The following is a 115,343-nucleotide window of genomic DNA, read 5'->3' as shown; positions in this document are numbered from 1 at the left end:
CGGCTTCCGGGCCTACAACTTCGATATGTTTGACGATCTGAGCTATCAGATCGACGTGACCCAGCCTGCGCGTTATGACGTGGATTGCAACGTGATCAATCCTCAGGCCCAGCGTATCAAGTCGCTGACCTATAAAGGTAAGCCGGTGGTGGCAGATGCGCCATTCCTGGTTGCCGTGAACAATTACCGGGCATTTACCGGCAAGTTCGCCGGTACGGGTGAAAAAAATATCGTTATCTCCTCGCCAGATGAAGTGCGCACTATCGTGGCTAATTACATCTCCGAGCAGACCAAACAGCATGGCGCATATAAGCCAGAGGTAAAAAACAACTGGCGGATCGCGCAAATTACTGCGGATAAGCCGTTGGATATCCGCATCGAGACTTCACCAAGCCAGAATGCGGCTGATTACATTAAACAGTCCGCACAGCATCCAATGACGCTGGTAGGAAAAGACGATATCGGCTTTGCCGTTTACAAGATCGATTTACAGAAATAAAGATCCGGGGAATGACAATGAGAATGGTTGATATCATCGCCAAAAAGCGCGATGGAAAAGAGCTGACTACGCAAGAGATTGAGTTTTTTGTTAACGGCTACACCCGGGGAGATATTCCTGATTACCAGGCCAGTGCGCTGGCGATGGCGATCTTCTTTCAGGATATGAACGACCGTGAGCGTGCCGATCTGACGATGTCGATGGTGAACTCCGGTGACGTGATCGATCTTTCGGCGATCGAAGGCGTCAAGGTAGACAAACACTCCACCGGCGGCGTGGGTGATACCACTACGTTGGTGCTGGCACCGTTGGTAGCGGCGCTGGATATCCCGGTGGCGAAGATGTCGGGCCGTGGCCTGGGGCACACCGGTGGCACTATCGATAAGCTGGAAGCAGTGGCCGGTTTCCACGTGGAAATCTCCAGCCAACAGTTTATCGAGCTGGTGAACCGCGACAAGGTGGCGGTGATTGGCCAGACCGGTAACCTGACCCCTGCGGATAAGAAGCTGTATGCGCTGCGTGATGTGACCGGTACGGTGAACTCTATTCCGCTGATTGCCGGTTCGATCATGAGCAAGAAGATTGCGGCGGGTGCCGATGCCATTGTGTTGGACGTGAAAACCGGTGCAGGTGCGTTTATGAAAACCACCGAGGATGCCGTCGAGCTGGCCACGGCGATGGTGCGCATTGGTAACCACGTGGGCCGTAATACCATGGCGGTGATCTCCGATATGTCGCAGCCCTTGGGCTACGCCATCGGTAATGCGTTGGAAGTGAAGGAAGCCATCGATACGCTGCGTGGCGAAGGCCCGGAAGATCTGACCGAACTGGTCATGCAGTTGGGTAGCCAAATGGTAGTGCTGGCGAAAAAGGCCGACACGTTACCGGCTGCGCGCGCCATGCTGCAAGAGGTGATCGATAACGGCAAGGCGCTGGCCAAGTTCCGTGACTTCCTGGCCAACCAGGGCGGCGATGCTTCAATGGTGGATCATCCAGAGAAGCTGCCGCAGGCTAAATACCTGATTGAGGTACCGGCCAAGCAGGCGGGTGTGGTCGCCAACATTGTGGCCGACGAAATCGGTGTGGCAGCCATGTTGCTCGGTGCCGGTCGTGCCACCAAGGAAGATGACATCGATCTGGCCGTGGGCCTGATGATGCATAAAAAAGTCGGCGATCGGGTCGCCATCGGTGACTCACTGGTAACGATCCATGCCAACCGCCCGGATGTGGAGAACGTCATGGCGAAAATCTATGACAGCATCACCCTTGCCGATAAGGCGCAAGCGCCAAAACTGATCCATACCATTATTACAGAATAATACTATTAGCCGTGTGTCACCCTGGTTGCAGGGTGACACATTTTTTTTCATTATCTAGAAATAATTTGATCGAATTAAAATAATTCTGGGTGAGCAAATAGAAAACGGAATTTTTCTATGTATCAAAGTAATAAATTTAAAAAAAAACCACTGGCACTGTTTGCACTGATGTTCTCTTTACCCCTCTGCGCAGAGGAAATAAAAGTAAGCGATCATCTCTTCTCAAGCTTTATTAATGATAGCCACGCAGACCTTTCTTTCCGTAACGTGTTTAAAAATTTAAGCACCGAGGATTATGGGGAGCGCTCCATCCAAACGGCCTGGGGGCAGGGGATCACCCTTGATTATCAGTCCGGTTATTTTGCGGATATGTTGGGAGTCGACGCTTCTTATTATGGCGTGATTAAACTGGCCGCCAGCGATGATTTCTGGGGCCGTAGCGTGTTGTATAACGACAACGGTCAGGCCAAAGGTTTCAATAAGATTGGGCAGCTCTATCTGAAAGGGCGTTTGGGTGATGATGATACCTATCTGCACCTTTATTCCGGTTGGCAGCAGATTAAAAAATGGGGCGCACTCAATAACTCCACGCGCGCCATTCCAAGCACCTATCTGGGATTGCGTGGCGAAGCGGCTACCGGGCCAGTGCGGGTACGCGGTGCCTACGTAACTCGCTATAGCGACAGGGACTCTCCGGATAAGATCCATTTCCTCACTGCGGATAAAAAGGAGATCGGCAGCATTGCGACCGGTGAATTGAGCTATAGCGATCACGGCTATAGTGCGCTCTATTTCCTGGGGGAAAGCCATAACTATATGCAACGCCACGGGGTAGAACTGGGTTGGCAACCGGCGTCCTGGGCGGAAAATCGCCTCAAGTTTGCCAGCCAGGTGTATTACAACCATGGTTTGCAAGACTGGACTCGCATGTCCACCCGTCACAAGACGTTCGATGATGATGCCTACCATTATGCGATGTACGCCGAATGGCGCGCCGAACGTTGGAAGCATAAGGTTGGGGCTTCATACACCCGGGCCTCACTCGACAATGGCAACGGGCTAGGGCGCTTTGAGTGGCATCTGGCCAAACACAGCCGCGGTACCTTTAACTCAATGGCCGACAGTTGGGGTAATGACTATGTGGGCGATAAGGAAAAGATGCTGGCCTGGACCTTCGGCTATGCCGTTACGCCAGAGGTTGAGCTGGGGATGGTCACCAACTATGGCTGGGGGATGAAGTACCGTGGCCATAGCATCGAGCGTGGTGAAACCCTGGTTTACTCCCGCTGGACGCCGTCACAGCCGGCATTGAAAAATCTGGCAGTGCAGCTGTCCGGTGGCCCATCCTGGAACTACCAGAGCCAGAGCAACCAGCCGAAGCTGACCTCGGATGGCAAGCCGATGCGCGCTCAGAACCACTCTATCGAACTGCAGGTGGATTACAAGTTCAACCTGTTCTAGTTTAAGCCTGCCTGGCCGTGTGGTTTTCCACACGGCATCAATAAATAATTATGCATTAATAGTAACTATTAACCGGCTTGAACCCTCGAAAAAAACGTGTAATCATTGCGCGAATTTCCCACTTCATCACAGAGGAGTACAGGCATGACGGCTTTAACCACCTCGGCGCAGCTGCGCTCCAGAAGTCTGATGACGCCCTCACTCCGTGTTTCCTTAACGCCATTTATGCGAACACCGCTGCCCCTTATGCGGTAAAGCTAACCAATGCTCGCTGTTAGGCATGATTAAAAATAGAGCTGCGGCTCTGATTTTACTGATGTCTATCGGACGCTGCCGATCCCAGTCCCCGATAGTTGTCTGATGCCTACCCGCATCGGCCGGTCATGGTTGCGCCTTGGCTCATCACTTTGCCGGGATAACCAGGGTTATCTCATTATGTGCCCAGTGGCACACCCTCATCCTTAACCGTTTGAGACTCAGCATGATGAAAGAATTGAAGATAGCAACCAGCGCCAGCCTGGTAGCCAGCATTGAAACCCTGCGCGAAATTGTGCGTGTGGGGCAGACTGACTATACCGATGTGGCGGCGGCCGTGGTCTCCGTTAGCGATGTGGATGCCGGTATTCTGGCAACGCTTAAAGCGACCGGCTTTGAGATCCCGACGTTTGTTGCCGTTGAGGGGGATGAACAGCTTTCCCCGGATCACCTGCCGTTGATTACTGGCGTATTTGCCTTGGCTGCCGCGACCAAAGCGTTTTATATGGCGCAGTTGGAGGCCGCCGCCGATGCCTACGAGCAGGCGCTGTTACCGCCGTTCTTCAAAACGCTGAAAACCTACGTGGAGATGGAGAACTCAACCTTTGCCTGCCCGGGCCATCAGGGCGGCGAGTTTTTCCGCAAGCATCCGGCAGGGCGCAAGTTTTTCGAGTTTTACGGCGAAACGATTTTCCGTTCGGACATGTGCAACGCCGATGTGAAGCTGGGCGATCTGCTGATCCACGAAGGCTCGGCCAAGGATGCGCAAAAACACGCGGCGAAAGTGTTCAACGCCGATAAAACCTACTTCGTGCTGAACGGCACTTCGGCCTCCAATAAAGTGGTGACCAACGCGCTGCTGACGCGTGGCGATCTGGTGCTGTTCGATCGCAATAACCATAAATCCAATCACCACGGCGCGTTGATCCAGGCCGGAGCGACGCCGGTGTATCTGGAAACCGCGCGTAACCCGTTTGGTTTTATCGGCGGCATCGATTCTAAATGCTTTGATGAGGCTTACCTGCGCGAGCAGATCCGCCATGTTGCCCCGGAAAAAGCCGCTGCGGCACGGCCTTTCCGCCTGGCGATCATTCAGCTCGGCACCTATGACGGCACCATTTACAACGCCCGTCAGGTGATCGATACCATCGGCCATCTGTGCGATTACATCCTGTTTGATTCGGCCTGGGTGGGGTATGAAGGTTTTATCCCGATGCTGAAGGAGTGCTCGCCGCTGCTGTTGGAACTGGATGAGCACGATCCCGGTATTTTCGTCACGCAATCGGTGCATAAGCAGCAGGCAGGATTCTCGCAGACTTCGCAGATCCATAAGAAAGACGATCACATCAAAGGCCAGAAACGCCACTGCAACCATAAGCATCTCAACAATGCGTTTATGCTGCATGCTTCAACCAGCCCGTTTTATCCGCTGTTCGCCGCGCTGGACGTCAACGCCAAGATGCATGCCGGTGCCGCTGGCCGCCGCATGTGGATGGAGTGCGTCAAGTTGGGGATCGACACGCGTAAACAGTTGCTGGCACGCTGCTCGCAGTTGCGGCCCTTTATTCCGCCGCAGGTGGCAGGCAAGGACTGGCAGGACTACGATACCGACCTGATCGCCAACGATGCACGCTTCTTCAACTTTGTACCGGGCGAGCAATGGCATGGTTTTGCAGGCTATGCACAGGGGCAGTATCTGGTCGATCCCTGCAAGTTGCTGCTGACCACGCCGGGGATTGATGCGGCCACCGGTCAATACACCGAGTTCGGTATCCCGGCGACCATTCTGGCCAACTTCCTGCGTGAGAACGGCATCGTGCCAGAGAAGTGCGATCTCAACTCGATCCTGTTCCTGCTCACCCCGGCGGAGAACCCGGCGAAAATGGAGCATCTGGTGGATATGCTGGTGCAGTTCGAGCGTTACGTCGAGGCAGATGCGCCACTGAGTGAGGTCTTGCCGACGGTCTATCGCAAGAATCAGCAGCGTTATGCAGGCTACACCATTCGTCAGCTGTGCCAGGAGATGCACGATTTGTACGTCAGCTTCGACGTGAAGCAGTTGCAAAAAGAGATGTTCCGTCAGGATCATTTCCCGCCGGTAATGATGAATCCGCAGGATGCCAACGTCGAGTTTATCCGCGACAACGTTGAGCTGGTGCCGATCGCGCAGGCTGCCGGGCGCATCGCGGCAGAAGGTGCCTTACCTTATCCACCGGGCGTGCTGTGCGTGGTGCCAGGCGAAGTGTGGGGCGGTGCGGTACAGCGTTACTTCCTGGCGCTGGAGGAGGGCATCAACCGCTTGCCAGGCTTCTCACCGGAGCTGCAGGGCGTGTATATCGAGAAGAAAGATCACGGCTGGAAACGGATTTTTGGCTATATGATCAAGCCGTAAAACCTCATCTGACTAACCGAATTGTATGGGTGCGGCATGCTGCGCCCGTCTATCTTGCATGACAAAGGCGGATGTCACCACTACATTGAGTAGAGTGGTATGACAATGAGTCCAATAATGAAAGATCGAAAATACGCCGCCTGGGTCGCCAAAGAAAAAAGGAAGTCCACGTTTCACAGTTTTGACTGGTTTTTGCTGGTTAACGCCTTGTTCTCTTTCTACCTGTTCCTACAGCGTCTGGGGTCAGGGCTTTACGAGTCGTTAAGCCATTTGCTACGTTCAGCTCCGGCGATCACTGGCGTGATGCTGGTCGCCTTCGTCACCTATATGGTGTTGAGAGTGTTACGGCCATACGGTGAGAAAGCTCGCTGGTGGGGGCTGATAGTCAGTGTGACGGTTTTGTCGCTATGCTGGTGTGCTACCTTTCATCACCTGATCGTCATGGGCAATGTGACCATAGTCTACCCCTTGCTGATTGGCTTGGTGTTTGCCTCACTGATCCCCTTTTACCTCTCTCCCTTGCTGCTGTGCCTGTTTACGGTACCGATACTGGCGATGTCCATCAGCGAGAATATTTTCCTGCGCGGTGCAGCCTCACTGGCGAACGTGTTCTCTTATTTACTGATGCTGTTTTTGATCTACTCGGCCAAACGTATGTTGGAGAAATGGTTTATGTTGGCTATCGAGCGGGAAAGGGAGAACAAGCAGCTGATCGAGCGTCTGAGTAAGCAGGCTAACCGTGATCCGCTGACCGGGTTGGCCAATCGGCGCTATTTCAGCAACTACTTTGACGCCGTGTTCTCTCGGGAGACGGAGAGTCGGGAGCCTTTCGCCATCATCCTGCTGGACGTGGATTTGTTTAAAAAATATAACGACCATTATGGCCATCAAATGGGGGATGAGTGTCTGATCCGTCTGGCCGAGTGCTTTGAAAATAGCGTGCGTCGTTCACAGGATCTGGTGGCCCGTTACGGTGGTGAGGAATTCATTATTCTACTGCCAAAATCCGATCGTGCCGAGGCGATAGCGGTGGCCGAAAGGATCAAGACCTTGGTTGCGGCGATCGCGATCCCTCACGAAGGTTCCGATGTTGGGCAATGGGTCACGGTGAGTCAGGGGATTGCATTATGGCGCGCCGGAGTGGGGCGTGAGCAATTGGTCGAGATAGCCGATAAGGCTCTGTATCAAACCAAGGCTAATGGGCGCAACGGCTATACGTTGGCTGAGTAGGAGGCAGGGGGAATGGCTTTCCCCCTGTCCTGCCTTTCTTATCAGCGATTACTTCCGCCGATAGTTTTTCTGTGCGTTATTCACTTTCACCAGATAACGGCGTGATTCACCCGCAGGATGCTTGGTGGTCAGAGTCTGATAAATATCACCAGGCTGCATGCTGTTGATGATGGTTACCGCTTTGGCCTTGTCACTATTGAATACCCGCAGCACGCTGCCAGCTCCTCCGTTGTATGCGGTGATCACCGCATAACGGCGTGAGGTCGGGTTCTGAATGCCGCCCAGGTAGTTATTCTGCAAGATGGCCAGATAGGCGGTACCGGTATCGATGTTGTTCTCCGGATCAAACAGGTAGCTGCGGCTTGGCGTGCCCCATTTACCTTTGCTCTGGAACACGTCTTTACCGGCGGTATGCTGCACCACCTGCATCAGGCCCAGCGCGTCGGAACCGCTTACCGCATACGGGTTAAAGCTGGATTCGGTCTGCATAATCGCCAGGATCAGCGACTCTTCGACGCCGTATTTCTCAGACGCTTGACGAACCATCGGCAGATATTTGTGTGCACGTTTATCCAGGTGGTTAGGCACCAGTTGCATAGTCACCGAGTAGATCACGTGCAGGCCTGAGGTACGCCTCTTTAGCTTGTTTTGCAGCAGGTAGTCGGCGAAGTGCGCCGCCCGCCATTCCCAGCGGATGGGTTGGCCCTTGTTATCCAGCACCTGGCCGTACAGGAACGGCTCTTTGCTGATCTGGATATCATTGGCGTCGGAATAGAGGTCGATCGAGCCCGGATCATCACCCATCAATAGGGTGCTGATCACCGCCTGGCGCAGATGAGCCGCCGGATCGGTGGTGGCGATGGTTTCGATAGTGATGGTGCCCGAATCAAAGTTGATGTGGCTACGGGTCTGATATTGGTCGGTATATTTGACGTAGTCTTTTGGCCCGGCGATCAGAACTTCGCTCAGCCCCCAGATGTTCTCGATATTGTGGGCAAATTGGCCCATCAAAATATCAAAGGCGTTGGTGTCTTTGACATAGGCTTCACTGACCACGTCGTTTTTTTTGCCGGAACAGGAGATCAGCAAAGGCGCTATCACTAGCAAAGCTAACATTTTCTTCATCTTGTTAAAGCCGTATACGCGAAGAATTAAACAGGGGGAAAGGGCCAGAGCTGGCCCGGAAAATCTTATTCGCTCGGTGGCGTATAGCCTTCGATGTGGACCTCATGCCCTTCGAACAGGAAGCGGATCATCTCTTGTTCCAGCAGTTTGCGGTCATCCACGTTCATCATGTTGAGCTTTTTCTCGTTGATCAGCATGGTCTGCTTCTTCATCCATTCTCCCCAGGCTTCCTTGGAGATTTCGTTGTAGATGCGCTTGCCGACTTCCCCTGGATAGAGCTGGAAGTCTTGCCCATCGGCGTCACGCTGCAGGAAGGTACAAAAAATGGTTCTGCTCATGCTAATTCCTCGTCAATGGCGCTGTTGCCAAATAAACCGGGTTGGGTCGGGGACTGTTTGGCCAACTGCTGTAGCAGGCGCTCAACCGGCGCGGCCAGCCCGACCGAAGGGGGCTGCGTTAAGTTATACCAGAGACCGGCACCCTCATCCATGGCGCTACCCGCTTTGTCGATGTTCAGCCACATAGGCACAATATCCAGATGGAAATGGCTGAAGGTGTGGCGGAAGGCGGTCATTTGCTCTAAACGGCTACCTTGCAGGCCGTGTTGTTGCAGCCAGAGTTCAAGATCGATTCGCGCGCTAAACTGTGGGAAGCAGAATAGCCCGCCCCACAGGCCAGTTCCTGGGCGCTGTTCCAGCCAGACGCCATCGCCCTGTTGCAGCATCAGGAAGTAGGCGGTTTTTTCCGGCAGGGTTTGCTTGGGCTTTTTGCCTGGGTAGTTGGCCCAGCTGCTGTTGCCGTTGGCGATGCAGCCGACATTGAGTGGGCATAGCTCACATTTTGGTTTGCTACGGGTGCAGACCATCGCTCCCAGATCCATCATCGCCTGATTGAACTGGCCAACCCCTTTTGCCGGTGTGACCTCTTCGCTGATTTCCCACAGGCGATTTTCCACCTCTTTCTTACCCGGCCAGCTAGCTATGGCATAGCAACGGGCCAGTACACGCTTGACGTTGCCGTCGAGGATCGGGTAGTGCTGCCCCTGGGACAGAGAGAGAATGGCACCGGCGGTTGAACGGCCTACACCAGGCAGCGCGACAATTTCTTCAAAGGTTGTCGGGAACTCACCGCCGTGCTGTGCGACAATGGTCTGCGCCGCTTTATGCAGGTTTCTGGCGCGGGCATAATAACCAAGCCCGGTCCACAGATGCAGGACTTCATCCTGCGGCGCTTCGGCCAGGGCACGCACGTTCGGAAAGCGTGCCATAAAGCGCTGAAAATAAGGAATAACGGTGGCAACCTGAGTTTGTTGCAGCATCACCTCAGAGAGCCATACTTGATAAGGCGTTTTATCGAGTTGCCACGGCAGCGTTTTGCGGCCATAGCGTTGGTACCAGTCAAGCACTACGTGCGAGAACTGTTGTGCTTGCATCATGAGCGAGTTCGCTATCCGGCAGATAAATAATGATGCGCGATTGCAGCATAGAGTGATGGTGCTGTAAACCGGAACTTTCCGCAGTAGCACATCCGGTATGATGATGAACGCTTGCTAAAGCAAGGTATCTTTGCATAATGCGCGTTCCCCTAATTGGCAGCCAAATAGACAGAAAGCACTATGATTAATGACGTCATCTCCCCAGAATTTGATGAGAACGGCCGCGCGATGCGCCGTATCCGCAGTTTTGTTCGCCGCCAGGGGCGGTTGACCAAAGGCCAGCAGCAGGCGCTGGACAACTATTGGCCGGTGATGGGCGTGGAATATCAGGCTGAACCTGTCGATATCGCCGCGCTGTTTGGCCGTGAAGCGCCAACCGTGCTGGAGATTGGTTTTGGCATGGGGGCATCCCTGGTCACCATGGCGGGCAACAACCCGCAGCAGAACTTCCTGGGGATCGAGGTTCACTCGCCGGGCGTGGGTGCCTGCCTGGCCGATGCCCATGAGGCGGAGTTGGCCAACCTGCGGGTGATGTGCCACGATGCGGTAGAAGTGTTGCAGAATATGATCCCGGACGCTTCACTGGATATGGTGCAGCTGTTCTTCCCCGATCCGTGGCACAAGGCGCGCCACAACAAACGCCGCATCGTACAGACGCCGTTTGTTGAGCTGGTGCAGCGCAAATTAAAAGTCGGTGGCGTATTCCATATGGCCACCGATTGGCAACCCTATGCGGAACACATGCTGGAAGTTATGAGCAGCAGCGCAGGCTATCGTAATCTCTCCGAGAGTAATGATTACGTACCGCGCCCGGACTCGCGTCCGCTGACAAAATTTGAATTACGTGGCCAGCGTCTGGGACATGGCGTTTGGGATTTGATGTTTGAGAGGATGGAATAATGGCTAAGAACCGTAGTCGTCGTTTACGTAAAAAGTTGCATATCGAAGAGTTCCAGGAACTGGGCTTCTCCGTCGCCTGGCGTTTTGCTGAAGGGACTGCCGTTGAAGATATCGACAGCACCCTGGACGCGTTTATCGAGGAAGTGATCGAGCCGAACGGCCTGGCGTTTGACGGTAGTGGCTATCTGCAGTGGGAAGGTTTGATCTGCCTGCAGACGATTGGTCATTGTACCGACGAACACCGTGAGCTGATCAAAAACTGGCTGGAAGCACGCAAGCTGAACGATGTGAAAACCAGCGATCTGTTCGACATCTGGTGGGATTGATCCCGTCCGATTAGCATTGCCGAAGGTGCCTTAATGGCACCTTTGTTTTATCTGGTGTCCTTTCTGGAGTAGTGAGCGCGGTGGTAACAACATTAGATAACGCGTTGCTGGAAGAGATCCTGCAACAGGTTCGCCCGTTGATTGGGCAAGGCAAGGTTGCAGACTATATTCCTGCGTTGGCAGAAGTCGCCGCCGATCGGCTGGCGATCGCCGTCTGTACTGTTGACGGTGAGCTGTTTCAGGCCGGCGACGCGGCGGAGCGCTTTTCGATCCAGTCGATCTCCAAGGTATTGAGCCTGACGCTGGCGCTAACGCGTTATCAGGAAGGTGAAATCTGGCAGCGGGTGGGGAAAGAGCCCTCTGGCCTGCCGTTTAATTCGTTGCTGCAGTTGGAGATGGAACAGGGCAAACCGCGCAACCCGTTTATCAACCCAGGAGCGCTGGTGGTATGCGATATGCTGCAAACCCGGCTTAGTGCTCCCAAGCAGCGGATGTTGGAAGTGGTGCGCCAACTGGCAGGTGTTGATGACCTATCCTATGACATCCGCGTGGCGCGCTCCGAATTTGAGCATTCCGACCGCAATGCCGCCATCGCCTATCTGATGAAGTCGTTCGGTAACTTCGACAATGACGTACTGACCGTGCTGCAAACCTATTTTCACTACTGCGCGTTACGGATGAGCTGCGTTGAGTTGGCACGCAGCTTTGTCTACCTGGCTAACCAGGGCCGGACGCTTGATGGCGAAGAAGTGATCAGCCCGTTGCAGGCCCGGCAGATTAACGCCTTGATGATGACCAGCGGTATGTATGACGGCGCAGGTGAATTCGCCTATCGGGTTGGCATGCCGGGCAAGTCTGGCGTGGGCGGCGGTATCATCGCCATCGTCCCTGATGAACTGTCGATTGTCGTCTGGTCGCCGGAGCTGGATGCATCCGGTAACTCATTGGCGGGAACTGCTGCACTAGAACTGTTGTCTCAACGCATTAGCCGTTCGATTTTTTAACTCCATCGCACATGCGGTTGGAAGGGAGTCAGGAGAAACTATGTTAAAGAGAACCGGATTGGCCTTGCTGTTGTTAACGGCTTCACAGGCGCATGCCGAGTATCAGTGCAGCGTCAGGCCACAGGACGACGTGATTATCAGCCCGCAGACCGTGCAGGTGGTAGGTGCCAGCGGTAACCTGCAAATTACCGCCGACGGCGATGTCACTCGTGATGGCAAAGCATTGAACCTGAACGATAACCAGCGCCAGAAGGCGTTCAGCTACCAGAGCGCATTGCGTAAAGATTTACCCTGGATCGATCAGGGTGCGCAGCAGCATCTGGAGAAGGCGCGGGTAGCGCTGGATAAAGTCATAGTTCAGCAGTTGGGCACAGACAGTAACGTACGCAACCGCCTGACCACGCTCAACGATCAGTTGAAGCAGCAGATGAACCGCATCATTGAACACCGCAGCGACGGCCTCACGTTCCACCACAAGGCGATCGCTCAGGTGGAGCAGGATGGCCGCAATATCGTGCAGCAGAGCATGGGCGGCGTATTGCAGGACAGCCTGAACGAAATGGGTGTCAAGCAGGTTGCCAACAGCAATGGCAACCCGTTGCAGGCGATCATGGGCAATCTGGGTGGGCTACAGCAGGCCATCAAGAACGAATGGAACAATCAGGAGCAGGACTTCCAGAACTTCGGTCGCGACGTGTGTAAGCGCGTAACGGCACTGGAAACCCAGCGTAAGGATCTGGTTAAGGCGTTGAACTAAGGTTTTACGTTAACAGGTTCCGTTGTTTTAAGAATTGCACTCTTAACTCGACGGAACCTTTTTTGTTGCCAGGGCAGTGTTGCTGAGTTTTTAGGGCTTGAACCGCATTGATGATCTCAATGGGCGCAGCTCACATGCTGCGCCCATACAGGTGAGCCTGCAATTCTACCTAAGTTATTCTTCCGGCAAGAACAGTTCCAACAGCGAATTAAGGAACAGTTTGCCATGCTCGGTGATCTGCCAATACTCTGGCGTCTCTAGCAGATAGCCTTTAGCCAGTGCTTCGTCCAATGGCGCGCGGATCACACTCTCATCCAGCCCGGTATATTGGGCGAACTCGGCGCGTGGCGCAGCTTCCAGCAGGCGGAAACGGTTCATAAAGAACTCGAATGGCCGATCGTGCGCCTCGACTTCATGCAGCTTGTCCCGATAGTCACCCCGCATAAAGCCGCGTGGATGCTTGGTTTTGGCAGTGCGCAGAATGCGGCCATCGGCAAAGGTCAGCTTGCCGTGTGCGCCACAACCAATCCCCAGATAGTCGCCAAAGCGCCAGTAGTTGAGGTTGTGCTGACACTGATAACCCGGTTTGGCGTAGGCCGAGGTTTCGTACTGCTGATAACCGGCGGCGCTTAACAGCTCATGCCCTTGTTCAAAGATATTCCACAGCGCGTCATCGTCCGGCAATACCGGCGGGCGTGAGCTGAACAGGGTATTTGGCTCGATGGTGAGTTGATACCACGACAGATGCGGCGGATTGAGGGCGATAGCCTGGCGTAGATCGTCCAGCGCTTCTTCCAGTGACTGATCCGGCAGGCCATGCATCAAATCCAGATTGAAACTGCGCAGGCCCAGGCCGGTTGCCAGATGCGCCGCGCGTTTGGCCTCATCCGGGCCATGAATGCGCCCCAGACGGGTTAGCTTCTCGGCGCTGAAGCTTTGTACGCCAATCGAGATGCGGTTCACCCCGGCGCGCTGGTAGCCACTGAAGCGATCGGCCTCCACGGTGCCTGGGTTGGCTTCCATGGTGATCTCGGCGTCATCCGCGACATGAATGCGCGCCCGCACGCCATCCAGCAGTGCCTGCATGGCTTCGGCACTCAACAGGCTCGGCGTACCGCCACCGATAAAGATGGTGCTGATTGCACGGCCGCTGGCGAGCGGCAAATCAGCATCCAGATCCGCCAGTAGATGATCGACATATTCCTGGTGCGGCACTTCGCCTTTCAAGGCATGCGAGTTGAAATCACAGTATGGGCACTTTTGTACGCACCAGGGAATATGGATGTACAGGCTGAGCGGTGGCAGTTGTACGCTGTTAGCTGGCATTACGCATCGCTTCCAACATCAACTTCAACGCCTTGCCACGGTGGGAAATGGCAATTTTCTCTTCCCGCGTCAGCTCTGCTGCGGTGCAGCCCAACTCTGGCACATAGAAGATCGGATCGTAACCGAAGCCGCCAACGCCGGCCGCTTCAAAAGTGATTTCACCGTTCCAGCAACCGTGGAATACCAGCGGAGTTGGATCTTCTGCATGACGCATATAGACCAGCACGCAATGGAATTGAGCACCGCGCTTGCCCGCAGGCACGTCTTTCAGCGTCACCAGCAGCTTGTCCAGATTCTGCTGGTCGCTGGCCTCTAAACCGGCGTAGCGGGCAGAATAAATACCCGGAGCGCCGCCCAAGGCATCGACTGCCAGGCCTGAGTCGTCGGCAATCGCTGGCAGACCGGTGATCTGCGAGGCATGGCGGGCCTTGAGAATGGCGTTTTCAATAAACGTCAGGCCGGTTTCTTCGGCGGAGTCTACGCCAAGCTCGGTTTGCGCTACCACGTCAAAGCCGAAATCGGCCAGCAGTTCGGCGAGTTCACGCACTTTGCCGGGGTTGCCGGTGGCAAGAACGATTTTTTGCATAATAGCTACCTTGAAATTATTCGATGAGCGCCGCGATGGCCTCAGGGATCTGTTGCGGGTTGAGGATGCGCAATTGCTTGTGCCGCCCCAGCTCGCCTTTCTCGATGAACACGTTGCTTTTCGCCACCTTGAACTGCTTGGCGATAAACTTGATGAGATGGGCATTGGCCTGGCCATCAACCGGCGGTGCGGTGATGGCGACTTTTATCTCGTCGCCATGCAGGCCAATAATCTGATCGCGGCTGGCTTTGGGCTGAATATATAGCCTGACTACCAGCCCGTCCAGCAGCGGGGTAACTGCACTCACAGCAGGAACCAGAGCTCGCCGAACAGATCCATCCCCAGGTAGTTGATCAGATACAGGATCAGGATCACCACCATCGCGGAGAAATCAATGCCGCCCATTGCCGGGATCACGCGGCGGATAGGGGCCATCAATGGCTCGGTAAGCTGGAACATTACATAATCAATCGGGCTGCGGCCCTGGCTGATCCAACTCATCAAGGCGCGAATGATCATCACCCAGAAGATCAGGTAGCCGACGGATTTGATCAGGGAGATCAGGCCAAACAGCAAGTTGTACAGGCTGAGTGACAGGGTACCGCTCTGGATCAGCAGCAGTAGCGGATATTTGATGGTCATCAGCAGGAACGCCAACAGCAATGAGGCGCTATCTACCGGCCCCATCGAAGGAACGATGCGGCGCAGAGGGCCGACGATCGGCTGGGTGATTTTCACCACAAACTGTGAAAACGGGTTATAAAAGTCAGTGCGCGTCAGTTGCATCCAGATGCGCAACAGCAGCACCATCACGTAAATATCAACGACGGTTTTGACCAGAAAAGTCAGCGTTAGCATGTAAGTTACCCTTCTCCTTAACTTCTGGGTTATCCCCTTGGTTTTCAGACCACCGTGGCGGCCTGAAACTCATCGGGCATAGTTAAAATGATTTTTCCATTTCCTGCGCACGGGAAACGGCGGCCTGCATGGCTTTGGCAACGGTCTCTGGCAACTGATGTTCGTTGAACACCCGTATTGCCTCGGCGGTGGTGCCCCCTTTGGAGGTCACCTGCTCACGCAGCGTAGCCAGTGAAATTTCCGGGTTGGCGGCGGCCAATGCCGCAGCACCGATAGCGGCCTGCTGCACCAGATCGCGAGCGGCCTGGCTGCTGAATCCCATACGTTCGGCTTCCTGCTGCATGGCATCCATAAACAGGAAGAAATAGGCTGGTGCGCTGCCTGCGGCGGCGATCACGCTATTGATGCCGTTTTCGTCATCGACCCAGCAGACTTTACCCACCGAGCTCATCAGATCGCTGGTGTAATCACGATCCTGTTGGCTAACCTGCTCGGGAGCATACAGCCCGCTCATTCCTTTACCGACCAGTGAAGGGGTATTGGGCATGATGCGCACGATATTCAAGCCTTCGCCGAGCATTTGATAGAAACGGCTCACCAGAATACCGGCGGCGATCGACAGCACCAGTTTACCGGAGAAATCGACCTGTTCCTGTAAAGGTAAGCAAACCTGCGCCATCATTTGCGGTTTCACCGCCAGGACCACGACGTCGGCCTGTTGTGCACAGGTGATGTTGTCTGCGCTGCTGTGGATGCCATATTCGGCGGCCAGGGCGTCACGGTTTTTTGCTGACGGCGCACAAACGCTGATGGCGGCTGCCGGATAGCCACCGGCGACCAGGCCAGCAATGATAGCGCGAGCCATATTACCGGCACCAATAAAGGTAATTTTGCGATGTTGCATCCAATCCTCGTTATACGGTGGTGTGCGAGTAGTCGCGGGCACCAAAAATGGCGGTGCCGATACGAACCATCGTGCTGCCAGCGGCGATCGCTGCCTGCATATCATCTGTCATGCCCATAGACAGCGTATCCACCTGCGGATAGCGCTGCTTGAGCTCCTGGAAAGCGTCGTTCATCTGGCCGAATGTCGCCAACTGGCGCTGATAGTCGTGTTCCGGGGCCGGGATGGCCATCAGCCCACGCAAGCACAGGTTAGGCAATGCGGCGACCGCCTCGGCCAGCGCTGGCAGCTCACTCAATACAATGCCAGATTTACTCTGCTCGTCACTGATATTTATCTGGATCAGCACGTTTAGTGGCGGCATTTCTGCGGGGCGCTGATCGCTCAGGCGCAGGGCAATACGCAAGCGGTCAACGGTGTGGCACCAGGCAAAGTGCTCTGCCACCAGCCTGCTTTTATTGGATTGCAGCGGGCCGATAAAGTGCCATTCCAATCCTGCCCCTTCCGGCAACTGGGCAAAATACTGGATCTTGTCTACCCCTTCCTGCACGTAATTCTCGCCAAACGCGTGCTGGCCTGCGGCGATGGCTTGTGCGATCGCCTCCGCAGGTTTGGTTTTGCTGACTGCAAGCAATGTCACTTCTTCTGGAATGCGTGCGCAGTCTTGAGCTGCCGCTGCAATACGGCTCCTGACATCCTGCAGATTCTGTTGGATAGTGCTCATGATTAACCCGGGAGATTGATATGGATATCGATGAATTTGTGGCTCTTAGTGTAAAGCATAATGCCTCCGATCTGCACCTTTGTACCGGCCATCTGCCAATGTTACGTATCGATGGCGAACTCCAGGCTGTGGAAAGTGGGGAAATCCTCACCCAACAGCAGATGTCGGCATGGTGCCAAACGCAGTTATCGCAAACGATGTGGCAGCAACTCCAGCAGGTGGGGCAGCTCGATCTGGCGCTAGCCCTGGCTGATGGCACCCGGCTGCGTGCCAATTTCTTTTTGCAGAACGCCGGGGTCTCTGTGGCGCTACGCAGGATAGCCAGCCAGTGCCCAACGTTGGCCGAACTGACTACCCCGGAAATTATTCCGGCGCTGCTGCAACGCGAAGATGGCTTGATACTTGTCACCGGTGCTACCGGCAGCGGCAAGTCGACCACCTTGGCGGCGATGATCGACTTTATTAATCGGCATCAGCGCCGCCATATCCTCACGCTGGAAGATCCGATCGAGTTTATCCATCGTAGCCAGCGTTCCCTAATCCAGCAGCGCGAGTTAGGGCGGGATACCCACAGTTTTGACGATGCGCTGCGGGCCGCACTGCGTGAAGATCCAGACGTGATCCTGCTGGGGGAGCTGCGTGATACCACCACCGTTGGGCTGGCGTTGACCGCGGCAGAAACTGGCCATCTAGTTCTAGCTACTTTGCATACCCGCAGCGCGCCACAGGCGGTGGAAAGGCTGGTGGATGTCTTCCCGGCGGAAGAGAAAACCTATGTTCGGGCTCAGTTGGCCAGTAGCCTGCAGGCGGTGATCGCGCAAAAGCTGCTGAGCAAACCTGGAGGAGGGCGTGTTGCCATTTACGAGATCCTCACGGCCACGGCGGCGGTGAGCAGCATGATCCGCGAAGGGAAAACCCATCAGTTGGTCAGCGTATTGCAAACCGGTGCGCAGTCAGGCATGCAAACTTTTGAACAGGGTTTGCAACAGCGTGTTGCGCAGGGAATATTATAATGCCACAATCGATTAGCTATTTCCCCCTTATACCTTATATTTAATTGCAATCAATAGCACAGAGGTTGCGTGCAAGAGCGAAGTATATTGGTAACTCAAGAGCGAATTGTGTTGCAGTATAAGCAACTCTCTATGGGTTTTTATTTTTAGGACTAGTATTAGGATAAGGATATTCTTATGGGTTCCTGGCTGATTGTTGACGATCACCCCGCAATTTGTTTCGCTGTGAAAGCAATTTTATCTTCATTAGGTAATAACTCGATCCAGACCGCAACTAACGGTCTGGATGCCATGGCGCGAATAAGGGAAAATACGCCGCAGCTGGTGATACTTGATATCATGCTGAACAAAATGGATGGGCTGCAGATCCTACAGCATATTCGCCAGGTGGACAGCGCTATTAAAGTGGTGGTCTATACTAGCCTGCCCACGGGGAGCTATGCAGAAAGAGCGTTGCGTGCCGGGGCTAGCGGGTTTTTCAACAAGGATCAGGATATCAGTCAATTGGCACCATTGTGCCAACTGGTGCTGCAAGGCTATGCCTGTTTTCCACAGATTACTCTGATGCCTTTGCTAAATTCACCGCAAAAAAGTGAGAATGATCTTACTCGCCTTTCCGATCGTGAATTGACCGTGTTGCGGTATTTGTCAGAGGGTCTTAGCAATAAGGAAATAGCCGATCGTCTGATTTTGAGCAATAAAACCATCAGCACTTATAAGACACGTCTGATGGAAAAACTAAAAGTTAGCAGTACAGAAGATTTGGTGGCTTTTTTTCATCATCAGAGCGAACGACCTGACGATGAATAAATTGCTCTTGATACTTTTGTTTTTTTGCTGTGGTGTTTCCGCTGGGGAAGTTCCCGCGTTTCGTGAAACTAATTTGCTTAGCCGTAGCCAGGTTCAATTATCCGAGCCCGAGCTGACCAGTGATGATTGGCAATGGTTGCGCCGTAAACGTGTGCTGGTTTTCGGCATTGCGGCCCCCAATTATTCTCCTTTTGATATCATCAGTGGCACCCGGGATTATGGTGGTATCAATGCTGATTACCTGGGGATCGTCGGCTATAACCTTAACGTACAGATAAAGGTGCGTTACTACGAAGATGCCTCAGCCTTACGGAGGAGTCTGGATAAGGGAGAAGTCGATCTGATCGGCAATGTCGCTGCAAAAAGCGTAGCCGATCCCGACATGCTGCTTTCTACACCTTATGTCTCTGCCTCACCGGCATTGGTGGTGCGCACCGATAGCCTGCTGCAACAGAATCCCCCCAAGCGCATTGCTATCGAACGCCTATACAGCGGTAATCAGAGCTTGATAGCACGCTTTCCGGCAGATTATCAGGTCTTTGACATACCGCGCCGTGCGCTGGAGGCGTTGTCGTTCAAGAAGCTGGACGCTTTTATTGGTGATGCCACGGTGGCTCGCTATTTAATCAATCAGGGCAACCTGAACAATCTGCGTTTGCAATTGCTGCCACAACAGGACATCAAAGGCTTCTCCTTTGGCATGGCCAAGGGGAATGTGCGTTTACAGCGAATATTGAACGCTGTTTTAGCGAGCATTCCGGAAAGCACCCATGCAGAGATCCAAAGCCGCTGGAATGGCGGGATCCCCATGTCACAAAGCGATGAACACCTGCTGCTGACCTCACTGGAAAGAAAGTGGGTGGAAGAACATCCCAGGGTGCGCTTGGCCGTTAATGGCGATTTTGCCCCTCTGGGCTTCTTCGACGTTCAGGGGGAGTTCCGTGGTCTGACAGCCGATGTGATGGAGGCTATCTCTAGCCGTATAGGGCTCAAGTTTGACATTATCCGCGCGCAATCACTGCAAGACTCCCTGGATGCGGTGAAAACCGGCAGGGCTGACATTGTCGCTGGCGTGACGCTAGATGCAATCTGGCCTAACGGGTTGCTGACCACTCGTTCTTATTTATTCAACTCTTGGGTATTGCTGGGGATCCAGGAGCAGATTAGCCATGATCCTCCGCAGTTGATTGCCCTGGTCGCAGGGCACCCTCTGCAGGTTATCTTGCGGGAACAGTACCCCGAGAGCCGGATCATTACCGTGCCTTCACCCCAAGCCGGTATTGAGGCGCTAAAAGCAGGAAAGGCTGAAGCACTCGTGTTGCCGATGATTAGCGCCGATTATTTCCTGGCTCGGGAGCCCACATCGGGGCTTAGTATTCTGAGTGCTCTGGATATTGAACCGGCGCGTTTTGTGATTGGTGTCTCTGGTAATGAATATCCCCTGGCAACCATCCTCGACAAGGCATTGCTGAATATCCCCCCAGAGGATATCCATGCGATGACCAGCAATTGGTATAACAACACCTATCTGCTTGAAGGTACCCCGGGTGATGGAGAATTGCTTGCCCACTGTTATTCCACAGCGTGGTTACTGATCGTTCTGTTGCTGGCAATGCTGGTGATAGTCTTGGTTATCAGCCGGTTGCGCAGTAAGCGCCGCCTGGTGCAGCGTTGCCAGGCGATCATCGATAGCGTGCCCTTGCCGATTTACATCACCAATCTGAAAGACCAGATAGTGATGGCGAACACGCCGTTTTTTAATGCCATCAATGCTCCCGCAGAGAAAGTCGTCGGTAGCTCACTGGAAAATTACCCACTGCAACTGCCTGTTACGCTGGATATTGGCCGGGGTGGTGAGCAGGAACAGGTTTTATCAGTTATGCAGTTGGGGGGCCAGTCGCGTACTTTGCAGCAGTGGGGCCAATTGTTAATTACTGAGGATCAGCGTGCTGAAGGAAAAATCGGCGGGTGGTTTGACGTGACCGAACGCGATCGCCTGATTGCGCAGTTACAGCAGGCGAAAGAGCGCGCAGACAGTGCCAACCGGGCTAAAACCACCTTCCTGGCCACCATGAGCCATGAGATCCGTACCCCGCTCAATGCCATTATCGGCATGTTGGAACTGTTGCTGAACCGCCCGCAACGGGAGGAAGCTTTAGATCGAGAACTGCTGAGTGTTGCACATGAGTCCGCCCATTCTCTGCTGGCCTTGATTGGTGACATTCTTGATATCTCACGCATTGAGGCGGACCGTCTGATCCTGCATCCACAGCGTGCCGATATCCGTCGCCTGATTGAAGCCGTGGCGATGTTATTTGACGGTGTGGCACGCCAAAAAGGGTTAGCGTTCAGGTTGGATATTGACGCGGAGATCACTGGTGATGTGTTAGTAGATCCTATGCGTTTCAAGCAGGTGCTATCCAATCTGGTGAGTAACGCCATCAAGTTTACCGAGCAAGGGCAGGTCACACTCAGCGTCGTGGTCGATCAGATTAGCGAGGAACGAGCGGATCTGCGGCTACGTGTCTCTGATACTGGCAAGGGAATTGATGCTGTTACTCAAGCGCGTCTTTTCCAACCCTTTACTCAGGGCAATGGGGAGGCTGGCGGGACGGGGCTAGGGCTGTATATTTGCCGCAAGCTGGTAGAGATGATGGGAGGGACCATCGCATTGAACAGTGAGGTGGGTATTGGCAGCGAGGTCACCGTGCTGCTTTCGGTGCCGAGATTGCTGAAATTCCCCCCTCAAACACCTCTGGAGGAACCCGCCCCGGTGGCATCATCCCAGCTGCGGGTACTGATCGTTGAAGATCATCCGGCGGGCAGAATGTTGTTGACCCAACAGTTGCAGTTTCTTGGCCATCAGCCCAGTGCGGTGGGGGATGGGGAGCAGGCGCTGCAGCTGTTGGAGCAGGACAGCTTCAACCTGATTATCACCGACTGCCAGATGCCTGAACGCGATGGTTACAGCCTGAGCCGCCAAATCAGGCACCTCGAGCGTGAACAGCAGTCCGTTCCTACGGTGATCTGGGGGCTGACGGCCAATGCGCAAGAAAGTGCACGGGAGGCCTGTCTGCAGGCGGGAATGGATGACTGCCTGTTCAAGCCGGTTAACCTGAGCATATTAAAAGCGAAATTGTCTACGTTGCCACTGGCTGATGTGGGGAACAGTGAAGAGGAGCCTGCGTTTGTCGTGGAAGATTTACCAGCGGAATTGCGCCAGCCAAAGGTATTGCAAGAGTTCATCCAAACCCTGCTGGATTGCTTGCATGAAGACTGTACGCAACTTGCCATGGACATGAAGCAACAACCGATGGACCTGATAAGCATACGGGCGTTGGCCCATAAATTGGCTGGTGCGGCGCGGTTGGTGAATGCTGAAAAACTGAATCAAGCTTGTCAGTCATTGCATGACAACCCCGCTCAGGCCACCGCAACGGCGGTGCTGGGGGAAGCGCAACGGCTGCTCAGTAGCTTAAAGAAGGTACAACGGACTACAGGAGAATAGTCCCTTCCTACAGAGTGATTAAGCCTTCTGCAGATATTAAGGTAAGGGCGATCATTTTATTCTTTGTTGCACAGGAAGGGGGGCTTTTGGGCTCCTCATGTGTAATAACGTTTAAGGATAAAATGATGAAAAACACCACTAAATTAGCGATTCTGCCACTGGTTCTGGTTCTGGGCGCCAGCTTCTCTACCATGGCTAATGCGGCTTACGACTGTAACGCCAAGCGTGCTGCGATCGAATATCAGATCCAGCAGGCAGAGAAGTACGGTAACTACAACCGCGTAGCGGGTCTGAAGCGTGCTCTGAGCGAAGTTAATGCCCATTGCACCAACGGTAGCGTGCTGCAGGATGCGCAGAAGAAAGTTACCAAGCTGGAACAGAAACTGGCCGACAAGCAGCAAGACGTCCAGGAAATCAAAGCCGACCTGCGCGAAGCTCAGGCTAAAGGTGACGCCAAGAAAGTGGCCAAGTACCAGAAAAAACTGCAAGAAAAGCAGGCTGACGTAAAAGAAATCAAGCAAGAGCTGAAGCAGGCTCGTGCTGAACTGGCCGCTGCACAGAAATAAGCAGTCATGATTTGGTAATTAAGGGGCGCAGATGCGCCTCTTTTTGTGTCGGATAAATATTGTGGTTTGCACTCAGGGAACGAATGAAACCCACTTTTCATATTGCCATTATGTCGTTAGGCCTGTTGGTTAACGGTGCCAGGGCTGAAATAAATAACGTCTATCTCATTATTAACGATAACTTTAAGGGCGAGGTGGCCGTTAACCTGGGGCTGGATGAGCAGCCGTGTATTAATGCCCCCTTGCTACGTGAGTGGGGGATACGTGATGCCGCGATAGTGATGGAAACGACCCCTGAGGGCTGTATTCTGCCCGACGCATTGAGTGCCCGAAAAATTGGGGTGTTCTATGAGCCGATAGCACAATTGCTGACGGTAGATATCCCGGCAGGCATGCTGGGTGACAGCAAGCTGGCAGGCCGCTGGAATGACGGTATTAATGCGGCATTTGTTAACTATCAGTTCAATTACGGCCATTATGCGGGCGAAAACTATCGCGATACGCAGCGGCACGAAAGCCTGTATGCCGATATTACCACCGGGGTAAACGTGGGCCCTTGGCGGCTGCGTTATCAGCCCGTCTATCAGAAAGAGATCTGGGGCAACCCGACCTGGCACACCGAAAGGGCGCTAGCCTATCGGGATCTCAAAGCCTGGCGCGCCACGCTGACCTTGGGCGACAGCGTGACGCCATCAGTTTTATTCGATAACGTCCGATTCCGTGGCATCAGCCTGGTATCGGATAGCCGAATGCTACCGGATGGCCTGCGGCAGTTTTCCCCCTGGATACGTGGCTTCGCACGGAGTAATGCGGAAGTGAGGGTGCGCCAGAACGGTGAAGTTATCTATCAGACATTTGTTTCCCCGGGAGCATTCGTGTTGAAAGATGTCTATCCGCCCGCGCTTGAGGGGGATCTTACCGTCACGATACGCGAAAGCGACAGTACCGAAACCGAACGAAAGATCCCCTACTCCTCCATGCCCAACCTGGTTTACGCCGGCCAGTGGCGCTATGACGCCTCGGTGGGTAAATACCAACCCTATTACGGTATGGAAGAGGAGCAGCCAGGCTTTGCTCAGGCCTCGCTCAGTTATGGGCTCCCGGGGAAGGTTACGCTGTATGGTGGTTTCCAGGGGGCAGATATTTATCGCAGCGTGGCGGTCGGGATTGGCAAGAGTCTTAACCACTGGGGAGCGATTTCGGCGGATTACACGTTTTCATCTGCCCGTCAGCCAAGACGTTCAGCGCCGGACACCGGCGGCATGGCGCGTATGCGTTACGCCAAGGCTTTCCCGGCCTGGGAGTCTTCCCTCAGCCTGATGGCGCAATATTATCCGCGGCAGCGCTATCGTACGTTTGGCACGGCGATAGAGCAGCAGAGCACCTATTGGTGGGACTGGGAAGACGGCATTTTTGTCGGTGACTTTGACGAGGAAAAAAAGTATCGCCTGGAAGCGCGCTATAACCAGTATCTGTCCGATTCAGACAGCCTTTACCTGACGTTGGCTCGAGAGGCCACGCGGGGTAATCAAAGAGGTGAAACCAGCGTCGAGATGGGCTTCAGCGCCAGCCTGGGTAAGGTAGACGTTGCGCTGTATGCGGAATATAACCGCCCTTCGTATGGCAAAGAGCAGGCACAGTTGGGGCTCTCTGTCTCGCTGCCGTTGAACGCGATCGGCGCACCACGTATGAAGCTGAATTATGATCATACGTTGGCTAACGATCGGACCGACAGCCGGCGGATAGGCGTCAGTGGTACGCTGCTTGACGACTATAGCCTGAGCTACAACGCCAGCACTAGCCAAAGTCAACGCAATGGCAGTAGCCAGGATCTGAGCGCCAATTATCAATATAACGCAGGTGACCTGCGGGTAGGTCATTCGCAAGGGGCAGGCTATCGCCAGCAGAATCTGGAGCTTGCTGGCAGCCTGATGGCGCATCAGGAAGGACTCACGCTTGGGCAGACGTTAGGCGAAACCGTGGCCATCGTCAGTGTGCCTGGGACGCCGGGGATTGGCATCGATAATCAGTATGGCGTCACCACCGACTGGCGTGGCTATGCGCTGATAGGCAATCTGACGCCGTACCGTATCAACAGTCTGACGCTGGACAGCCTTGAACTACCGGATACGCTTGAATTGCCTGAATCTGATCAGGAAGTGGTGCCTACCGCTGGTGCGATCATGTTCAGCCGCTTTGCTCCAGCACGGAAAATCAGCCCGGATGCTGCTCAAACCAGCTCTCCAGAATAACCACGGCGGAGGCAGAATCGACGCTGCCTTTATCCAATGCGCGGAATCCCCCATGGTCAAACAGATTGGCCCGTGCCTCCACGGTGCTCAGGCGCTCATCATGCAGGGCAATCTGTACACCAAAGCGGCCATGCAGCCGGTTGGCAAATTTACGCGCTCGTTCGGTCAGCGGCTGTTCGGTGCCATCCATATTCAACGGTAAGCCAACCACCACCAGGTCTGGCTGCCACTCTTTCAGCAGGCGCTCGATCTTCTGCCAGTCAGGTACGCCGTCCTGGGCTTTAAAGGCCGCCAGCGCTCGAGCGGTGCCAGTAATTTCCTGGCCGATCGCTGCGCCGATGCTTTTGGTCCCGAAGTCGAAGGCGATAATGGTGCGGTTAGTCATCAGGCGTGTCCTGCGTGGCTGGCAATGCTGCGAATATCGATGCCAAGGCGGTTGGCGGCTTCGCGCCAGCGGTTGGCGATCGGCGTGTGGAACAGAATGTCGGTATCGGCCTCGGCGGTCAGCCAGGCATTTTCCAGCAGTTCCTGTTCCAACTGGCCCTTTTCCCAGCCCGCATAGCCAAGCGCCACCAGCACATCGGTGGGCTGATCTGGCGTGCCAAGCGTTTCCAGCACGTCTTTCGAGGTGGTGATCATGGTGGCCGGTGAGATCTGAATGCTGGAGCCAAAGCCTTTGCGTGGGGTATGCAGAATAAAGCCGCGATCGTCAGCCAGCGGGCCGCCAGCGAACACTGGTTTGTCCAGGCTGATCGCCAGATCGCGTGGTGAAGGCTTGATATCGAGTTTATCCAGCACCGTCTCCACGGTGAAATGTTCCACGGGCTTGTTGATCACTAATCCCATGGCTCCGTCGTCATTATGTTCGCAAACGTATATCACCGAACGTTTGAAGCGCGGATCTTGCATTGCGGGCATGGCAATCAGGAAATGGTGCTGTAAATTCATGGCGTTAATTCAATTCGGAAGTAAAATGCATGCCCTCTCCCAATGAGAGAGGGCGCGTCGTCGGCCTACTTCGCGGCCAGACGTTTTTCAATGGCGTCCATCAGCATGCCGGTGACGGAAACCGGGAATGCGGCTTCGATCTCACGGGCGCAGGTTGGGCTGGTGACGTTGATCTCGGTGAGGCGATCGCCAATCACGTCCAGGCCAACAAAGATCAGCCCTTTCTCTTTTAGTGTTGGAGCAACCGCGCGGGCAATTTTCCAGTCGCTTTCGCTCAGCGGGCGCGCTTCACCACGGCCACCTGCGGCCAGGTTACCACGGGTTTCGCCTTGGGCAGGGATACGCGCCAAGCAGTAAGGCACCGGTTCGCCATCCACCACCAGGATGCGTTTGTCCCCATCCTTGATGGCTGGCAGGAAGTTTTGCGCCATGCAGAAGCGGCTGCCGTGTTCGGTCAGGGTTTCGATAATCACCGACAGGTTGGGGTCGTCCTGCTTCACGCGGAAGATCGAGGCCCCGCCCATGCCATCCAGCGGCTTGAGGATGATATCGCCATGCTGCTGGTGGAATTTGCGGATATGGGCAGCGCTGCGGCTGACCAAGGTGTCTGGCGTCAGCTCCGGGAACCAGGCGGTGAACAGCTTTTCGTTACAGTCACGCAGGCTCTGTGGCTTGTTGACCACCAGCGTGCCTTTCACTTCGGCACGTTCCAGGATGTAGGTCGCATAGATGTATTCAGTGTCGAACGGCGGATCTTTACGCATCAGGATCACGTCCAGATCCTGCAACGCCAGATCCTGCTCGCTGCCAAAGCTGAACCAGCTCTCTTTGTCTTCTTTCACGTTCAGCAGGCGCGTGCGGGCACGGCCATCACCGGCATGCAGATAGAGATCGTTCATCTCCATATAATGCAGTTCCCAGCCGCGGCGCTGCGCTTCGAGCAGCATGGCAAAGCTGGTGTCTTTTTTGATATTGATGGATGCGATAGGGTCCATCACGATGCCGAGCTTGATCATCTCTTCTCCTTACGAACCTGTGAGACAGGCCCTTAGCCCAGGTCGCCGAAACGGACCTGCAAAGCGGTAATTGCGGTGAGCGCGGTAGTTTCTGTACGCAAAACGCGTGGCCCCAGCAGGATATCAGTAAATCCATAGTCTGTGGTCATGGCAATTTCTTCGGCGGATAATCCGCCCTCCGGGCCAATGAGCAGACGTACGCTCACTACCGGCAACGGCAGGGTATTGATACTTTGGCTGGCGCGTGGATGCAGGTTCAGCTTGAGGCTATCGTCCTGCTCGGCGCACCAGTGTTCCAGAGACATCGCTGGGCGGATTTCCGGAATGCGGTTGCGGCCGCATTGTTCGCAGGCCGCGATGGCGATTTTTTGCCACTGCTGGAGTTTTTTCTCCAGGCGCTCACCGTCGAGTTTAACGCCGCAGCGCTCGGAAAATAGAGGAGTGATCACGTTCACCCCCAACTCAATGGATTTCTGGATGGTGAATTCCATCTTTTCGCCACGGGAGATCACCTGGCCAAGATGTAAGTTGAGCGGTGATTCGCGATCTTCCCGTTGCCCGGCGTTGATCTGAACCAGCACGTTCTTTTTATCCACCCGGGTGATTTCTGCCTCAAACACCTGGTTGCTGCCATCGAACAGTTGCAGTGCCTGCCCGGCGCTCATCCGCAGCACGCGGCCGACATGATTGGCGGCATCCTCGCTCAATGCAATTTCTGCACTGGCGCTCAAGGGCTCTGGATGGTAAATGCGGGGTTTACGCATAATGATTGTCAGATCCTGGCTCAATGATACGGCGCTGCCGGAGGGCAGCGCGAAAGCACTATAGTAGGTCAGCCTTTTTGCTGCTGACAAGCCTGTTGAATATAAGGGTTGTGATTCCCTTGTACCATGGCGATGCGTGCTTCACGTCGACATTCCCAGGCGCTGACCGGATACAGGCGGTTCCAGGCTTCAAACAGCTGGGTTTGCTGGCGTGAAAGCGGCAACTGGTAGCGATCGCGCATGTAGAAGTAGGTGCGGGCAATGGCACCTCGCGCACGGGCAGGTGGCTCGGCCTGCTTGTTCTTGAAGTCTACCTTCATTTGACACTGTCCGTATTGCCCTTCGCCACCCCGCCACTGGCTGTACATAAAGTTATTGCGGTCACCATTCACTTCACCGATGGCGGGTTGCAGGTTGTGCAAGTCGATCTCTATCTGGCGATAAACCGGATCCTTGTTGCAGTTTTTACGCCCACCCTGTTGCCAGCACTGCAACTGATGGCCGAACTGCCAGGCCGGAACCACATGTTCCCACTCGATACGCTCGGCGCGTTGGGCATTTTTACGCACCTGATAGCCGCAGCTATCAAGATCGGGAACACCTTTCTTACCTTGCCAGTCGATCTTGCAGCCACAATAAAAGCTGCCTGGGGCATCCTGGTTGATTTTGGCGGCGGCAGCCTTGGCTTGGGTAAAGTTATTAATCCCCTTGGCTAGCGTGCCGCTAGAGGCCGTTAATACGACTAAAAATAAAATTTTGCGATGCATATTCCAAAACAGCTCAAAATTGGAAAGGCAGGCAGGGTAGCGGAAGTCACCGACAGGTGCAAATAGAGATAATGGATTGTTTTAACTTATAAATATAATTAATAACCGCATTGATTAACCGGAAAATGTCAGCTTTTCACCACACTGGCGGCAGCGGTATTCGCTCTCACCGCGCATCACCCTATTATGGCGGCGCAGGGTCAGCTGATGCTGCTGGCAATCGCAGCGGTAGGGAAAGGTTTTGCTCTGTACCGAGCGGGTCTCAAACTGGTGGGTACGGCTGGCAGGAACCTGCAATACGTTTTCCATCATCCAGCGCCATTCCCGGCCATGCGGCGGCACGCGGCCAAACTGGCGGAAGACCAGCAGATGAGCCAACTCATGGGGGACCACTTCGTCGATGAACGGCTGTTGGTTTTCCATCAGCAGCACCGGGTTGAGGCGGATTTCCCAGGCTTGCAGCCAGGCGGTGCCCGCGCTGGTGCCGCGTTGCTGATAAAGGATCTTGGGCTCTGGGAACTCGACGGCAAAATGCTGCCGCGCCAGCTGCAATTTGTCTCGCAGGCAGCGCATTACCGCCTGTTGCAGCGCAATGGGGATTCTTACTCTGTTCATAGTGGCGCTAGCTTAAGCAATGGCGTGTCGGCTGGCAACGGGGGCAGTAGGGAAAAGTATATGGTCTACCGTTATGCAAAGCTTGTATGTACGATGTTTGTGTCTAAAATAGCGGCGATTTCACACTTACCCTAACGGCGATACTCATGCTTTTATCTAACCAGATTGAATTACTCAGTCCCGCCCGCGATGCAGGTATTGCCCGTGAGGCTATTTTGCACGGGGCTGATGCGGTCTATATCGGTGGCCCAGGCTTCGGCGCCCGTCACAATGCTGGCAACAGCTTGAGCGATATCGCCGGGCTGGTTGAATTTGCCCGCCGTTACCGGGCCAAAGTGTTCATCGCCCTCAACACCATTTTGCATGACGACGAGCTGGAGCCGGCACGCCGCCTGATCCATCAACTGTATGACGCCGGAGTTGATGCGCTTATCGTGCAAGATATGGGGATCCTGGAACTGGATATTCCGCCAATTGAGCTGCATGCCAGCACCCAGACCGACATTCGTAGCGTAGAGAAGGCTCGTTTCCTCTCCGATGCCGGTTTCTCCCAGTTGGTATTGGCGCGTGAGCTGAATCTCAGTCAGATAAAAGCTATCAGTGACAACGTCGACGCTGCCGTCGAATTTTTCATCCATGGTGCGTTGTGCGTGGCCTTCTCCGGCCAGTGTTACATTTCCCATGCTCAGACCGGACGCAGTGCCAACCGTGGCGATTGTTCGCAGGCGTGCCGGCTTCCCTACACCCTGAAAGATGATCAGGGGCGAGTAGTAGCGTATGAAAAGCATCTGCTGTCGATGAAAGATAACGATCAAAGCCGCAACCTGACGGCGCTGATCGACGCCGGTGTTCGCTCATTCAAGATTGAAGGGCGTTATAAGGACATGAGCTATGTGAAAAACATCACCGCGTACTATCGTCAGCATCTGGATGCCATTCTCAACGAGCGTTCCGATCTGACGCCGGCATCGTCAGGCCGCACGGAACACTTCTTTATTCCGTCGCCGGATAAAACCTTCCACCGTGGCAGTACCGATTACTTCGTTAACCAACGCCAGATGGATATTGGTGCCTTTGACTCACCCAAGTTCATTGGCCTGCCTATAGGAGAAGTGCTAAAGGTGGGTAAAGATCATCTGGACGTGGAAGTAAAAGAATCGCTGACCAATGGCGATGGACTTAACGTGCTGATCAAGCGCGATATCGTCGGCTTCCGTGCCAATAAGACAGAGAAAATTGCCGAAGGGCGCTACCGGGTTTGGCCTAACGAAATGCCGGCAGAACTGCATAAGCTGCGTCCACAGCATCCGCTTAATCGCAACCTCGATCACAACTGGCAACAGGCGTTGCTAAAAACCTCGGCGGAACGCCGCATCGCCGTCGATATTCTGCTGACACAAAGCAGCGACGGAGTGACGCTGACCCTGATCAGCGAAGAGGGCATCAGCGTCAGCCATACGCTGCAGGGCGAATTCGGCGCCGCCAACCAGCCGGAAAAAGCGCTTGTCACACTGCGTGACGGATTGAGCAAACTGGGGCAAACCCTTTATTACCCGCGTGACGTTCATCTTGATCTGCCGGTGGTTTGCTTCATACCCAACAGCCAGGTCAACCAACTGCGCCGCGATGCGGTGGACGCACTGGACGCAGCACGCCTGGCGCAAAACGAACGCGGTGGCCGCAAACCGGTTTCCGTGCCGCCGCCGGTTTATCCGGAAATGCACCTGACGTTTCTTGCCAATGTTTATAACCACAAGGCGCGTGAGTTTTACCAGCGTTATGGTGTCACGTTGATTGATGCCGCCTACGAGGCACACCAAGAAAAAGGGGATGTGCCGGTGATGATCACTAAGCACTGCCTGCGCTTCGCCTTCAACCTCTGCCCTAAACAGGCCAAGGGTGTACAGGGTGTGAAGGGGCGGGCATCGCCGATGCAGTTGGTGCATCAGGGTGAGGCGTTGACGTTGAAGTTTGACTGCAAGCCGTGTGAGATGCATGTGATTGGGAAGATCAAAAATCATATTTTGCGGATGCCGGTGCCGGGGAGTGTGGCAGGGGGGATCTCGGTAGAGGAGCTAATGGCGACGTTACCAGGGAAGAAAAAATAGCCTAGGTGATGAATGAAAACGGCTTGGTGTGGAAACGGGGCCGTAAGGAAATCGTTGCAACGCTATTTTCCTACAATGATAAGCCGATCGACTCACATTGATTGTAATCATTGTGTTAACTGCGGGATAATAATCCGTGCATGATGAGTCTGTACCCGCAGTTCTCACCGGATGAGGTCAGAAAAACAACGCCAGCGTTAAGTCCCTACGTTAATAGAGGTTATTTTGCGATTTGGCGCAATAACTGACTACCTAAAAATACGTAAGGTGTGGGGAGTTTTTTTGACGCAGCGCGCCCCGAGCACGCTGGGTAAGTGTGAATTTAACGCAGCTGATGTTGCAAGTGAGAGATCAATGTCGAATAAACCGTTCCATTATCAAGATCCGTTCCCGCTGAAGAAAGACGATACCGAATACTATCTGCTAAGCCGTGACCACGTTTCCGTCGGCGAATTTGCCGGCCAGGAAGTCCTCAAAGTTGACCCGCAAGCCCTGACTCTGCTCGCCCAGCACGCCTTCCACGACGCCTCGTTCATGTTGCGCCCTGCGCATCAGCAGCAGGTGGCGGATATCCTCAATGACCCCGATGCCAGTGAGAACGACAAGTACGTTGCGCTGCAATTTTTGCGTAACTCAGAAATCGCCGCCAAGGGTATTTTGCCAACCTGCCAGGATACCGGCACGGCGATCATCATGGGTAAAAAAGGCCAGCGCGTCTGGACCGGAGGCGGGGACGAAGAAGCCTTGTCGCGTGGGGTATACAACACCTTTATCGAAGACAACCTGCGCTATTCGCAAAACGCCGCGCTGGATATGTATCGGGAGGTCAATACCGGCAGCAACTTACCTGCGCAGATCGATCTCTACAGCGTGGATGGTGACGAGTATAAATTCCTGTGCATCGCCAAGGGCGGTGGTTCGGCTAACAAAACCTATCTGTATCAGGAAACCAAAGCGCTGCTGTCCCCAGGTAAGTTGAAAGACTATCTGGTCGACAAGATGCGTACTCTGGGCACCGCGGCCTGTCCACCATACCACGTGGCCTTTGTGATTGGCGGCACTTCGGCGGAAGCTACGCTGAAGACCGTGAAGCTGGCTTCAACCAAATATTATGATGCGCTGCCAACCGAAGGCAACGAACACGGCCAGGCGTTCCGCGATGTGGCGCTGGAAGAGGAACTGCTGAAAGAAGCCCAGAATTTGGGGCTGGGTGCACAGTTTGGCGGCAAATACTTTGCCCACGATGTGCGCGTAGTGCGTTTGCCACGCCATGGCGCTTCTTGCCCGGTGGGGATGGGGGTTTCCTGCTCCGCCGACCGTAATATCAAAGGTAAGATCAACCGTGAGGGGATCTGGCTGGAGAAACTGGAACATAACCCAGGTAAATTTATCCCACAGGAACTGCGCCGCGCGGGTGAAGGGGAAGCGATCAAGGTGGACCTGAACCGCCCGATGGCCGAAATCCTCAAGCAGCTGTCACAGTATCCGGTCTCTACCCGCCTTTCCCTGAGCGGCACCATCATCGTTGGGCGTGATATTGCCCATGCCAAGCTGAAAGAGCGCCTGGATCGTGGAGAAGGTTTGCCGCAGTACGTGAAAGATCACCCGATCTATTACGCGGGCCCGGCCAAAACGCCAGAAGGTTATGCTTCGGGTTCTCTGGGGCCAACCACGGCAGGGCGCATGGACTCCTATGTCGATCTGCTGCAGTCACACGGCGGCAGCATGATCATGCTGGCCAAAGGTAACCGCAGCCAGCAGGTGACGGATGCCTGCCATAAGCACGGCGGATTCTATCTTGGCAGCATTGGTGGCCCGGCTGCGGTGCTGGCACAGCAGAGTATCAAGAGCCTGGAGTGCGTGGAATATCCTGAACTGGGTATGGAAGCGATCTGGAAAATCGAAGTGGAAGATTTCCCGGCCTTTATTCTGGTGGATGACAAAGGGAATGATTTCTTCCAGAAGATCCAGGAATCTCAATGTACGCGCTGTGTGAAGTAATCTGATTGATAGCCGCCCCTGGTGGGCGGCTTTTCTGTGAGTAACAAGCTGCGATGTTTGTTATGAATTCGTCAGCCTTTGTAAAATAGTGTCGTCGCTTTGGACGCTCTAAATAAATCTGTATACCATTGCCGTGGACAATTTTGGCTAGGAAAAGTAATGGTGACGCAGGAAACGCATATCAAAGAGTTACTGGTCTGGATAGAAAACAACCTACGCAACCCACTATCACTGGATATTGTTTGCGAAAAATCCGGCTACTCGAAATGGTATCTGCAGCGCATGTTTCGCAAACAGACCAACCTGCCACTTGCTGCTTATATCCGCGCCCGTCGCCTCTATCTGGCGGCCTTCTCATTACGCTTTACGCAGAAAAGCATTCTGGATATTTCGTTGGAGTATCAGTTCGATTCCCAACAGACATTCTCACGCTGTTTCAAAAAACATTTCTCTGTCACACCTAGCGCCTACCGTAAGGCCCAAAATTGTGACTTCAGCCATCTGGTGCAATCGCTGTCGCTAAATCAACCTAGCGATATCTCTATTGACTATGTTGAGGTTAAACCAGACAGCTACTCGCTAGTCGGTCAGTATTATTCTTATCACATCGAGATTGAACAGTTGGGCGAATCCCACGCGGCAATTCGTGATGGAATAAAGGATCGTTTTTGTGATGAGTTTAAATTAAATCCAGACAAACTTTATGCGCTAACCAATTTTACGCCCGATGGTGAGCGGGTGAAGGTCGACTATTTTGTGGCGGTTGATAAAGCTATCGCCCAGGGTAAATCGTTGCTGGAACTACCGGAAATCAGCGGCGGTTATTGCCGCTTCCACTATGCTGGCAAACCGGTGGCCCTTCACGAGCATATCGCCAGCGTTTATACCAAACTTCTGCCGCAGTTTAATCTGGTACGCCGGGAAGGGTACGATATCGCGCAGCATAGCTACTCGCTCGATAGCGATGAAGAGCTGTACCTGGAATATGAGTATCTAATCCCGATTGTGCCAGACAAAGCCTTCGCAGAGAAAACCAGCCCAAGCTCCTGATTGCCGTTGCGGATGTAAATACCGCCCGAAACGGGCGGTAATCAAAGGCCTCGATCAGTGTGAACCAATCTCCCGTAGCGGTTTCCCAGTCATCAAATTTCGCTCGATATGTTCCAGAGAGATATTTTTGGTTTCAGGTATCAGGGCAATAGTAATGAAGATAAATATCAGGTTCAGTCCGGCATAGATCCAGAAGGTATTTGCGCTGCCCAGGTTGTTGAGCATCGTCAGGAAGGTGGCCCCCACGATCATGTTGGCGATCCAGTTTACCGTCGTTGAGCAGGTGATACCGAAATCACGGCCTTTAAGCGGTTGGATCTCTGAACACAATACCCAAATCAGCGGGCCGGCACTCATGGCAAAACCGACAATAAACATCAGCAACATCAGTATCGCGAAGTATTGAGCCGCAGGCGTATCCATGCCGATATTCATCATGGTACCCAATGTCCCCATGCCGATGGCCATCACCAGGAAGCCCAGCTTCAGCGTAGGTTTACGGCCCCAACGGTCCACCAGGCCGATGGCTATAAAGGTTGCCAGCACGTTGACTAAACCGACGATCACCGTTCCCCACATTTGTTGCGCAGTACTGGCAAAACCGGCCAGATCGAAAATTTTCGGCGCGTAATACATAATGACATTCATGCCGGTAAACTGCTGCATGACCTGAAGTAATACGCCAAGATAGACTGCGCGGCGGAAATTCTTGTTGTCTTTGAATAGTGCCCAGCCGCTTTGCTTTATTTTCAGGCTTTCACGGATCTCATCGAGTTCGGCCTTCGCCTGATCAGTAGTATCTCGCAGCATTTCCAGCACTTTCCTGGCTTCTGCATCACGGCCACGTGATGCTAACCAGCGGGGGCTGCGGGGCAGGAAGAACACGCCAACGAACAGCAACAAAGCCGGAAGGGTGATAATACCCAGCATCCAGCGCCATGAACCGCTGTAGCTGAAAGCCGTATCGGACAGATAAGCCCCCAGGATCCCTATCGTAATCATTAACTGGTACATGGAAATCATGCTACCGCGAATGCGCTCAGGCGCGATTTCAGAAAGGTACAGCGGAGCAGTGAAGGATGCGATGCCCACTGCCAGGCCGAGCAGAACGCGGGAAACCAGCAGCACCTCGTTGTTAGGGGCGAAAGCAGAGCAAAGCGAGCCAATGACAAACAGCACGGCGCCAATCATCAGGCTGTATTTGCGCCCCAGCCGGTAAGAGAGCCAGCCACTGCCGACAGCGCCAACCGCTGCGCCGAACATCATTGAGCTCACCACCCATTCTTGTTGCTGGGAAGTGATTTGGAACTCATGAGCAATAAAAGGTAATGCTCCGGCGATCACGCCGATATCCAGTCCAAACAATAAGCCTGCCAGTGCTGCCAGAAAACAGACAAAGAAGGTCATTTGGGCATTCGATCTGCCTTTACTTGTTGATGATGTACTCATAACGGCCTCGGTTAACCAAAGAGATGATTCGTTAGTAGGCTATGTTATTGGTCTGGGTGATGATTTAACGTGCTATCGATCACACTTGGTGTAATCGATTACACTTGAATTCGTTTATTTGTTCACATTTAACATCATGAATATGACATGTTAAACCATGGTTTAAGGTTGTCTGTTGGGCTTTTTATGTCTATTTGTGTAATCGCTTTCATTTTTGGGTGGCTAATGATTTGTCATAGCCGGAGGGATCGCGCCAGGTACTCAAATGGGTTGGCGGAGCTGGTTCTTCTGCTGCACGATATCGGCCATCACAGCCAGTGCGATCTCCGCCGGGGTTTTACTGCCGAGCGGCAGGCCGATCGGCGCATGGATGCGGCCGAGTTCCTGCGGGCTGAATTCGGCGATCTGTTGCAGTCGCTGGCGGCGGCGATCGCTGTTCCGTTGGGAACCCATCGCGCCGATGTAAAACGCCGGGGTGTAGATCGCCTCCATCAGGGTTAAATCATCCATACGCGGATCGTGGGTCAGCGCCACAATCGCGGTGTTGGCGTGGCAACCGCCTGCCTCAATGAATTTGGCCGGGAACTGGCGCAGCAAGGTGATATGCGGTTTGAGCTGCGTGGCGAAGTTTTCCAACGCTTCCGGGCGGTTTTCGCATACCAACACTTCAAAGCCGAGTGCGCTGGCAAAGTCGGCGCAATACAGCGCCACGCTGGAAAGCCCGGCAATCAGCAACCGAGGAGCGGCGGCGATGTGCAACTGGATCTCCTGTTGGTTGCGCACGACCTGGGTTGCGCTGGCAAAGCTGGTGGTTTCCAGTGCGCTACAGGCATTGGGCAAGGTCAGGTGTTTGATCAGGGCATGATGGCCAGCCAATGCCTCGGCGATATTGCGCAAGTAGCTAATGCTGGCAGGGCCTGCGGGCAGATGCTCGATCAATACGTCCAGCACGCCACCGCAGGGCAGCGCCACGCTGGGGGTTAGCCCGCCAGCGCCGTAGCGGATCACCTGGCTGGCGGCTTGATATTCTCCCTCCGCCAGACGGCGCAAAAAGTCCTCTTCCACGCAGCCACCGGATAACGATCCACAATAGTGTCCGTCGCGGGTCGCCACCATCAACGCGCCAGGTGAACGTGGTGATGAGCCATAAGTGTTCAATACGGTACACAGCCATACCGGCTGCTGTTCCAGCCAGTTGATGGCTTGGCTGACTACGGTGATATCAAGATGCTGCATTAATTAACGGACTCGTTGGCCACTAGCTGAGAAGGGAGATCGATATCTTGCACGATGCTCGGTTTATCGAGATGGAGCAGGTAGACCTGCCCGTGACTGCTTAGCAGTTCCCGCGCACCATTATCGCCACGTAACGCACACAGTTGTTTGCGCAAAATGGCGGTGAAACCCACCGGGTGCCCGGGCTGTTGTTGGAAACAGGGGCGTACGATGTCGTGTTGGCTAAGGGCTGCGGCAACCTGTACAAAGATCTGCGTTGAAACAAAAGGCATATCCGCCAAATGGATCAGCCAGCCGTCCCAGTCTGCCGTTGCGGCTACTCCGGCAGCAATTGACTCACCCAGACCACCGCTGGCCAGTAAGGTGCAGGGAACCTGATGCGCGGCACACACCTGTTGCACCGGCAGGTTTTCTGGCCGGGTGACGACCTGCACCGGTAAGCCGGAGGCTAGCGCCTGTTGCAGCGTATGTTCAAACACCGTTTTACCCTGCAATAGGGCATTCAGTTTGTTGCCACTGCCACCGGCCTGAATAAAACGCTCACCCCGCCCGGCGGCGGTAATTACGATACCTGTCGTCATCTTTTCTGCCCGCGTTTGCGCAAATCAGCCACACTATAGAGGCATTATATATTTCCAAGTGTTTCATTTTATGAAAACAAAATGTTAATGCTCACATAATTTTGGTTATAAGCTTATGATTATAACGTCTTCGGCAAGGTTACCCGCGGTTGCGCAACAAAACCGATAAAAAACGACTTACCTCCATCCTTCGGGGTACGGCGCTAATGCCCGCATCTGGATACCAGGGGTAAATAAGAACGTAAAGGATATTTTATGAGCAATTTCAACCCGTCACGACGCCGCTTTATCAAAGGTGCCATGATAGCGGGGGTGTCCGTCTACCTCGCGCCTCTTTACAGCCGCGCCTATGCCGCGTTGTTTGAGCAAAAGATCCTGCAATCGCCCAACTGGGATGCGCAGACTAAACGCATTCGCTACCGTATAGATGGCCGCTCCAAGGTCATGGGCCAGAAAGTGTTTGCCCGTGATATTCGTGCCGTTGATATGCCGCATTGGCCGCAGCAGCAGGCTCATGCCTTTATTCTGCGCGCCACTAAAGCCGATCGTCTGTTTACTGGCATCGATCTCTCCTTGCTGGGTGACGATCTGCAACCGGATCGGATAGTAACGGCGGAAGATCTTGAGCGTGACGGTTTGGCCTTCCCGGCGTTTTATGGCGATGACATGCTGCTGCCTACAGGGAAAACCCCAGCCTATCTCGGCCATGCGGTGGCAATCCTGATTTATCATGATTTTGCTCGTTTCCGCTTTGCCAAAGACAAGCTGAAATTCCACGACGAAGTGATCCAGTATGGTACTGAAACCGGCCCGTTACAGCGCGATCCTTGGGGCAGCTTCCGCTACGTGCGCGTCGGGGGCGAACAGCCATTCGATGACGATCGCTTCTCCAGCCTGAAAGACACCCCTATCTTCCCGCTGTCAATGCGCAGACATTTGCCGGTGTGGCCGGAAGGGCGTGAGGGCGGCAAGCTGGATCAGGAAGGCATGTATTACGCCGGGATGATTGCCGATCAGCTGCAAACCCCACCCCAGGACTGGTTGGTAATGTCACGCCGCTATACCACACAATCTGTTGATACTTCGGCCTTGGAGCCAGACAACGCCAACGGCTGGTTTGATACCGCCAGCCAGACCTTGCATCTGGTGATCCCGACCCAGTCCCCGCAGGAGGTGGCGGACGAAATGCCACGTATGTTGGCCAAACGTCATCAGCCGGTCAAACAGCTGATCCTGCACCCTTGTTACACCGTGGGCTACGGCTCAAAAGATCACTATAACTTCCCGTATTACGGTGCGGTTGCCGCGCTGTACGGTGACGGGCTACCGGTACGGCTGGCTAATGACCGCTACGAGCAGTTCCAGACCTCGATCAAGCGCCATGCCTTCGATATGGATTACCGCATTGCGGTAGACAAGCAGACGGGCATATTGCAGGCCTTCCAAGGGGCGATGACCGCCGACGGTGGTGGGCGCTGTAACTTTACGCCATCGGTGGTGATGGTTGGCGCGACGGCGGCACAGTCGATTTACTACTTCCCGAAAAGCGATCTTTCCTCTGTCGGGTTGGCCTCTCGTGCCATTGATGCGGGTTCCGCACGTGGCTACGGCACATTGCAAAGCATGGCCGCTACCGAGATGATGATGGATGAATTGGCACAAGAGCTGAAGCTCGATCCGATCGAATTTCGTTTGCGCAACGTGCTTAAGTCCGGCATGAAAAATACCCAGGGGGCGATCCCGGCAGGAGCCATTCGCGCCGATGAAGTGCTGGTAAAAGCCTCACAGCATGAGATGTGGCGCAAACGCGCCGAACGCAAGGCCGAGTTTGAGAGCCAATATCCCGGTAAGCGTTATGGCGTGGGTTTTGGGTGCGTGCAGAAAGACTTTGGCACTGGAGCCGAAACTTCCTTTGCTCGCGTGGAGTTCAGCGAGGACGGGCGTATCTCGCTGTATCACAGCGGGGCAGAAATGGGCACCGGCATGTCAACGTCGCAGTCGGTGCTATGTGCACAATGGCTGGGTAAACCGGCGGATGAGGCTCATTTCTCGGTGACCGATTGGTCCCTGTTGCCGATGGTGACCAGCGGCGATCCCTACACGATGTCGCAGGATGAGCAGGACAAGCTGCAAACCAATCCGAACTGGACGCCAAGCTACTGCTCACCTTCCAGCGCCAGCAACTCCGCTTACTATTTCTCGCACAGCACGCGCGAAGCGGCCCGGTTGGTGTTTGAACAGGGGCTGTGGCCTGCCGCGCTATCTATCTGGCAGTCTGGCATTGGTGGCGGCCAGGCGGCACCGCTGGTGGTGCGTAAAGAAGATGCTCGCTGGGTCGAGGGGGGGCTGACAGCGGCCGGTATGCAGATATTACCGTTTGAGCTGTTGGCGAAGAAAGCCTATCAGATGGGCAACCTGACTGGCGCAGTGGTGCACGTCTTCAACCGCTGGCAGTGGGCTGAAGCGGACTTCAAGCTGAATAATCGCAGCGAGCGCCTGCCTGTTGACGGTTTGTCGCTACGCATTGGCAACGGCGAATTCAGCACTCTGGCACGTGAGCAGGTTTATTACCCGCCAACCCAACGTAATAACGCAGCTGTGACCTATTACAGCGCCGTGGGTACGCTGGTAGAAGTGGCGGTAGATATCGCTACCGGCAAGGTTGAACTGCTAAATCATCATTCGATTATGGAGTGTGGCAACCTGATCGTGCCTGAGCTGGTTTCCGGCCAGCTACAGGGCGGTTTGGCGATGGGGATCGGCCATGCGCTGCATGAGTATTTACCGCTGTACGAAGATGGGCCGGGTAACGGCACCTGGAACTTTAACCGTTACCATTTGCCGCGTGCCAGCGATGTGGCTGTCTGGAAACAGACCGGTGACATCCTTCCTGCGCTCTCGGAAACCGATCCGCCGAAAGGGATGGCGGAAGTGGTCATGATCCCTGTGGTTGCCGCATTGGTTAACGCCATTGCCCACGCCACCGGTCATCGGTTCCGTGATTTGCCTGTTCGTGCCGAAAATATTCTTGAGGTGTTACCATGAGCATTAAAACCCAACCCATTACCCTGACCATTAACGGCAAACAATATGGTCCCATCGAGGTACCTGAAGGGCTGATGATGATCGATTTTCTGCATGAATATCTCGATCTGACCGGCTCACGTCTCGGCTGCGGGCAGGGTATCTGCCACGCCTGCGTGGCGATCCTCGACCATCCAAGCGGCACCAGCGAAGAAATCCGTACCTGTATCACCGGCGCTCACTTTTTCAATGGCAAACAGGTACGCACCATCGAAGGCGTTGCGCAGGTGGATAATCAGGGCGAAGTGGTTGAACTCTCGCCGATCCAGCAGTCGTTCCTCGATCACTACAGCTTCCAGTGTGGCTATTGCACGCCGGGCTTTGTCAATGCGGCCACCATCTTTGTCGAGAAGCTCAAGCGTGAGCCAATTCCGCGCGATCGGTTGGAAGGCGCGATTGAGCAGGCGTTGGAAAACCATATCTGCCGTTGCACCGGCTATGTCCGTTATTACGAGGCGGTGCGTGACGTGGTGTTGAAAACTCCAGGCCTGCTGAAGGAGACGGCGTAATGAAAAAACGTCTCGCATTGTTGATTGTGCTGATAGCGGCGATTGTCATCGCCGTGCTGTGGTGGCGAGAAAACCGCAGCTACGACGGCCCAGTCCAGCAGGTTACCGCCAGCAGTGAACAAATTGCCCGTGGGCGTTATCTGACGCAGGCTGCCGACTGTGCTGCCTGCCATACTGCCGCTGGTGGGGCACCGCTGGCGGGAGGCTATCCGCTGGATACTCCATTCGGCACCATTTATGGTAGCAACCTGACGCCTTCTGCCGATCAGGGTATTGGCCGCTGGACCAAGGATGACTTCTTCCTGGCGTTGACGCAGGGGGTGGCTCCGGGTGGCCGCCATCTGTATCCGGCGATGCCTTATACCTCCTACAAAGGCATTTCGCGCGAAGATGCGGATGCTATTTATGCCTATCTGATGTCGCGCCCGGCGGTGGACGTAGCCATTCCAGCCAACGATATGCCGTTCCCGTTCAACCAGCGGATGGCGCTCATCGGTTGGAATTTACTGTTCCGCAACAGCGATCCGCTACCCGCCAGTTCGCAGGGGAGCTCCGCCGAATGGCAGCGGGGGCGTTACCTGTCTGACGTACTTGGCCACTGTGGCGAATGCCATACGCCACGGGGCATGCTGGGGCAGATGGAAGTGAACAAGCCAATGCAAGGTGGCGATCTGGGGCGGTTTATCGCGCCGGATATCACGCCACAGGCTTTGGCTCAGCGCGGTTGGACACCAGAGGATCTGAGCCGTTTCCTCAGCACCGGGTTAGCGCCGCAGGGCTCGGCGTTTAGCGAAATGCACATGGTGGTCGATCTCAGCACTCGTCATCTGACGCCGGAAGATCATCGGGCGTTGGTGACCTACCTGATGGGCGATAAGCCACCGCAGCCTGTTGCCGTTAAAATCGGGCAGGGCAGTGATGCCGGGCGTATCACCTATCTCGACCAGTGTTCCGCCTGCCATGAGCGTGATGGTGCAGGTATACCGCATGTTGCGGTAGCGATGCGTGATAACGCCACGCTGCGCCAACCGGACGGCAAGAACCTGATCGTGTCGGTGCTGGATGGGCTACCAGCACAGCAGTTCCCCGGTAACGAAAGTATGCAGAGCATGCCGGGCTTTGCCGATCGTCTGGACGATGCGCAAATTGCCGAACTGGTGAATTACCTGCGTGTCACCTGGGGCGGGCTGCCGGCGGATATCACCGCCGAGCAGGTGAAGGCACTGCGTAAAGCCCATTAATGATGAAGAAAAACAATAGGCCCGCGTGCGGGCCTATTGATCGTCAACAATGATATCAGTGGGTATTGGTGGCGCTTACAGCACGTTGGCCACGCTGCTTGATGAAGTAACCGATGCCGAGAATGACGAGCCATACCGGGATCAGCAGCACGGAAATCTGGATCCCTGGTGTCAGATACATGATCACCAGAATACCGGCCAAAAAGGCCAGGCACAGATAGTTGCTGAACGGATACCAGAAGGCCTTGAACTTCGGCTCGACGCCTTCATGGTTTTTCGCCTTGCGGAATTTCAGGTGTGCCAGGCTGATCATCGCCCAGTTGATCACCAGGGCAGACACCACCAGCGCCATCAGTAATTCAAAGGCACGGCCTGGGATCAGGTAGTTGATCAACACGCACAGTGCGGTTGCCAGCGCTGAGAAACCGATGGCAACTACCGGTACACCGCGGCTATCCACTTTCAGCAGGGCTTTCGGGCCATTACCTTGTTTGGCCAAGCCGTACAGCATGCGGCTGTTGCAATAGACGCAGCTGTTGTAGACCGACAGCGCAGCCGTCAGGACCACGATATTAAGCACCGTTGCGACCATATTGCTGTTCAGCGCATGGAAGATCAGCACGAACGGGCTGCCGCCTTCGACTACTTTTCCCCACGGATAGAGTGACAGCAGAATAGTCAGCGAGCCGATATAGAACAGCAGGATGCGGTAGATCACCTGGTTGGTGGCTTTCGGGATGCTTTTTTCCGGGTTATCGGCTTCGGCGGCGGTAATACCCACCAGTTCCAATCCACCGAAGGAGAACATGATCACCGCCATCGCCATGAGCAGCCCCATGGTGCCATTCGGGAAGAAACCGCCCTGCGCCCACAGGTTGGTGACGCTGGCTTCCGGGCCGCCCAGGCCGCTGAACAGCAGGTAGGCACCAAAGGCGATCATGCCAATGATAGCGACCACTTTGATGATGGCGAACCAGAACTCCATTTCACCATAGACCTTCACACTCGACAGGTTGATGGCGTTGATGGCCAGGAAGAACACGGCAGCGGAGATCCAGGTTGGGATACCCGGCCACCAGTACTGCACGTAAATACCTACCGCGGTCAGTTCCGCCATGGCAACCAGCACGTACAGCACCCAATAGTTCCAGCCGGAGGCGAAACCGGCGAAGTTCCCCCAGTATTTATAGGCGAAGTGGCTAAAGGAGCCGGCCACCGGCTCTTCTACTACCATTTCACCCAGTTGACGCATGATCAGGAAGGCAATAAAACCGCCAATTGCATAACCAAGGATGACCGACGGGCCGGCCATTTTTATTGTTTGAGCGATACCGAGGAACAGGCCGGTACCTATTGCGCCACCTAAGGCGATCAGCTGGATATGGCGGTTTTTCAGGCCGCGCTTCAGCTGGTCGCCATGCTGTTGACCATCCATCAATGAAACCCTCTGTGCTGACATAATGCTCATTACCGTAAAGTAATGATTACGATGTGTGTTGTTTTTTGTTTACGACGTTATAGCTATAAATTCCACGGCGTCGCTACCGTTTGGCAGAGAATAATGGTATGTGCGAAAGTTTGCACCTGCTTTGTTGTTTGAATGATTAAGATTGCAGCAGTTTAGGCAACAAAATGCGGGTTGTGTGACGAGCGGGGGGATTGCGTGCACGAAATAAGCAATAACTCACAGAATTGGCAAAAATAATCGTAATTGTTGTTGTTTTTTTGTTAACGAGCGGGGTTCGGTAAGCGGTAATAAAGCGAAAATAACCCTTAATCTCCTTGCCATATAACCCGGGCATTGTTCTAACCAGAGGTTTCACAAAAGTTAAATTCGGCGGCTACCTCGTAAATGGTATTACCAACGCTGAGTTGCCGGTTTGCAAAGGCTTATGGATTGAAGTGTTAAAATGTGCGGCATTCATGATTTCGATCAAGGCCCATATGGACAGCAGGTGAATACTTTGTTACTTTACCGTCACGTTTTTGAAATTGGTATTACCAATTGACTCCGGGCACTTCGCAGAGAAGAAATCACCCATGGCCTACAGCAAAATCCGCCAACCCAAGTTGTCAGATGTTATCGAGCAGCAGCTCGAATACCTGATCCTCGAGGGTACGCTACGTCCAGGCGAAAAGCTGCCTCCAGAGCGCGAGTTGGCGAAACAGTTTGATGTTTCCCGTCCTTCTCTGAGAGAGGCAATTCAGCGTCTGGAAGCTAAAGGGCTGCTCCTGCGTCGCCAGGGAGGCGGCACCTTTGTACAAACTAATCTGTGGCAGAGCTTCAGCGATCCGCTGGCTGAGCTGCTGGCCGATCATCCTGAATCACAATTCGACCTGCTCGAAACCCGTCATGCCCTTGAAGGTATCGCTGCCTATTATGCGGCGTTGCGTGGGACTGACGAAGATCTGGCGCGCATCCGCGACTGCCATCATGTGATCCAGCAAGCTCAGGACAGTGGCGATCTAGACGCCGAAGCCGACGCGGTCATGCAATACCAAATTGCCGTGACCGAGGCTGCCCACAACGTTGTGTTACTCCATCTGCTGCGCTGTATGGGCCCGATGCTGGAACAGAACGTTCGTCAGAACTTTGAATTGCTCTACTCGCGCCGTGAGATGTTGGCAACAGTGAGTAGCCATCGCGCCGGGATCTTTGAGGCGATTGTGGCACGCGAACCTGAAAAGGCCCGTGAAGCCTCGCACCGCCATTTGGCGTTTATCGAGGAAATTTTGCTGGATCTCAGCAGAGAACACACCCGGCGTGATCGATCGCTGCGGCGTCTCCAGCAACGCAAGGATTAAGAGTGGTTCTCTTCAAGGCACACCAGCTTGTAGAGATAAAGCTCGGAGTGCTTAATTAAGTACTTAAGCGGCAACCAAACTGATGAGCCTGTCTTCGTGCGTTTTATAACAGAACGCACGAAGACAGGCTCCAAACAAACCATTAGACAGATAAGGAATACCACCATGTCAGAACGTTTAAACAATGACGTGGATCCGATCGAAACCCGCGACTGGCTGCAGGCGATCGAATCGGTCATCCGTGAAGAGGGTGTTGAACGCGCTCAGTTCCTGATTGATCAGGTGCTGGGAGAAGCCCGTAAGGGCGGTGTTAGCGTTGCAGCGGGTGCTGCGGCTAACAACTACGTCAACACCATCGCGGTAGAAGACGAACCGGCATACCCGGGCAACCTGGATCTGGAGCGTCGTATTCGTTCTGCCATCCGTTGGAACGCCGTGATGACCGTGTTGCGTGCTTCCAAGAAAGATCTGGATCTGGGCGGCCACATGGCTTCCTTCCAATCTTCTGCGACCTTCTATGAAGTCTGCTTTAACCACTTCTTCCGTGCTCGCAACGAGAAAGACGGCGGCGATCTGGTTTACTTCCAGGGCCACATCTCTCCGGGCGTTTATGCACGTGCCTTCCTTGAAGGCCGCCTGACCGAAGATCAAATGAACAACTTCCGTCAGGAAGTGCACGGTAAAGGCCTGTCCTCTTACCCGCATCCAAAACTGATGCCTGAATTCTGGCAGTTCCCGACCGTCTCCATGGGTCTGGGCCCAATCAGCGCCATCTATCAGGCCAAATTCCTCAAGTATCTGGAACACCGTGGTCTGAAAGACACCTCTGGCCAGACCGTTTATGCCTTCCTGGGCGACGGCGAGATGGACGAACCAGAATCCAAAGGTGCGATCACCATCGCAACCCGTGAGAAGCTGGACAACCTGGTCTTCGTCATCAACTGCAACCTGCAGCGTCTGGATGGCCCGGTAACCGGTAACGGCAAGATCATCAACGAGCTGGAAGGTATCTTCGCAGGTGCTGGCTGGCAGGTGCTGAAAGTGATCTGGGGCGGTCGTTGGGATGAACTGCTGCGTAAAGACACCAGCGGCAAGCTGATCCAACTGATGAACGAAACCCTGGACGGCGACTACCAGACCTTCAAATCCAAAGACGGTGCTTACGTGCGTGAGCACTTCTTCGGCCGCTTCCCGGAAACCGCCGCGCTGGTCAAAGATATGACCGACGACGAAATCTGGGCGCTGAACCGTGGTGGTCACGATCCGAAGAAAGTCTTTGCTGCACTGAAAAAAGCGCAGGATACCCAAGGCAAACCAACCGTGATCCTGGCCCATACCATCAAAGGTTACGGCATGGGTGAAACCGCGGAAGGTAAAAACATCGCTCACCAGGTGAAGAAAATGAACATGGAAGGGGTTCACCACTTCCGCGATCGTTTCAACGTGCCAGTGGCCGATGCTGACATCGAAAAACTGCCATACATCACCTTCGAGAAAGACTCCGAAGAGTACAAGTATCTGCACGAACGCCGTCAGGCGCTGCAAGGCTATGTACCAACTCGTCTGCCTAACTTCACCGAGAAGCTGGAAATGCCAGCTCTGGAAGATTTCAGCTCACTGCTGGAAGAGCAGAACAAAGAGATTTCTACCACCATCGCCTTTGTGCGTGCCTTGAACGTGATGTTGAAGAACAAGTCGATCAAAGATCGCCTGGTGCCAATCATCGCCGACGAAGCTCGTACCTTCGGTATGGAAGGTCTGTTCCGTCAGATCGGTATCTACAGCCCGAACGGCCAGCAGTACACCCCGCAGGACCGTGAGCAGGTGGCGTACTACAAAGAAGACGAGAAAGGCCAGATCCTGCAGGAAGGTATCAACGAACTGGGCGCAGCCTCTTCCTGGTTGGCCGCAGCGACTTCCTACAGCACCAACGATCTGCCAATGATCCCGTTCTACATCTACTACTCCATGTTCGGTTTCCAACGTATCGGCGACCTGTGCTGGGCAGCGGGTGACCAACAGGCGCGTGGCTTCCTGATCGGCGGGACTTCAGGGCGTACTACCCTGAACGGTGAAGGTCTGCAGCACGAAGATGGCCACAGCCATATTCAGTCTCTGACCATCCCTAACTGTATCTCCTACGATCCGGCTTACGCGTATGAAGTGGCAGTGATCATGCATGACGGCCTGGTGCGTATGTACGGTGACGCGCAAGAAAACGTCTACTACTACCTGACCACGCTGAACGAAAACTACCACATGCCAGCCATGCCACAGGGCGCAGAAGAGGGTATCCGTAAAGGTATCTACAAGCTGGAAACTCTGGAAGGTAGCAAAGGTAAAGTACAGCTGTTGGGCTCCGGTGCGATCCTGCGTCATGTGCGTGAAGCTGCGCAGATCCTGGCGAAAGACTACGGCGTGGGTTCTGACACCTACAGCGTAACTTCCTTCACCGAACTGGCGCGTGATGGTCAGGACTGTGAGCGTTGGAACATGCTGCACCCAACCGAAACCCCACGTGTGCCTTACATCGCTCAGGTGATGAATGAGGCGCCAGCGGTAGCGTCTACCGACTACATGAAGCTGTTCGCAGAGCAGGTTCGTACTTTCGTACCAGCCAGCGATTATCGCGTACTGGGTACTGACGGCTTCGGTCGTTCAGACAGCCGCGAAAACCTGCGTCACCACTTCGAAGTTGATGCTTCCTACGTGGTGGTTGCTGCTCTGGGTGAACTGGCTAAACGCGGTGACATTGAAGCTTCTGTGGTCGCTGATGCGATTAAGAAATTCGACATCAACCCAGAAAAAGTTAACCCGCGTCTGGCATAAGAGGTACTGAACAATGTCTATCGAAATCAAAGTGCCGGACATCGGTGCAGATGAAGTTGAAATCACCGAGATCCTGGTGAAGGTTGGCGATAAGGTTGAAGTTGAACAATCGCTGATCACCGTGGAAGGCGACAAAGCCTCCATGGAAGTGCCTTCGCCGCAGGCTGGCGTGGTCAAAGAGATCAAAGTGGCCGTCGGTGATAAAACCGAGACTGGCAAACTGCTGATGATCTTTGAAGCAGAAGGTGCGGCCGCTGCCGCACCAGCCGCCAAGGCAGAAGAAAAACCGGCCGCGGCTCCTGCTGCTGCCGCAGCCAAAGACGTTGAAGTACCGGACATCGGGGCTGATGAAGTTGAAGTCACCGAGATCCTGGTGAAGGTTGGCGATACCGTGACTGCCGAGCAGTCTCTGATCACCGTAGAAGGCGACAAGGCCTCTATGGAAGTGCCTGCACCGTTCGCTGGTACCGTGAAAGAGATCAAAATCAACACCGGTGACAAAGTGAAAACCGGTTCCCTGATTATGGTCTTCGAAGTGGCTGGCGCGGCTTCTGCTGCCCCTGCTGCTGCGGCTACCCAGGCGGCTCCGGCTGCTGCCCCTGCGGCAAGCGCGGCGAAAAACGTCGAAGTGCCAGACATTGGCGGCGACGAAGTAGAAGTGACCGAAGTGATGGTGAAAGTGGGCGATAAAGTTGCCGCTGAGCAGTCACTGATCACCGTTGAAGGTGACAAGGCTTCTATGGAAGTTCCGGCTCCGTTCGCGGGCACCGTGAAAGAAATCAAAATCGCTACCGGCGACAAAGTGAAAACCGGTTCTCTGATCATGGTGTTCGAAGTGGAAGGCGCTGCACCAGCACCTGCCGCTGCTCCGGCCCAGAAAGCAGAAGCTGCTCCGGCTCCGGCCAAGCAGGAAGCCAAAGCGGCTGCACCTGCCGCCGCCGCCGGTAAAGGCGAGTTCGCTGAAAACGACGCCTACGTTCACGCGACCCCAGTCATCCGCCGCTTGGCGCGTGAGTTCGGTGTTAACCTGGCAAAAGTGAAGGGCACAGGTCGTAAAGGCCGTATCCTGCGCGAAGACGTTCAGGCTTACGTGAAAGACGCGGTCAAACGCGCCGAAGCCGCTCCTGCCGCTACCGGTGGTGGCCTGCCAGGCATGTTGCCTTGGCCGAAAGTGGACTTCAGCAAGTTTGGTGAGATCGAAGAAGTTGAACTGGGCCGCATCCAGAAAATCTCTGGTGCCAACCTGAGCCGCAACTGGGTGATGATCCCGCACGTGACTCACTTCGACAAAACCGATATCACCGATCTGGAAGCGTTCCGCAAGCAGCAGAACGACGAAGCTGCCAAGCGTAAGCTGGACGTGAAGTTCACCCCGGTGGTGTTCATCATGAAAGCCGTTGCCGCTGCCCTGGAGCAGATGCCACGCTTCAACAGCTCACTGTCCGAAGATGGCCAGAAGCTGACGCTGAAGAAATACATCAACATCGGCGTGGCGGTAGATACGCCAAATGGCCTGGTGGTTCCGGTATTCAAGGATGTGAACAAGAAGAGCATCACTGAGCTGTCCCGTGAACTGATGGCGATCTCCAAAAAAGCGCGTGACGGTAAGTTGACCGCAGGCGAAATGCAGGGCGGTTGCTTCACCATCTCCAGCCTGGGCGGTATCGGGACTACTCACTTCGCGCCGATTGTTAACGCGCCGGAAGTGGCTATCCTGGGTGTCTCCAAGTCTGCGATGGAGCCGGTCTGGAACGGTAAAGAGTTCACGCCGCGCCTGATGATGCCAATGTCGCTCTCCTTCGACCACCGTGTGATTGACGGTGCTGACGGTGCGCGCTTTATCACCATCATCAACAACATGCTGGCCGACATTCGCCGTCTGGTGATGTAATGAAAAAAGGGCGCAGCATGCTGCGCCCTTAGTAATTCAGTAGCAGTTTTGTCGGGTTTTGCATGACTCGACAGAATTGTTGGGACACGGGTCACTCGAACACGCTTTGCAGATTATTAACAATTCTGTAAACTGCTCGCGGTGTATGCGTCCCGGTGGATGAAGGGCGTTATGAGATCGACTAGCAATAAAAATGACGTCTGACCCGCCGGACAAACAATTAAGAGGTCATGATGAGTACTGAAATTAAAACTCAGGTCGTGGTACTTGGGGCGGGCCCTGCGGGTTACTCTGCTGCTTTTCGTTGCGCTGACTTAGGTCTGGAAACCATTCTGGTTGAGCGTTACTCCACTCTGGGCGGTGTTTGCCTGAACGTGGGCTGTATTCCTTCCAAAGCACTGTTGCACGTTGCCAAAGTGATCGAAGAAGCCAAAGCGTTGGCCGAACACGGCATCGTTTTCGGCGAGCCGAAAACCGACATCGACAAAGTGCGCGTCTGGAAAGAGAAAGTCATCAATCAGCTGACCGGTGGTCTGGCTGGCATGGCTAAAGGCCGCAAAGTGAAAGTGGTCAACGGCCTGGGTAAATTCACCGGCGCCAACACGCTAGTGGTTGAAGGCGAGAATGGTGCTACCACCATCAACTTCGACAATGCCATCATCGCCGCAGGCTCCCGTCCGATCCAACTGCCATTTATTCCTCATGAAGATCCACGCGTGTGGGATTCCACCGATGCACTGGCGCTGAAAACCGTTCCAGAGCGCATGCTGGTGATGGGCGGCGGTATCATCGGCCTGGAAATGGGCACCGTATACCATGCTCTGGGTTCACAGATCGACGTGGTTGAAATGTTCGACCAGGTGATCCCGGCTGCAGATAAAGACGTGGTTAAAGTCTTTACCAAGCGTATCAGCAAGCAGTTCAACCTGATGCTGGAAACCAAAGTGACCGCGGTAGAAGCCAAAGAAGACGGCATCTATGTCACGATGGAAGGTAAAAAAGCCCCTGCAGAACCACAGCGTTACGACGCGGTGCTGGTAGCGATCGGCCGTGTGCCGAACGGTAAACTGCTGGACGCTGGCCAAGCCGGTGTAGAAGTTGACGACCGTGGCTTTATCCACGTCGACAAACAGCTGCGTACCAACGTGCCGCACATCTTCGCGATTGGTGACATCGTCGGTCAACCGATGCTGGCGCACAAAGGCGTGCATGAAGGCCACGTAGCTGCTGAAGTTATCGCTGGTATGAAGCACTACTTCGACCCGAAAGTGATCCCATCGATCGCTTACACCGAGCCAGAAGTGGCATGGGTAGGGATGACCGAGAAAGAAGCCAAAGAGAAAGGCATCAGCTACGAAACGTCCACCTTCCCGTGGGCAGCTTCAGGCCGTGCTATCGCTTCTGACTGTGCAGACGGTATGACCAAACTGATCTTCGACAAAGAAACGCACCGTATCATTGGTGGCGCGATTGTCGGCACCAACGGCGGCGAGCTGTTGGGTGAAATCGGTCTGGCGATCGAGATGGGTTGTGACGCAGAAGATATCGCGTTGACTATCCATGCTCACCCAACCCTGCACGAATCCGTAGGTCTGGCAGCAGAGATCTACGAAGGCAGCATCACCGATCTGCCAAACCCGAAAGCCAAGAAGAAGTAATTTCAGCGGTTGGTAAGGTTGATAAGCGGCTCCTGTAAAGGGGCCGTTTTTATTTGGTGAGTAGCGGATAAAAGGCCGCTCAAAGAGCGGCCAGTAGCTTACTTGTTCTGGAGTACGACGTTGAAGATCAGTTGGTTGCCGGAAACTGACCAGCCGCCTTTGCTGACGCCAAACACCGAACCCAGTACAATGAGCAGGATAATGAGTGTTCTCCCTTTCATTGCGCGTTCCTTGTGGAACCACGACCACCGCGACTTCACCGGGAAAGCCCCAGTGGAACAAGCGCTCGATAGCGCCTGTATCGCAGTAGTTGCAGCACTGTTCTCAAGCCCGATGACCGGCTGCTAAACCGGCAGAACAGACCCAAAATCAGAGTACATAAAACAGCGTTTTTTTGCATCAGATCGGTTGATTTTTTAACCAAATTTACGCACAATGGCCTTGCTCGATAGCGCTTGTATCGTTCTTAACGATGTAAGAAATCCGTTCGGTGCCTGCTAACACTGCACGGATACAAAAGAACCGTCTTTATGGCGGTTTTTTTGTGCCTTGAGCCGGGGGATTGGCGAGTCCCTGATAAAAGGCCGCTCAAAGAGCGGCCAGTAGCTTACTTGTTCTGGAATACGACGTTGAAGATCAGTTGGTTGCTGGAAACTGACCAGCCGCCTTTGCTGACGCCAAACACCGAACCCAGTACAATGAGCAGGATAATGAGTGTTCTCCCTTTCATTGCGCGTTCCTTGTGGAACCACGACCACCGCGACTTCACCGGAAAAATCCCGGCGGAACAAGCGTTCGTCAGCGCTTGTATCGCAGTAGTTGCAGCACTGTTCTCAAGCCCGATGACCGGCTGCTAAACCGGCAGAACAGACCCAGAATCAGGGTACATAAAAAAAAGGGTTTTTGCATCCCGATGGTTGATTTTTTAACCAGATTTACGCACAATGAACCTGTTCGTTAGCGCTTGTATCGTTCTTAACGATGTAAGAAATCCGTTCGGTGCCTGCTAACACTGTACGGATACAAAAGAACCGTCTTTATGGCGGTTTTTTTGTGCCCAACGCCTGCCAATTTCTCCCAACTCTATCGATAACCATTGTAAAAGTATGGACGTTATGTTGTGCTCATTGGGCTGAGATTGCTGTTGTGCCGTATCGAACCCGAGCCCGTCCCGCCTGCTTTGCAGCCGATTACGCTGCGGTCAACGATTCAGCAAAGATTTAATGTTGCTTTTATGTGAACGAATTAACAACCGATTCAAATCCTGATATGCTGGCTGGGCGGAACCGGGCACTGTACCTTACTTACAGTCCAGGATATCGACAGCAGTGCCCCGTCAAATATCGCCGTGCGCTAAACCCGGTTTGAATATAAAACGCCAGGCACAATAAATGACAATGAGAGCGAGGAGAAAGTCGTGCTAGAAGAATACCGTAAGCACGTGGCCGAGCGTGCTGCAGAGGGCATCGTCCCTAAGCCATTAGATGCGACACAAATGGCAGCGCTGGTTGAATCATTAAAAAATCCGCCAAAAGGCGAAGAAGAATTTCTGTTAGACCTGCTGATTAACCGTGTGCCACCGGGCGTCGACGAAGCCGCCTATGTCAAAGCAGGTTTTCTGGCAGCCGTTGCCAAAGGCGAAGCCACTTCCCCCCTGGTTACCCCCGAAAAAGCCATTGAACTGCTAGGCACCATGCAGGGCGGTTACAACATTCATCCGCTGATCGAGGCGTTGGATAACGAAAAGCTGGCACCGATTGCTGCCAAGGCGCTTTCCCATACGCTGCTGATGTTTGATAACTTCTACGACGTAGAAGAGAAAGCCAAAGCCGGTAACCCACACGCCAAGCAAATCATGCAGTCTTGGGCCGATGCCGAATGGTATCTGTCCCGTTCACCGTTGGCGGAAAAGATCACCGTGACCGTGTTCAAAGTGACTGGCGAAACCAATACCGACGATCTGTCACCCGCTCCAGATGCCTGGTCACGTCCAGATATCCCACTGCATGCGCTGGCGATGCTCAAAAGCGAACGTGAAGGTATTTTCCCGGATCAACCGGGTAGCGTTGGCCCAATCAAGCAGATTGAAGAGCTGAACAAGAAAGGTTTCCCGCTGGCCTACGTCGGTGACGTGGTCGGTACGGGGTCTTCCCGTAAATCTGCCACCAACTCGGTGCTGTGGTTTATGGGTGACGACATCCCCTACGTGCCGAACAAGCGTGGCGGCGGTGTGGTGCTGGGCGGCAAGATTGCGCCAATCTTCTTTAACACCATGGAAGATGCAGGCGCGTTGCCGATCGAAGTGGACGTCTCCAACCTGAACATGGGCGATGTGATCGACATCTTCCCGTATAAAGGCGAAGTGCGTAACCATGAGACCGGCGAACTGGTTGCCAGCTTCGAGCTGAAAACCGATGTGTTGCTGGATGAAGTGCGTGCCGGTGGCCGCATCCCACTGATTATCGGCCGTGGCCTGACCACCAAGGCGCGTGAAGCGCTGGGCCTACCGCACAGCGAAGTGTTCCGTATTGCCAAGCCGGTAGCGGCTAGCAGCAAGGGCTTCTCGCTGGCGCAGAAAATGGTGGGCCGTGCCTGTGGCGTTGCTGGTGTTCGCCCTGGCGAATACTGCGAACCTAAGATGACCTCGGTAGGTTCACAAGATACCACTGGCCCAATGACCCGTGACGAGCTGAAAGATCTGGCTTGCCTGGGCTTCTCTGCCGATCTGGTGATGCAGTCGTTCTGTCACACTGCCGCGTACCCGAAACCGGTAGACGTCACGACTCACCATACGCTGCCAGACTTCATCATGAACCGTGGCGGCGTTTCGCTGCGCCCTGGTGATGGTGTGATCCACTCCTGGCTGAACCGTATGTTGCTGCCGGATACCGTTGGTACCGGTGGCGATTCCCACACCCGCTTCCCGATCGGCATTTCCTTCCCGGCCGGTTCTGGTCTGGTAGCCTTTGCTGCCGCGACCGGCGTGATGCCGCTGGATATGCCTGAGTCGGTGCTGGTGCGCTTTAAAGGCAAAATGCAGCCTGGTATTACCTTGCGTGATTTGGTGCATGCTATCCCTTACTACGCGATCCAGCAGGGCCTGTTGACCGTAGAGAAGAAGGGTAAGAAGAACATTTTCTCTGGCCGCATTCTGGAGATCGAAGGTCTGCCGGAACTGAAGGTCGAACAGGCGTTTGAGCTGACCGATGCCTCTGCAGAACGTTCCGCTGCCGGTTGTACCATCAAGCTGGACAAGGCACCGATTGCCGAATATCTGAGCTCCAACATCGTGCTGCTGAAGTGGATGATCTCCGAAGGTTATGGCGATCGCCGTACCCTGGAGCGCCGTATTCAGGGGATGGAAAAATGGCTGGCGGATCCGCAGTTGCTGGAAGGCGATGCGGATGCGGAATATGCCGCAGTGATCGAAATCGATCTGGCTGATATCAAGGAGCCAATCCTGTGTGCGCCGAACGATCCGGACGACGCGCGCCTGCTGTCCGACGTGGCCAACAGCAAGATCGACGAAGTGTTTATCGGTTCTTGCATGACCAACATCGGCCACTTCCGTGCGGCAGGTAAACTGTTGGATCAGCATAAAGGCCAACTGCCAACCCGTCTGTGGGTGGCTCCGCCAACCAAAATGGACGCAGCGCAACTGACTGAAGAAGGCTACTACAGCGTCTTTGGCAAGAGCGGGGCGCGTATCGAGATCCCTGGCTGTTCACTGTGTATGGGTAACCAGGCACGCGTAGCGGACGGTGCGACCGTGGTTTCCACCTCGACCCGTAACTTCCCGAACCGTCTGGGTACCGGAGCCAACGTTTATCTGGCTTCTGCAGAGCTGGCAGCAGTGGCATCACTGCTGGGCCGTCTGCCAACGCCTGATGAGTATCAGACCTATATGGCACAGGTCGACAAGACGGCGGCGGATACCTACCGCTACCTGAACTTCGACCAGTTGACCCAGTACACGGAAAAAGCCGACGGTGTGATCTTCCAAACTGCGGTGTAATTCGGTACTGAGTTAGCATCATCACGGGGAGCCTTTGGGTTCCCCGTTTTTTTGTGATCGACCCCGGCTTTTATTGATATTAACTGATTGATTAATCTTGATTTGATGAAACCATTACTCTCAGGCTAATAAACCATCCCCCTGCTTGATTGATGGCGCTCTCCTAGACTCTTACTCTAACCGTACTGAACAGAACCAAGTAAACCCAGGAGGTTGAGGTATGTCGCTTCATCAAAGCCCCACGCGCGTTTGGGATACCCGGCGGCAGGAAAAAAAACGCCGTATCGCGAGTGTGCAAGGGCAGTCGCAGGGCAAAGTGATCCCCACCGCCGATCTGACCAGCGTGCTGGAAAAACTGCTGGTTTCTGGCGATCGGGTGGTGCTGGAAGGTAATAACCAGAAACAGGCCGATTTTCTCTCCCGTATGCTCGCCGAGGTCAACCCCGCCAAGGTCCACGATCTGCATATGATTATGCCAAGCGTTGGCCGCGCCGAGCATCTGGATATTTTTGAAAAGGGCATCGCCCGCAAGCTCGATTTTGCTTTCTCTGGTACCCAGAGCCTGCGCATTTCCCAACTGTTGGAAGATGGGCAGCTCGAAATCGGTGCCATCCACACCTATATAGAACTCTATTCCCGCCTGTATGTGGATCTGGTGCCGAACGTGGCGCTAGTGGCGGGGTTCAAGGCCGATTGTCATGGCAATCTGTACACCGGGCCAAGTACCGAAGATACCCCGGCACTGGTGGAGGCCACTGCGTTTAAAGACGGCATCGTCATCGCTCAGGTCAATGAACTGGTTGATGATGAAACTGACCTGCCGAGAGTTGATATCCCCGGCTCCTGGATCGATTTTGTCGTGGTGGCAGACAAGCCGTTCTTTATTGAGCCGCTGTTTACCCGCGATCCGCGCCTGATCAAACCGGTGCACGTGTTGATGGGGATGATGGCAATCAAAGGCATCTACGCCAAACATCAGGTGCAATCGCTGAACCACGGTATCGGTTTCAACACCGCCGCCATTGAATTGCTGCTACCTACCTATGGCGAGCAACTGGGTCTGAAGGGCAAAATCTGTAAACACTGGACCCTGAACCCGCATCCAACCCTGATCCCGGCAATTGAAAGCGGCTGGGTGGAGACCGTGCACTGTTTTGGCGGTGAGCTGGGGATGGAGAATTATATCGCCGCCCGCCCGGATATTTTCTTTACCGGTAGCGACGGTTCCATGCGCTCCAACCGTGCGTTCTGCCAGATGGCCGGTCAGTACGCCGTAGATATGTTTATCGGTTCAACCTTACAGATCGACGGTATGGCCCACTCTTCTACCGTGACACGTGGTCGCCTATCCGGTTTTGGCGGCGCACCGAACATGGGGCACGATCCACACGGTCGTCGCCACGCTACGCCTGCCTGGCTGGATATGATCGAAGAGCCGGATCCGTTGGCTCGTGGCCGCAAGCTGGTGGTGCAAATGGTGGAAACCTTCCAGGCGGGGGCCAAACCGACCTTCGTAGAAAAACTCGATGCTGTCGATGTGGCGCAAGAGTCTGGCATGCCGCTGGCACCGGTGATGATTTACGGCGATGACGTCACCCATGTGCTGACCGAAGAGGGCATCGCTTATCTGTATCGTGCACGCTCGCTGGAAGAGCGCCGCGCCATGGTGGCAGCGGTGGCCGGTATCACCGATATCGGGCTGGGTGTGGACGCTAAACGCGTGGCCGAGCTGCGCCGCGAAGGCAAAGTGGTGTTCCCGGAAGATCTCGACATTCGCCGCACCGATGCTTCGCGTTCTTTGCTGGCCGCAGGCAGCGTAGCGGATCTGGTCGAGTGGTCCGGCGGCCTGTATAACCCGCCAGCGAAATTCCGGAGCTGGTAATGAAACTTTCCTCCTGTTTACTCGCTTCTGATGCGGATTTGGCTGCCGCGCGGTTGGCGGAGTTTGCCACGCAGGCGCTAGTGGATGAGGCGCGCCTCAGCCCGAAACCAGGTCTGGTGGATGCACGGGGTTCCGGTGCGCATCAGGATCTGACATTGGCGTTGATGGTGCGTTCCGCCCACAGTCTGACGCCGGTCTTCTACCGGCTGGCGATTGCCGGTTGGCAGCGTCCGGCAGATAGTGCGTTGCGTCAGGAAGTGGGCCGGATTGGCCGGGAAGGCGAACAGCGGATGATGGCTGCCACTGCCGGTGTTAATACACATCGCGGGGCAATCTGGGCGATGGGCCTGCTGGTGACGGCGGTAGCCATGCAAGGGGGGAACGCAACGCCATCCAGCAGTTGCACATTAGCCGCTCAGTTGGCGCAGTTGCCGGATCATGCTAGCCCGAAGGTGTTCAGCAAAGGCTTGCGAGCCACTCAACGTTATCAGGTACCCGGCGCGCGGGAGGAGGCCCAGCAAGGTTTCCCGCATGTGATGCAACGTGCGCTACCGCAGCTGTGGTACAGCAGGAACCAGGGGGCCAGTGAGCCAGCCGCGCAGATTGATGCCTTGATGGCCATCATGACCACCCTGAGCGATACCTGCGTGCTGTCGCGCGGTGGGTTAACGGCGCTAAAAGCGATGCAGCAAGGGGCAGCCGAGGTACTGCATGCCGGAGGGTATCAACATCCGGCAGGGCAGGCGGCGTTGGCCAAATTGGAGCAACGGCTATTGGCGAGCAACGCTTCACCCGGTGGCGCGGCCGATTTACTGGCTGCGGCTCTGTTCCTCGATCGGGCTACGGCCCGCTGAATAATCAATCCAGAGGATGTTATGGAACATATCGATTTGAGTTATCCGGCCAGCATTACGCTGCCGGGTAAGGCACTAACCGGCGTCGTGGGCTCCGGTGACATGGAGGCTCTGTTTGAACCTGCGGCTGACGGCACGCTGACGGTGGCAATCAAAACCTCCGTAGACGGTAGCCGGCAGCGCTGGCAGCACCTGTTTGAACGCCTGGCCTCGTTGCGCGATTTACCTGCCGGGCGGTTAGAGATTAACGACTTCGGCGCTACGCCGGGAGTGGCTCGGCTGCGTATTGAACAGGTATTTGAGGAGGCCGCCCATGCGTGATGATCTCAGCTTTATCGAACTCAGCGCCCGGGAGCGCGCCCGCAATTTGCTGGACAGTGGCAGTTTCCGTGAGCTGTTGGGGCCATTTGAGCGTATTACTTCTCCCTGGCTGGAGCCGCAGGGCATAGTCACCCAGGCCGATGACGGCATGGTGGTTGCTAAAGGCACCATTGACGGTAAACCGGCAGTGGTGGTGGCGGTAGAAGGGGCGTTCCAGGGCGGCAGCATGGGGGAGGTTTCCGGTGCCAAGATGGCCGCGGCCCTGGAACTGGCAGCAGAAGATAACCGCAACGGCATTGCGACTCAGGCAGTCTTGCTGCTGGAAACCGGTGGCGTGCGTTTGCAGGAGGCCAACCTGGGGCTGGCAGCGATCGCGGATATTCATGCGGCGATTGTCGATCTGCGCCGCTACACCCCGGTGGTGGGTATTATTGCCGGTACCGTGGGCTGCTTTGGCGGGATGTCGATAGCGGCGGCTTTATGCAGCTATCTAATCGTCACCCGTGAAGCGCGCCTGGGCTTAAACGGCCCACAGGTCATTGAACAGGAAGCCGGTATTGAAGAGTACGATTCCCGCGATCGGCCTTTTATCTGGAGCATGACCGGTGGCGACGTGCGCTATCGCAGCGGCTTTGTCGATGAAGAAGTCCCGGATGCGCTGCATGCGGTCAAGGCGGCGATGAAAGGTTGTCTGCAACGCGGCGTGCCTGTTCAGCACCGTTCCGACAATTATCACTACTACTTGCCGAAACTGTCGCAGTTCGACACCCGCCAGCAGGCGGATTCGGCGGTCATTGCTCAACTGTTTGCTGCGGAGGATCGGGTATGAGTACGTCATCATCAAGCCGTGGAGAATATTGGTTCTCTTTGCTGACGGCGGGGGCCGAGCAGCGCCAGGGGCAGTGCGCCTCGATCCGGGTTGCGGACGCTGAACTAGAGGGCCAACCGGTGCGTTTTATCGCCGTGGTGCCGGATGCAAATAACCATTACCCACGCGCTGCACGCGGCGAAGTAGGATTGCTGGAAGGTTGGACGTTAGCCCAGGTAGTCAGTGAAGCAGTCGCGGCTGACGTGGGTAAAGTACAAAAGCGCGCCATCGTGGCGGTGATCGATGTGCCGAGCCAGGCCTACGGGCGCCGGGAAGAGGCCTTTGGTATTCACCAAGCCTTGGCCGGTGCGGCCGGGGCTTATGCCAAGGCTCGGCTGGCAGGCCATCCGGTGATTGGTTTAATCGTGGGTAAAGCCATGTCTGGCGCGTTTCTGGCGCACGGCTATCAGGCCAACCGCTTGATCGCCTTCAACGATGCAGGCGTGATGATCCATGCGATGGGCAAAGAGTCTGCGGCGCGCATCACGTTACGTTCCGTTGAGGCGCTGGAGAAACTGGCAGCAACCATTCCACCGATGGCTTATGACATCGAGCATTACAGCTCGCTGGGCCTGCTGGAACAGTTACTGGATATCCGTGACCCGCTGCAGGCCAGTGAGCAGGAACTTAATCTGGTACGCCACGCACTGATCCAGGCGATCGCCAAAACTCGCCGTGAAGGGGGTGGATTAACTAACCGCCTGGGAGCAGACAACCGCCATAGCTCTTCGCTGGTGCGTGAACGTATGCGCGCAGAGTGGTAATGCCACGTTAGCCATTTTTACGTCAGAGTTCAGGAACAAAATACTACCCGCCGGGAGGGCGCATATGATGCGTTCCGATCCGGCATAAAGCTTCACCTGCATATAACAATATAACTAATACCATCGCACCTGATCTGACTGATTTTTCTTTTTAACAGGTGATTTATGACATACGTAATTATTCATGCCTTGGCGCCGATTTTTGTCATTATGCTGCTGGGCTTTTTTGCCGGTAAGGCAAAAATGGTCGATAACCAGAACGTTTCATTACTCAACATCTTCGTGATGGATTTTGCACTGCCAGCGGCCCTGTTCGGTGCCACCGTACAAACGCCTTGGGCGGGGATCGTCGAGCAATCGCCGCTGATCGTGGTGTTGGTGCTGGCGATGTGGATCACCTATGCGGCGATCTATTTTACCTGCACCGGGATCTTCCATAAGTCTCCGCAGGATGCCGCGGTGCTGACGCTCACCGTGGCATTGCCCAACTATGCCGCGCTTGGCCTGCCGATCCTCGGTAGCGTGCTGGGGGAAACGCCGGGAACCTCGCTGTCCGTGGCGGTGGCTATCGCCTGTGGTTCGGTACTGATGACGCCGTTCTGCCTGCTGATCCTCGAGCGTGAAAAGGCCCGTGCGGCCGGCGGGGTTCAGGGGTCCAGCCTGGGCATGTTGCCGGTGCTGATGTGGCGCTCGGTGAAAAAACCGATCGTCTGGGGGCCGCTGCTTGGGGTGGTGCTGTCGGCGGTAGGCGTGCATATGCCTGAAATGGTGCTGGCCGCGATCAAACCGCTTGGCCTGTCGGCCACGGCGACGGCTCTGTTCCTGACCGGGGTGATCCTGTCTGCCCGTAAGTTGCAGATCAACGGCCCGGTGCTGCTGTCGAGCGTGACCAAACTGTTAATCCAACCGTTTATTGCCTGGGGGCTGGTGCTGGCATTGGGCCTGCACGGCAGTGTAGCCATTACCGCTATTTTGATGATCGCCCTTTCTGCCGGTTTCTTCGGTATCGTCTTTGGTAACCGTTTTGGCGTGCAGTCGCCGGATGCCGAAGCCACGTTACTGATCAGTTCCGTGTTGTGTATCATTACCTTACCGCTGTTTATCACCCTGACCTCAGGGATGTAACTGGAGAAGCCGATGATTCGCCCGCATGACCTGATTTGGATTAGTGACCGTGCTGCCCTCAGTGCCGATCAGGCGTTGCCGGAGTGGGTTGGCCAGCAGTGGCGCACTTCATTACCGTTGGTAGTACGGCGCGATGTTCAGGATAGCGGGCGGATCCCGGTGGGGATCCGGGGAATGAAACGCAGCCAGCGCGCCGCAGCTTGGGTTAGCGCAGAGGCTATCCGGCGCGTAGTGACGCCGGAGTCTTTAGTGAGTGAGCCGCTGGCGTTGCTGCACTCGAGCTTTGTTTCCCAGCCTCCGGTGCAGGCGCTCATTATGCTGGCTCAGCGGCCTTGGCCGTGGGGCTGGGGCGTGACAGGTAGCTGTGGTTATGCGTTGGCGACTGAAATCCCGGTGATGCATGCCGACAGCGATCTGGATCTGTTGGTTCGCTGCCCGCAGCCTGCCAGCCTTGATGAGTTGCAGAGGCTGGCACAGTGGTTGCAGGCGTTGCCTTGCCGCGCCGATGCCCAAATAGAAACACCGCTCGGTGGCTTTGCCCTGAGCGAATGGCTGCGGGATGGGCGAGCGATGCTGAAAACCGCTGAGGGACCGTTGTTGACGACGGATCCCTGGGCCAGCTCTCAGGAGATCTGATGAAGATTTTATTTACCTTTCCCGGACAAGGGCCGCAGGTGCCTCAAATGCTGCACCAACTGCCGGCCAATGAAACAACCCAGCGGTTGTTAAGCGAGGCCTGCGCTGTTCTTGACCAGGATGTACTGGCGTTGGACAGCGCCGAAGCCTTACAGAAAACCCGGGCAGTGCAGCTGTGCCTGCTGATAGCCGGTGTGGCTTACGCGCGGGAATTACAGCAACACGGGGTCGAGGCTGATTTTGTCAGTGGGCTATCCATCGGCGCTTTTCCGGCCGCGGTGATCGCCGGGGCCTTGGCATTTCCCGATGCCGTCCGGCTGGTGGCGTTGCGCGGCCAGCTAATGGAGGAGGCTTACCCTGCGGGATATGGCTTGGCGGCGATTGTCGGTTTGCCGTTGCGGCAGGTGGAAAGGCTGATAGACGAGGTCAATAGTGCTGAGTTACCGGCCTATCTGGCCAATATCAATGCCGAAGACCAATTGGTTATCGCGGGTAGCGAAGCCGCGATGGCGCAGGTCATGGCGTTGGCAAAAACCGCCGGTGCAGCGAAAACCCAGCGTTTGGCGGTGAGTGTCCCTTCCCACTGTGCCCTGTTGGCACAACCGGCGGAAAAGCTGGCGCAGGCTATGAAGCAGGTAACCATCAATCGGCCGCAGGTTGCGTATCTCAGCGGCAGTACCGGGCGCGTGTTATGGCAACCGGAGCGAATTGCTGACGATCTGGCCTTCAATATGGCCCGCACCGTGCGCTGGCATGAGGCGATGGTGGCGGCCTACGAACGGGAAGTCCGTCTGGCGATCGAAATGCCGCCGGGCGCGGTATTAACCGGCTTGACCAAAAAAGTGATGGAGCAGGGGGAAGCGCTGTCCCGCTGCCAACTGGGCCTGAACGCGGTCTGCGGCATTGTCGCCAAATATCGGCGCGATTAAACCGGCCCTTCACCGCGAGCGTACATGCGGCCTTCCGCCGTCAATGCCAGCAGGTTCGGATCCTGCTGCTGGTTACGATTGAACACCAGCGCGATGGTTTGGCGCATCTGGTACTGTTCGCACAGCGGCAGTAATTTCAACGTGTGTTCATACATCTTCTTCATCCGCCCAGGCACCAGCGTGTAGCCCACCCCGGCCTGCACCAGGCTGAGCATGGAGAAAATATCATTCACCCGGGTGACGATTTCCGGTTCAAAACCGGCAATCTGAAACGCTTCGCTAAAGCCGTGGTAGGTGGCGAAGCCTTCGGTCAGGGAGACAAACTTCTGGCTGCGAAAGTCTTGCAGGTCTGCCGTGCCATCGCTGTTTAGCGCCGAGGCTGCCGGTGCGGCAAGATAGATATCATCCTCAAACAGCGGCAGGATCTCAAAGCGCAGCGGATCGATTTGGCTGTCGGAAACCGAAATCAGGATGGCGTCCAGCAATTGGTTTTCCAACTGGGCCAGCAGATCTTCATTCGATCCCATAGTCAGGCTGATCTCCATGGCCGGGCGTCGCACCTTCAGCCCCATGATCAACCGTGGAATGGTTTCCAGCGTCAGTGAGTAGAGCGTGCCGATACGCATGCGTTGCTGGCCAAACCCCGCCTTCAACCGAGTTTCTTCGATACCTTTGTAGGTGAGATCCACGATATCGCGTGCGTATTCTGCCAGCGTAAGTGCTGCGGGCAGGGGCAGCAGGTTGCGCCCTTTATGAATAAACAGCGGGCAGCGAAAGCCCTCTTCCAGGGTATGTAACGCACGATGCACGCTAACGCTGCTCAAGCCAAGCTGTTCTGCGGCTCGGCCGATGTTTTCCTTCTCCATAAACGCCAGAAAGATTTCCAATTTTTTCAGGGTGATTTCGCTGTCGATCATCGGCTCAGGCTTGGGTAAGGGCTAAGAAGTGTCATGATAACAACAATTGCCCGTCCATAGCAGGCACCAAGAGCCTTCCCGCTTCCCAAGTGGAGGGCGGACCGTTATATTGCGCCACGAATTATTGAACAACTTTGCGAGCGCTCACTGAGTTAGCTGCGAATTTAAGGTTAAACTCAGTCTTATACACCGCTCAGGAGGGCATGCTATGGATTACGAATTTCTGCGTGACGTAACCGGTCAGGTGGTGGTCAGATTTTCGATGGGGCATGAGGCCATCGGCCATTGGATTAACGAAGAGCTCAACGGTGATTTTAACCTGCTGGACCGTATCGAAGCCGGTGCGGCAGGTGTCAAGGGCAGTGAGCGTCAATGGCAGTTGGAAGGCCACGAATACACGTTGCTGATGGACGGTGAAGAGGTGATGATCCGCGCCAACCAGTTGGAGTTCGAAGGCGACGAAATGGAAGAGGGGATGAACTACTACGACGAAGAGAGCCTCTCTTTCTGTGGCATCGAAGACTTTCTGACGGTGCTGAAAGCCTACCGCTCGTTTATGCTCAACTACTGATTATCCAGACGGGCGCAGGATGCTGCGTGGGATCTACCCGGATATTGCGTTTGTCAGCTGTAACTCGTGGAGCATTGAGAAAGGTATTACCACGCCCACCGAAGAGAAGGCGGGCCTGAAGCAGGATCTGATGGCTAATGCCCGCCAGCGGGTGCTGCTGGCAGATAGCAGTAAATACGATGTCTCTGTGTGACCCCGCTTGCCAGCCTGACGGATATTGTCACCGACAAGGCCTTGCCAGAGACGGCTCAGCGGCAACTAGCCGATCTACCTTGTGGTTTGCATTTGGCGTAACGTGGTTTGATTCAGGACCCTCGCCAATTCCCATGTTGGTCCATGCACTTTCAAGCCGTAGTGCTAAGCTGTAAAGAGGTTATCGTGCGGCGCCGGTTAGCCGAACGCGGCGGTTGAGCACGACCTTATTTTGGCATTTGACACTCAGCATGGAACGTTATGGATATCAATAGAGCTCAGGTTGAACAACTATTTAGTGAAACGATAGATGAGGAAACACTGAGGGCGACGGCTGGAGATATTGCTCTGCCACAGCGTCTTTCCTGGCTTTATGTTATGGCTAATGTACGGGAAGATCCGCTTGAGGATCGATACCTGGATGCGCTAGATGCTTACGATACAGCGTCAAGAGATCGGGTAGCTCCATGTATTGACCCCCTGTATGCCGAAAGCGCTCGCCGACTTGCCTATTTTGGTATTCGGGTTGATCGGCAGGGGCTGGCAGCAGATATTATTTCGTTGACGAGGCATATTGCGATGGGGCTGGAGTGGCACGATCTGAATTTCGATCCCGCACAGCCGCATTTTATGCGCCATGAGTTTCTTCAGCCTTGCCTGACGGGGGCAACCTCGCTAGCGAAGGTTTGTGATGTACTGGCCGTCGCATGCATTCGTTGCAGTAAAAACCAAGCGATTGTCAGTATTGATGGAATGCAGGTGGAGGTGCAAGTCGGTGATGATAGCTTTGCCGATTTGCAGTGGGAAGGTGACACTCGTAGTGCCGCGCTCAGCCTTCGAGCGAACGATCTGCGCCATTTGACCGCCAATGAGGCTCTTGAGCTGAGTCATGAACTTGGGCATTGCCGTCATCATTTGGTCGCGGAACATCCTGCCGGTGATTATGGCCTGCCTTTCTGGGATACGGAATTGCCCGCTTTCCGTGAAGAATGGACATTATGTTCACGGCTTACTCCTAATCTCAGTACTCGAGCTTGGGCTCTTGAGGCGATCAAACAGTCAGTGTTTGCTCTTTTCCCCCTGCTGGTCCCCGTGATGGGGAGTAAGGCCGCTCTTCATCAAGCGGTGAAACAAAACCCTGTCTATTGCCATACGCGAAAAGAGGCGGACTGGCTATTATGCAAATCGCCGCTATTTGTGTGGAGTGGTGTCCCCTACGTACAGTATTTCCTTAGCCTTGTGCGATTTTTATTGGAGACCGGTCCATACGATGACGTGTTGGCTCAGGGCCTAATGCGTTGCGAAACGCGATTCTCGCTTCATGCTGGATGATAAGTGACCGCATCGTTGATCAAGCTGCTTTCCGCCAGTATCGGCATGGTGAGTAATGTTTCCAATGCACTGCCGGTAGCAAGCAGGGTTCTATCATCAAACAACGGGCCAACCAGTTGCATTCCCAAGGGCAAACCGCAAGAGGCCAGGCCAATCGGGAGATTTAACGCAGGGTTACCGGTGACGTTAAACGGAATGGTTTGCGTGGGTACCACGTTGGCTGGTGGTGGCCAATCGGTGCCAAACTCGCTGAAGGCAGGTGCCGGCCGTAGCGTACTGGGGAATATCAGCAACTGATAATGTGGGAATATGCGGGTGTTCAGCCATCCTGTCAGTTCGCTGCGTAAGCGTTGTGCATCCAATAGCTCTGCTGCTGAAATTGTCGCGCCAGGTAGCACGCGTTGATAGGTGAACCGCCCGAAATCCTCCGGCCTTTCGCGCAGACTTTGCTGGTGGATAGCAAAGGATTCGGCAGTCATGATGATCCTGCCGCAGGCGTTGAATAAGTGGTAATCCTTAAATTGAATTTCTTCAACGGTGGCACCGGCATCGCGCAGTAACGCCACGCTATTATCCATTGCTGCGAGTAATTCCGGGTGTGTATATGGGCTGTCCGTCAATAGGTGGCGCGGCCAAGCGACGCGGAAATTACGCCAGTTGATCGCGGGTGGATTAACAAAATCAAAGGTGACATTACAACCTGTAGGGTCATGGGGATCTTGACCTGCGATGACTTGCATGACGTATGCGCAGTCGGCAGCATAGCGTGTTAGTGGGCCACAGTGATCGAGCGACCATGAGAGAGGAAATACCCCATATCTGGATACCAGGCCAAAGGTCGGTTTGAAACCGGTAACGCCACACATGCAGGCTGGGCCTCGGATGGAACCACTAGTATCTGAACCTATGGCTACTGGAACCAGTCCTGCAGCAATCGCTGCGCCAGCCCCTGATGATGAGGCTCCGGTGAAATGTGCAGGGTTCCACGGATTACGTGCTGGGGGAAAGGGGAGCTCAAGACTGGGGCCGCCAAGGGCAAATTCGTGTGTGGCCAGTTTGCCGAGATAGACCCCGCTACCTGCTTTCAGTTTCTTCTCTATTGTACAGCTGTGTGGCGCAATGTGGTGCTGCATGATTTTCGAGTGACAGGTCGTTGCTACACCAGCAACATCGAAAATATCTTTCAGTGCGTAAGGGATCCCGTGTAGTGGTCCCCGGTCATGCCCGTTAGCCAATTCGTCGTCGGCACGCAGTGCGTCGCGGCGTGCCCGCGTCGGGTCTACCTGAATAAATGCTTTTATATGCGGGTTAAAACGCGCAATGCGTTCCAGAAAATAGTCAGTTAATTGCACCGCACTGATTTGACTATTGCGCAGGCGCCGGGCCAACTCGGCCAGGGGCAAAGTGTGCAGAAATTCACTCATGGCACGCCTTATAACAATCAACGGTTTTCAACGCATCGAAGCCGTTTGCGGGTTCCGCCTCGGCATGTTTCACTACGGCGAGCAGGGCGACGGCCTCGCGGATTTCGTGCGTACAGCGTATGGCACCCGCACGATACGGTATTGGTACCGCGATCCCTAACAGCGTCATGTAACGTTCGAACAGGATTTCAGCGTCTTCCATCGGTTATCTCTCCTCATCGATGCCAGCTTGCTTGGCGTTAGTAGTGAACCAGGAAGATGCAAGCAGTGCGTTGCGAAAACTCTCATCTACGTTTGCTGGCAAAATAAACCCCAGTTCTTTATTGGTGGCCTCGACAATTTGCGGCCAGGAACGGCCATCTGCATTCAAGACGCAATGATGAAGCGCGGCGAGATAACGCTTATCTTGCGCCAGGTGTCTTTCTAATGGATACCTTAGTGCAGGGGGGAGAGCTTGAATCAATCCGCGTAAATTCAATGGGCCAGGCCAATGACCATAGAGGCCATCATCTATAGGCCGTGTGGCCGGTGGTTTAGGGGCAATATATTCCGGCCGCTGTTGCTGCAGTTTCAGCAACAGCGGTACCACGATGGCCAGAGTACGTTTCATTTCTACTGGTGATACCTTGTCCGAAGTATCGCCAGCAGTGTGGTTGAAGCGATCGCCGATATGACAGATTTGGATTGCTGGGCTATTGCGACTGTGATCGCTGTGATTCATAAACAGCGCATGGTCGGAAAATCCGTGGAAAGGAATACTGAGCCATTTCCCGCCACTATCCGCAGTCTGTAAAAAAGCCTCGGCGGCACACTCTTCAGCAAGTAAGCCCAAAGATGAGGACAGGCGCTGAGGAGGGTGTTCGATACAAAGTGGTGAGCAGCACAGAGTTTGATTTTCTCCGACCATATCGAGATTGATTACCGCGAGTGGTGCAGGGCGGTGACGATAATGATGTTGCAATGCAGCCACACCCAGGAACTCAGGCCCCCAGATGAATCGAAGAGTGTAACGAAGAGGTGGCGAGGCATCGTTTTTTTGTAGTTGGCTGATGAGTGCTGCCGTTTCCAACAGGGCACTGATCCCTGATGCGTTGTCGTTGGCACCCGCTCGCGAATGGCAAAGGTGGGCGGTTAGCCATATTTCATGCGTGGTATCGCACCCAGGCAGGCAAGCCGTCACCACTGGCATGGCGGCGGTGTGATCCAGGCAGATTTCTGCTTGCGCGCAGCAATGGCGGCGGGCCGCTGTTTCCAAATGCCTCATTTCTTCTGGCGTAGCGCTAAAAGCAAACAGGGAGCTGCCCGGAGGTAGTTCAATTCGGCCACGGAAACTAACGTTTGTTTGCCGATCGTGGCAGGCAGGGGCATCGGTGATAAAACCAGCAGCCCCCGCCTGAGCCAGGAGCAATGGCCAATCTTGTTGGCGATATTGCTCGCTGGGAATGACCAGGACCTTGCCTTGCCATTCGCTTTCTTCGGGCGTCGCCAGTGTGAAGTGCTGCTGGTTTACGGCACAGGAATATGTGGCAATGGCAAACGCGTGCTGTTGATGGTCAATCAACAAATTATCGGCTGCCGGTACGTGCAACCAGGCTTGTAGTGGGGTCCAAGCCAGTGGAGCAGTAAAGTGCCACCAATGTTGTTTGCCATCAGCAGGAAAATGTAGCGTTTCTACCTGTCGCAAGTCCCGTTGCTGTGCCGCCTCCGCGACCCATTTTGCCGCTTGTTCAATGCCTAGTGACGCTTGATAACGGTCAAACTTTCCAAGAGCATCAATGGGTTGCATAAGGCGTGAGGTGCTGCTGTGTTGCAGCACCCAGGCCACCTGTTGGGCAGTGAACATACGCATCCCCCAATATCAGTAGTTATCTGAAAGCTTTTCTTTCATTTTCAACATATTGGATGCTGATAGCAGGATAGAGCCGATCAGGAACAATCCTCCCATGATGCGCAGCACTTCGTTGGTCGTTATCGTATTTCCCCAGGCTCCATAAGCGGCCAGAGAGAAAGGGATAAACATTTTGAAAATACTGCCAGTAATGCCATTGATTTTGCCCAGATCTTTCGCTGGAGCCACCACCAGTCTGTAAGTACGGACACAGACGATATAGATGGAGAACAAAAAGGATTCGCAGAACAGCAGGATGCCTAGCGTTACGATATTGAGATGTATGCTGATCAGTAAATAGGCCAGACCAATGAGTGGGATGGAATAGACCAGTACCTGGATCACGCCAACGCGTTTTTCAACCCGATCGGAACACCAGGAACCCATGATTGCGCCGATACCCCCCGCGGCAAATAATAGGCCGACTTGAAAATCAGAAAGGTTGAGCTGCGATTTGGCGTAATACATCACGGCAATTTCAGAAACGACGACAATCGCGTTGGCAAACGATGTCCACCAAGACAGGATCCATAAATTACGTAATCCATACAGCGCCTTGAAACCGTAAATGATATCGGGAATAAAGGGTTTGTTTTCCGCTGGCGGGGTGCGGCGAAAACTGAACACGCTCAGTAATAAGGCAATAAACAGCAAGGCATAGGATAAACTCAGTGTTTGCGTGTAAGTGAGTAATAACAACATACCGCCGATAATGGCTGGACCAGCACTGTCGAAAACATTGGTCACCATGTTATTGTATTTGTTATATATAATGAGTCGGTTTTCTGGTAACGCTACTTTTGATTGGACGATCAGAGAATTGTTGGCAAAATAGGTCATTCCCATGAGCATGAATACCAATAAAAATAGCAGATGTTGCGAGCTGACACCATTCAATGCCAACAGCATGACCACGACTATTTGCCCTAGGGTTCCGCCGATAAAACCTTTTCGGCTACCAATACGATCGACGAGGGTACCAATAATAAAGCCCAGGACCAGAAAGGGAAGATATTCAAACAACCGTACATGGCTCATCAGATCGTTTGACTGTGTTAATTGGAACGCCCAAAGCGGCAGCACGAAGTAGATAATTTTCTCAGCGATGGCTTTGAGGGCGGTAATGAGTAAAAGTAGCGTCATTATGCCGGCTCCATCCGATAAAAATGACGGATAAATGCTTGATCCTCCAGATAGATCGGCAAGGGTGTGGTACAGAGCAGTTCAGTGAGTTCCCTGCTGAGCGGCGTGGCTGGCACATGCTTGCTACATGACAGTAAAAAGGAAAAAAAGCGTTCCTGCCCTTCCAGCATCAGAATACGTCCGCGAGTGACCAAGGCGCGCTGTGGATGGCTGAGTTCGTCCTTAATGCCTTCCTGCAACGTCATTTTTTTCCAAAGGTTGCGCAGATCAACCAAAGGCTCCCCACTGATGGCTACGCCCATACTGACCAGTTTAAACATCATTGATTGGCACATAGGCGCTTCTCCAAGTCATCTTCATGTTGATAGCAGGCAAAGATTTCATCTTGCATGTCATAGTAGAGGAAGCAGAGGTAAGCCATATCGTCCACTATCTCCTGCTGTTGCTGATGAGATAATAAGGGGATCAAATTGAAATAGTGCTGAGTGAAATCAGCATGTTCTCCTTGCATATTGATGCGGGCATGGCTGAGATGACTATCACGGATTTTGTGAAACTCTGGAGTATCGGGAATGCACTCAGAGAACGCCATCAGATCATCATCATCGCCTTCATAGAAGAACAGGCTGGCGAAGAATGAATGAGGTCTGCGAAGTGCCATATCCTTCAGAAAATCCATATAGGCCAAAGTAGAAGGCAGGGGAGATGAAGCATACAGTTGCTTCTCCTGCCAAGGCGTATCGCTAAATGCCTTGGCCATAATACGTTCGTGAAACAATTCTTCCTTTACAAATTCTTGTGCTAACTGCTGGAGTGCAGCTGGCAGTGGATCGGCTAGGAAACCAATCAGAGAAGAGACGGCTAGTCGGGTGACGTGAAAGTATTCCAATGTCCAACCGAGCAAGAGGATGCGATGTTTTTCGGGTTCCAACATGGCTTGTGCCAGTGGTGTTTCACCCCGTTGGAGTAGCCATTGATTATTGACCAAGTTGTATAAACGGTTGTAGAACTCACTGCCAGAACAACCTGTATCATTGGTCGTGATATCTTGTTCAGGGAGTTCAAAAGCCAGGTTGTTTTCGAGTAGGTACTCATAGAACTGAGCGTTTTCTTGATTGCAAGCCTGAGTTAGTTGAACAGGTCCTGTTATCAATTTATTCAGTTGAGTAACTGCATTGCGATACTTTTCATCATCGTCGAAAATAAGCTCATGAGTTTGCAAGAAAACTGACAGCTGAAGGACTCGATCCCTTTTGTTTTCTTTTATATGAACATAGTCAGGTAAAGAAATCATCGAAGATACCTTTGAATGGAGTTAGGATTAATGGAAGCAAGGTTGTAAGGTTCAATGGTGCATGCGCATGCACCATTGAACCTACCACGATTACAGAGCTGCGTTGGCGCGGCGTACTTTCTTCAATTTTTTCGCTTTCATGTAAATTTCTCCATTAAAGTGATTATCTATTTTCGGGATTGCTGCGCAATCTTTCAGGATAAAAAATTGGCAACGGATAGAGTCTTATCACAGTGTCATGTTCTGTCAATGAAAAGTTGCGAAATTGTTTTGATAAACTTAAGTGTTAAAGTTAAATAAAAACAAAGTATTGCGCATTGATTTTTTTTATAACATATTGATTTTAATGTATAAAAAATAATTACCTTAAAGTTTGGATATGATTTTTCAGGTTAATAATTTAAGTTTGAAATTATTCAAATATCCAAACTTAACATTATCTTAACTATTTTTATACTTTTTTGGAATATAAAGTTTATTTTTTATTCATTACATAATTAAAAAATAATGCGGGAATTTACCTATATAACGAGAGTTAATGCTTTTTATTCAATAGCTTGCCTGTCTTAATACGACGGTTTTTGTTCTCATTTTGCATTCTTGATTGTATCTAATTGAAAAATAATTATTTTATATTTCGTCCATTTTATTGTGCGTGTTTTATCCTTTTATAACAGGTGTTTATCTTTTTTGTTTTTAAGTGGGGTAAGCCTTTGTGAAGCGATTTTTATTATGGAGGGTGGTTTGACAAAAATTCCAAGTGCTTTAAAACTGGCTTGGTTGCATGTCGTTTTATTTGAGTTTTTCACATGTAATATACTTAGCGAATATCAATTTTTATTGAGGATGTAAGTATGAAAAATGCACTTAAACAAAACCCAAGCAGTAACTTCAATTTGAAGAATGAAATCATTAACCTAATCAGCAATAGCGCTGATGTAAAGTATGCTGACATTTCTGTTAGTGAACTGGAATCAATGCGTGCTGAGCGTGCATTTATTCCCGCTTCACGTCATGGTATTGAAACCATTTGTGGTGCGAGCTGCGAGACTGGCGCGCAATAACCACTTTAGGGCCACATACCCTATGTGGCCTTATCTCAATGAACGGTGAGATTTTATAATTTATAAAAATCAGGATGAATCCTAAGGTGAAGCTATGTCTGCAAAGTCAACGTTAAATTCTGTGGGCCCTGAAATTGCCGTCGTGACCGCGCATGGCCGTCAGTTACTTTCCAGTCGCCCTGATGAGCGCCTGATTGATGTTTTAGGCAGAAATAACGTGCCCTGGTCTGCGGTCTCTATTTATCAGCGCCGTGACGGCGAAGAGGCTATGCATTTATGTTCCGGGTTGGAAAAAACCATGGCAGAGTTTGATGCTGACCAGCTTCTGCTTTATTTTAACCGTAATGTAAACCCCTTCAAATTCTCCCCAGAGAAATTCCAAATTGTTAACAGTACCGATCAGAACTCAGAGTCAACAGAGTATATCTATCAGAATCTGAAAAATAGCGATGCCAGCGCGCAGAGCTACCTCAAAAAACTATCACCTGATGAGTGCCGCGATATTATCGCTGCACGGGTGGCAGAAACCATCAAACAGCATTTGCCTCAAGGGGCCGATCTGGTTGTGGGGGTTAGCGGTGGTGGCGACAGTAACTCACTATTGCACGGCCTGAGCCTGATTCGTGACTACGTCAATGTCCACCCGGTGATCATTATGGGTATCCCTGATTGGGATAAAGGTGTGCCACGTGCCGTGGAGCTGTGCCGTAACTATCAGTTGGACTTGAAAATTATCAAAGAGGACGAGGTCAAATCTCTGCTCGGTATTCCAGCAGACGGCGAAAGTCTGATCGACCGTTTTGAGCGCACCTTTGCGGGGGATGACTTCGAGTTTCTTGGCACGTTATTGATTCGCCTCTCATTGACACGTTATGCCCGCGAACTGGGCACCCGCTTCATTAGCACGGGGCTTAATCTGGAAGATGTCTTGTGCGAGAACCTGTTCCGTATTTCAACAGGCTTGAAACCTGCTTCCAGCCCGGCACGCAAGATCGGTGATATGACGTTGGTCATGCCATTATGGATGTGCCCGAAACGTATTATCGATGGTTGTTTCCCTAAATACTCTTTAGACAACTATGAGGCACGTTATCCGTGTTTCTCTCTGGGCCGTAATCTCTATTACAGCGTGATTTATACCCTGCAATCCAGCTATCCGGGTTTCCCTGAGCAGATGGCGCGCGGATTGTCGGAACTGGCCGCCAAGGATCCGGTTGAATACCAGCTTGACGAACAACTGGGGTTTTATGTCGAGCGTATGGTGCCGTTGGCATTGCGCCATAAATTCCAGAAAATGCTCAAGGATTCATGTGGGCAAAGCCTGGATGAACAATCTGAGGAAATATTACGTTCTGTCGAGTAATGCAATGGCCCCCTGCCGCCTTGCAGTAGGGGAGTTTCGTCTCTTTGTACAGGATCCGCCATGCTGATCAATCTTCTCGGATGTGACGGGGCAGGAAAATCAACGCAGTTAAAATGGCTGATCCCCTGGTTGGAGAAAACGACAGGATTGCCGGTGCGTACACTAGCCAAACGTGATGCCCTGCAAGCTGAAAAGTACCCTGAAGCTCGGTATTTTGGGTGTAGCTACCGTACCTTGATGTATGAAATATTGCCTGAAATGCGTGGTGAGAGCCGGGCACTTTTTCTGTTTAACCTTTTCGCCATCCAGCTTTGCCACCAGCCGCCAGCCGCGGATGAAATCGTGTTGCTTGATGGTGGTTGGCAAAAACACGTCGCGACGGAAATGGCTCTGGGGTTGAGCGAGACTTGGCTATCGCAGCTGATTGCTCCTTTCCCGTCCCCCGATCTTACGTTGTTTCTCGATGTTGAACCTAACGTGATTATCGCTTGGCGGCGTGACAACGGTGATACGCACGCGCCTTACGAGTGTGGTAACCAACTTGAATGCAGTGATGAACGTTTCCTCGAACAGATGAACAAGGTTTATTCCATTTTGTCACGCCATGCTCGCGAACAGGATTGGACCAGGGTTGATGGCCGTCAGCCCCCTGAACAGGTTTTCCAAGCCCTATGTGCCGGGGTGGAGCGTTATTTAGCCGCTCCATCGGCGGGTGCCGCCTTTCTACCGGTTAAAAATAGCTAATTTTATTGAGTGAGGACAATGTCATGGAGATTGAAGTCTCTTTAAGTGGCGAGCTGATTGATCCACGTATTTATCAGGAGGTCTCTGCGATTGGGTTGCTGCGTGGCGAGTATATTTTCCGTCGCGCGGGCAAGTATCTTACCGCCCCGGATGGGCGCCAATTGATGATTGATTATATCGAGAACGTGTTAAAGGTGTTTCCAGACAAGGACGTTTGGTATCGCTTTATTGATGCGCCAGCCAATGAAATCAACATGCTGGAAGGATATGACGAATATGTGTTGGAAGAGTTTCCAACCATTGGTTTGCGCGGTATGCGCAGGGCGATGGAATTGACCAATACTTTCGAAATTGAATTCGATGTCATTACCCAGTTGGCAAAACAACACCCGAATTTGCATATCATCTTTCCCTACGTTTGTGAGATGGCTGAAATAGAGTTCGGCATGGATTATGCCCGCCGCTTTGCTTTCCCTAACAAAATTTCCTGCATGATGGAAACACCAGCGGCGTTTTGGCACGCATCGGACATCGAGAAACTTGGCATTGAACATTTTCTGGTGGGGATGAACGATCTCAGCAGTCTGACCATTGGTGCCAGCCGGGGTAGCGGCTACGATCGCCACAACCATCCTGCTCTGATTGGTATGCTGAAATCGCTACGCCAAACGTTGAGTCATGGTCGTATCAGCATCGCCGGCTATATGAAACCGGAGTTCCTCGACATAGCCAAACAGACCGGCATGGATGCTATTACCGTGCATTATTCTTCGTTCCCGGCATTCTTTGGCGAGAAATTCAAAGACTATCAAGACATGGATTTCATGCTCAACTTTAAGAAAGGGGATAACCGTAAACGCCTGCGTCTTTGGGCTCAATCTCTGCTCGATGTTGCCAACGATAACGATGCCATGACTATCCAAGGTCTGCATTGGCACAAAAAACCGAAAAGCTGAATAGCGCAGGCAGGAGATAACCGGTGAATAACTATGTGGTGGCGATAGTGGGTGGTGGCCCGAGATCGGTTTATGCCCTGGAACGCTTATTGGCTTTGCTACGCAGAGAACCGGTTTCAGGCTCATTGCACATCCATGTGTTTGAGTCGCATGGCAGGGCAGGCGCTGGCGTCGCACATAGTGATGAGCAGCCATCGAGCAGTTATCTCAACCGGTGCGTTGATCAAATAGCCTTTGCGGCGGATGAGTCCGTCCAGGCTGCCTCGGTACTGCTGCCTCTGCCGCTAAGATTGACTTTTCATCAATGGTGTCAACAACGTTATCAGCAAACGGGAGATGAGCGTTTCAATCTTGCCGCACATGATGTGCCACACCGATATCTGCATGGCTTGGCATTACGCGATCATTTTAATCTTTACGCCGAACTGCTCAATCAATTACCCGGAGTCGAGGTTATCGCGCATCATGACGAAGTGACTTATGTACGCCGTCACTATTCCGGTTTCAAAATGTCGTTTGCCAGCAACCAGGACGCCTTGCTGGCCGATCATGTTTTATTCGTTACTGGCCATACTCCTTGCCGTCCTAGGCCAGGGACGGATGAAGCACGCTACGCACGCAACAGTCGGTATATTTCCTATCCCTATCCACTGGAACAGCGATTCAGCCTGCAAACTGTCGATGCTGGCAGTCGAATAGGGCTGCTTGGTATGGGGCTGACGGCTATTGATATCTGTTTGTACCTGACCGAAGGACGCGGCGGCCGCTTTGTTGCTGGCGATGATGGTGAGCTGCGTTATCTACACAGTGGTAATGAACCCGCCCAGATCCAGGCAATTAGCCCAAGTGGAAAAATGTATTCTGTCCGCCCGGTTAATGCCAAAGTCTTGCCGGAACACTTTCATCAGCCCCAGTTTTTTAGTGAGTCCGCGATTACGCTACTGCGCAAGAACCATGGGCGCAGCGCTACCTTGTCTGACGGTTCTTGCCAGCGGCAACTCGATTTCCGGCGTGATGTATTTCCACTGGTGGTGCTGGAGATGGCGTTGGTTTATTACCGCACTTTATTAGGCGAAGATTGGGGCCAGAGGTTGATCGAGGCCGTGACCCCTGCATATCTATCATTCCTGTCCACCGTCCCCCATCAAGTTGAACGGGATATTGAGCGGTTACTACAACCCGCCCAGCAGTTATTTGACCAGGCAGTTGTAGAGTTTCAGAGGTTTTGCGCCAGGCAAGACAGCGACGATCCTGCACTGATGCGCCTGGCCACGGCTTTTTACCGGACATTGACTGACCAGGAGCTGCCTGCTGAGCAGGTAGTGACGGCATTCCGTGCGTTACCGCCGCAACAGGTGAAATGGGGGCACTCGCCCTACCTGGCTGAACATCGGTTTGACTGGCTGTGTATTTTCGAACCTTTCACCGGCCAGCCAACAGGGAGCGTGTCGCAACGGCAGCACCAGGTACTACGCTGGTTAGAGTTAGATCTGGCGGCGGCACGTCAAGGTAACCGATTTAATCCATTGAAGGCTGCCTGTGATGGTGTTTGGCGTGATTTACGCGCCGTATTTTCTGCTGTCACCGATTTTGGTGGCTTAACACCCGCCTCTCAACGCGAATTTTCGACGTTATGGATGTCTTATTACAACCGTTTGTCAAATGGTGCGGGTGTTGAAGCGATGCAGAAAATGGCGGCCCTTATTCGCCAGGGGCTAGTCGTGCTGGCCCCAGTTGGTGTACACATTAGTTCTGCGCGTTCCGGAAAGGGTTTCATACTGCATGGCCGTGGGCAACGGCTGAAGATCGATCATTTAGCTTGTGCTCGTCTGCACCCGTTTGACGCTCGTTATCAGCAGAGTCCACTCTATCCTTCAATGTTGCGCGAAGGACTGATCCAACTATGGGAAAACCGTGATCCGGGGGGAGAGCGGTTTATTCCGGGGGGGTTGATGCTGACTGAAGCATTCCATCCACGAACCCTGGATAACACTATTGAAACCCGTCTGACATTTCTTGGTGCTCCTGTCGAAGGGGTCTGTTTCTTTCAGAACGTTGCGGCTCGTCCTCGAGCCAACAGCGCGGTGCTAAATGTGGCCCATCGGTGGGCAGCTCAAATACTGCAGGCGTTGAGAGAGTCGGTGAAGCAAGCTGAGGGGACGCCTTGGTATGACGTTACCAATTGAAAACAGTGTAAATAGCTTGCGTCAATTTCGCAAACGTATTGCGGCACGTATGGCTTATCAACAGCGGCAAAAGCAGCCACGCCATCAAGTGATCTTCGCTGTCGACGGTATTTATTCCGAGTTGGCACAGGGTTGCTGGCGTTATGCCCATCAGGAACCATGGCAGGCGATATTTCCTTCAACCTCGGCAAGCTGCTGGTTGAGTAGTTTGACGGGGCAGAGCATAGAACAGCATGGTGTTCCCGGCGTCGTGTTTCGGCCTGATCCGGCGCAGGCAACGTTGATCAACATCTGTGATTATCAGGGGGATGCCATCACGCCTCCCACGGCTAATCTGTTTACCGATTGTTACCGCTATGGGTTCACCCCACAGGCGATAGCCGGCGATCTGTTGCCCATCCAGGGAAGCTGGACGCGAGCGCTGCTGACGGGCGTTGCACATGTTGATAATCATGCTTTTTATACGGACCAGCCGTTGGTGCCGCCAGCACAGATGATCGCGCGCCTGGAAGGCGCGGTCGGGCAGAGACTGAACGGTGCGGCACCGACCCTGTTATGGTGTTTTATCGACGTCGATCAATATATTCACCTTAACGGTTATGACGACCGGGTAGAGGCATTCCTCTGTGGGTTAGCATCCTTGGCTGAGCGTTTGGTGGCGCAGGGGTGTGATGTGATTGCCTATGCCGATCATGGCTTGGTGCCGACACAGCATGATTCTGACATTGCCCGGTCGATAGAGCAGATTTGTGGTGAATTTGGCGCAACGATGGGGGGCGCTGGACGCACACGCTGGTTTTATGTTGAGCAGGAACATGAAGCTGCGATGCAGCAACGTTTGGCCAGCGCTATTGGCGATATCGCCTTGGTGATGCCGCGAACATCCCTGTTTTCAACTTCAGGTTCATCGCGTATGGGTAACCTGTTATTGATTGCGCAACAGAACCGTTTTATCTCCCCCCCCTCCTACCGCTATGAACATGGCTCACTGCAGGCTCAGGAAATGTCAGTCCCCTATGCGGTATGGGAGGACTTATGATTGCCAGAGCCATTGATTCCTATCAGAGCATGGTCGCGCTGGACGATACGCCAACAATACTGAATCTCTCCTGGACCCAGGATGAACGGCCATTTATCCAGCCGGATATCAGTGCTGTCATCCAACAGACTTTGCACTTGGAAACTGAGACAGGGCTACCCGAGATCTACCGCTATGCCGTCACCGATCCTTGGGGAGATATGACGTTACGCCAGGCGGTAAAACATTTTTTTTCTCTGGCACATGATGATTTTTCTCTGTCTTGTGGTGCGGGGGTCATTTCGTTATTGGCCGCGTTGGCATATTTATCGCAAGGGCGACGTGTGGCGATTATCGGTGATGTTTACCCGGATTATCCCTGGTATCTGCGTCAGGCAGGACGGGAGCCTTATCACATGGCGCCAGGAAGCGAGCAGGATATTGGTTCCGCAATGTGTGCCGTTGGGGCTGATATGTTGTTTCTGGAGCGTCCGGGGCTGCTGAATGATGACTATGGCGATCTCGTGAAACTGCGGCAACTGTGCCAGAGATTGGCGCAGCGCGGTATGTTGCTGTTGATCGATGAATCTAATGCCAATTATTGTTCGCCGACTTATAGCGCGGTGACTCTGCTTGGTGAGATGCCCAATCTTATTGTACTGCGCGGGATGTCAAAAGGCTGGGGGCTTGGGGGATTACGCGTGGGGTTATGCCTGTGCGCCAGTGAGCTGCAGGCCCGGGTGCGCCAGACGTTGCCACCGTTGCTCAATGCTTCATTGTCGCTGCGTATCGCCGCCAACATTTTGGCGCTAGGTGATTCCACCGCCGAGTTGCGAGCACAGATTACCCGCCATAAACGGCAAGTTCTCGAACTATTTGATGCTCAGCCCTTGGTCGCGGCCAGTAGCGCCCTGCCTTACTGGTTTCTTGGGCCGGAAATGGGGGAAGCGTTGGAAGCAAGAGGCGTCAAAGGAAAGCATCATCTCTGCTGGCGGGGAGGAGATGCAGCGATCACTTTGCTACGTCTGAGCGTCCCATTATTACCAGCAAGAATGGCTCGTTTACAACATTGCATGACATCTTATTCCGATAGCGAGGGAACCGATGGATACCGATAAGCTATTAACGATTTTTTTATTTGATCGCTCTCAAGCGGAGGTGCTGAGCAATACGCTGTCACAAGAACAGTGGCAACTATGCTTGGAGGCAGCGGTACGGCACAAAATTCTGCCGCTGGTGGCCGATTATTATCACAATGTCAGCGATCAACCATTGACGCCAGCACTATCGGAGATCCTTGCGGCGCATCGGCGCGAACGGAATAGCTGGCTAGAGGCAATCCGAGCTTTGCAGTTTGACAGCAATGAACCTCGTGCCATGTTGATGAAAGGATTTGGTCACGAGCTACTGTACCCGGAACGCATCGAGCGTTTTGCCAAGGATCTGGACATTGTTGTCCGGGATTTCCCGGCGTTTTGCCGTTTTGCCACGCAGCTCTTTCGCCGCGGTTTTTCTCTCCCTTTTATGGCTCGTTTCTATCAGCACCCCGATACTGCGCAATGGTGTGGTATTGCTCGTTTCATTTTCGAACAAGGCCTGGAGGATGGTGGAGTGGAATTACACATTGGGCAGTTTGCGGTTGACCAATACCACCTGATTGATTGGGATGAACTGGAACCTTATGCGGTGCAACAGCAATTTTCCGGGATACCATTGTGTGTGCCAGATGTGAACACGATGCTGAAAGTTTTCTTTATGGAATTGGCAACACGTCCTGAGTGCATGCTACGCGATCTGTATGACGGTCATTGCCTGTTTATGGGGGCTGGCATAGCTCCGCAGGCACTGTTTGATGAGCTTGCGAAAGCACGGTTGTTGCCGCAGGTGGAAAAACTGCTGGCAGGGTTTCACCGCTACCAGCAATCCCCTCCACTGCTGTTGCAGCATCTGGCGCGAAATATTCACGGCGATAGTGGAGCGACATCGCTCTTGTGGCAGCAACGTGCTCGCGAGGCCATTGATCGGGCCTGTGAAGAGGGGAGTTGGCAACTCAATGTCCTCAGTTTGCTGGATCGTCCCTGGGCCATACGCTGCGCATTACGTTGGGGCATGACTGTCAATGCGATACTGATTGATCAACGTTGCGCAGCGATCGGCCTGACACGTTACAAAAAATTCCTGATGCTAACCTCGCCAGCAGGCACGTTTCTGCTCGGTGTTTGTGGCCTGTTCAGTGATGAGGAAGTTGAACAATTACAGGCTTATCTGACAAGGGAGGCATTGCGCCCTGGCGTAATATTAGAGGAGAAGCAGGATGATTGAGCACCATACGATGATGAAACTGGGGGCTTTCTGGTATCCCACCGGCTACCATATTGCAGCTTGGCGACATGCCAGTGTTCAGGCTAATGCAGGTATCAATTTTCAGCACTGCGCCGAGTTTGCCCGTATGGCGGAAAGTGCGGCATTTGATTTCATTTTTCTTGCCGATAGTCTGGCTGTAAAAGGGGATGACTGGGCAGAATTGAGCCGTGGGGCACATCGCTACGTGGGGCAGTTTGAACCGTTAACCTTGCTGTCAGCATTGAGTGCGTGCACGGAACGTATCGGTTTGATTGCGTCGGCAACGACCACCTATCACCATCCTTATAATCTAGCTCGTCAATTTGCCTCTTTGGCCCATCTTAGCCAGGGACGAGCGGGGTGGAATCTGGTGACTTCTCAAAACCCATTTGAAGCCGATAATTTTGGTCTGGATAGTCATCCAGAACATGATCGTCGTTACCTGCGTGCAGAAGAGTTTGTTGATGTTGTGGCCGGATTGTGGCGCAGCTGGGACCATGATGCCTTTTGTTTCGACAAACAAAGCGGGGTGTTTTTTGACGTGGCAAAAATGCGCCCACTGAATCACCAGGGGGATTTTTTCCAGGTTAAGGGACCTTTAAACGTACCTGCTTGCCCTGGTGGTGCTCCAGTGATCGTACAGGCTGGCGCATCCGAGGCCGGGCGTAGCTTGGCGGCGCGTACCAGTGAGGTCATATTTTCGGCACAGCATGAATTACAAACCGCTAGAATGTTTTACCAGGATGTTAAACAAAGGGCACAACAAGCTGGGCGCGCCCAGCTACCTTTGGTGATGACGGGGATGTTCCCCTTCGTCGGCCGTAGCCAGCAGGAAGCGCAGGACAAGTTTGAGCAACTCCAGGCGTTGATTGATGATCGGGTCGGGTTGGCATTATTGCAGGTTCAATTGGGGGGCATCGATCTTTCCGGTCACGATCTCGATGGGCCATTACCGGTTATTCCACCCAGTAATGCCAGCCAAAGCCGACGTGAGTTACTGGTATCACTGGCTGCGCGGGAGAATTATTCTATACGGCAACTGTACCGGCATGTGGCAGGCGCACGTGGTCATTGGCAACTGATTGGCACGCCACGGCAGATTGTCGATGAAATGGAGGAGTGGTTTAGTACTGGCGCGAGCGATGGATTTAATGTGATGGCACCGTGGTTGCCAGGGGGAATGAGCGATTTTATCAACCTGGTGGTACCAGAGTTGCGTCGGCGTGGGCTGTTTCGCCAGCATTATACTGGGCGCACCTTGCGAGACCATCTGGGGTTAAGCGGCTAGTATTTTCCTTTGCGTTATACTGTTACCGGAATGTTTACTGGAGAAACAGGATGCAGCAAAAATGGCAGCAAGTAGATGAATACCTTAAGCGACAGTTACTAAACGAGGATCCAAATCTGGCGCAAACGCTTCTGGCCAACGCGGCGCAAGGATTGCCGCCGCACGATGTTTCTCCCCTACAGGGGCAGTTCTTGCTGTTGATGGTGCAGATCAGCGCGGCGCAGCGGGTGCTGGAGATAGGGACCTTGGGTGGATTCAGCACTCAGCTCATGGCACAGGCGTTACCCCCTGATGGTTGCTTGATCTCGTTGGAGAAAGAAGAGAGAAATGCCGCTGTTGCTCGTGAAAATATTGCGCGTGCTGGCTTGTCCGGCAAGGTGACGATCAAGGTTGGCGAGGCGGCAGAGCTGTTGCCTGAGTTACAAGAACAAGCTCCGTTCGACCTGGTTTTCATCGATGCTGATAAACAGAATGCGCTGTTATATCTGCAATGGTCCATCAGGCTTGGCCGGACGGGCAGTGTGATCATCATGGACAATGTGATCCGCGGTGGTGCGATTATTGATACTGAACGTGATGTTCATGCTGACGGGATCTGCCAGACGCTTGAAGTGGTGAAACAATTTCCAGAATTGACAGCAACCGCGTTACAAACGGTGGGCGAAAAGGGCTGGGATGGGTTTGCGTTGTTGCGGGTGGATAAATCGTCACCGAAGAAGCAAAACTCCATGGATTTGCCCTGATTTGCTTCACAAGGCTAATAAGGTATCTTTAGCAAGGTCCGCCGTAAACCTTGCCCAATTTACGGCGGGGGGCAGTCACAGGTGCGGAATATTGCGCCCGTAGTAGATCTCCTGCATCTCTTTCCACAGCAGATCGGTGATCCTTTTCCGCTCCGCCTCGCTCAGTTCGTCCGGCCTGGCGTTGAACAGATAGTGCTTCAGATCGAAATCCTTCAGCAGCATCTTGGTGTGGAAGATGTTCTCCTGATACACATTGACATCCATCATGTGGTACAGCGCCTTCATATCCTCGGACATAAAGTTCTGGATCGAATTGATCTCATGATCGATGTAATGCTTCACGCCGGCGACATCGCGGGTGAAACCGCGTACGCGATAGTCCATGGTGACGATATCGGATTCCAACTGGTGGATCAGATAGTTCAGCGCTTTGAGCGGTGAAATCACGCCGCAGGTAGAGACTTCAATATCGGCCCGGAAGGTACACAGGCCGCCTTCTGGGTGGCTTTCCGGATAGGTGTGAACGCAGATATGGCTTTTATCCAGATGTGCTACCACCGTCTTTGGCAGCGGCCCTGGGTGTTCAGAGGTATCCACGTCTTTCGGATCGACCGGCTCTTCGCTCATCAGAATGGTGACGCTGGCGCCTTGCGGATCGTAGTCCTGGCGGGCGACGTTGAGAATATTGGCGCCAATGATCGAGCAGGTTTCACTGAGGATCTCGGTCAGGCGGTTGGCATTGTACTGTTCGTCAATGTAGGCGATATAGCCGTCGCGGTCGTCTGCGGTTTTGGCATAACAAATATCGTAAATACAAAAACTCAGGCTCTTGGTCAGGTTATTGAAGCCGTGCAGTTTGATCTTTTGCAATTAGATTTAGCCCCTATCTTCTCGCTTAACGTGAAACGTTCAGTGCATTGAGCAAATACTGCGGCAGGGCAAAGCTGCCAGCGTGAATTGCCGGATTGTAGTAGCGGCAGTCTAAGCCACTTTGATGAAAGCGTTGTTGCAGCGTGGTGACATCCAGCTGGCGCAAAGCCGGATTCTGGCTGGCCCAGGCAAAGGTCATGATGCCGCCGTAATAGGTTGGGATCGCCGCCTGATAGAAGCTGACGTCGTTAAAATACTGGCTGAGCTTGGTGTGGCTGTTGACCGCTTCGTCCTGCTGCAGGAAGCAGACGCCGTTCTGAGCTACGAAGATGCCACCCTCGTTGAGGCAGCGTGCGCAACCTTCATAGAACGCCGAGGTAAACAGGCTTTCACCGGGGCCGATCGGATCGGTACAGTCAGAAATAATCACGTCGAATTTTTCGTCGCTCTGGCTGACGAAATTGACGCCATCGTCGATCACCAGCTTGAAGCGGGGATCGTCATAGGCACCGGCGTTGTGATTCGGTAAGTATTGGCGGCAGAACTCCACCACGCCCGCGTCGATCTCAACCATGGTGATCTGTTCAATGCCCTGATGGCGGCAGACTTCACGCAGCATAGCCCCGTCACCACCGCCGATAATCAGCACTTTCCTGGCCTGGCCATGGGCCAGCAGCGGCACGTGGGTCATCATTTCGTGATAGATAAACTCATCGCGTTCGGTAGTCTGTACCACGCCATCGAGAGCCATCACGCGGCCCAGCAACGGGTTTTCAAATATCACCAGATCCTGATGCTCGGTTTTCTCACGGTAAAGTACCTGCTCTACTGAGAAGTACTGGCCAAAGTTGGCATGCAGCGTTTCATACCAAATCTCTTTCTGGGTCATGTGCGGGTTACTCCGTAATAACAACCATGAAAAATGAGCGCAACATCATAAACCCTCCGTGTGGCAAATTACAGCATTGTCGGCAGGGCAACAGATAGGCGATAGCAAACCCTGCCAGCTATCGTTGGCAAGGCTGAGAGAAAGCAGGGGAAGTTAGTTGGCGTAGGCCAGCAGGCTCAAGGAGTCGCGCGCCAGAGATTTGCACTTGTTGGGGGTAGGAATAGCAATGCCGCTGAGATCGCGGTAGCTGTCTTCACCTAGGGACTTCATATTAAAGCTATTATAGTTAGTCAAATCCCAACGGTTTTGCTGGGCGAAGTACACGATGGCGCGTTTGATTTGCGCGTTAGGCAAATCATTGTAGCCACAATCGTTTTTCAGATAGACAAACACCGCGGTCAGATCGGCAAGATCTTCCGCTTCGGATTCATTTAGCGCCAGGCTGGCATTGGAAAAGCCCAGCATAGTCAGCAATAGCATTAACAACGTTGTTTTTTTCATCATGAAATAGACCTGTTCAATATCTGCTGACGTTACCACACTTGGCTGTAAAGGCACCAAATTAATTATGTGGGCTTAACACTCCTTAATAGTAGCTCTTGACCTTCCACTAAGGGGAGGGTTTAGGCTGCGGATCTTAAGCTTTCGATCACTGAGAAAAGGGAACCAGCGATGTTACGCCGTGATTTTATCAAACTGACCGCCGCAATAGGTGCCGCAAGCGCCTTGCCATTATGGAGCCGTGCCGCCTTGGCGGCCGATCGTCCAGCCTTGCCGATCCCACCGATTTTGACGCCAGATGCGCAAGGAAAGATCGCATTGGCGCTGCAAACCGGTGAGATGAACTGGCTGCCTAACGTGGCTACCCGCACCTGGGGGATTAACGGTGCGTTGCTTGGCCCAGCGGTCCGTTTGCAACGGGGTAAGCCGGTGACGGTAGATATCAGTAATAAACTGCCAGAGGCCAGCACGGTGCACTGGCACGGTTTAGAGATCCCCGGTAATGTCGACGGTGGTCCACAAGCCTTGATCCAACCTGGTACTACCCGCACGGTGAGTTTCACTGCCGATCAGCCAGCGTCTACCTGCTGGTTCCATCCCCATACGCATGGCAAAACCGGCGAGCAGGTAATGAAGGGGCTGGGGGGACTGGTGCTGTTGGAAGATGAAGAAAGCAGCCAGCTACCCTTGCCGAAGACCTGGGGAACCGACGATATTCCCGTGATCCTGCAAGATAAGCGCCTGGGCAAAGACGGTCAAATCGAATATCAATTGGACATCATGAGCGCGGCCGTGGGCTGGTTTGGTGACCGCATGTTCACCAACGGTGCCAGCTATCCGCAACATATCGCGCCACGCGGCTGGCTGCGTCTGCGTTTCCTGAACGGCTGTAACGCCCGCTCGCTTAACCTGTCCACCAGCGACAATCGCCCATTATACGTGATTGCCAGTGACGGTGGCTTCCTGGGCGAACCGGTGAAACTGACCGAACTGCCGATGCTGATGGGCGAGCGCTTTGAAGTGCTGGTTGATGCCTCCGATGGCAAGCCGTTCGATATCGTTACCCTGCCGGTGAAGCAAATGGGTATGACGCTGGCTCCGTTCGATCAGCCGCTGCCGGTATTGCATATTCAGCCATCGCTGGCGCAGGGCGTGAAATCCATGCCGGACAGCCTGGTGAAATTGCCTGCGCTGCCATCGCTGGCCGGGGTGCAGGAACGCTGGTTGCAACTGATGATGGATCCTAAGCTGGATATGCTGGGGATGCAGGCTCTGATGGATCGCTATGGTCATCAGGCAATGGCCGGGATGAGCATGGATCACGGCAATGCCGCTGGCAACATGGCTGGTATGGATCATAGTAAGATGCAAGGCATGGATCAGGGCAACATGGCGGGAATGGACCATAGCAAGATGGATCATGGCAGCAAGCCGTTTGATTTCAGCCATGCCAATACCATCAACGGTAAAGCCTATGATATGCACAAGCCGGCGTTTGAAGCCAAGCGCGGTAAATACGAGAAATGGACCATTTCCGGCGAGGGCGACGTGATGATGCACCCGTTCCATATCCATGGCACCCAGTTCCGCATTCTGTCGGAAAACGGCAAGCCACCGGCGGCCCACCGGGCAGGCTGGAAAGATACGGTGCTGGTAGAAGGTTGGCGCAGCGAAGTGCTGGTGCGCTTCAATCATCTGGCTAGTGCCGATCAGGCTTATATGGCCCACTGCCACCTGCTGGAACATGAAGATACAGGGATGATGCTAGGCTTTACCGTAGCTGAATAAGTTATCCCAGGCTGCGGCAAACAACGCCGCAGCCTGTAAAGTGGTGACGCACTCGCGTCGCCACCGCCCGCCAGCTATGCTAAACTCTGCGCCCTTCTTCCGGCAACTGACCTGAAAACTATGAAACACACTGTAGAAGTAATGATTTCCGAGCAGGAAGTTAAGACCCGTATTGCTGAACTTGGCCGCCAGATCACCGAAGACTACCGCGATAGCGGCAGTGACATGGTGCTGGTCGGGTTGCTGCGTGGCTCTTTCATGTTTATGGCCGATCTGTGCCGCACCATTGAGGTGCCGCATGAGGTCGATTTTATGACCGCTTCCAGCTACGGCAGCGGCATGTCTACCACCCGTGACGTGAAAATCCTCAAAGATCTGGATGAAGACATCCGTGGTAAAGACGTATTGATCGTCGAAGACATCATCGATTCCGGCAACACTCTGAACAAGGTACGTGAGATCCTGGCGCTGCGTGGGCCGAAGTCTTTGGCGATTTGTACGCTGCTGGACAAGCCTGAGCGCCGTGAGGTTGAAGTGCCGGTGGAATATGTCGGCTTCCCGATCCCGGACGAGTTCGTGGTGGGTTATGGCATCGATTACGCCCAGCGTTATCGCCATCTGCCTTACATCGGCAAAGTGGTGATGCTGGACGAATAATCCGGCCGGGGTTCAGCAGGGCGCTGAACCCCGATCAGGCGCTAGAACAGGCCTTTCTCCTGTTTGAGTGTGGCTATCGCTTTGCGGTAGCCCATCTCCAGGCTCTCACGGCTGGTGGCGGTGACTTCCAGATCGTGCAGACGACCGTCCTGGATCCCGTACACCCACCCGTGGATCATCACTTTCTGGCCGCGTTTCCAGGCAGACTGCATGATGGTTGAGTGGCCCAGGTTATACACCTGCTCAATGACGTTGATCTCGCACAGCACATCCAGACGTTGTTCCGGTTCCAACTCGCCGAGCAGGGAACTGTGCTTGTACCACAGATCGCGAATGTGCAGCAGCCAGTTGTTGATCAACCCCAGTTCCGGGTTCTCTACAGCCGCTTCTACCCCACCGCAGCCCAGGTGACCACAGATAATGATATGTTCCACCTCCAGCACGTCGACGGCATACTGCACCACTGACAGGCAGTTCAAATCGGTATGGATCACCAGATTGGCGACGTTACGGTGAACGAACAGCTCACCCGGCTCCAGGCCGGTCAGGCGTTCGGCAGGCACGCGGCTATCGGAGCAGCCGATCCACAAGAATCGCGGTTTTTGCGCTTGGGCCAAACGTTCAAAGAAGCCGGGATCTTCCTTGTTGATATTAGCGGACCAGGCTTGGTTGTTGGCGATAAGCCTTTCGATTTCTTGCATGGCGGTTATTGGCCTGTTATGAACGAATTGCGTTGATGTAATATATGGCAAGCGTCACAATTTGGAAATCGGAACAGTTAAGCAATTTTCTGCCCTCTGGAATTCGCACGGATTCAACTCGGTAATCGGGCCGCTGATGATAAACTCCCTCTTAGACAAGTTCGGCAGCCAACTCCATCAAAAGGTACTCTCATAACTTATGAATTATGCACTGGAAATAGCGCAGCTGACCAAAACCTATGCGGGTGGCGTCAAGGCATTGCGCGGTATCAATCTGAACGTGGAGGCGGGGGACTTTTATGCCCTGCTCGGGCCGAACGGCGCCGGGAAATCCACCACCATCGGCATTATCAGCTCACTGGTCAACAAGACGGCGGGCACGGTGCGAGTGTTTGGTTACGATATCGATAAGGATATCGTTAATGCCAAGCGCCAGCTCGGGCTGGTGCCGCAGGAATTCAACTTTAACCCGTTTGAAACCGTGCTGCAGATTGTGGTCAACCAGGCGGGATATTATGGCGTGGAACGCCGCGAGGCGATGGCGCGGGCAGAAAAGTACCTCAATCAGCTCGATCTCTGGGGTAAACGTAACGAGCGGGCGCGTATGCTGTCTGGCGGGATGAAACGCCGCCTGATGATTGCCCGTGCGCTGATGCATCAGCCCAAACTGCTGATCCTCGACGAACCGACAGCCGGGGTGGATATCGAGTTGCGTCGCTCGATGTGGGGCTTCCTCAAAGAGCTGAACGCCCAGGGCACCACCATTATCCTGACCACACACTATCTGGAGGAAGCAGAAATGCTGTGCCGCAATATCGGCATCATCCAGAACGGTGAGCTGGTAGAAAACACCTCGATGAAGGGGCTGTTGGCCAAGCTGAAGTCCGAAACCTTTATCCTCGATCTGGCGGCGAAAAGCCCATTGCCCCATCTTGAGGGTTACAACAGCCGTTTGACGGACACCTCCACGCTGGAAGTGGAAGTGATGCGTGAGCAAGGTCTGAACGGTCTGTTCACCCAACTGAGCGCGCAGGGGATCCAGGTCCTGAGTATGCGTAACAAGGCCAACCGGCTGGAAGAGCTGTTCGTCAACCTGGTGAACGGCAATGGAGAACAAGCATGATGCATTTGTATTGGGTGGCCTTGAAAAGCATCTGGGCCAAAGAGATCAACCGCTTCGCCCGCATCTGGATCCAGACGCTGGTACCGCCAGTGATCACCATGACCCTGTATTTCATCATCTTTGGCAACCTGATTGGGTCGCGTATTGGTGAGATGCACGGTTTTGATTATATGCAGTTTATCGTGCCGGGCCTGATCATGATGGCGGTGATTACCAACTCCTACGCCAACGTGGCGGCATCATTCTTTAGTGCCAAGTTCCAGCGCAATATTGAAGAGCTGCTGGTGGCACCGGTACCGACGCACGTGGTGATTGCCGGTTATGTTGGCGGTGGCGTGGCGCGTGGTATCTGTGTGGGGATCCTAGTGACGGTGATCTCGCTGTTCTTCGTTCCGCTGGTGGTCCATTCCTGGTGGGTGATCGCGGTGACGCTGTTGTTGACGGCGATCCTGTTCTCGCTAGGCGGTTTGCTTAATGCCGTCTTTGCCAACACCTTTGACGATATCAGCCTGATCCCGACCTTTGTGCTGACGCCGCTGACCTATCTGGGCGGGGTATTTTACTCGCTGACGCTGTTACCGCCGTTCTGGCAGGCGGTCTCCAAACTGAATCCGATCGTCTACATGATCAGCGGTTTCCGCTTCGGTTTCCTGGGCATTTCCGACGTGCCGTTAGCGCTGACCATGCTGGTGCTGGTGGCGTTCATTGTGGTGTTCTACGGGCTGGCCTGGTATCTGATTGAGCGTGGCCGCGGCTTGCGTTCCTGATGTCATTTCCCTCCTCCGTTGCCGGGGGAGGGAGTTTATTGATTTAGCACATACATCATCTAAATCTATAGAATTAAGGCAATAAGCCCTTTCTCCCGGCGATTTAAATCGTGCTATGCTGGCGCTCCACATTTTTTTCATTTTTTCATGACGCACTCGTAAGCAGAACAAACCATGCAGCCTCAACATAAGATAGCAGCAGGGCTACTCGGCATTGTTATGTCGTTGTTGGCTCCGGCGGCGTTGGCGGATTTACTGTCAGAAGACAGCGCTGTTCAAGCCCAATACATGGAAGTGCAGCGTAACAGCGAGGTTTATTCGTTGATCGGTGAGCATGTGATCCCGGTCGGTGAAGTGAAAAAAGGGCAATTGATCCAGATGTTCCCGGCGGATGCGGAATATTACGAGCTTAAGTTTGGCTATGGCACCGGCTTTATTGATAAAAACGACGTTCGCGCCATCAGCAAAACCCGTAAGGTGAAGGACGACCTGGGGGATCTGAACAAACCGCTGACCAATCAGAATCTGATCACCCAGCGCGCAATTAACGTCTACACGGCGGCGGATAACAAAAGTGAAATTTTTGGCGTACTGGAAGAGAACCTGCGCTATCCGATTATCGGCAAGCTGAAAGATCGGCTGAATAATACCTGGTACGAGGTCAATATCGGCGATCGTCTGGGATTTGTCAGTGAGTTGGACTGTGAAGTCGACAACGGCATTCCGGTGCTGACCTATCACCACCTGCTGAAAAATGAAGAGAACAAACGTTTCCGTAATACCTCAACCACCACCTCGGACGTGGCCTTCAGCAACCAGATGACCTATTTGAAGCAGACGGGTTATGACACCATCTCGATGTATCAGCTGGAAGCCTACCTGAATAATCAAATCAACCTGCCGGGTAAAGTGGTGTTACTGACTTTTGATGACGGGTTGAAGTCGGTTTATCGCTATGCGTATCCGGTACTGAAGGATTACGGTTTCCGCGCGACGGCGTTTATCATCTCTTCGCGTATCAAACGTCACCCACAGAAATGGAACCCGGATTCGCTGCAGTTTATGAGCATTTCAGAGCTGAAAACGATCCAGGATGTGTTTGATATCCAGTCACACACCCATTTCCTACATCGTACCGATGGTAACCGTCGGCCGATCCTGCTCAGCCGTTCACTGCACAATATCGAATTCGACTTTGAGCGTTCAAGACGGGCGTTAGAGCAGTTTAATCCGCATGTGCTGTACCTTTCCTATCCCTTTGGTGGTTATAACCAAAAGGCGATCCAGGCGGCAAAAGATGCCGGGCTGCATTTAGCCGTGACCACGGTGCAGGGGAAAGTGAAACCGGGTGATAATCCTTATACTTTAAAACGGCTGTATATCCTGCGTACCGACTCCATCCCCACCATGGCGGAGCGGATAGCCAACAAGTCAGGTGCGTTACCGGGCGTGACGGTAACAGAATAGAGAGAAGACGGGCGCTTAAAGCGCCCGATTTTTTAGGCAACCTGAACGGGGACGGCTTTTGCCTTGCGTTGCAGGTGGTTGTCACCTTCGAAGTAGGCGACTTTGGGGTGGTGCTGGCGGGCATCGGCATCGCTCATCTGCACGTAAGAACAGATAATCAGTTTGTCACCCACGCAGGCACAGCGGGCGGCCGCACCGTTGACCGAAATAATGCGCGAACCGCGTTCGGCGGCGATGGCATAGGTGGAGAAACGTTGGCCGTTATCCACGTTGTAAATATCGATCGCTTCATATTCCAGGATCCCGGCGGCTTCCAGAAAATCCTGGTCAATGGCGCAGGAGCCTTCGTAGTGCAGGTCAGCCTGAGTCACTTTCACCCGATGCAGCTTGCCTTGCAACATAGTACGTATCATAGCGTTACCTAACTGAATATCGGCCTTTTCAGGCGGCTGAAGAAGAACTGCTTCCTTGCACTATTTATCGTCACCGAAAACCCGGCCAGTCTACCGCCAACCGGGTAAAAACGGCAACGACTGTACAACAAATGGCTTACTGAGTCAGGTCGACCTGCTGATTATCGATCAGGCGGGCTTTGCCCAACCAGGCAGCCATCAGCACCACGGCACGGCGGCTTTCTACGCCCAGCGGTTGCAGCGTGTCTGCATCGCGAATAAACAGCTCGTCTGGGGTGAAACCTGCTGCGCGCAGCTTTTCGGCCGTCTGCGCCAGCAACTCTTCGATGTGGCGTTCGCCGTTGCCGAGCTGCTCTGCCAGGGCGTTCATGATTTTGCTCAACTGTGGCGCGATCTTGCGTTCTTCTGCGGTGAGATAGCCGTTGCGGGAGCTTAGCGCCAGCCCGTCTTTGGCGCGCACCGTTGGTACGCCAACGATATCAATGTCATAGCCCATATCCGCCACCATCTTGCGGATCAACGCCAACTGCTGATAATCCTTCTCGCCAAAGCAGGCCAGATCCGGTTGGATCAGATTGAACAGTTTGCTGACGATGGTGGAGACACCGCGGAAGTGGCCCGGACGGCTGGCGCCTTCCAACATGGTGGAGATCACCGGTACGTCAACGCTGGTATGTTCTTCCAGCCCTTTGGGGTAAATTTCGGCCGGGGCAGGGGCGAAGATCAGCTCGACATTACGGCGATTGAGCTTTTCACAATCTTCCTGCAAGGTGCGCGGATAGCGCTCCAGATCGTCTGCGCGTTCGAACTGCAGCGGGTTAACGAAAATGCTCACTACCACCACGTCGGCACGGGCGCGGGCTTCTTCCACCAGCGTCATATGGCCTTCATGCAGATTGCCCATGGTGGGCACCAGCGCAACGCGTTTGCCCTCTTGCCGCCAGCGGCGGATCTGTTGGCGCAGCAGTGGCAGGGTTTCGATAATTACCATTCCATAACTCCTCGGTGCCCCCTCGGTGTGAAGTACCGAGGGATAAGCTAGTTAGCTATCAATCGTGGCCGGTCACTCAGTTGAACGAGTGCGCTTCGTCGGGATAAATACCTTGCTCGACTTCCCGAATATACAGCTGCACGGCGCCGCGAATATCGCCGCCCTGCGCCAGAAAGTTTTTGGCAAATTTAGGGGTATGGCCGCCGGTGATCCCCAAGGCGTCATGCATTACCAGGATCTGGCCATCGGTAGCATTGCCGGCACCAATACCGATCACCGGGATCGACAAGGCTTCAGTAACCTGGCGGGCCAGTTCGGTCGGTACGCACTCCAGCACCAGCAGTTGCATACCGGCCAGTTCCAGATTCTGGGCGTCGATCAGCAGTTGCTTCGCCGCCAACTCGTCACGCCCCTGCACCTTGTAGCCGCCAAACACGTTGACGGACTGTGGCGTGAGGCCGAGATGGCCGCACACGGGGACGGCGCGCTCCGTGAGCATTTTCACCGTTTCGCAGAGCCAACTGCCGCCTTCTATTTTGACCATGTTGGCCCCAGCGCGCATCACCTCGGCCGCGCTTTGGCAGGCAAGCTCAGGCGTGGCGTAACTCATGAAAGGCAGGTCGGCCAACAGCAGGCTGGCTGGTGCCCCACGGCGTACCGCGCGGGTATGGTAAGCCACGTCGGCCACGGTTACCGGCAGCGTTGAGTCATGCCCTTGCAGCGTCATCCCCAGCGAGTCGCCGACCAGCAATACTTTAATACCTTGTTCTTCAAACAGCTGGGCAAAGCTGGCATCGTAGGCGGTAATAGTCGCAAACTTGCGCTGCTCCTGCTTCCACTGGCGTAAATGGCTCAGGGTGGTAGGTTTCATCACAACGTCTCCTGCAGTAACCGCGCGGCCTGGATTTGTAGCACGGTGGTAAAAAGTGTTGTCATTCTACTGTAACCCTTCAGGGGTGGGTAGCTCCGATGCTGATGGTTAAGATGTTCTTAAGAAGCTTATGATGTAATGGTCTGTCCAAAGGGAGAGCGCATGAGAATTCTGTTGATTGAAGACGATAAACTGATCGGTGATGGCATCAAGGCGGGCTTGACCAAGCTGGGATTTACCCTCGACTGGTTCACTGATGGCATCGTCGGTAAGAACGCCCTGGACAGTGCACCTTATGATGCGGTGATCCTCGATCTCAGCTTGCCGGGATTGGACGGGTTGGATTTGCTGCGCCAGTGGCGTCAGGCCGGGCAGGATGTGCCGGTACTGATCCTGACCGCGCGTGACGCGTTGGAACAGCGTGTCAACGGGTTGCAGAGCGGAGCCGATGACTATCTGTGCAAGCCGTTTGCCCTGACGGAGGTTGCCGCGCGTTTACAGGCGTTGATCCGCCGCCGCCATGGGCAACTGACGCCTCAACTGGTCCACGGCAAGCTGGTGTTTGATGCCGCATCCCGCAGCGTGAGCTGCAACGGTGAGCCCGTGACGTTGACCCCGCGCGAACTGGCGGTGCTGGAACTGTTTCTGCACAACAAGGGGCGCGTGCTGGCACGGCCGCTGATCCAGGAAAAACTGTATAACTGGGATGATGATGTGAGCAGTAACGCGGTTGAGGTTCACATCCATCATCTGCGGCGCAAGCTGGGTAACGGCTTTATCCGCACCGTACATGGCGTGGGTTACACGCTGGGGGATGAGCCGTGAAATCATTGAGTTTGCGGTTGCGGTTGATCCTGATCTTCAGCCTGCTGGCATTGCTGACCTGGTGTTCCGCCAGCGTGGTGGCGTGGATGATGACGCGCCACAATATCAACGAAGTGTTCGACACCCAACAGATGCTGTTTGCCAAACGGCTGGCGACCGCCGATCTGGGGGATTTGCTGGCTAATCAGCAAGTGCGCAGCCTGCCAAAAACCAAGAAGATGCTGAACCACGGCAAGCGCGGAGAGCAGGACGATGATGCGTTGGCGTTCGCCATCTTTTCCCACGATGGGCGCATGCTGCTCAACGACGGTGAGAACGGTGAGGATTTTCAGTTTGACGGTGAGCGGCAAGGGTTTGTCGATGGTCAACGCAAAGGAGATAGCGACAGTTGGCGGTTGCTATGGCTCACCAGCCCGGATGGGCGTTACCGCATTGTGGTCGGCCAGGAATGGGATTATCGGCAGGATATGGCGTTGGGATTGGTGATGGGGCAGTTGCTGCCCTGGCTGGTGACGTTGCCGATCCTGATGTTGTTGATCGCCCTGATGGTTGGCCGCGAGCTAAGACCGTTGCGCGAGGTGGCCGCCAGCCTACGCCAACGAGCCCCAGACGACGCTACGCCGCTGAATGCACACCAGGTACCCAGTGAGGTGCGTCCGCTGGTGGAGGCGCTGAATACGCTGTTTACGCGCATTAATAGCCTGCTGGTGCGTGAGCGGCGGTTTACTTCGGATGCAGCCCATGAGTTGCGTAGCCCATTGGCGGCATTGCGTGTGCAGACCGAGGTGGTGCAACTGGCGGGCGACGATGTGCCCATGCGTGAACATGCGGTGAATAACCTGACGGTGGGTATCGATCGAGCCACGCGCCTGGTGGATCAACTGCTCACCTTATCCCGGCTGGACTCACTCGCCGATTTGCACGGTCTGGCCTTGGTCGACTGGAGCCAACTGGTGCCGATGACCTTGGCGGAACTGGATCGACAGGCGCATACCTCCGGGATCACGCTGCGTTACCAGCAGCAGGGCGAACCTCCCGCATTATCCGGCCAGCCGCTGCTGTTATCGCTGTTGGTGCGCAATCTGGTAGACAATGCGGTACGTTACACTCCGGCCGGTGGCACGGTAACGGTCACGCTCAGCCAGTGGCAACTGGCGGTAGAGGACGACGGCCCTGGCGTCACGGCTGAGCATCTGGAAAGACTGGGTGAGCGCTTTTATCGCCCACCGGGGCAGGAACAGGTGGGAAGCGGGCTGGGCTTGTCTATTGTGCAGCGGATTGCCAGTCTGCATGGATTAGGTGTTAGCTTTGCCAATCGGCAGGAGGGTGGATTTATCGCGACGTTAACCTTGTCTGGGGGCGGTATTCAAGCCTTGGGCTGATGCCACAGCGTCATGCCGTTTTTTGGCACACGTTGCAGGCACTCCGCCAGGGTTTCACCGTCTGGGAAAACCAGGTCCGGAGCGATATCCGCCAACGGGTAGAGCATAAATTCACGTTGTTTCAGGCCGTAATGGGGCACGGTGAGACGCTCGGTGTCGATCACCAGATCGCCGTACAGCATCATATCCAGATCCAGCGTACGAGGGCCCCAGCGCTCATCTTTGCGCACTCGGCCCTGATTACGTTCTATCGCCTGGGTGTGATCGAGCAGCTGTTCCGGTGGCAACTGAGTATCCAGTGCCACCACCGCGTTGAGATAATCCGGCTGGTTCTGTGGCCCCAGCGGTTTGGTGCGGTACAGCGGTGAGCAAACGATCAGACGGGTGCGTGGAATATGCTCCAACGCCTCCAGCGCGGTATTCACCTGTTGCAAAGGTTGCGCCAGATTGCTGCCCAGCGCGATATAAACGCGGATCATTATGCTCCTTCGTTATTCGGAGTCCTGCGGCGTGGGCGGCGCTGACGAGCCCGACGCGGTGCCGGATCTTCGCCTAGCGTGCTCAACATGTTTTTCTGGCGGGCCGCGGTGGCCACCTGGAACTCATCCCACCATTCGGCAAGACGCAGCATCTCCGGGTTGTTTTCCACTTCGGCACGCAGTGCCAGCAAATCATACGCCGCACGGAATTTAGGGTGTTCCATCAGTTTGTGCGCACGCTTGCCCTGGCGACGGGACAGGCGTAACTGCAGTTGCCAGATGTCACGTACCAGTGTAGTGATTCGTTTGGGGATTGCCAGTGAACGGCACTCTTCGTCCAGCACATCGTTCATGGCCAGGGCAAAGGCGTCGTAATAGGCCAGGCCGCTTTCCTGCGCCAGTTTCTGTGCGTGCTCCAGCAGCGGGTACCACAGCATGGCGGCAAACAGGAACGCCGGGTTGACGCGCTTGTCGTTTTGCAGACGGTGATCGGTATTTTTCAATACCTGTTCCAGAATGCGCTCCATCGGCGTGTCGTGATTTGGCGTGAAGTTGCGCGCAATCAACGGGAACAGCGGCTGGAACAATTGATATTCACACAGCTTCAGGTAGGTCTGGTAGCCGTAACCCGTTTGCAGCAGCTTCAGCGCCTCTTCAAACAGGCGAGCCGGTGGGATTTCGTGCAGCAGGGAGGCCAGGCGTGGGATAGGCTCGGCGGTTTCTTCGCTGATGGTCATATCCAGCTTGGCGGCAAAGCGCACCGCGCGCAGCATCCGCACCGGATCTTCGCGGTAGCGGGTTTCCGGATCGCCGATCAGGCGTATCACGCCCTGTTGCAGATCGCGCAGGCCCCCGACGTAATCACGCAGGGCAAAGTCGGCTACGCCGTAATACAGGCTGTTGATGGTAAAATCGCGGCGCTGGGCATCGTCTTCGATGGTGCCGAAGATGTTATCGCGCAGCAGCATGCCGTTTTGGGCCTGCTGGGAAGAGTTCTTGTCAGATTCCTGACTCTGCTCGTGGTGGCCACGGAAGGTAGCGACTTCGATGATTTCCGGCCCGAACATCACGTGCGCCAGCCTGAAACGGCGGCCTACTAGGCGGCAGTTGCGGAACAACTTGCGCACCTGCTCTGGGGTGGCGTTGGTGGTAATGTCGAAATCTTTCGGCTTTTTGCCGAGCAACAGATCGCGTACACCGCCGCCGACCAGATAGGCTTCATAGCCGGATTTATTCAGGCGATACAGCACTTTCAGCGCGTTTTCGCTGATATCTTTGCGCGAGATCGCATGTTGATCGCGGGGGATAACGGTCATTGAGCGCGTTCCCTCTGCGGCTACAAATGGCGGGCGTTTACGCGGCGCTGGACGGCGGGCAGGTGTCTCCCTGCCGCTCTCGGTAGAGCGCGGTGGCGTTGTGGCTAACGGTTCTGCAGGCGCGCTTTCTTCGCGGACTTGGTTTTTATCGCTGGCCGGCGCATCTTCGCGGGTCAACTTGTCATCGCGGATTAGTACCTTACGGCAGAAATTGGCTACTCGGGTAAAAATGGTACACCTCGATAGTGACGGATAAAAATGGCGCTAACAAAAAAATAGCGGCTAATCATAGCTTACCCCAGCTGTTTTGAGAATGCCGTTGTGTTTTCACACGGCGGGATCGCTGGCTGACGCGGCACATTTGCCAACTGCCAATGCTCAACCGCCCAGCTCAATAATAATGGCAGATCAAGATCTTGCCAGTTTTCCGGCAGCGGTTGACGCAGAAATTTCAGGGCAGCAACCAGTACCGGCCGCGGATCGCCAGTGGGCAGGGCGGGGGCATGATTTTGCTTCGACAGTTTAATGCCGTTCTTCCCCAGTGCCAGCGGCAAATGTACATAGGCGGGAACCGGTGCCTGTAATTGCTGATACAGCGCAATCTGGCGCACCGTGGGTTCGATCAGATCGGCACCGCGGACGATTTCGGTCACGCCTTGAAAATGATCGTCGATCACCACCGCCAGATTGTAGGCAAACAGGCCATCACGGCGGCGGATGATGAAATCTTCCTGTGCCAGCGCCGGATCGGCCCGTAGCTCGCCCTGCAACCGATCGTGGAAGGCATATACCGGGTTTGATTGACGTAAGCGGATTGCGGCACCCTGCGGGCCAAGCCGTAACTGGCGGCAATGGCCATCGTACAAACCGCCAATCTGCTGGATGCGGCTGCGGGTACAGGTGCAGTAATAGCTGAGATCCTGGCGTTGCAGCCAATCAAGAGTTGCGCGGTAAGCTTCAGAGCGTTGGGATTGATAGATGACCTGGCCGTCCCAGTGGAGACCATAGTGTTCAAGTGCGAATAAGATACGCCCGGCAGCTCCGGCGACTTCGCGCGGAGGGTCGATATCTTCAATACGTACCAGCCATTGCCCGCGTTGAGCACGAGCCTGGAGGTAGCTTCCCAGAGCGGCAATCAGCGAACCGAAATGCAGATCCCCGGAAGGCGATGGGGCAAAGCGCCCCACATAGTGACTTGCTAGCATATCTGAAGGGATTGCTTCCCTTGACTCTGTGCGGCGCGCGCTATTGGCACGCGCCGCAGGAGGTAACAACTGCTTAGCCGGCCATCTGCTTTTCGCGGATTTCGGCCAACGTCTTGCAGTCGATGCACAAATCGGCAGTCGGACGCGCTTCAAGGCGACGAATGCCAATCTCCACGCCGCAAGACTCGCAGAAGCCGAAATCATCGTCTTCTACTTTCTTCAGCGTTTTCTCGATCTTTTTGATCAGTTTGCGCTCGCGGTCACGGTTACGCAGTTCAAGGCTGAACTCTTCTTCCTGAGTGGCACGGTCTGCCGGATCGGGGAAGTTGGCTGCCTCTTCTTGCATATGCGACACGGTACGGTCGACTTCGTCCCTGAGTTGGTTGCGCCATGCTTCAAGGATGCGCCTGAAATGCGTCAACTGGGCGTCGTTCATGTACTCTTCGCCCGGTTTCTCTTGATACGGCTCCACCCCAGCGATGGCGAGAATGCTCAAGGACGAGGTTTTACGGGTTTGCCCTTCTTGCATATTGCTTCTCCTACATACACACGCACTATACCCTTTAATGCTAGTAGGGTATGTCGAATCCCCAATACGGGGGAAAAACAGGCCGCTATAAATAACAGAAGGGAAGAGGGATGGCAATTATTCCTGTCGCCTGCTTGACAATGGTGTGAAGGAAGGCGTATTTGGCGACGCAATATCCGGTTGTCGATTTATTTGTGCCCGGCACCGCTAGCCAATAAAAAACGGTAACTTAGCGCTTAGCGAGATACCGTCAGGTGATAATTTTGCCCCGTAACAAACAACTTCCACTCCCAACTGCTGAACCTGCGCTAGTAGCACCGCATAATGCTCATCTATATGATTTGCTGGGGTGACCCGATCGATGCCGCTGTGTAACACGGCAAAGAACAGCACCGCCCGCTGCCCTTGTTCAACCACGTTTTGCAACTCACGCAGATGCTTCTGCCCTCTCAGCGTTACGGCATCGGGGAAGTAGCCCTGTTGATGTTGCAATAGCGTGACTGACTTCACTTCAATATAGCAGTCAACCCGATTTTCTGCCTGTAATAACAAATCGATACGGCTGTTTTCGCCGCCATATTTCACTTCGCCGGTGATTTTACTGTAACCGGATAATTCACTGATTATATTCTGTTCAATGGCTTCACGAACCAGAGTGTTGGCCCGCAGGGTGTTGACGCAGATCCAGTCGCCAGCCTGGGTATGCGTCAGCTCCCAACTGTGGGCATATTTGCGTTTGGCATTGTCCGAAGTGGAGTACCAAACGGTGTCTCCTGGCGTAGCACAACCGGTCATGGCGCCGGTGTTGGCGCAGTGCAGGGTAAAGGTTTCACCTTCGGGGGTGATCACATCGGCCAGAAAACGTTTGTAGCGCTTGATGAGCGTGGCCGGTTTTAGCGGTGGGTCAAAAATCATGATTTATCCTGTGGGCCGAGTGGCCACTGCGCTAATTCGTGATAGCGGGTGCGGCCTTGTTCAAACGACGATTGGTAGAGTGAGAAATGGCTGGCGTTGAACAGCCAACCCGGCGTGCCAGGAGGAATAGCGACCGGCTGGGTCGCGGCGCGTAATAACGTGATATGGGGATGAAACGGCATCGAGCTTTGATAACAGCCGCTGCGAGCCGCTTGCGAACGCAGCAATTCCGCCAACTGTAACAGCGCGCGTGGGGGGCGTTTGCTGCCCAACCATACCACTCCGGGGCGCGGCCAGTGGCCAAGATCGTCCAGATTGAGGCTAAAACCCGCCTGTGTGATACGCCCGGCCTGCGTTTTTAGTGCCTGTTCTTTCTGTGCGCTAACTTCGCCGAGAAAGGCCAGCGTCAGATGCAGATTGGCGGCGGCCACCGGGCGGCCATCTTCGGGTTTGAATGCTTCGGCCCGCCAGCGGATCACCTGCTGCTGCAAGGCATCGGGTAGCGACAAGGCGAAGAACAGGCGGCGCGAGCTGGACATGGAACCCCGGTAAATGAATGAAATGCTGAGCCTAATGCTACAATGTGCGCTGTCCATTAACTACCCCATGGAGAGTTTTGTGTCCTCACTGCCCGTCAGCGCGGTTCTTGATGAGCTGCTTGCCGCACTGCAATCTGCCCCGCAGGTGTTGTTGCATGCCCCCACCGGTGCTGGGAAATCCACCTGGCTGCCGTTGCAGATCCTGGCAAAAGCCGGGTTGCCGGGGCGTATCATCATGCTGGAACCACGGCGGCTGGCGGCAAAAAACGTCGCTTATCGGTTGGCACAACAGTTGGGTGAAGAACCGGGCCAGACCGTGGGCTATCGCATGCGTGCCGAGAGCAAAAGCGGGCCACAGACAAGGCTGGAGGTGGTGACCGAGGGCATTCTCACCCGCATGTTGCAGCAGGACGCCGAACTGCAGGGTGTCTCGCTGATTATTCTTGATGAATTCCATGAGCGCAGTTTACAGGCCGATCTGGCCTTGGCCCTGCTGCTGGATGTGCAACAGGGCCTGCGTGACGATCTGAAACTGCTGATCATGTCGGCGACGCTGGATAATGCGCGGCTGTCGCAACTGCTGCCGCAAGCGCCGGTGGTGGTGTCGGAAGGGCGCAGCTACCCGGTTGAACGGCAGTACCAGCCATTACCTAGTCACCAACGGCTGGAGGATGGCGTTGCCTCGGCGGTGAAGCGCCTGTTGGCTGAGCAATCAGGTTCGCTGTTGTTATTCTTACCCGGCGTGGCGGAGATTAATCGCGTGCAGGAACGGCTCATTGGCGAAGTGCCAGCGGATACCGATCTCTGCCCGCTGTATGGCGCATTGCCGTTGGCACAGCAGCAAAAGGCGATCCAACCGGCGCAGCACGGGCGGCGCAAAGTGGTGTTGGCGACCAATATTGCGGAAACCAGCTTGACCATTGAAGGCATCCGCCTGGTCGTCGACAGCGGGCTGGAGCGCGTAGCGCGTTATGACGTCCGTAATGGCCTGACGCGATTGGTTACCCAACGCATCAGCCAGGCTTCGATGATCCAACGCGCCGGGCGTGCTGGGCGTTTGGAACCTGGAATTTGCTGGCATCTGTTTGCCAAAGAGCAGGCGGAGCGCGCTGCAGAACATGCTGAAGCGGAGATCCTGCAAAGCGATCTGGCCAGCTTCTGGCTGGAGCTGTTGCAATGGGGCTGTGTGGATGTGGATCAACTTACCTGGCTCGATCGGCCACCGTTGGCCGCATTAGCCGCCGCTCGCCGTTTATTGCATACCCTGGCAGCTATCGATGACGGCGAGAAGCTCACAACCATTGGTCGCCAAATGGCCGGGTTGGGGTGTGAACCCAGACTGGCGGCTATGCTGTGTGCCGGTGCCAAGATGGGACCCGATGGATTAGCCACGGCGGCGATGTTGGCCGCTTTGCTGGAGGAACCGCCACGCAGCGGGCAGATGGATATCGGTTATTGGCTAAGCCGTCCACAGCCGCATTGGCAACGCCGGGCGGCGCAACTGAGTAAGCGCTTACCGCAGAAAAGTGGGCAGATTGATGCCGATCTGGCCGCTCCTCTGTTAGCGCAGGCTTTTGCCGATCGTATCGCCCAACGGCGTGGGCAGGATGGACGCTATCTGTTGGCCAATGGTTTGGGCGCAGCGATGGCTCAGGATGAAGCGCTCTCCAGGGCTCCCTGGTTGATTATTCCCAGCCTGTTGCAAGGCCATAACAGCCCGGATGCCCGTATCCTGCTGGCGTTACCGATTGAAATTGATGCGTTGGTCGCTCGGTTGCCCGAGATTGTCAGCAGCCAGACCGCCGTCGAGTGGGATGAAGAAAAGGGCACCCTGCGGGCCTGGAAGCGCCAACAGATTGGCCGCTTAACGCTGCGGGTTCAGCCGCTGGCCAAACCGGCGGAAGAGGAACTGCAACAGGCACTGATAAATTGGGTCCGCGCCCAGGGATTGGCGGTACTTAATTGGGACACCGCTGCCGAACAATTGCGCCTGCGTTTACACTGTGCCCAACGTTGGTTGCCAGAGGCCGACTGGCCGCCGGTAGATGACGATACGTTGCTCGACACCCTGGACAGCTGGTTGCTACCGTCATTGAGCGGCGTACGCGATCTGCGTGGATTAAAGCAGGTCAATATCGCTGAAGCCTTGGCCCGCCGGTTAAACTGGCAGCAAAAGCAACGGCTGGATAATGCCCTGCCAACTCATTATGCTGTGCCGACCGGTAGCCGCTTGCCGATCCGCTACGATGTCGATAAACCGCCGGTATTGGCAGTGCGTTTACAGGAGATGTTTGGTGAACAGCGTAGCCCAACGTTGGCTGAGGGTCGCATCCCGGTGGTGCTTGAGTTACTCTCTCCGGCGCACCGGCCATTGCAGATCACCGGCGATCTGGCTGGCTTCTGGCAAGGGGCGTACCGCGAGGTGCAGAAGGAGATGAAGGGGCGCTATCCCAAGCACGTATGGCCAGACGATCCGGCCAATACCGCCCCCACCAGGCGCACCAAGAAATACCAGTAACGAATTCAGATGTTTCTTCTGTTCAGCCCGACAGCATAGGCACAGATTAAGCGACAAAATAACGGACCCGTCGTCTTTCAAGCTGCAGCGTTGTTACCTGCACTATCTCACCCCAGTCACTTACCCAAAAGTAAGCTCCTGGGGATGAGATAGTTTGTCGCCTAGCCGCAGCTTGAAATCCATAGGGTATAAATTGCAGCAAGCGTGGAGAAGAACCGCAATGGCTGGGGATGACCGCGAGCCCATCGGGCGCAAAGGCAAACAACCAAAACGTAATCAGCCGCGTAAAGCGGCGCGTCGTCACCGTGACGACGATTATGAAGAAGACGAGTATCAGGATGAGTATGACGATGATGAGTACGATGACGACGAAGAGGAACAACGCATGCCGCCCAAGGTAAAAGCGAAGTCGCCGCGTAAAAAGCGCCGTTGGCTCGGCTTGCTGATAAAACTGTTCCTGGTGATTGCGGTGCTGCTGGCGATCTACGGTGTTTATCTGGATTCCCAGATCCGTAGCCGCATCGATGGCAAAGTCTGGCAGTTACCGGCGGCGGTGTATGGCCGCATGGTTAACCTTGAGCCGGGCATGCCGTATAGCAAAAAGGAAATGGTCGCCCTGCTGGAGGGGATGCAATATCGCCAGGTCAGCCGTATGACCCGGCCAGGGGAGTTTACCGTGCAGGCCAACAGCATCGAGATGCTGCGCCGCCCGTTTGATTTCCCGGATGGCAAAGAAGGCCAGATCCACGCCCGCCTCGATTTCCAAAACAATAGTCTGGCGAAAATCGTCAACATGGAAAATCAGCGTAACTTTGGCTTCTTCCGCCTCGATCCGCGCCTGATCACCATGCTGCAATCGCCGAATGGCGAGCAACGCCTGTTTGTTCCGCGTTCTGGTTTCCCAGATCTGCTGGTCGACACGCTGATCGCTACCGAAGACCGTCATTTTTACGAGCATGATGGTATCAGCTTCTACTCCATTGGCCGTGCGGTGGTGGCCAACCTGACCGCCGGGCGTGCGGTGCAGGGCGGCAGTACCTTGACTCAGCAACTGGTAAAAAACCTGTTCCTGACCAACGAGCGTTCGCTGTGGCGCAAGCTTAACGAAGCCTATATGGCCTTGCTGGTGGATTACCGTTATAGCAAAGACCGTATTCTGGAGCTGTATCTGAACGAGGTGTATCTCGGCCAGAGCGGCAGCGATCAGATCCGTGGTTTCCCGTTGGCCAGCCTGTACTACTTTGGTCGCCCGGTCGATGAACTGAGTCTGGATCAACAGGCGCTGTTGGTGGGCATGGTGAAAGGGGCCTCGCTGTATAACCCTTGGCGTAACCCAAAGTTGGCGCTGGAGCGCCGTAACCTGGTGCTCAAGCTGTTACAGAACCAGGGAGTGATCGACGCTGAGCTGTATAACATGCTGAGCGCTCGCCCGCTGGGCGTACAGCCGAAAGGTGGGGTGATTTCACCGCAGCCTGCGTTTATGCAGCTGGTGCGCCAGGAGTTGCAGGCCAAGCTGGGTGACAAGGTTAACGATCTTTCCGGCGTGAAGATCTTCACTACGCTGGATCCGGTTTCACAGGATGCGGCCGAGAAGGCGGTGGAAGATGGTATCCCGGCGCTGCGTGCGGCGCGTCATCTGAACGATCTGGAAGCGGCGATGGTGATTGTCGATCGCTTTACCGGAGAGGTTCGTGCCATGGTGGGCGGTGCCGATCCTCAGTTTGCCGGCTTTAACCGTGCGCTGCAGGCGCGCCGTTTGGTAGGGTCACTGGCCAAGCCGCCAACCTATCTGACCGCCCTGTCGGAACCGGATAAGTATCGGCTCAATACCTGGCTGGCGGATCAGCCGTTGTCGATCAAACTGCCGAACGGCAGCTCGTGGCAGCCGAATAACTACGATCGCCAGTTCCGTGGTCGGGTGATGCTGGTGGATGCGTTGGCCAACTCGCTCAACGTGCCAACGGTCAATCTGGGCATGTCGGTGGGGTTGGATCAAATTAGCGCTACCCTGCAAAAACTGGGTATTCCTAAATCGGCGATCACTCCGGTGCCTTCCATGTTGCTGGGGGCCATCGGCCTGACGCCGATGGAAGTGGCACAGGAATACCAGACCATCGCCAGCGGGGGTAACCGTGCGCCGCTGTCTGCCGTGCGTTCGGTGATTGCGGAAGACGGTACAGCGTTGTATCAGAGCTTCCCGCAGGCGGAACGTATGGTGCCAGCGCAGGCGGCTTACCTGACGCTGTATGCTATGCAGCAGGGTGTGGCGCGCGGGACTTCCCGTTCGCTGTCGGTCAAGTTCCCTAATTACAACCTGGCCGCTAAAACCGGTACCACTAACGATCTGCGTGACAGTTGGTTTGCCGGTATCGACGGCAAGGAAGTGGCGATTGCCTGGGTAGGGCGTGACAATAACGGCCCGGCCAAGCTGACCGGTGCCAACGGTGCCTTGACGCTGTATCGCCGCTATCTGGAAAACCAGACGCCGCTGGTGCTGAAGCTGCAACAACCGGAAGGCATTAGCCAGATGGGGATTGATTCTGCCGGTAACTTTATCTGTGGTGGCAGCAGTTGGCGCACCATCCCGGTTTGGACTGAAAACCCACAGGGGCTATGCCAGGCAAGCCAGGTCGAGCAGCAACAAACTCAACAGCAGCAAGCCGGCGAACAGAAAGATGCCGACGGCGTTGCTGGCTGGATTAAAGATATGTTTGGCAAATAAACCCCAGCCGTTATGTTAAGCATATTTATTATTTGATTTTACCTTGTTATCAAGCCCGTAGCGTTCTGTTACGGGCTTTCTTCTGTTTGGCGTTGATTTTATTTCCACTCGGTTAATGCAGTTACCGCACCAATCCCATAGCCTTTTTACGCCCGAAATACGCTTGCAGTTCCATTAGCCTTCTGCATAAAATGCCGCGCTTATAATAATTATTATCGTTCACATTCGTTATCAAACCACATCAGAGAAACCAGACATGCCGACCAAGCGTCATTCCACATCACCAGCCAAATCAGGCTTGTTCCCCGTAAGCGTTTTGGCTGCCACAATCGCGGCTTCGCTAACCTTGCCTGCGGTTGCAGCTCAGACGACGGCTGCCGCGGATGCTGATACTATTACGGTGGTAGGGGGCGGCAGCGGTGGTGCTTCACAGGAAAGCGCTTGGGGCCCAGTTGGCACCATCGTGGCGAAACGCAGCGCGACCGGCACCAAAACGGATACGCCGCTGGTGAAGACCCCTCAATCGGTGTCTGTGGTTACGCGTGAACAAATGGACGTTATGCAGCCTTCCTCGGTGAAAGAAGCGTTAGGCTTCACCCCAGGTGTAATGGTAGGCAGCCGTGGTAGTTCCAACGTCTATGATGCGGTTTATATTCGTGGTTTTGGCTCGGTCAACCAGAATATCTATCTGGACGGCTTGAAGCTGCAAGGCGACTATTTTAACGAAGCCGTAATCGATCCTTATTTCCTGGAGCGGGCCGAAGTGCTGCGCGGGCCTTCTTCCGTGCTTTACGGTAAAAGCAGCCCTGGTGGGATTATTTCGCTGATCAGCAAGCGCCCAACCACGGAACCGCTGAAAGAAATCCAATTTAAAATGGGGACAGATAATCTGTTCCAGACTGGCTTTGATTTCAGCAATGCGTTGGATGATGACGGCAAGTATTCCTTCCGCCTGACCGGGTTGGCCAAAGACGCAGACGCTCAGCAGGAGATGACCAAGGAAAAACGCTATACCATTGCGCCTTCATTCAGTTGGCAGCCTGATGAGCATACCAACCTGACGCTGTATTCTTACCTGCAAAACGATCCTAACCTTGGCTACTACGGCTGGTTGCCGATGCAGGGAACGGTGGTCAACGCGCCTTATGGCAAACTGCCAACCAGCTTCAACGAAGGTGAAAAGAGTAACTTCTATTCGCGCCAGACGCGGATGTTTGGTTACAGTTTCTCTCATGATTTCGATGATACCTGGACCGTACGCCAGAACCTGCGCTATATGCAGCTGCACACCAACCAGAACAACATCTATGGCACCGGCGTAAACGCCGACAATACCACTCTGAACCGTAACTATATCGCTTCGGATGAGCGCCTGAATAACTTCAGCGTCGATACTCAGGGCCAGGCCAAGTTTGCCACTGGCCGCGTGGATCATACGCTGCTGGCTGGCGTAGACTTTATGCGCATGAGCAATGATATTCAGGGCGGTTGGGGAGTGGCCAGTCCACTGGATCTAGCCAACCCGCAGTTTGGGAATTATACCAAGGGTGCGTTAAATCCAACCAGTAAGGTCAATGGCCAACGGCAGACGGGTATTTACCTGCAGGAACAGGCCGAGTGGAACCAATGGATCCTGACGGCCGGTACGCGTTACGACTGGGCTAAGAGCACCGTCGAAGATCGCACCGAAACGGCAACGGTTCCTTATAGCGAGCAGAAAGACCACCAGTCAACCAATCGTATTGGCCTGAACTATCTGTTCGACAACGGCATCTCGCCGTATGTCAGCTACGCACAATCCTTCGAGCCGAACGTGGGCGCAGGTTATGACGGCAAAGCCTTCGTGCCTTCCAAAGGCGAACAGTATGAAGCTGGCGTGAAGTACATGCCAAAAGATCGCCCCGTCTCTGCCACCGTTGCCATCTACCAATTGACCAAGTCAAATAACCTGGTCACGGATGTTGAGCATGCCGATAAAGGTTGGTTCCAACAGCAAACCGGGGAGATCCGCTCTCGCGGCGTAGAGTTGGAAGGCAAAGCGGCGCTGACGGCTAACGTCAACCTGCTGGCGTCCTATACCTATACCGATGCTGAATACACCGAAGACACCACCAACCAGGGCAATACGCCGGCGATCATTCCTAAGCATATGGCCTCGCTGTGGGGAGATTATACCTTCCATGAAACCGCATTGAGTGGTCTGACGCTGGGCGCGGGTGTGCGTTATACGGGCTCAACCTATGGTGACGAAGCCAACACCTTCAAAGTGCCGGACTACACCGTGTGGAATACCGTGATCAAATATGATTTGGCGCGCTTCAACCTGCCAGGTTCTTCCGTAGCGCTTAACGTTAACAACCTGTTTGATAAAGAGTATGTCTCTAGCTGTTTCGCCACCTATGGCTGTTTCTGGGGTGCAGAACGTCAAGTGGTCGCCACGGCAACCTTCAGTTTCTAATCGGCTAACGGGAGCGGCCTTTGGTCGCTCCCTGCCAAGCAGGGCCTATGCAGGATAAACACCTTAATCGCGATGCTACGTTCCAGCTCGACCGTGTTAGCTTTGCCGTGCCAGGGCGGGTGTTGTTACAGCCGCTATCATTGGCCTTTCCTCAAGGCAAAGTGTGTGGATTGATTGGGCATAATGGCTCCGGCAAATCCACGTTGCTGAAAATCCTCGGTCGTCACCAAAATCCTACCTCCGGCCAGGCGCTGCTTAACGGGCAACCGCTGGGCCGATGGGACAGCAAAGCTTTTGCTCGTCAAGTGGCCTACCTGCCGCAGCAATTGCCTGCAGCGGAAGGGATGACGGTGCGCGAACTGGTCGCCATCGGGCGCTACCCGTGGCACGGCGCGTTAGGCCGTTTCAAGGTCGGCGATCGCGAGCTGGTAGAAGAGGCTATCGGGCTGGTGGGGCTCAAATCCTTTGCCAACCGCCTGGTAGACAGCCTCTCCGGCGGTGAACGTCAACGGGCCTGGCTGGCGATGATGGTCGCGCAGGATAGCCGTTGTCTATTGCTGGATGAACCGACCTCGGCGTTGGATATTGCCCATCAGGTTGAAGTGCTGGCGTTGATCCAACGCCTGAGCCACGAGCGCGGCTTGACGGTGATTGCAGTGCTGCATGACATCAACATGGCGGCTCGATATTGCGACCATCTGGTGGCGCTACGCGGCGGCGAAATGATTGCCCAAGGGTCATCGCTCGAACTGATGCAAGGGCCGGTGCTGGAACAGATCTACGGCATCCCGATGGGCATATTGCCGCATCCAAGTGGCGGTGCACCAGTGAGCTTCGTTTATTAATGCCTATCTCTGCCGATTTTCATCATGACCCGCTGCGCCGGCGTTTATTAACGGCGATGGCGTTATCGCCTCTGTTGTTTTCTTTACCGTCGCGTGCGACAGGTTTACCCGATATCACCCGTATCGCGGCATTGGAGTGGCTACCGGTCGAGCTACTGATCGCACTGGGCGTGATGCCGCAGGCGGTTGCCGATATCCACAACTACAACCTGTGGGTACAAGATCCTCGGTTGCCGGACTCGGTGATCGACGTCGGTCAACGTACCGAACCTAATCTGGAGCTGTTGCAACAGCTCAAACCTTCTCTGATCCTGCTTTCCAAAGGCTATGGCCCTACGCCACAAAAACTGCAGCCTATCGGCCCGACGATGGAGTTTGGCTTTAACGACGGCAGCGGTAGACCGCTCACCGTGGGCAAAAACTCGTTGCTGCAATTGGCACAGCGGATAGGTCTGGAAGCGCGGGCTACCCAGCATCTGCAACAGTTTGATGCGTTTATGCGGGAGGCGCGTAACCGCCTGGCGGGATATCGGCAACAGCCGCTGCTGCTGTTTTCTTTGCTCGATCCTCGGCACGTGTTGGTGATCGGCCAGAAGAGCCTGTTTCAGGAAGTGATGGATCAGCTAGGCATTGAGAATGCCTGGCAGGGGGAAACCAACTTCTGGGGGACCTCGGTGGTGGGGATCGAACGTCTGGCGGCAATAAAAAATGCGCGAGCGATTTATCTCGATCACGGTAATCAAGCCATGATGGATAAGGTCAGCAAGACGCCGTTGTGGCAGGCCTTACCGTTTATCCGCCAGGGCCAACTGCGGCAGGTGCCAGCGGTGTGGTTCTACGGCGCCACGCTGTCGGCCATGCGTTTTTGCCGCTTGCTGGAGCAGGCGCAGGAGACTCGCTCATGAGTACACGCCTGCGTATCTTGCCGATAGCGCTGATCCTGTTATTGCTGGCCGCGGCGGGTAGCCTGACGCTCTTCAACCTGTTGCATCAACTGACGTGGAGCCAGTGGTCGCAGGCGTTGGTACAGCCAGATATCGACAATGTCGACCAGATGTTGTTCCACTACAGCCTGTTGCCACGCCTGTCAGTGTCGTTGCTGGTGGGCGCCGGACTGGGATTGGTCGGCGTACTGTTCCAGCAGGTATTACGCAATCCTTTGGCGGAACCCGCCACGCTTGGCGTGGCTGCCGGGGCTCAGCTAGGCTTGACGATTGCCACGCTGTGGATGCTGCCTGGGGGCGAATTGACCCGACAGCTGGCGGCGATGGTCGGTGCCATTGTGGTCGGCGGGCTGGTGTTCGGCGTTGCCTGGGGCAAACGGATGTCGCCCGTGACGTTGATTCTGGCCGGTCTGGTACTTGGCCTGTACTGCGGGGCGGTCAATAGCCTGCTGGCGTTGTTCAATTACGATCGGTTGCAAGGCCTGTTCCTGTGGAGCACCGGAGCGCTAAATCAGCAGGATTGGGGGACGGTGCAGTTTATCCTGCCGCGCTTGCTGCTGGTTGCCGTACTGGCCGCGTTATTGATCCGCCCATTAACGCTGTTAGGGCTGGACGACGGTGTGGCACGTAATCTGGGCCTGGGCCTGGCAATGTCGCGCTTTGCCGCGTTGGCGGTGGCGATTGTGTTCAGCGCCATGTTGGTCAATGCGGTCGGCGTGATCGGTTTTATCGGCCTATTTGCCCCGTTGATGGCCAAGATGCTGGGAGCTCGCCGTTTGGTCCACCGCATGATGTTGGCTCCACTATTGGGGGCATTGCTGCTGTGGTTGACCGATCAGGTGATGATCTGGCTGACGTTGGTATGGCGTGAAATCCCGACCGGTGCGGCGACGGCACTGATTGGTGCGCCGTTGCTGCTTTGGTTGTTACCACGCTTACGCAGCAGCGCAACCCCTCCGCCGATGGACTTAGGCGACAAAGTGCCTGTCGAACGTGGCAACTTGCCGATATGGATCCTGCTGGGGAGCGTTTTACTATTGGCCGGGATTGCGGTGGCGCTGATGTTTGGGCAAAACCCCCACGGCTGGCACTGGAGCGTAGGCGGTGAATTACAGGCGCTGATGCCTTGGCGCTGGCCACGAGTGGTTTCTGCCCTGGCGGCAGGGATGATGCTGGCGGTAGCCGGAACGCTGATCCAGAAACTGACCGGTAACCCGATGTCCAGCCCGGAAGTGCTGGGGATCAGTTCCGGCGCGGCTTTCGGCGTGGTGATGATGCTGTTTATCGTCCCTGGTGATGCTTTTATGTGGCTGTTACCCGCCGGGAGTCTGGGGGCTGCGGCTACGCTGTTGATCATCATGATTGCGGCTGGGCGCGGCGGATTCTCTACCGAACGCATGCTGTTGGCGGGGATCGCCCTCAGCACCGCCTTTAGCACGACCATTTTCCTGCTGTTGGCCAGTGGCGATCCCCGTATGGGGGGGCTGTTGGTGTGGCTTTCCGGTTCTACCTACTCGGTGGATGCTCCGCAGGCAATACGTACGGCGGCGATTGCTGGCGTGTTGATAGTGTTGGCCCCACTGTGCAGACGTTGGCTGACAATTCTGCCGTTGGGCGGCGCTACAGCACGTTCCGTAGGGATTGCTCTGACGCCGACCAGGCTGAGCATTTTGCTGCTGGCGGCAACGCTGACGGCGATGGCGACGCTAACCGTCGGGCCGCTGAGTTTTATTGGCCTGATGGCACCGCATATGGCCCGTATGTTGGGATTCCGCCGGGCGCTGCCCCAGATGGTGATTGCTGCGCTGCTAGGCGGCCTGCTGATGGTGTTTGCGGACTGGTGTGGCCGGATGGTGATGTTCCCTTACCAAATCCCCGCAGGGCTGCTGGCGACCTTTATTGGCGCACCGTACTTTGTCTATCTGCTGCGTAAGCAAACTTCGTAGATTATCTCGGTTACAACCTTTGCCACCAAGGGCTCAGCATTGCTGGGCCCTTGGTTTTTTCAGGCCGTTACAAGGCATTGCGTGGCACTGCGCAAAGTTGAAAGTTAGGGGTAAAACGGCCGCCAGTCGGGCTGGTGAGATGAATATACTGCGGGTGGGTGCTCTGGATCTTTGTATCTGGAGCCTGAGCGAAAGGTACAAAGAGAAAAGCCCCAGGTCGATAATATCAACCCGAGGCCAACTCTAACGCTCGACAACGTTAGGTTAGCTTCTTACTCGCCGCGAGGCAAGGATAAGGAGGCATGATGCCAAACAGAGGAGATATCGTAAAACTGGTCGTTATCTGTACCACCGTAATCTTGTTGGTATGGATAACGCGCAGCAAGCTTTGTGAGCTGCGTATTCGATCGGGCAACACGGAGGTTGCGGCCATTTTGGCCTACGAATCCGAACGGTAAGGCAACCCAACGGCGGGGGCGAGCTCCCGCCCGTTGGTTGTAAGCGTACAGATCTACGAGCACCCATCTACAAACGAAAACGGCGAGCCTCAGGCTCGCCGTTGTTACGTCTAACGCTCAGGCTTACTTCAAACCAGCCGCTTCACGCAGCTGGGCTGCCTTATCGGTCGCTTCCCATGGGAAGTGTTCGCGGCCAAAGTGGCCGTAAGCTGCGGTTTCACGGTAAATCGGTTGCAGCAGGTCCATCATTTGGATCAGGCCATATGGGCGCAGATCGAAGAACTCACGCACCAGCAGGGTCAGTTGCTCGGTCGAGATCTTCTCGGTGCCGAAGGTTTCCACCATGATGGAGGTTGGTTCTGCCACGCCGATAGCGTAGGACACCTGGATCTCACAGCGATCTGCCAGACCCGCGGCCACGATGTTTTTTGCCACGTAGCGTGCAGCATAGGCCGCAGAACGGTCAACCTTGGAAGGATCCTTGCCGGAGAATGCGCCGCCACCGTGACGGGCCATGCCGCCGTAGGTATCAACGATGATTTTACGACCGGTCAGACCGCAGTCACCCATTGGGCCACCGATAACAAAACGACCGGTTGGGTTGATGTGGTATTTGGTGCCTGCGGTCAGCCACTCGGCTGGCAGTACCGGCTTGATGATCTCTTCCATCACCGCTTCTTGCAGATCTTTCAGCGCGATATCATCGGAATGCTGGGTGGACAGCACCACGGCATCGATGCCGACGATTTTGCCATCGTCATACTGGAACGTGACCTGGCTTTTGGCGTCTGGGCGCAGCCAAGGCAGGGTACCATTTTTACGCACTTCGGCCTGGCGTTGAACCAGACGGTGGGCGTAAGTGATTGGCGCAGGCATCAACACGTCGGTTTCATTCGAGGCATAACCGAACATCAGGCCCTGATCGCCAGCCCCTTGCTCCAGCGGATCGCTGCGGTCAACACCCTGGTTGATATCTGGTGATTGTTTACCGATGGCGCTCAGTACGGCACAGGAGTTGGCATCAAAGCCCATATCGGAATGGACATAGCCAATTTCACGCACGGTTTTACGGGTGATCTCTTCGATATCGACCCAGGCGCTGGTGGTGATCTCGCCGCCAACCAGCACCATGCCGGTTTTCACGTAGGTTTCGCAGGCTACGCGGGCTTTTGGATCCTGTTCCAGGATGGCATCAAGAACGGCATCCGAGATTTGATCGGCAATTTTATCCGGATGTCCTTCGGAAACAGATTCGGACGTGAAGAGGTGTTTAGCCATGGTGTTCTTTACCTTGCAAAAGACGGGTTGGAAATTACTGCACAGCGCTGGAGATCCGGGCATCAAAGCGAAGGGTCTTCCGCTGATGGCGAGATGCATCCTGCAACGCCCCTCAGGCAAAGCCGTTAAGCAGTTTATCGGTTAATCAGTATAGATGGATTAACATCTGGACGTCTATTTTAGGTCAGCCTTTAGCCGGATTGCCAGCAATTTTTTGCCCTAACGCTCTTTTGGGCAAACCGCTTGCCGCCATTTTCATCGCTTGAAACAGTTTCTGGCGAATT

The 115,343-nt window shown here is 54.4% G+C and carries 102 protein-coding genes and 1 pseudogene (1 of these 103 cut by a window edge); 61 read left to right on the top strand and 42 right to left on the bottom strand.

All coding sequences use genetic code 11. The features are described from left to right. The 5 genes from KGP26_RS23450 to KGP26_RS23430 all read left to right on the top strand — a co-directional run. A protein-coding gene (locus tag KGP26_RS23450) for a bifunctional 2',3'-cyclic-nucleotide 2'-phosphodiesterase/3'-nucleotidase (protein ID WP_037375840.1) crosses the window boundary here: on the top strand, window positions 1–499 show its final stretch. 1,445 nt of this gene lie to the left of the window's left edge; the window shows 499 of its 1,944 coding nt (coding positions 1,446–1,944); its start codon lies off the left edge, out of view; it ends in the stop codon at window positions 497–499. Window positions 500–516: 17 nt separating this feature from the next. Next, window positions 517–1,818 carry a pyrimidine-nucleoside phosphorylase gene (locus KGP26_RS23445; protein ID WP_037375733.1) on the top strand — a complete coding sequence of 434 codons (1,302 nt, stop codon included), beginning with the start codon at window positions 517–519 and terminating at the stop codon, window positions 1,816–1,818. A 117-nt stretch (window positions 1,819–1,935) separates the two neighbouring features. After that, window positions 1,936–3,279: an OprD family outer membrane porin gene (locus tag KGP26_RS23440; protein ID WP_223664667.1), complete on the top strand. Its 1,344-nt coding sequence runs from the start codon at window positions 1,936–1,938 to the stop codon at window positions 3,277–3,279. A 484-nt stretch (window positions 3,280–3,763) separates the two neighbouring features. Then, window positions 3,764–5,926, top strand: coding sequence for an ornithine decarboxylase SpeF (gene speF / locus KGP26_RS23435; RefSeq protein WP_223665687.1), 2,163 nt, complete (start codon window positions 3,764–3,766; stop codon window positions 5,924–5,926). A 117-nt stretch (window positions 5,927–6,043) separates the two neighbouring features. Next, window positions 6,044–7,156 carry a GGDEF domain-containing protein gene (locus KGP26_RS23430; protein WP_059201777.1) on the top strand — a complete coding sequence of 371 codons (1,113 nt, stop codon included), beginning with the start codon at window positions 6,044–6,046 and terminating at the stop codon, window positions 7,154–7,156. A 48-nt stretch (window positions 7,157–7,204) separates the two neighbouring features. On the opposite strand, the gene mltC is transcribed toward KGP26_RS23430, so the two are convergent. From mltC to mutY, 3 genes are all read right to left on the bottom strand, one after another. Further along, window positions 7,205–8,281, bottom strand: coding sequence for a membrane-bound lytic murein transglycosylase MltC (gene mltC / locus KGP26_RS23425; RefSeq protein ID WP_021806301.1), 1,077 nt, complete (start codon window positions 8,279–8,281; stop codon window positions 7,205–7,207). 65 nt (window positions 8,282–8,346) lie between these two features. Continuing rightward, window positions 8,347–8,619: an oxidative damage protection protein gene (locus tag KGP26_RS23420; protein WP_021179657.1), complete on the bottom strand. Its 273-nt coding sequence runs from the start codon at window positions 8,617–8,619 to the stop codon at window positions 8,347–8,349. After that, the gene (gene mutY, locus KGP26_RS23415; RefSeq protein WP_223664666.1) at window positions 8,616–9,716 is read right to left on the bottom strand and encodes an A/G-specific adenine glycosylase; all 1,101 of its coding nucleotides are present in this window, start codon (window positions 9,714–9,716) and stop codon (window positions 8,616–8,618) included. The genes KGP26_RS23420 and mutY overlap by 4 nt, the downstream gene beginning before the upstream one ends. Window positions 9,717–9,896: 180 nt before the next feature. Here mutY and trmB point away from each other — a divergent pair, with 180 nt between their 5' ends. The 4 genes from trmB (at window position 9,897) to KGP26_RS23395 (ending at window position 12,703) form a co-directional block, all read left to right on the top strand. Further along, window positions 9,897–10,616: a tRNA (guanosine(46)-N7)-methyltransferase TrmB gene (gene trmB, locus KGP26_RS23410; RefSeq protein ID WP_021806299.1), complete on the top strand. Its 720-nt coding sequence runs from the start codon at window positions 9,897–9,899 to the stop codon at window positions 10,614–10,616. After that, a complete protein-coding gene (locus KGP26_RS23405) occupies window positions 10,616–10,942 on the top strand; it encodes a YggL family protein (protein WP_021806298.1) in 327 nt (108 codons plus the stop codon). The genes trmB and KGP26_RS23405 overlap by 1 nt, the downstream gene beginning before the upstream one ends. Before the next feature lie 80 nt (window positions 10,943–11,022). Next, window positions 11,023–11,946 (top strand): glutaminase B, encoded by a 924-nt coding sequence (gene glsB / locus KGP26_RS23400; RefSeq protein WP_094981501.1) that lies wholly within the window; start codon window positions 11,023–11,025, stop codon window positions 11,944–11,946. 40 nt (window positions 11,947–11,986) lie between these two features. Next, entirely contained in the window at window positions 11,987–12,703 is a 717-nt protein-coding gene (locus KGP26_RS23395) for a DUF2884 domain-containing protein (protein WP_059201775.1), read from the top strand. A 174-nt stretch (window positions 12,704–12,877) separates the two neighbouring features. On the opposite strand, the gene hemW is transcribed toward KGP26_RS23395, so the two are convergent. The 6 genes from hemW to KGP26_RS23365 form a co-directional block, all read right to left on the bottom strand. Then, window positions 12,878–14,029: a radical SAM family heme chaperone HemW gene (gene hemW, locus KGP26_RS23390; protein ID WP_021806295.1), complete on the bottom strand. Its 1,152-nt coding sequence runs from the start codon at window positions 14,027–14,029 to the stop codon at window positions 12,878–12,880. After that, on the bottom strand, window positions 14,019–14,615 hold the full coding sequence (gene rdgB, locus KGP26_RS23385) for an RdgB/HAM1 family non-canonical purine NTP pyrophosphatase (protein ID WP_166733330.1): 597 nt from the start codon (window positions 14,613–14,615) through the stop codon (window positions 14,019–14,021). The genes hemW and rdgB overlap by 11 nt, the downstream gene beginning before the upstream one ends. Before the next feature lie 16 nt (window positions 14,616–14,631). Further along, complete coding sequence (yggU, locus tag KGP26_RS23380; protein ID WP_223664665.1) at window positions 14,632–14,922, bottom strand: DUF167 family protein YggU; 291 nt, start codon at window positions 14,920–14,922, stop codon at window positions 14,632–14,634. Beyond that, window positions 14,919–15,473 (bottom strand): YggT family protein, encoded by a 555-nt coding sequence (locus KGP26_RS23375; RefSeq protein WP_021179666.1) that lies wholly within the window; start codon window positions 15,471–15,473, stop codon window positions 14,919–14,921. The genes yggU and KGP26_RS23375 overlap by 4 nt, the downstream gene beginning before the upstream one ends. A gap of 82 nt (window positions 15,474–15,555) precedes the next feature. Next, window positions 15,556–16,377, bottom strand: coding sequence for a pyrroline-5-carboxylate reductase (proC, locus tag KGP26_RS23370; RefSeq protein WP_094981426.1), 822 nt, complete (start codon window positions 16,375–16,377; stop codon window positions 15,556–15,558). A gap of 10 nt (window positions 16,378–16,387) precedes the next feature. After that, the gene (locus KGP26_RS23365; protein ID WP_059201772.1) at window positions 16,388–17,101 is read right to left on the bottom strand and encodes a YggS family pyridoxal phosphate-dependent enzyme; all 714 of its coding nucleotides are present in this window, start codon (window positions 17,099–17,101) and stop codon (window positions 16,388–16,390) included. Window positions 17,102–17,121: 20 nt separating this feature from the next. On the opposite strand from KGP26_RS23365, the gene KGP26_RS23360 reads away from it, so the two are divergent. From KGP26_RS23360 to KGP26_RS23340, 5 genes are all read left to right on the top strand, one after another. After that, entirely contained in the window at window positions 17,122–18,114 is a 993-nt protein-coding gene (locus tag KGP26_RS23360) for a type IV pilus twitching motility protein PilT (RefSeq protein ID WP_223664664.1), read from the top strand. Between the two features lie 177 nt (window positions 18,115–18,291). Further along, a complete protein-coding gene (locus KGP26_RS23355) occupies window positions 18,292–18,924 on the top strand; it encodes a response regulator transcription factor (protein WP_021806290.1) in 633 nt (210 codons plus the stop codon). 73 nt (window positions 18,925–18,997) lie between these two features. Then, a complete protein-coding gene (locus tag KGP26_RS23350; RefSeq protein WP_223664663.1) occupies window positions 18,998–22,432 on the top strand; it encodes an ATP-binding protein in 3,435 nt (1,144 codons plus the stop codon). A 122-nt stretch (window positions 22,433–22,554) separates the two neighbouring features. After that, entirely contained in the window at window positions 22,555–22,998 is a 444-nt protein-coding gene (locus tag KGP26_RS23345; RefSeq protein ID WP_021806288.1) for a DUF1090 domain-containing protein, read from the top strand. Between the two features lie 83 nt (window positions 22,999–23,081). After that, window positions 23,082–25,250, top strand: a complete 2,169-nt coding sequence (locus KGP26_RS23340; protein WP_021806287.1) for a fimbria/pilus outer membrane usher protein — start codon at window positions 23,082–23,084, stop codon at window positions 25,248–25,250. Here KGP26_RS23340 and ruvX read toward each other — a convergent pair. The 6 genes from ruvX to KGP26_RS23310 form a co-directional block, all read right to left on the bottom strand. Then, entirely contained in the window at window positions 25,213–25,635 is a 423-nt protein-coding gene (gene ruvX / locus KGP26_RS23335; RefSeq protein ID WP_021179674.1) for a Holliday junction resolvase RuvX, read from the bottom strand. The two genes, KGP26_RS23340 and ruvX, sit on opposite strands and share 38 nt — an antisense overlap. After that, complete coding sequence (locus tag KGP26_RS23330; protein WP_059201753.1) at window positions 25,635–26,198, bottom strand: YqgE/AlgH family protein; 564 nt, start codon at window positions 26,196–26,198, stop codon at window positions 25,635–25,637. The genes ruvX and KGP26_RS23330 overlap by 1 nt, the downstream gene beginning before the upstream one ends. Window positions 26,199–26,263: 65 nt before the next feature. Further along, window positions 26,264–27,214, bottom strand: a complete 951-nt coding sequence (gshB, locus tag KGP26_RS23325) for a glutathione synthase (RefSeq protein ID WP_024484034.1) — start codon at window positions 27,212–27,214, stop codon at window positions 26,264–26,266. 32 nt (window positions 27,215–27,246) lie between these two features. Then, window positions 27,247–27,978 (bottom strand): 16S rRNA (uracil(1498)-N(3))-methyltransferase, encoded by a 732-nt coding sequence (rsmE, locus tag KGP26_RS23320; protein ID WP_059201752.1) that lies wholly within the window; start codon window positions 27,976–27,978, stop codon window positions 27,247–27,249. A 68-nt stretch (window positions 27,979–28,046) separates the two neighbouring features. Next, entirely contained in the window at window positions 28,047–28,745 is a 699-nt protein-coding gene (gene endA, locus KGP26_RS23315) for a deoxyribonuclease I (RefSeq protein ID WP_021806283.1), read from the bottom strand. 114 nt (window positions 28,746–28,859) lie between these two features. Continuing rightward, window positions 28,860–29,360, bottom strand: a complete 501-nt coding sequence (locus KGP26_RS23310; protein WP_021806282.1) for a SprT family zinc-dependent metalloprotease — start codon at window positions 29,358–29,360, stop codon at window positions 28,860–28,862. Window positions 29,361–29,506: 146 nt separating this feature from the next. On the opposite strand from KGP26_RS23310, the gene KGP26_RS23305 reads away from it, so the two are divergent. The 3 genes from KGP26_RS23305 to KGP26_RS23295 all read left to right on the top strand — a co-directional run bounded on the left by KGP26_RS23305 (window position 29,507) and on the right by KGP26_RS23295 (window position 34,519). Then, window positions 29,507–31,468 (top strand): U32 family peptidase, encoded by a 1,962-nt coding sequence (locus KGP26_RS23305; protein WP_223664662.1) that lies wholly within the window; start codon window positions 29,507–29,509, stop codon window positions 31,466–31,468. A 354-nt stretch (window positions 31,469–31,822) separates the two neighbouring features. Next, window positions 31,823–33,469: a class I fumarate hydratase FumA gene (gene fumA, locus KGP26_RS23300; protein ID WP_021179681.1), complete on the top strand. Its 1,647-nt coding sequence runs from the start codon at window positions 31,823–31,825 to the stop codon at window positions 33,467–33,469. Between the two features lie 159 nt (window positions 33,470–33,628). Then, a complete protein-coding gene (locus KGP26_RS23295) occupies window positions 33,629–34,519 on the top strand; it encodes a helix-turn-helix domain-containing protein (RefSeq protein WP_115159320.1) in 891 nt (296 codons plus the stop codon). Window positions 34,520–34,573: 54 nt separating this feature from the next. On the opposite strand, the gene KGP26_RS23290 is transcribed toward KGP26_RS23295, so the two are convergent. From KGP26_RS23290 to KGP26_RS23280, 3 genes are all read right to left on the bottom strand, one after another. After that, on the bottom strand, window positions 34,574–35,968 hold the full coding sequence (locus KGP26_RS23290) for a sugar porter family MFS transporter (RefSeq protein WP_037375723.1): 1,395 nt from the start codon (window positions 35,966–35,968) through the stop codon (window positions 34,574–34,576). A gap of 261 nt (window positions 35,969–36,229) precedes the next feature. Then, a complete protein-coding gene (locus KGP26_RS23285; RefSeq protein WP_021806277.1) occupies window positions 36,230–37,204 on the bottom strand; it encodes an XdhC family protein in 975 nt (324 codons plus the stop codon). Then, complete coding sequence (locus tag KGP26_RS23280) at window positions 37,204–37,785, bottom strand: NTP transferase domain-containing protein (RefSeq protein ID WP_021806276.1); 582 nt, start codon at window positions 37,783–37,785, stop codon at window positions 37,204–37,206. Before KGP26_RS23280 ends, KGP26_RS23285 begins: the two co-directional genes overlap by 1 nt. Before the next feature lie 255 nt (window positions 37,786–38,040). Between KGP26_RS23280 and KGP26_RS23275 the strand changes: the two genes are divergently transcribed. Genes KGP26_RS23275 through KGP26_RS23265 form a run of 3 tightly spaced genes read left to right on the top strand, consistent with a single transcriptional unit; the run spans window position 38,041 to window position 42,619 of the window. After that, window positions 38,041–40,830, top strand: coding sequence for a xanthine dehydrogenase family protein molybdopterin-binding subunit (locus tag KGP26_RS23275; protein ID WP_223664661.1), 2,790 nt, complete (start codon window positions 38,041–38,043; stop codon window positions 40,828–40,830). After that, a complete protein-coding gene (locus KGP26_RS23270; protein ID WP_021806274.1) occupies window positions 40,827–41,378 on the top strand; it encodes a (2Fe-2S)-binding protein in 552 nt (183 codons plus the stop codon). Before KGP26_RS23275 ends, KGP26_RS23270 begins: the two co-directional genes overlap by 4 nt. After that, window positions 41,378–42,619, top strand: coding sequence for a cytochrome c (locus tag KGP26_RS23265; protein ID WP_059201745.1), 1,242 nt, complete (start codon window positions 41,378–41,380; stop codon window positions 42,617–42,619). The genes KGP26_RS23270 and KGP26_RS23265 overlap by 1 nt, the downstream gene beginning before the upstream one ends. Before the next feature lie 55 nt (window positions 42,620–42,674). Here the strand turns inward: KGP26_RS23265 and KGP26_RS23260 are convergent, their stop codons facing one another. After that, window positions 42,675–44,054 (bottom strand): amino acid permease, encoded by a 1,380-nt coding sequence (locus KGP26_RS23260; RefSeq protein WP_021806272.1) that lies wholly within the window; start codon window positions 44,052–44,054, stop codon window positions 42,675–42,677. 605 nt (window positions 44,055–44,659) lie between these two features. Here KGP26_RS23260 and pdhR point away from each other — a divergent pair. The 4 genes from pdhR (at window position 44,660) to lpdA (ending at window position 51,802) form a co-directional block, all read left to right on the top strand. Beyond that, window positions 44,660–45,424, top strand: coding sequence for a pyruvate dehydrogenase complex transcriptional repressor PdhR (pdhR, locus tag KGP26_RS23255; RefSeq protein ID WP_021179689.1), 765 nt, complete (start codon window positions 44,660–44,662; stop codon window positions 45,422–45,424). 165 nt (window positions 45,425–45,589) lie between these two features. Further along, on the top strand, window positions 45,590–48,253 hold the full coding sequence (gene aceE, locus KGP26_RS23250) for a pyruvate dehydrogenase (acetyl-transferring), homodimeric type (RefSeq protein WP_021179690.1): 2,664 nt from the start codon (window positions 45,590–45,592) through the stop codon (window positions 48,251–48,253). Window positions 48,254–48,266: 13 nt separating this feature from the next. Continuing rightward, a complete protein-coding gene (gene aceF / locus KGP26_RS23245; protein ID WP_021806271.1) occupies window positions 48,267–50,144 on the top strand; it encodes a pyruvate dehydrogenase complex dihydrolipoyllysine-residue acetyltransferase in 1,878 nt (625 codons plus the stop codon). 233 nt (window positions 50,145–50,377) lie between these two features. Next, window positions 50,378–51,802: a dihydrolipoyl dehydrogenase gene (gene lpdA / locus KGP26_RS23240; protein ID WP_021806270.1), complete on the top strand. Its 1,425-nt coding sequence runs from the start codon at window positions 50,378–50,380 to the stop codon at window positions 51,800–51,802. Window positions 51,803–51,900: 98 nt separating this feature from the next. Here lpdA and KGP26_RS30335 read toward each other — a convergent pair whose 3' ends face one another. Next, complete coding sequence (locus KGP26_RS30335; RefSeq protein ID WP_256461542.1) at window positions 51,901–52,023, bottom strand: hypothetical protein; 123 nt, start codon at window positions 52,021–52,023, stop codon at window positions 51,901–51,903. A gap of 386 nt (window positions 52,024–52,409) precedes the next feature. After that, window positions 52,410–52,532 carry a hypothetical protein gene (locus KGP26_RS30330; protein WP_021179693.1) on the bottom strand — a complete coding sequence of 41 codons (123 nt, stop codon included), beginning with the start codon at window positions 52,530–52,532 and terminating at the stop codon, window positions 52,410–52,412. A gap of 687 nt (window positions 52,533–53,219) precedes the next feature. Here KGP26_RS30330 and acnB point away from each other — a divergent pair. The 9 genes from acnB (at window position 53,220) to mdcH (ending at window position 63,196) form a co-directional block, all read left to right on the top strand. After that, window positions 53,220–55,817 (top strand): bifunctional aconitate hydratase 2/2-methylisocitrate dehydratase, encoded by a 2,598-nt coding sequence (acnB, locus tag KGP26_RS23235; protein WP_021179695.1) that lies wholly within the window; start codon window positions 53,220–53,222, stop codon window positions 55,815–55,817. Window positions 55,818–56,037: 220 nt separating this feature from the next. Then, window positions 56,038–57,699 carry a malonate decarboxylase subunit alpha gene (gene mdcA, locus KGP26_RS23230; RefSeq protein ID WP_094981433.1) on the top strand — a complete coding sequence of 554 codons (1,662 nt, stop codon included), beginning with the start codon at window positions 56,038–56,040 and terminating at the stop codon, window positions 57,697–57,699. Continuing rightward, window positions 57,699–58,553, top strand: coding sequence for a triphosphoribosyl-dephospho-CoA synthase (locus KGP26_RS23225; RefSeq protein WP_059201742.1), 855 nt, complete (start codon window positions 57,699–57,701; stop codon window positions 58,551–58,553). Before mdcA ends, KGP26_RS23225 begins: the two co-directional genes overlap by 1 nt. 21 nt (window positions 58,554–58,574) lie before the next feature. Next, window positions 58,575–58,874 (top strand): malonate decarboxylase subunit delta, encoded by a 300-nt coding sequence (locus KGP26_RS23220; protein WP_021806268.1) that lies wholly within the window; start codon window positions 58,575–58,577, stop codon window positions 58,872–58,874. Beyond that, window positions 58,867–59,703, top strand: a complete 837-nt coding sequence (locus tag KGP26_RS23215) for a biotin-independent malonate decarboxylase subunit beta (protein WP_021806267.1) — start codon at window positions 58,867–58,869, stop codon at window positions 59,701–59,703. Before KGP26_RS23220 ends, KGP26_RS23215 begins: the two co-directional genes overlap by 8 nt. Next, window positions 59,700–60,506: a biotin-independent malonate decarboxylase subunit gamma gene (gene mdcE, locus KGP26_RS23210; RefSeq protein WP_223664660.1), complete on the top strand. Its 807-nt coding sequence runs from the start codon at window positions 59,700–59,702 to the stop codon at window positions 60,504–60,506. Before KGP26_RS23215 ends, mdcE begins: the two co-directional genes overlap by 4 nt. A gap of 165 nt (window positions 60,507–60,671) precedes the next feature. Continuing rightward, the gene (locus KGP26_RS23205; RefSeq protein WP_021179701.1) at window positions 60,672–61,631 is read left to right on the top strand and encodes an AEC family transporter; all 960 of its coding nucleotides are present in this window, start codon (window positions 60,672–60,674) and stop codon (window positions 61,629–61,631) included. A gap of 12 nt (window positions 61,632–61,643) precedes the next feature. After that, window positions 61,644–62,267 (top strand): malonate decarboxylase holo-ACP synthase, encoded by a 624-nt coding sequence (locus tag KGP26_RS23200; RefSeq protein WP_094981436.1) that lies wholly within the window; start codon window positions 61,644–61,646, stop codon window positions 62,265–62,267. Continuing rightward, window positions 62,267–63,196, top strand: coding sequence for a malonate decarboxylase subunit epsilon (mdcH, locus tag KGP26_RS23195; RefSeq protein WP_071682005.1), 930 nt, complete (start codon window positions 62,267–62,269; stop codon window positions 63,194–63,196). The genes KGP26_RS23200 and mdcH overlap by 1 nt, the downstream gene beginning before the upstream one ends. On the opposite strand, the gene KGP26_RS23190 is transcribed toward mdcH, so the two are convergent. Beyond that, on the bottom strand, window positions 63,193–64,113 hold the full coding sequence (locus KGP26_RS23190; RefSeq protein ID WP_024484333.1) for a LysR family transcriptional regulator: 921 nt from the start codon (window positions 64,111–64,113) through the stop codon (window positions 63,193–63,195). The genes mdcH and KGP26_RS23190 overlap by 4 nt on opposite strands. Before the next feature lie 208 nt (window positions 64,114–64,321). Between KGP26_RS23190 and yacL the strand changes: the two genes are divergently transcribed. From yacL to KGP26_RS23175, 3 genes and pseudogenes are all read left to right on the top strand, one after another. After that, window positions 64,322–64,684, top strand: coding sequence for a protein YacL (yacL, locus tag KGP26_RS23185; protein ID WP_021179705.1), 363 nt, complete (start codon window positions 64,322–64,324; stop codon window positions 64,682–64,684). 10 nt (window positions 64,685–64,694) lie between these two features. Further along, window positions 64,695–64,978, top strand: a pseudogene (locus tag KGP26_RS23180) (DeoR/GlpR transcriptional regulator); the annotation flags it as partial. Window positions 64,979–65,137: 159 nt separating this feature from the next. Then, window positions 65,138–66,208 (top strand): hypothetical protein, encoded by a 1,071-nt coding sequence (locus KGP26_RS23175; protein WP_094981438.1) that lies wholly within the window; start codon window positions 65,138–65,140, stop codon window positions 66,206–66,208. Here the strand turns inward: KGP26_RS23175 and KGP26_RS23170 are convergent. The 6 genes from KGP26_RS23170 to KGP26_RS23145 all read right to left on the bottom strand — a co-directional run bounded on the left by KGP26_RS23170 (window position 66,196) and on the right by KGP26_RS23145 (window position 71,957). Then, complete coding sequence (locus tag KGP26_RS23170; protein WP_094981439.1) at window positions 66,196–67,632, bottom strand: amidase; 1,437 nt, start codon at window positions 67,630–67,632, stop codon at window positions 66,196–66,198. The two genes, KGP26_RS23175 and KGP26_RS23170, sit on opposite strands and share 13 nt — an antisense overlap. Then, window positions 67,625–67,834: a hypothetical protein gene (locus tag KGP26_RS23165; protein WP_021179710.1), complete on the bottom strand. Its 210-nt coding sequence runs from the start codon at window positions 67,832–67,834 to the stop codon at window positions 67,625–67,627. Before KGP26_RS23165 ends, KGP26_RS23170 begins: the two co-directional genes overlap by 8 nt. Window positions 67,835–67,837: 3 nt before the next feature. After that, window positions 67,838–69,418: a DUF4910 domain-containing protein gene (locus KGP26_RS23160; RefSeq protein ID WP_223664659.1), complete on the bottom strand. Its 1,581-nt coding sequence runs from the start codon at window positions 69,416–69,418 to the stop codon at window positions 67,838–67,840. Window positions 69,419–69,490: 72 nt separating this feature from the next. Continuing rightward, the gene (locus tag KGP26_RS23155) at window positions 69,491–70,663 is read right to left on the bottom strand and encodes an MFS transporter (protein WP_223664658.1); all 1,173 of its coding nucleotides are present in this window, start codon (window positions 70,661–70,663) and stop codon (window positions 69,491–69,493) included. Then, window positions 70,663–70,986, bottom strand: coding sequence for a hypothetical protein (locus tag KGP26_RS23150; RefSeq protein ID WP_021179713.1), 324 nt, complete (start codon window positions 70,984–70,986; stop codon window positions 70,663–70,665). Before KGP26_RS23150 ends, KGP26_RS23155 begins: the two co-directional genes overlap by 1 nt. Then, the gene (locus KGP26_RS23145; protein WP_094981442.1) at window positions 70,983–71,957 is read right to left on the bottom strand and encodes a hypothetical protein; all 975 of its coding nucleotides are present in this window, start codon (window positions 71,955–71,957) and stop codon (window positions 70,983–70,985) included. Before KGP26_RS23145 ends, KGP26_RS23150 begins: the two co-directional genes overlap by 4 nt. 854 nt (window positions 71,958–72,811) lie before the next feature. Between KGP26_RS23145 and KGP26_RS23140 the strand changes: the two genes are divergently transcribed. The 10 genes from KGP26_RS23140 to KGP26_RS23095 all read left to right on the top strand — a co-directional run bounded on the left by KGP26_RS23140 (window position 72,812) and on the right by KGP26_RS23095 (window position 83,662). After that, window positions 72,812–73,021: a hypothetical protein gene (locus tag KGP26_RS23140; RefSeq protein WP_094981443.1), complete on the top strand. Its 210-nt coding sequence runs from the start codon at window positions 72,812–72,814 to the stop codon at window positions 73,019–73,021. A 94-nt stretch (window positions 73,022–73,115) separates the two neighbouring features. After that, entirely contained in the window at window positions 73,116–74,384 is a 1,269-nt protein-coding gene (locus tag KGP26_RS23135) for a hypothetical protein (RefSeq protein WP_094981444.1), read from the top strand. A gap of 60 nt (window positions 74,385–74,444) precedes the next feature. After that, a complete protein-coding gene (locus KGP26_RS23130; RefSeq protein ID WP_021179717.1) occupies window positions 74,445–75,128 on the top strand; it encodes a Thymidylate kinase-like protein in 684 nt (227 codons plus the stop codon). Between the two features lie 23 nt (window positions 75,129–75,151). After that, a complete protein-coding gene (locus tag KGP26_RS23125) occupies window positions 75,152–76,084 on the top strand; it encodes a putative PEP-binding protein (RefSeq protein WP_021179718.1) in 933 nt (310 codons plus the stop codon). Between the two features lie 23 nt (window positions 76,085–76,107). Beyond that, a complete protein-coding gene (locus KGP26_RS23120) occupies window positions 76,108–78,270 on the top strand; it encodes an FAD/NAD(P)-binding protein (RefSeq protein WP_223500319.1) in 2,163 nt (720 codons plus the stop codon). Continuing rightward, entirely contained in the window at window positions 78,254–79,309 is a 1,056-nt protein-coding gene (locus KGP26_RS23115) for a hypothetical protein (protein WP_094981446.1), read from the top strand. Before KGP26_RS23120 ends, KGP26_RS23115 begins: the two co-directional genes overlap by 17 nt. Beyond that, window positions 79,306–80,406, top strand: coding sequence for an aminotransferase class I/II-fold pyridoxal phosphate-dependent enzyme (locus tag KGP26_RS23110; protein WP_223500318.1), 1,101 nt, complete (start codon window positions 79,306–79,308; stop codon window positions 80,404–80,406). Before KGP26_RS23115 ends, KGP26_RS23110 begins: the two co-directional genes overlap by 4 nt. Next, window positions 80,393–81,610, top strand: coding sequence for a nucleotidyltransferase family protein (locus KGP26_RS23105; RefSeq protein WP_115159310.1), 1,218 nt, complete (start codon window positions 80,393–80,395; stop codon window positions 81,608–81,610). The genes KGP26_RS23110 and KGP26_RS23105 overlap by 14 nt, the downstream gene beginning before the upstream one ends. Next, on the top strand, window positions 81,603–82,919 hold the full coding sequence (locus KGP26_RS23100; protein ID WP_181817536.1) for an LLM class flavin-dependent oxidoreductase: 1,317 nt from the start codon (window positions 81,603–81,605) through the stop codon (window positions 82,917–82,919). Before KGP26_RS23105 ends, KGP26_RS23100 begins: the two co-directional genes overlap by 8 nt. 50 nt (window positions 82,920–82,969) lie before the next feature. After that, complete coding sequence (locus KGP26_RS23095; protein WP_094981449.1) at window positions 82,970–83,662, top strand: O-methyltransferase; 693 nt, start codon at window positions 82,970–82,972, stop codon at window positions 83,660–83,662. 75 nt (window positions 83,663–83,737) lie between these two features. Here the strand turns inward: KGP26_RS23095 and speD are convergent, their stop codons facing one another. The 3 genes from speD to KGP26_RS23080 all read right to left on the bottom strand — a co-directional run bounded on the left by speD (window position 83,738) and on the right by KGP26_RS23080 (window position 85,922). After that, window positions 83,738–84,532, bottom strand: coding sequence for an adenosylmethionine decarboxylase (gene speD, locus KGP26_RS23090; protein WP_021179725.1), 795 nt, complete (start codon window positions 84,530–84,532; stop codon window positions 83,738–83,740). A 25-nt stretch (window positions 84,533–84,557) separates the two neighbouring features. Further along, window positions 84,558–85,421 carry a polyamine aminopropyltransferase gene (gene speE, locus KGP26_RS23085; protein ID WP_223664657.1) on the bottom strand — a complete coding sequence of 288 codons (864 nt, stop codon included), beginning with the start codon at window positions 85,419–85,421 and terminating at the stop codon, window positions 84,558–84,560. Window positions 85,422–85,574: 153 nt separating this feature from the next. Beyond that, a complete protein-coding gene (locus KGP26_RS23080) occupies window positions 85,575–85,922 on the bottom strand; it encodes a YacC family pilotin-like protein (protein ID WP_037375824.1) in 348 nt (115 codons plus the stop codon). A gap of 171 nt (window positions 85,923–86,093) precedes the next feature. Between KGP26_RS23080 and cueO the strand changes: the two genes are divergently transcribed. Both cueO and hpt read left to right on the top strand, forming a co-directional pair. Then, window positions 86,094–87,710 (top strand): multicopper oxidase CueO, encoded by a 1,617-nt coding sequence (cueO, locus tag KGP26_RS23075; RefSeq protein ID WP_218518924.1) that lies wholly within the window; start codon window positions 86,094–86,096, stop codon window positions 87,708–87,710. A 120-nt stretch (window positions 87,711–87,830) separates the two neighbouring features. Then, window positions 87,831–88,367, top strand: coding sequence for a hypoxanthine phosphoribosyltransferase (gene hpt, locus KGP26_RS23070; RefSeq protein ID WP_071681992.1), 537 nt, complete (start codon window positions 87,831–87,833; stop codon window positions 88,365–88,367). Window positions 88,368–88,408: 41 nt separating this feature from the next. On the opposite strand, the gene can is transcribed toward hpt, so the two are convergent. Beyond that, window positions 88,409–89,068, bottom strand: coding sequence for a carbonate dehydratase (can, locus tag KGP26_RS23065; RefSeq protein ID WP_024484342.1), 660 nt, complete (start codon window positions 89,066–89,068; stop codon window positions 88,409–88,411). A 199-nt stretch (window positions 89,069–89,267) separates the two neighbouring features. Here can and KGP26_RS23060 point away from each other — a divergent pair, with 199 nt between their 5' ends. The 3 genes from KGP26_RS23060 to KGP26_RS23050 all read left to right on the top strand — a co-directional run bounded on the left by KGP26_RS23060 (window position 89,268) and on the right by KGP26_RS23050 (window position 92,425). Beyond that, complete coding sequence (locus KGP26_RS23060) at window positions 89,268–90,191, top strand: ABC transporter ATP-binding protein (protein ID WP_021806255.1); 924 nt, start codon at window positions 89,268–89,270, stop codon at window positions 90,189–90,191. Further along, window positions 90,188–90,958 carry an ABC transporter permease gene (locus KGP26_RS23055; protein WP_021179732.1) on the top strand — a complete coding sequence of 257 codons (771 nt, stop codon included), beginning with the start codon at window positions 90,188–90,190 and terminating at the stop codon, window positions 90,956–90,958. The genes KGP26_RS23060 and KGP26_RS23055 overlap by 4 nt, the downstream gene beginning before the upstream one ends. 174 nt (window positions 90,959–91,132) lie before the next feature. Continuing rightward, complete coding sequence (locus KGP26_RS23050) at window positions 91,133–92,425, top strand: polysaccharide deacetylase family protein (RefSeq protein ID WP_223664656.1); 1,293 nt, start codon at window positions 91,133–91,135, stop codon at window positions 92,423–92,425. 32 nt (window positions 92,426–92,457) lie between these two features. On the opposite strand, the gene panD is transcribed toward KGP26_RS23050, so the two are convergent. The 3 genes from panD to panB all read right to left on the bottom strand — a co-directional run bounded on the left by panD (window position 92,458) and on the right by panB (window position 94,700). Further along, window positions 92,458–92,838, bottom strand: coding sequence for an aspartate 1-decarboxylase (gene panD, locus KGP26_RS23045; RefSeq protein ID WP_024484346.1), 381 nt, complete (start codon window positions 92,836–92,838; stop codon window positions 92,458–92,460). A gap of 136 nt (window positions 92,839–92,974) precedes the next feature. Continuing rightward, the gene (panC, locus tag KGP26_RS23040) at window positions 92,975–93,829 is read right to left on the bottom strand and encodes a pantoate--beta-alanine ligase (protein WP_024484347.1); all 855 of its coding nucleotides are present in this window, start codon (window positions 93,827–93,829) and stop codon (window positions 92,975–92,977) included. A 76-nt stretch (window positions 93,830–93,905) separates the two neighbouring features. Then, window positions 93,906–94,700, bottom strand: a complete 795-nt coding sequence (panB, locus tag KGP26_RS23035; protein ID WP_021806252.1) for a 3-methyl-2-oxobutanoate hydroxymethyltransferase — start codon at window positions 94,698–94,700, stop codon at window positions 93,906–93,908. A gap of 162 nt (window positions 94,701–94,862) precedes the next feature. Here panB and qseB point away from each other — a divergent pair, with 162 nt between their 5' ends. Continuing rightward, window positions 94,863–95,525, top strand: coding sequence for a quorum sensing response regulator transcription factor QseB (gene qseB / locus KGP26_RS23030; protein ID WP_021806251.1), 663 nt, complete (start codon window positions 94,863–94,865; stop codon window positions 95,523–95,525). Further along, entirely contained in the window at window positions 95,522–96,907 is a 1,386-nt protein-coding gene (gene qseC / locus KGP26_RS23025) for a quorum sensing histidine kinase QseC (protein ID WP_218518925.1), read from the top strand. Before qseB ends, qseC begins: the two co-directional genes overlap by 4 nt. On the opposite strand, the gene folK is transcribed toward qseC, so the two are convergent. The 6 genes from folK to thpR form a co-directional block, all read right to left on the bottom strand. Continuing rightward, window positions 96,892–97,386 (bottom strand): 2-amino-4-hydroxy-6-hydroxymethyldihydropteridine diphosphokinase, encoded by a 495-nt coding sequence (gene folK, locus KGP26_RS23020; protein ID WP_021179739.1) that lies wholly within the window; start codon window positions 97,384–97,386, stop codon window positions 96,892–96,894. The genes qseC and folK overlap by 16 nt on opposite strands. After that, on the bottom strand, window positions 97,386–98,702 hold the full coding sequence (gene pcnB, locus KGP26_RS23015) for a polynucleotide adenylyltransferase PcnB (protein WP_021806249.1): 1,317 nt from the start codon (window positions 98,700–98,702) through the stop codon (window positions 97,386–97,388). Before pcnB ends, folK begins: the two co-directional genes overlap by 1 nt. A 293-nt stretch (window positions 98,703–98,995) precedes the next feature. Continuing rightward, window positions 98,996–99,907 (bottom strand): tRNA glutamyl-Q(34) synthetase GluQRS, encoded by a 912-nt coding sequence (gene gluQRS, locus KGP26_RS23010; RefSeq protein ID WP_223664655.1) that lies wholly within the window; start codon window positions 99,905–99,907, stop codon window positions 98,996–98,998. Between the two features lie 73 nt (window positions 99,908–99,980). Next, complete coding sequence (gene dksA / locus KGP26_RS23005) at window positions 99,981–100,436, bottom strand: RNA polymerase-binding protein DksA (protein ID WP_021179742.1); 456 nt, start codon at window positions 100,434–100,436, stop codon at window positions 99,981–99,983. A 207-nt stretch (window positions 100,437–100,643) separates the two neighbouring features. Then, entirely contained in the window at window positions 100,644–101,351 is a 708-nt protein-coding gene (gene sfsA / locus KGP26_RS23000; protein ID WP_021806247.1) for a DNA/RNA nuclease SfsA, read from the bottom strand. Beyond that, window positions 101,348–101,890 carry an RNA 2',3'-cyclic phosphodiesterase gene (gene thpR / locus KGP26_RS22995; RefSeq protein ID WP_223664654.1) on the bottom strand — a complete coding sequence of 181 codons (543 nt, stop codon included), beginning with the start codon at window positions 101,888–101,890 and terminating at the stop codon, window positions 101,348–101,350. Before thpR ends, sfsA begins: the two co-directional genes overlap by 4 nt. Before the next feature lie 67 nt (window positions 101,891–101,957). Between thpR and hrpB the strand changes: the two genes are divergently transcribed. From hrpB to KGP26_RS22960, 7 genes are all read left to right on the top strand, one after another. Next, complete coding sequence (gene hrpB / locus KGP26_RS22990; protein WP_223665686.1) at window positions 101,958–104,408, top strand: ATP-dependent helicase HrpB; 2,451 nt, start codon at window positions 101,958–101,960, stop codon at window positions 104,406–104,408. A 220-nt stretch (window positions 104,409–104,628) separates the two neighbouring features. After that, complete coding sequence (mrcB, locus tag KGP26_RS22985; protein WP_223664653.1) at window positions 104,629–107,130, top strand: bifunctional glycosyl transferase/transpeptidase; 2,502 nt, start codon at window positions 104,629–104,631, stop codon at window positions 107,128–107,130. A gap of 256 nt (window positions 107,131–107,386) precedes the next feature. Then, the gene (gene fhuA / locus KGP26_RS22980; RefSeq protein WP_223664652.1) at window positions 107,387–109,588 is read left to right on the top strand and encodes a ferrichrome porin FhuA; all 2,202 of its coding nucleotides are present in this window, start codon (window positions 107,387–107,389) and stop codon (window positions 109,586–109,588) included. Window positions 109,589–109,635: 47 nt separating this feature from the next. After that, a complete protein-coding gene (gene fhuC / locus KGP26_RS22975; protein WP_209522779.1) occupies window positions 109,636–110,433 on the top strand; it encodes a Fe3+-hydroxamate ABC transporter ATP-binding protein FhuC in 798 nt (265 codons plus the stop codon). Next, window positions 110,433–111,338, top strand: a complete 906-nt coding sequence (fhuD, locus tag KGP26_RS22970; RefSeq protein WP_021806241.1) for a Fe(3+)-hydroxamate ABC transporter substrate-binding protein FhuD — start codon at window positions 110,433–110,435, stop codon at window positions 111,336–111,338. The genes fhuC and fhuD overlap by 1 nt, the downstream gene beginning before the upstream one ends. Further along, window positions 111,335–113,323, top strand: a complete 1,989-nt coding sequence (gene fhuB / locus KGP26_RS22965) for a Fe(3+)-hydroxamate ABC transporter permease FhuB (RefSeq protein WP_059201728.1) — start codon at window positions 111,335–111,337, stop codon at window positions 113,321–113,323. Before fhuD ends, fhuB begins: the two co-directional genes overlap by 4 nt. Window positions 113,324–113,628: 305 nt before the next feature. Beyond that, the gene (locus KGP26_RS22960; RefSeq protein WP_024484362.1) at window positions 113,629–113,781 is read left to right on the top strand and encodes a Hok/Gef family protein; all 153 of its coding nucleotides are present in this window, start codon (window positions 113,629–113,631) and stop codon (window positions 113,779–113,781) included. A 123-nt stretch (window positions 113,782–113,904) separates the two neighbouring features. Here the strand turns inward: KGP26_RS22960 and metK are convergent, their stop codons facing one another. After that, the gene (gene metK / locus KGP26_RS22955) at window positions 113,905–115,059 is read right to left on the bottom strand and encodes a methionine adenosyltransferase (RefSeq protein ID WP_021806239.1); all 1,155 of its coding nucleotides are present in this window, start codon (window positions 115,057–115,059) and stop codon (window positions 113,905–113,907) included. Here metK and KGP26_RS22950 point away from each other — a divergent pair. Beyond that, the gene (locus KGP26_RS22950) at window positions 115,058–115,204 is read left to right on the top strand and encodes a hypothetical protein (RefSeq protein ID WP_021179752.1); all 147 of its coding nucleotides are present in this window, start codon (window positions 115,058–115,060) and stop codon (window positions 115,202–115,204) included. The genes metK and KGP26_RS22950 overlap by 2 nt on opposite strands. Window positions 115,205–115,343 lie beyond the last annotated feature (139 nt).

This window comes from Serratia sp. JSRIV002 (assembly GCF_019968725.1).
GTDB classification, from domain to species: domain Bacteria; phylum Pseudomonadota; class Gammaproteobacteria; order Enterobacterales; family Enterobacteriaceae; genus Chania; species Chania fonticola_B.
Note: the sequence above shows the minus strand (reverse complement) of the source record. Positions and strands in the feature narration are given on the sequence as shown.

Coding starts and splice junctions, on each gene's coding strand:
- mltC (WP_021806301.1), bottom strand. CDS start 8,281: ATGAAGAAAATGTTAGCTTTGCTAGTGATAGCGCCTTTGCTGATCTCC.
- fumA (WP_021179681.1), top strand. CDS start 31,823: ATGTCGAATAAACCGTTCCATTATCAAGATCCGTTCCCGCTGAAGAAA.
- cueO (WP_218518924.1), top strand. CDS start 86,094: ATGTTACGCCGTGATTTTATCAAACTGACCGCCGCAATAGGTGCCGCA.
- fhuC (WP_209522779.1), top strand. CDS start 109,636: ATGCAGGATAAACACCTTAATCGCGATGCTACGTTCCAGCTCGACCGT.
- yacL (WP_021179705.1), top strand. CDS start 64,322: ATGGATTACGAATTTCTGCGTGACGTAACCGGTCAGGTGGTGGTCAGA.
- qseB (WP_021806251.1), top strand. CDS start 94,863: ATGAGAATTCTGTTGATTGAAGACGATAAACTGATCGGTGATGGCATC.
- mrcB (WP_223664653.1), top strand. CDS start 104,629: ATGGCTGGGGATGACCGCGAGCCCATCGGGCGCAAAGGCAAACAACCA.
- KGP26_RS23190 (WP_024484333.1), bottom strand. CDS start 64,113: ATGATCGACAGCGAAATCACCCTGAAAAAATTGGAAATCTTTCTGGCG.
- KGP26_RS23130 (WP_021179717.1), top strand. CDS start 74,445: ATGCTGATCAATCTTCTCGGATGTGACGGGGCAGGAAAATCAACGCAG.
- hemW (WP_021806295.1), bottom strand. CDS start 14,029: ATGCCAGCTAACAGCGTACAACTGCCACCGCTCAGCCTGTACATCCAT.
- KGP26_RS23155 (WP_223664658.1), bottom strand. CDS start 70,663: ATGACGCTACTTTTACTCATTACCGCCCTCAAAGCCATCGCTGAGAAA.
- KGP26_RS23395 (WP_059201775.1), top strand. CDS start 11,987: ATGTTAAAGAGAACCGGATTGGCCTTGCTGTTGTTAACGGCTTCACAG.
- mutY (WP_223664666.1), bottom strand. CDS start 9,716: ATGATGCAAGCACAACAGTTCTCGCACGTAGTGCTTGACTGGTACCAA.
- KGP26_RS23200 (WP_094981436.1), top strand. CDS start 61,644: ATGATTCGCCCGCATGACCTGATTTGGATTAGTGACCGTGCTGCCCTC.
- mdcH (WP_071682005.1), top strand. CDS start 62,267: ATGAAGATTTTATTTACCTTTCCCGGACAAGGGCCGCAGGTGCCTCAA.
- panB (WP_021806252.1), bottom strand. CDS start 94,700: ATGAAACCTACCACCCTGAGCCATTTACGCCAGTGGAAGCAGGAGCAG.
- KGP26_RS23330 (WP_059201753.1), bottom strand. CDS start 26,198: ATGAATTTACAGCACCATTTCCTGATTGCCATGCCCGCAATGCAAGAT.
- hrpB (WP_223665686.1), top strand. CDS start 101,958: ATGGAGAGTTTTGTGTCCTCACTGCCCGTCAGCGCGGTTCTTGATGAG.
- KGP26_RS23215 (WP_021806267.1), top strand. CDS start 58,867: ATGCGTGATGATCTCAGCTTTATCGAACTCAGCGCCCGGGAGCGCGCC.
- speF (WP_223665687.1), top strand. CDS start 3,764: ATGAAAGAATTGAAGATAGCAACCAGCGCCAGCCTGGTAGCCAGCATT.
- pcnB (WP_021806249.1), bottom strand. CDS start 98,702: ATGACCGTTATCCCCCGCGATCAACATGCGATCTCGCGCAAAGATATC.
- can (WP_024484342.1), bottom strand. CDS start 89,068: ATGCAAGAAATCGAAAGGCTTATCGCCAACAACCAAGCCTGGTCCGCT.
- KGP26_RS23115 (WP_094981446.1), top strand. CDS start 78,254: ATGACGTTACCAATTGAAAACAGTGTAAATAGCTTGCGTCAATTTCGC.
- mdcA (WP_094981433.1), top strand. CDS start 56,038: ATGTCGCTTCATCAAAGCCCCACGCGCGTTTGGGATACCCGGCGGCAG.
- KGP26_RS23430 (WP_059201777.1), top strand. CDS start 6,044: ATGAAAGATCGAAAATACGCCGCCTGGGTCGCCAAAGAAAAAAGGAAG.
- fhuA (WP_223664652.1), top strand. CDS start 107,387: ATGCCGACCAAGCGTCATTCCACATCACCAGCCAAATCAGGCTTGTTC.
- fhuB (WP_059201728.1), top strand. CDS start 111,335: ATGAGTACACGCCTGCGTATCTTGCCGATAGCGCTGATCCTGTTATTG.
- sfsA (WP_021806247.1), bottom strand. CDS start 101,351: ATGATTTTTGACCCACCGCTAAAACCGGCCACGCTCATCAAGCGCTAC.
- KGP26_RS23265 (WP_059201745.1), top strand. CDS start 41,378: ATGAAAAAACGTCTCGCATTGTTGATTGTGCTGATAGCGGCGATTGTC.
- KGP26_RS23310 (WP_021806282.1), bottom strand. CDS start 29,360: ATGAACAGAGTAAGAATCCCCATTGCGCTGCAACAGGCGGTAATGCGC.
- KGP26_RS23055 (WP_021179732.1), top strand. CDS start 90,188: ATGATGCATTTGTATTGGGTGGCCTTGAAAAGCATCTGGGCCAAAGAG.
- KGP26_RS23285 (WP_021806277.1), bottom strand. CDS start 37,204: ATGCAGCATCTTGATATCACCGTAGTCAGCCAAGCCATCAACTGGCTG.
- panD (WP_024484346.1), bottom strand. CDS start 92,838: ATGATACGTACTATGTTGCAAGGCAAGCTGCATCGGGTGAAAGTGACT.
- folK (WP_021179739.1), bottom strand. CDS start 97,386: ATGATCCGCGTTTATATCGCGCTGGGCAGCAATCTGGCGCAACCTTTG.
- gshB (WP_024484034.1), bottom strand. CDS start 27,214: ATGATCAAGCTCGGCATCGTGATGGACCCTATCGCATCCATCAATATC.
- KGP26_RS23110 (WP_223500318.1), top strand. CDS start 79,306: ATGATTGCCAGAGCCATTGATTCCTATCAGAGCATGGTCGCGCTGGAC.
- KGP26_RS23290 (WP_037375723.1), bottom strand. CDS start 35,968: ATGAGTACATCATCAACAAGTAAAGGCAGATCGAATGCCCAAATGACC.
- ruvX (WP_021179674.1), bottom strand. CDS start 25,635: ATGACTAACCGCACCATTATCGCCTTCGACTTCGGGACCAAAAGCATC.
- KGP26_RS23105 (WP_115159310.1), top strand. CDS start 80,393: ATGGATACCGATAAGCTATTAACGATTTTTTTATTTGATCGCTCTCAA.
- KGP26_RS23140 (WP_094981443.1), top strand. CDS start 72,812: ATGAAAAATGCACTTAAACAAAACCCAAGCAGTAACTTCAATTTGAAG.
- proC (WP_094981426.1), bottom strand. CDS start 16,377: ATGCAACATCGCAAAATTACCTTTATTGGTGCCGGTAATATGGCTCGC.
- KGP26_RS23135 (WP_094981444.1), top strand. CDS start 73,116: ATGTCTGCAAAGTCAACGTTAAATTCTGTGGGCCCTGAAATTGCCGTC.
- trmB (WP_021806299.1), top strand. CDS start 9,897: ATGATTAATGACGTCATCTCCCCAGAATTTGATGAGAACGGCCGCGCG.
- KGP26_RS23305 (WP_223664662.1), top strand. CDS start 29,507: ATGCTTTTATCTAACCAGATTGAATTACTCAGTCCCGCCCGCGATGCA.
- KGP26_RS23295 (WP_115159320.1), top strand. CDS start 33,629: ATGGTGACGCAGGAAACGCATATCAAAGAGTTACTGGTCTGGATAGAA.
- KGP26_RS23165 (WP_021179710.1), bottom strand. CDS start 67,834: ATGGAAGACGCTGAAATCCTGTTCGAACGTTACATGACGCTGTTAGGG.
- KGP26_RS23170 (WP_094981439.1), bottom strand. CDS start 67,632: ATGAGTGAATTTCTGCACACTTTGCCCCTGGCCGAGTTGGCCCGGCGC.
- aceF (WP_021806271.1), top strand. CDS start 48,267: ATGTCTATCGAAATCAAAGTGCCGGACATCGGTGCAGATGAAGTTGAA.
- lpdA (WP_021806270.1), top strand. CDS start 50,378: ATGAGTACTGAAATTAAAACTCAGGTCGTGGTACTTGGGGCGGGCCCT.
- KGP26_RS23440 (WP_223664667.1), top strand. CDS start 1,936: ATGTATCAAAGTAATAAATTTAAAAAAAAACCACTGGCACTGTTTGCA.
- KGP26_RS22960 (WP_024484362.1), top strand. CDS start 113,629: ATGCCAAACAGAGGAGATATCGTAAAACTGGTCGTTATCTGTACCACC.
- KGP26_RS23375 (WP_021179666.1), bottom strand. CDS start 15,473: ATGCTAACGCTGACTTTTCTGGTCAAAACCGTCGTTGATATTTACGTG.
- speE (WP_223664657.1), bottom strand. CDS start 85,421: ATGACCCAGAAAGAGATTTGGTATGAAACGCTGCATGCCAACTTTGGC.
- fhuD (WP_021806241.1), top strand. CDS start 110,433: ATGCCTATCTCTGCCGATTTTCATCATGACCCGCTGCGCCGGCGTTTA.
- KGP26_RS23080 (WP_037375824.1), bottom strand. CDS start 85,922: ATGAAAAAAACAACGTTGTTAATGCTATTGCTGACTATGCTGGGCTTT.
- KGP26_RS23365 (WP_059201772.1), bottom strand. CDS start 17,101: ATGAGCACTATCCAACAGAATCTGCAGGATGTCAGGAGCCGTATTGCA.
- gluQRS (WP_223664655.1), bottom strand. CDS start 99,907: ATGCTAGCAAGTCACTATGTGGGGCGCTTTGCCCCATCGCCTTCCGGG.
- aceE (WP_021179690.1), top strand. CDS start 45,590: ATGTCAGAACGTTTAAACAATGACGTGGATCCGATCGAAACCCGCGAC.
- KGP26_RS23260 (WP_021806272.1), bottom strand. CDS start 44,054: ATGGATGGTCAACAGCATGGCGACCAGCTGAAGCGCGGCCTGAAAAAC.
- KGP26_RS23355 (WP_021806290.1), top strand. CDS start 18,292: ATGGGTTCCTGGCTGATTGTTGACGATCACCCCGCAATTTGTTTCGCT.
- mdcE (WP_223664660.1), top strand. CDS start 59,700: ATGAGTACGTCATCATCAAGCCGTGGAGAATATTGGTTCTCTTTGCTG.
- pdhR (WP_021179689.1), top strand. CDS start 44,660: ATGGCCTACAGCAAAATCCGCCAACCCAAGTTGTCAGATGTTATCGAG.
- KGP26_RS23175 (WP_094981438.1), top strand. CDS start 65,138: ATGGATATCAATAGAGCTCAGGTTGAACAACTATTTAGTGAAACGATA.
- KGP26_RS22950 (WP_021179752.1), top strand. CDS start 115,058: ATGGTGTTCTTTACCTTGCAAAAGACGGGTTGGAAATTACTGCACAGC.
- KGP26_RS23270 (WP_021806274.1), top strand. CDS start 40,827: ATGAGCATTAAAACCCAACCCATTACCCTGACCATTAACGGCAAACAA.
- KGP26_RS23280 (WP_021806276.1), bottom strand. CDS start 37,785: ATGACGACAGGTATCGTAATTACCGCCGCCGGGCGGGGTGAGCGTTTT.
- KGP26_RS23060 (WP_021806255.1), top strand. CDS start 89,268: ATGAATTATGCACTGGAAATAGCGCAGCTGACCAAAACCTATGCGGGT.
- KGP26_RS23150 (WP_021179713.1), bottom strand. CDS start 70,986: ATGATGTTTAAACTGGTCAGTATGGGCGTAGCCATCAGTGGGGAGCCT.
- rsmE (WP_059201752.1), bottom strand. CDS start 27,978: ATGCGTAAACCCCGCATTTACCATCCAGAGCCCTTGAGCGCCAGTGCA.
- panC (WP_024484347.1), bottom strand. CDS start 93,829: ATGGTAATTATCGAAACCCTGCCACTGCTGCGCCAACAGATCCGCCGC.
- KGP26_RS23220 (WP_021806268.1), top strand. CDS start 58,575: ATGGAACATATCGATTTGAGTTATCCGGCCAGCATTACGCTGCCGGGT.
- KGP26_RS23405 (WP_021806298.1), top strand. CDS start 10,616: ATGGCTAAGAACCGTAGTCGTCGTTTACGTAAAAAGTTGCATATCGAA.
- dksA (WP_021179742.1), bottom strand. CDS start 100,436: ATGCAAGAAGGGCAAACCCGTAAAACCTCGTCCTTGAGCATTCTCGCC.
- KGP26_RS23360 (WP_223664664.1), top strand. CDS start 17,122: ATGGATATCGATGAATTTGTGGCTCTTAGTGTAAAGCATAATGCCTCC.
- KGP26_RS23445 (WP_037375733.1), top strand. CDS start 517: ATGAGAATGGTTGATATCATCGCCAAAAAGCGCGATGGAAAAGAGCTG.
- KGP26_RS23275 (WP_223664661.1), top strand. CDS start 38,041: ATGAGCAATTTCAACCCGTCACGACGCCGCTTTATCAAAGGTGCCATG.
- endA (WP_021806283.1), bottom strand. CDS start 28,745: ATGCATCGCAAAATTTTATTTTTAGTCGTATTAACGGCCTCTAGCGGC.
- KGP26_RS23095 (WP_094981449.1), top strand. CDS start 82,970: ATGCAGCAAAAATGGCAGCAAGTAGATGAATACCTTAAGCGACAGTTA.
- thpR (WP_223664654.1), bottom strand. CDS start 101,890: ATGTCCAGCTCGCGCCGCCTGTTCTTCGCCTTGTCGCTACCCGATGCC.
- KGP26_RS23125 (WP_021179718.1), top strand. CDS start 75,152: ATGGAGATTGAAGTCTCTTTAAGTGGCGAGCTGATTGATCCACGTATT.
- KGP26_RS30330 (WP_021179693.1), bottom strand. CDS start 52,532: ATGAAAGGGAGAACACTCATTATCCTGCTCATTGTACTGGGTTCGGTG.
- rdgB (WP_166733330.1), bottom strand. CDS start 14,615: ATGCAAAAAATCGTTCTTGCCACCGGCAACCCCGGCAAAGTGCGTGAA.
- KGP26_RS23340 (WP_021806287.1), top strand. CDS start 23,082: ATGAAACCCACTTTTCATATTGCCATTATGTCGTTAGGCCTGTTGGTT.
- KGP26_RS23345 (WP_021806288.1), top strand. CDS start 22,555: ATGATGAAAAACACCACTAAATTAGCGATTCTGCCACTGGTTCTGGTT.
- KGP26_RS23205 (WP_021179701.1), top strand. CDS start 60,672: ATGACATACGTAATTATTCATGCCTTGGCGCCGATTTTTGTCATTATG.
- metK (WP_021806239.1), bottom strand. CDS start 115,059: ATGGCTAAACACCTCTTCACGTCCGAATCTGTTTCCGAAGGACATCCG.
- KGP26_RS30335 (WP_256461542.1), bottom strand. CDS start 52,023: ATGAAAGGGAGAACACTCATTATCCTGCTCATTGTACTGGGTTCGGTG.
- KGP26_RS23225 (WP_059201742.1), top strand. CDS start 57,699: ATGAAACTTTCCTCCTGTTTACTCGCTTCTGATGCGGATTTGGCTGCC.
- KGP26_RS23100 (WP_181817536.1), top strand. CDS start 81,603: ATGATTGAGCACCATACGATGATGAAACTGGGGGCTTTCTGGTATCCC.
- KGP26_RS23160 (WP_223664659.1), bottom strand. CDS start 69,418: ATGCAACCCATTGATGCTCTTGGAAAGTTTGACCGTTATCAAGCGTCA.
- KGP26_RS23145 (WP_094981442.1), bottom strand. CDS start 71,957: ATGATTTCTTTACCTGACTATGTTCATATAAAAGAAAACAAAAGGGAT.
- KGP26_RS23050 (WP_223664656.1), top strand. CDS start 91,133: ATGCAGCCTCAACATAAGATAGCAGCAGGGCTACTCGGCATTGTTATG.
- hpt (WP_071681992.1), top strand. CDS start 87,831: ATGAAACACACTGTAGAAGTAATGATTTCCGAGCAGGAAGTTAAGACC.
- KGP26_RS23420 (WP_021179657.1), bottom strand. CDS start 8,619: ATGAGCAGAACCATTTTTTGTACCTTCCTGCAGCGTGACGCCGATGGG.